Source organism: Pseudomonas sp. Irchel 3A7 (genome assembly GCF_900187565.1).
Lineage (GTDB): Bacteria > Pseudomonadota > Gammaproteobacteria > Pseudomonadales > Pseudomonadaceae > Aquipseudomonas.
This window is the reverse complement of record NZ_FYED01000008.1, coordinates 171,571-286,913: the sequence shown is the minus strand read 5'-3', so window position 1 is coordinate 286,913 and position 115,343 is coordinate 171,571. Positions and strand designations below refer to the sequence as shown.

Below are 115,343 nucleotides of genomic sequence, written 5' to 3'. Positions count from 1 at the left end.
GAACTCTACTGCTCGAAGAACAAGCAGGGTATACCGCTGAGAGCTTTGAAGACGCTGTGAAGCCGTTGGTGACCGAAATCCAGTCCATCCTGAAGCGATGGGGCTTTCCAAACTACCTGCCAGTCGAGTTCGATTTTAAGGCAAGAGACATCACCATTGGCGGCAGCGCGCGCGGCAATTTCGGCAAGGGCTATCGAGCGGTCGCGTTCTCCGCGTTCGTGCTTGGGCTGATGAATTTGTTGAGGCTCTCCGGGCGCCATCCCGGTTTCGTCGTGCTTGACTCGCCGCTGACCACCTACAAGGAAGGGGATGACCTGCCTGGAGAGGAGGGCGATGAGATTACCGGTGACCTGATTTATGGGTTCTACCGAGACATAGCAGAGAGCTTCAGGGACTCTCAGATCATAATTTTTGAGAACAAAGAGCCGGATCCATCGGTGATCCCACTACTCAATTACCAGCACTTCACGAAGAATCGGAACAATGGTCGGTATGGTTTCTTCTCTTTGAGGGACTAGCGAACGTACGCCACAAGTGATTGATCACCCGCGATGTGACGTGGTGATCGATCCGAGTATAGCGGCGGGCCGGTACTGCATTTGGCTTTGTGTCGGCGCCACCCTCCGTCTATGCGCACCCGCGCAGGCTGGCACCAAAGCGCGTTCAGAGCTTGTTGATTAACTCCTCTGTCAGCCGACGGATTTCCCCAGCTGCATGCGAGTGTGGGGCTACGTCCGCAAGAGAATGGAAATAGCAATAGCCATCCAAGAACGCCCGGCTTTCATTGTAATGTTCGATCGCGACTTTGTATGAAGCCGTCATTTCGGTGGAGAGTATCGGAAAGTCCAGTGCTCGGATCATCTGGTAAATGCGCTCCCGACGCAGGATCTGCGCACGTTTGCTTTGCATAAGCTCCTCAAGGATTTCATCGTTCAGGTCGGGCAGGTCTCCGACGAACTCCTCCAGCTCACTGCTGACGCCGCCAACGTCACAGTTGGTAACTAATCCGAAATAGGAAGGCGCGGCCTTGCGGCACTTGATTGCTCTTAAGTCCGCAAGAAACGCTTGGGCACTTTGAATGGAATAGTAGCAATCGCTGTCGAGAATAATCGCGACTAAATCCGCATGTCTGCGTATCAGCTCGATGTTCACGTTGATGTCGAGAAAGACGTAATCATATCGGGTGACTAGATCACTGAGGTTCTCGGTTGCGAGTTTTTTGCGTTCTACCGTTTCGATAAGGTGGCCATAGATGATTTCTCCTATCTGTTGCTCCTCCCTTGGCAGGTTAGTGACATTGTCTCGGATCTCCTTTTTCATTTTCTTGAGCTCTGCCGGGGAAGCTTTAAGGTCTCGCTCATCATAGAAGTCAATTTTGCTCGCGAGGGTTTCTGGGGCCGGCCCTCGACCATCACTGGACATCCCGCGAAAAACGCCATCGTCTGTGACAACGGCCACCCTGAAACTCTGCTCGACCAGGCGTGCCGCTACGCTGATTGTTATGGGTGATTTGCCAACACCGCCTTTGTAGGTGGCAATCGACAACACCTGTCCGAGTGGGTTTCCATTCGCTCGTGCCTTGAACGCCTGAGGCATCTCGATTCCGGAGCGTTGAAAAAAGCTCCATAGCGCTTTGTCGGATGGCTGGCGTTCATACACTGCGCCCTTCAAGGTTTCCCAGGAACGCCAGGTACGTTCATCCACAAATGCTCGTTTCGCCGCTAGCGCGATACTGATCTTTGCTGATTCACGAACCTTTCTCAGTAATATGCGAAGCTCGTCTTTCATCAGTCTTCTCCCGACCTATCTTGGTTGCAGAAAGACTAGCCAAAGTAGTCAGATCAAAAAACTAGGAGCATTGCTCGTAGCCCTACGACGACCAATCCGGGCATCTCAAATCGACCAGCGCCGTCGCTCCATCCGTGCACATTCCTTTCGGCATCACCAACAACCTGACAACTGAGGTTGAGGTTGCGCCTGAGGTTGGTCAGGTAAGTGAGGCGATGTAAGACGGCGACCTGAAATTCATTGGTTTGCGTGGATCCTCTGGCGGGCTGACACCCATCTTTTTGTTCTTGTGATCTGGGTTTGCAGAGGCACAGAGACTTCTGAATGTTCTGGCTGGGGCTGTTTGAGTACAAATCAAAAAAGAGCTGTTGCATCGGCTCAAAGACTATCTGCATAACGCACCAATCGGTGTGATCACCAACACGCTCGCGGTCAAAAAAATGCACCTGCTGATAGCAATGCATCCGGATACCATCAGAAAAATTGGTGTCGGGATCGATCACTTCAGGGTCGACAGAAATGCCTTGGGGCGGGCAGGGGGGCAGACTTATCCGTCTGGATGGCAACGAAGATAGGTTTTCCTATGAGCGCTGCGTCACCGGCGCCGCCCAATCACGACATGGCAAAGTATGCGAGGCACTGAGATTCGCAGTGCGCCCGCAACTGATCGCATTTCGTGGTGCTATCGGCCTTCCGCTAAGGTGCGCGTCGAGCGATACGATCATCACAGTACGAAAAGATCTCCACATTGATCACAGGGATACGTTCTGGATTCTGTAGGAGCGATTTTCTCGGAATCGCCAGGTCGATCTAGCCGACCTTGGGACGTCTGGAAATGGAGAAATACTGGCGTTGGTCGATCAAGTGGTTTCTTCCGAACTTGATGAGTACCACCGTCTCCATGCGGAACTTCAGCCTTTATCGAAAACTGCCAATGTTGTGAAGGGAGGGCGCCTGTCAGGGAGTACAAGGCGCTAGAAAAAATCCCTCCACGCGATGGTGAAAATCACTGACGATCTCCGCGCTACGTCAGCAGTGATTGTATCTTCTGGAGCGGTACACCTTTGAAACCAATGACTGGGACACCCTAAGTGTATCTGCCACTTCTGTCTGGGTGAGCCCTCGCTTTAGTAACATCAATATATTCTGATCTCGCTGGAAAGTGCTGATCTCAGACGGATCATACTGCCTCAACTCCTGGAGGCCAGGGCCGAGGAGCGTACGAATAGTCGTAAGGCCATTAGATCCCCGAGCAACGCATCGAATCAAACTTTTGGATTTATTAACGCGTAACTCGAATTGAAGCACACCCGGATCGCTGTGCATCGACCCCACAATCGCGGCAACTCCTGGGGCAGAAGTCATTGGAACAGGTGATCGAGATCTTCTAATTATGGGAACGACTCCCTAGAGATAAAGCGTGCTAATACAATTATTACGATAGTTGAAGCGTTATAGGTTGCTGAGCAGCCCGTCCGGTCGGGCTTTTTTTGCGAGATAGGGGCGGGCCCCTTTCATCCTTACAATCCTTAGGCCCGGGTAGCCGAGTCACTGTGTCACCTCCCGAAAGATCACCGAGGCGTAGTCAGCTCCTGCACCGACGCTGCTTACCTGATTTCTTGAAAACGCTACATATTGGGCTATAATTTTTTTATAGGCACTATATACGGTGGTCGACATGAATCAGATCTACGTTGAAGAGCAGGCTTCTCAATTACTTCGTAGGATCTGGCGGGATCGGCACCATCTCTGGACTGACCACGAAATCACTCCATTTGAGGCACGTGACCCGCGAATGGCTGCTTTGATTTGCGGTTTTGACTACCAAACGCTTCCGAATCTAGGCGATCCAATTTTCAATCAGCGCGGGGTGGGGCCTAGGATCGCTGGATTGATCGACCGGCAGGCGAACAGGATCGCAATATCCCAAGAATTCTCGCCAATGGTGCAGATTTTCACTGGAGCTCACGAAATTGGGCACCTCGTGCTGCATACCGGGCAGATTATGCATCGTGATCGGGCTTTGGATGGCCGGCCACTGAAGGAACCTCGCAGTATTGAAGAGCAAGAAGCCGATTTTTTTGCAGCCTGCTTTCTGATGCCTGACAGATTGATGAGAGATGTATTCAAACAATTTTTTTGCTGCGGTGATAGCCTGCACTTCGACGATACAGTCGCCTTTCACCTCGATCCAACAGATACGAACAACTTGCTGTATGCATCAGAGGATTCGTTAGAGCGTGAGCTAGCCTTGGCCAAGTGCCAGCGATTCAACGGAAAATACTTCGTGTCACTCGCCGATCAGTTTGGTGTCTCTATCATGGCTATGGCGATTCGGATCAAGGAACTCAAACTAGTTCGCTGGCCGTGAACTGTTAATTATACGTCCTGTTAAATGCGCATACACACCACAGGGAGACATTCGGCGTGAGTGAAAAAGACTCGTGAAATAATAATCAGTAAAAAATTAGATTTCAGGTGTCGGCTACCTCTAGTAATTGCTTAGATCTTAGAAAAAATATTAACCTTCACGAAATCTCGCTCCAATAGGCTTTTGTAAATAGTATTGCACCACACGATAATTCTAGCTGCGCGCAGTGTTAAAGTAGACTGATTTTCTTGCACGTGTGCGAAAGGTGCCCACTTCGGGTTAGGAAGTACTTTATCGGATTCAGAAAGAAATCGGGGCTGCCCTCTCTTCGAACACCACGCTAAAGGAGGACGAAGACAAAATTTGTAAAATTCTTGCGCATCTTCCGAGGTGAGCGAGAAAATTGATTTTCCTGCAAAAAAAATTGCCCATAAAAGTAGCTTTTCCAGTGCAAGAATCTTTAAGCGTGCACTGCTGATGCTTGCGTATATATGCAACAGTTCGGCTGCCTCAAGGCCGAGCCGAACGAGTTGTGGCGGAAAGTTACACTCAACATACGAATACGACTCTTTAGCTGATAAAAATAACACCCGATGGTTGTTCATATCAAATAGCGGCAGCACAGGCAGATGACTGTTCCGATCTACCGTAGGTGCTTGAGATGCTTCAGCCAAGTTGAGAGCCACGGCAGGGTTTACAGAACACTTCCGTTCCCAGGAACGTCTATATTGCCGAGAGGCTTCCGCCCGTCTGTTGCCATGCAGAATTTCGTTCTTTAGATCTTTAGCTTTAAAGCCCACAGCTCGTCTTAGCACGTTACTAGGTGAGGTAGGCAGATCACTCATAGGAGGCAATCTCCACATGCATTTTTTTAAAATCGAATCTGATAAAGCAGGCTGGATTTCAGTTTTTGATGGAATCGGGGGTAAGTTAAGAAATTCCCTATAGCGCTTTAAGTATGAAACCAATGGCGCAGGGATCTCTACCCTGTAATTTTTGTAGTTTCCCCGCATCACAAACATCGCGCTATCGCCATTTGTCAATTCAAAACATGCCATGCAGAAGTAGCTTCGTTCCACGCATAACTCTTCAAAGGTAATTCCTAGGTAATAGCACGTAGAAAATACAAACAGGCTGCGCTCAGCTACTATTGTAGAACGTGGGAGTTTATCGAGATACTCAATATATGTCTCCGCCCTGAGTAAATCTTGCTCATTTAATAGATCAGGCATTTCGCCGTAAAATTCTGAGGGGGAAATTCTCAGCTGGTGACCGAGGGCAGGGGAGATAGCCTTAAAAAACCTGTTTAGCTTGTAATGAGCGTCCCTATTCTTAATTGGCCTAGCAAATGGTCTCCATTGTGGATTGAAATGCTGATCCTCTTTGTCATCTACAAACCGAGCACGCGGCGTGCCTACCCAATTTTCAGCGGGCATTGAACAAAAATCCATAAATTTTCGCAAATCTTGGTTAGTCAATTCATCTAGAGGCTTCATCTCGACGCACATTACCCAAAGTATAAATCTTTCTAGGTAGCGAGCAATGCCTAACCAAGCTGGATTCGTTTTAGACAACATATCGATGTAATTGGTGAACAACTCGAAACTCTCGCAAACTGCCAAGCTGTGCGGAAACGTTGCAAGGTACTCCCGAATTAGAATTTCTTGAGTATTGAATCTTTGCTGACCTAGAGCGCATGAAACCGCTTCAGTCAGTAAAGGGCGAGGTGTCGGCGTGCATTTTTTCATGAGCTCATTCTTTTCCCAATCCGATGCCTTATTTATGCCAGAAACGAATACGAAGCAAGTCGATGAATCAGGCTTGATGAGAAACGAGTGTAAATACCTCAGGAAATTTTCGCATTTCCGTTTTGGTTCCGACCGTGTGTTTGTAAACCTCGAACGACGTAGTACGAGAACAGCTGTAACTTCAGAGGGTTGCGCTATTTTCAAATAACACTCAGTTCATTTTTCCGGTTTCATTCCGGCAATGGTGGCTGGATTAAGAGCTTATCCGCTAATGCTTGAAAATCAGCGCGTTACGTCTTTTAGGCTCCGGTTAAATTTCAACGACAATCCCATAGGCTTTTCAGGATTTAATATAAGAGTAGAGTTCAAGGCCTTGACTTAGCACGGATTCCGGTGAATACGACAGATATCCGGTTTGGTTTCAATGTTCACAGGTGTATTCCTGGGTTGCAAGCCGAAGCGGGAAAGAAGTTCCTCTCTGACACATCATTTAACATAATATACATTACACGTACTTAAACATATTCAACGTGAGGCTCTGTCAGGGCAGATTTTAAACCTGCATCACCTCAGTCGCGCTCGTTTGCTGCTGTGATGAAATCCAGACCCCGGCAACGCCAAGCTCTATGAACGATGCGCTCAATCTCAGCCTTATCTTGTTCGCTCATTTCCTTCAATGCCAAGGCTGGATCGTGATCCTGTAGCGCTCTTCATGGAAGTCTGCGCGTCGTGCAGATTGCGCGGCTGGATTCTGCGTGGAGTGTTTTCTATTGCTGATGCTCCACGCAGAATGATTTTCCTTTGGACGCTCATATTCCCCGGTACGGACCGGATGTGCAGCAACGCCAGGATCCATGATGACAACACCAGAATTACGGGAGACGCTTGTCACTCAAAAGCTGAACCCTGAGGATTGAAGAATCGATGCGGGAGCTACACGACCTTGATAATCGTTGATAACGTCAGTGGGATTGCGTTTTGAGCTGAACAGACGATCCAGTCGTTCGTGTTGGGATTCGCACGCTTTTTAATACCCTGATCGCTGATTTATCGGTTTTTTATAATTATTACTTATAACCACACTAAACATCCATTTAGTAGATTTAAATTTAAACGGGTCTCGGGATCCGTTGTTTCGACTATGCAGCCCCCTGCTCCACCACTCACCCCTCCTTGAATCTGTAATGTTTCATTAGAGATTTACCGAGCCAGCGCCAGATCAATGGCTTTCATTATGACGGCGTGGGTTTTCAGCCCGCCGGGTCGATTGATCATTTGATCATTTGGCAGACGCATCTTTGATTTTTTAGTCAATCAAATATCTGATTACCCCCCTTGGAATCCCTATTTCATGGGGTGTTTGGTGGCGCGCTTTATGCTTTTAGCGATGTAGACCTCACAAGAGCGCACCCTTTCATGAAAACTTTCATTGGTTTCTATCCTGGACGTTATCCAAATCCACTTTGGAATGATCTTGATTGGTCTTCGTTAATCAGTGTTTCACCCGGCAGTCACTTGATTACCTGCCGCAATGGTTACGTTCACCATGGGATTTATCTTGGAGAACAGCAAGTGATCCACTACGCCGGCATGTGTGGAGGCTTTGAAACGGGTCCAATTGAAATTATCCATTTGAGCCGTTTCGCCAACGGAAGACAGGTGCGTGTCAGAAGGCACAGTCAAGCCTGTTTCAAACCTGAGGTGGTTTTAGAACGAGCGCTTTCCCGTGTAGGAGAGTCCCGCTATCGACTGCTTACCAATAATTGCGAACACTTTTGTTATTGGTGTCTCTTTGGAAAGCCTGAAAGCCCGCAGGTGCGAGAGGCGTTGGCTCATCCGATAAAAGCGATTAAGTTGATGGCTCTGCATTGGCCAATGTTGGCATCCCTGTATTTTCCTGTGATTCGCAAACGTATCGCGTTCAATTAGACGCGTGAGCGAGATTGACTATTCTGCCGCCCACTTTTTTGCAACTTCCGCCAACTGAATACGTGCCCTCTCCAAGGCTTCTTCCCGCTCCTCCTTGGCTGCAAATTGGGTAGGTTGTGCATTCACGAACGCCAGGTCTTGGACGCCTATGAATCCAAATGCGGCCTTGAGGGACGGCGTCAGTGCATCCAGATGCGAAAGTGGCATGCCCGCGCGCATGTCTGTGCCACGGGTGGTGATGAACAGCGCTTTGTGCCTCACCAGCTGGCCGATGTATTGCCCTGAGCCATCGACTGCGTAAGTCAGTTCCGCGCGAATGATGTTGTCTATAAAGGCTTTGAAAACCGACGGGTAAGAGAAGTTATGCATCGGCATGGCAAACAGAAGCGCATCAGCCTCCAGGACGCGTTTGCACAACGCCGTGGATGGCGCCAGCGCCTGTTCCATCGCGGCAGTACGTTGCTCCGTGGGTGTGTACGCGGCGATCGTGAATGATTCGTCGATATGGGCAGGAGGATGCTCCATCAGGTCCAGGTAATCGATGTCGAGTTTTACATTCTGCGCGCGTAAACACTCCACGAAGTGGCGGGCCAGCGCTCGCGAATTCGAGCGCCCGCTTTTTGGACTGGCATCAACGTGCAGCAACTTCATGGACGCACTCCCCGTTATTCGTAGCGCCGTTTGTGGCTTCGGGTTCGAAGCCATTTCATCACGATTACCTGATGTTCAACAGACGCTCGCACGTTCATGGCTCAAACCTCCTCGGTAACCGGGTGTGGTAAAGCGTTGTGTGCAGCGTTGCTTGGCAACTCTTTGGCCGGGCGCGTGAACCTCACTGACAATTGGCGCAGCAGCACATAGAACACAGGGGTCAAGAACAGGCCGAAGAGCGTTACCCCGATCATCCCGGTAAACACCGCGATACCCATGGCTTGCCGCATTTCCGCACCGGCACCACTGGAGGTGATCAGTGGCACTACGCCGGCGATAAAGGCGATGGAAGTCATCAAAATCGGCCGCAGGCGAAGGCGTGCCGCTTCAATGGCAGCCTGGCGAATCGAGCGGCCCTGGTGCTCCAGTTCGTGAGCGAACTCGACGATCAGAATCGCGTTTTTGCAGGCTAACCCCACAAGCACCACAAAGCTGATCTGGGTGAACAGGTTGTTGTCTCCTCCGGTCAGCCAAACCCCTGCAATTGCCGAAAGGATGCCCATTGGAACAATCAGCAGTACAGCGACGGGCAAGGTCAGGCTTTCGTACTGCGCGGCGAGCACGAAGAACACCAGCAGCATCGACAGCGGCAAGATGATGAACAGCGTGTTGCCCGCGATCTTGTTCTGATAGGTCAGTTCGGTCCATTCGTAGCCTATGCCACGGGGCAATGTCTCTGCGGCGATGCGCTCGATGGCTTCCAGTGCCTGGCCGCTGCTGTAGCCCGGGGCCGGACCGCCGCTGACGTCTGCCGACGGGAAGCCGTTGTAGCGCATGGCCTGGTCCGGACCGTAGGTCTGGGTCATTTTCAACACTGACGCCAGCGGGACCATGTCGCCTTTATCGTTACGGGCCTTGAGCAATCCGATATCTTCCGCGTGCCCCCGGAACTCCGCGTCAGCCTGTACCTTGACCTGGAAGGTACGACCGAACTTGTTGAAGTCATTGACGTAAATCGAGCCCAGGTAGATTTGCAGTGTTTCGAATACCGACGGGATTGAAACACCCAATTGCTGTGCACGCGTACGGTCGACATCGGCGTACAGTTGCGGCACGTTCATCTGGAAGCTGGAGAACATGCCGGCAAGTTCAGGTGCCTGTCTGGCCTTGGCCATGAACGCCTGCAGCGCATTATTCAATGCCGGCGTGCCGAGCGCCGCCCGATCCTGCAACTGCAACTTGAAGCCGCCTACGTTACCCATGCCAGACACAGGTGGTGGCGGGAATACTGCGGTGTAGGCGCCCTTGATCTCGCCGAATTTGGCATTGAGCTGTGCAGCAATTTCATTGCCCGTCATACCGGGTCCTTTACGCTCGGCAAAATCCTTGAGCACGAAGAACGCAACACCGGAATTAGGGCTGCTGACGAAACCGTTGATGGACCAGCCGGCATAACCGGTAACCGCCTCCACGCCCGGCACAGCCAGTGCAGTGCGGGTCATATCGCGCAATACGGTTTCAGTACGATCCAGGGAGGCGGCGTCGGGCAGTTGAACAAAGCCCACCAGGTATTGCTTGTCTTGTGGCGGGACAAACCCTGCCGGCACCTTGTTGAAAATCAACACAGCCGCGACGACCAACACGCCGTAAACCAGCAACGCCAGTGACTTGCGCTTGAGTACCCTGGAGACGCTTGTCCCGTAGTTATCGGAGGCGCGGCCGAACAGCCGGTTGAAGTGTTTGAAGAAGCCACCGAAGACTTTATCGAATGCTTTTTGAAATGCGTCCTTTGGCGCGTCGTGCCCCTTGAGCAGCATGGCTGCCAAGGCCGGCGACAAGGTCAAGGAGTTGAACGCGGAGATCACGGTGGAAATGGCAATGGTCAAGGCGAACTGCTTGAAGAACTGCCCGCTGAGCCCACTGACGAACGCCAACGGCACGAAAACCGCACACAGGGTCAGCGCGATCGCAACGATCGGCCCCGATACTTCGCGCATCGCCTGGTAGGTCGCTTCACGGGCCGACAGACCGAGCGCGATATTACGTTCGACGTTTTCGACCACTACGATTGCATCGTCGACCACGACCCCGATGGCCAACACCAGTCCGAACAGGCTCAACGCGTTGATCGAAAAGCCCATCATCAACATGATGGCGAATGTCCCCACCACCGATACCGGTACGGCCAGCAGCGGAATGATCGAAGCCCGCCATGTCTGCAGGAAAATGATGACGACCAGGACGACCAGCACGATGGCTTCAAGCAGCGTATGAATGACCGCATCGATCGAAGAGCGGACGAATTGCGTCGGGTCGTAGATCACCTGATAGTCCACGCCTTCGGGCATGTCCTTTTTCAACTCGGCCATGGTCTTGCGCACATTGTCGGAAATCTGCAATGCGTTGGAACCCGGCAGCTGGTAGATGAGGATGGCGTTAGCCTGCTTGTTGTCCACCAACGTGCGCAACGCGTATTCGCCGGCTGCCAGTTCTACCCGGGCAACATCACGCAAACGAGTGACGCGGCCGTCCGCCGAGGTACGGACAATCACGTCGCGGAATTCGTCTTCTGTTGTTAAACGGCCACGAGCGTTCACCGAAATCTGATAGTCGACGCCAGGCGCAGAAGGTGATGCACCGATCACGCCGGCTGCTGCGTTGACATTCTGCTCACGTAGCGCCTGCACCACGTCACCGGCGGCCAGGTTTCGAGCCGCCAACTTGCGCGGGTCGAGCCAGATACGCATCGCGTAATCGCCCGAGCCCGCCACTTGAACCTGGCCGACACCTGGAAGACGCGCGAGCTGGTCCTTGATGTTGATCAGGGAATAGTTGCGAAGGTACTGCATGTCATAGCGTTCGTTGGGTGAACGCAAGTGCACGACCATCGTGAGGTCAGGCGAGCTTTTAAGCGTGGTGACGCCAAGGCGCTGCACTGCTTCGGGCAAGCGCGGCAATGCCTGGTTTACCCGGTTCTGTACCATTTGCTGCGCAAGGTCGGGATTGGTGCCGAGCTTGAAGGTCACCGTCAGGGTCAGCTGACCATCCGGCGTGGCCTGGGAATTCATGTACAGCATCCCTTCCACACCGTTGATCTGCTCCTCCATGGGCGTTGCAACCGTCTCGGCGATAGTCTGAGGGTGCGCACCAGGGTATTGAGCTTTCACCACGACCGACGGTGGCGCGACATCCGGGTACTCGGATATGGGCAGGTTGAAAATGGCAATCAGACCGGCAATGAAGATGATCGCTGAAAGCACGCCGGCGAATATCGGTCGATCAATGAAAAAGCGCGAGATGTTCATGAAAGCTGCTCCTTACTGACCGACGATCAAGACCGTCCCGAAGTGTTCTGGACGCCGATGGCGACTGAATCGACAACCGGCTGCGGATCGACCAGGTCGTCTGGACGGATTTTCTGCAGGCCTTCGACAACGATGCGCTCGCCTTTGGAAAGGCCCGAACGCACAACACGCCAGCCATCGATCACCGGGCCAAGAGACACTTCTCGGTAGGCCACCCTGTTTTCCGGGGTGACGACAAACACGTACTTTTTGGATTGGTCTGTGCCTACCGCTTGATCGCGTATCAACGTCGTGGCCCGCGGCGCGGAATCACCGGTACGCACCCGGGCATACATTCCGGGGGTGAGTTCGCCATTGGTGTTGTCGAACACCGCACGCACCCTTAGCGTTCCGGACTGACGATCCAGCTGGTTATCCAGGGACTTGATACGCCCGCTGTAGGGGTAATCCGCCTCGTTCGCCAACCCCATGAATACGGGCAAATTGTTGACCCCGGTGCTGCCCTTTGCGCCATTGCGAACAAAGCGGATGTAGCTCGCTTCATCGAGCTCGAAGTTCACATAGACCGGAGACACGGAAACAATGCTGGTGAGGACGGGAGCCTCCGGACCGGTGCCCACCAGGTTGCCGACCGTGAGTTCGGCGCGGGACACCCGGCCCGTTACCGGCGCCGTGATCGTCGAATACTGCAGGTTCAGTCGGGCGCTCAGTACATCTGCCTGCGCCGCGCTCAGGGCGGCTTGCGCCTCCAGCACGTCATTTGCACGTTGATCCAGCTCGCGCTGGGAAATGGCCCGCTGGACGATCAATTTGCTTGAGCGCCCCAGCTCGGTTTTCGCCAGAGACAGGCGCGCCCTGGCGCTTTCGCGTGTCGCTTGCGCTTTGGCCAGAGCAGCCTCATAAGGGCGAGGATCAATGGTGAACAGAGGAGCCCCTTTGTTGACCACCTGCCCTTCCTGGAAATGCACGGCATCAATGGTGCCGTTGACTCGTGGACGAATCTGGACATGTTCAATCGCTTCGATTCGGCCAGAGTAGTCACTCCACTCGACAATCGGTTTTTCTATCACCTGCGCAACGCTCACCGGTGTCGCTATGCTCGCAGGTTGTGCCGCTGGAGCGGCGACAGGCTCCTGTATCTGATAAGTGCCCACTCCCAGCACGATCAATACGCTGACAGCGAGTGCAGTTTTACTTTTTTTTGCCATCGGCGTTGAGGTGTTCATGTGAGATCTCGCGTGGAAGTTGAAGGCAACGACTGAGCAGTGATAGCGTCATCCGTCAGCACTTGGGTTCACGCACGATAGATTCTTGGATGGCTGCTCAAAACATCCAATTCCCCCTAAAATCTCTACACCGGTGCTTTCAAGGTGCGAAAACGCCATGCCCTCCCCCGAGTCCACCCTCCTCCAAAGCTGGCACCAGAACGCCGAAGCCTGGATCGAAGCGATCCGCAGCGGCGCCATCGACAGCCGCCTGAAGGTCACCGACCAGGCAATCCTGCTGGCGGTGCTGGGCCGTCAGCCCGGGCGTGTGCTGGATCTGGGTTGCGGCGAAGGCTGGTTGCTGCGCGCACTGACTGAACGAAGCATCGAGGCGTTCGGGGTGGATGGCAGCGCGACGCTGGTCGAGGCGGCGCGCAGGGCCGGCTCTGCACCGGTGCATTTGGCGAACTACGACGAGTTGGTGGAGGCGAAGGTCGACGTCGGTAGCGACTACGACCTGATCTGCGCCAACTTCGCCCTGCTGCACCAGGACATCATCCCCCTGCTCGCGGCCATGAACGCCCTGCTCGCCCCGGGCGGAGCGCTGGTCATCCAGACGCTGCATCCTTGGGCGGTGGCGGCCGGCGACTATCAGGATGGGTGGCGGGAAGAGACGTTTTGCGGATTCAAGGGCCAGTGGCAGCCCATGCCGTGGTATTTCCGTACCCTGTCCAGCTGGCTGAATGCGCTGGACATGGCCGGTTTTCAACTGGTCGGTATGCAAGAACCGCAGCACCCGCAAAGCCCTGTGCCGCAGTCCTTGCTGTTGGTGGCCGAGCAGCGTCGCTAAACGCTACATCTCAACCTGTGTGCCGAGCTCTATCACCCTGTTGAGTGGCAAATTGAAGTACTTCAGATTGCTGTTGGCGTTCTTGAGTAAAAAGGCGAACAGCCCCTCTCGCCAACGAGCCATACCGATGCGTTTGGTCGGGATGACGGTCTCGCGGCTGAGGAAATACGTTGTGCGCATCGGGCTGAAATCCAGCTCGGCCAAATGACACAGACTCAAGGCCAGCGGGACATCCGGCTCCTCGATAAAGCCAAAGTGCAGACTGACCCGGAAGAAGCCTTCACCGTAGGATTCAACTTCGAACCGCTGGTGGGCAGCCACACGCGGGCTGTCTTCGGATACCACGGTCAACAGCACCACTTGCTCGTGCAGCACCTGGTTATGCAGCAGGTTGTGCAGCAGTGCGTGAGGAACGGCATCGGCCCTGGCCGTAAGAAATACCGCCGTGCCTTGTACGCGATGGGGAGGCTGCGTGCGGATGCTGGCGATGAACAGTGGTAAAGGAAGCGTGGTTTCATCCAGCCGCTCAACAATCATCTTCCTGCCCCGCTTCCAGGTCGTCATCAAAATGAACAGGCCAATGCCGGCAATCACCGGGAACGCACCGCCTTGAAAAATCTTCGGCGCATTGGCCGCAAAATACAGGCTGTCGACCAGCAAAAATCCGAGCAGCATCGGTATGGCCAACCAGCGCGGCGTTTTCCAAAGGAGCAGGACAACGGCCGAAGACAGGACGGTGGTGATCAACATGGTCCCCGTCACGGCGACCCCATAAGCGGCGGCCAAGGCACTGGATGACTCGAAACCGATCACCAGCAGGACCACTCCGACCATCAATGCCCAGTTAACCGTGCCGATGTAGATTTGTCCCTGTTCATGGCTTGAGGTGTGCTGGATAAACATGCGCGGGACGTAACCCAGCTGAATGGCCTGGCGGGTCAGGGAAAAAGCACCGGAGATCACGGCTTGCGAAGCGATGATGGTGGCCAGCGTGGAGAGCGCGACCATCGGCAACAGCGCCCACTCAGGTGCCAGCAAATAGAACGGATTGCGCACAGTCTCGGGGTTTCCCAGCATCAAGGCGCCCTGTCCAAAGTAGTTGAGCACCAGGCCGGGCAACACCAGGATGAACCACGCACGAGCGATAGGCTTGCGGCCAAAATGGCCCATGTCGGCATAAAGCGCTTCAGCACCGGTCAATGACAATACGACGGCACCCAGGATGGCCACGCCAATGCCCGGATGAACCACGAAGAACTGCACCGCCCATGCAGGATTCAGCGCCTCCAGTACCTGCGGATGTTGCAAAATCCCGTAGATCCCGAGTACACCCAACACGACAAACCACAGCACCATCACCGGGCCGAACAAGATACCAATACGGGCCGTGCCATGTTTCTGAATCAGAAACAGTGCCACCAGCACGATCACTGACAGCGGTACGACCCAATGCTCGATCCCGTCAAAGGCAAGTTGCAAACCTTCGACAGCGGACAACACCGAGATGGCTGGCGTGATCATGCTGTCGCCGTAGAAAAGCGCCGCGCCGAAAAGACCGAGCAGAACCAGCACCTTGCTCATGAACGGATAAGGGCTGGCCGCCCGGCGGGCCAATGCCGTCAACGCCATGATTCCGCCTTCGCCCTGATTATCGGCGCGAAGGACAAACAGGACGTACTTGATCGAAACGACCCAGATCAGCGACCAGAAGATCAACGACAGAATACCCAGCACGCCGTCATGGTTGGCCTGAACGCCGTAATGCCCTCCGAAGACTTCTTTGAGGGTGTACAAGGGACTGGTGCCAATATCGCCGTAGACCACTCCGACAGCAGCAACAAGCAAACCTGCGGCAGACGTTTTGACTTGCGAGTGGTCATGGACAGCGGTCGTGCTTTCGCTCACAGGTAGCTTCTCTGAATTGAAGGGCAATGGTGCATGCGATCCTTGAGCGAGAAGGGTCTCGACGCCGTTTGACACATTCCGTTGAACCTTACTTAAACTTTTCTGCGTGTTCAGAAAGCCAGGAGGTAAAGGGCGATACGCATGGACGTTGGAAAACGCGGCCAGTATCGTTTCGGACGAAAGTGACTACCGTAAAAAAAGCGTAAAAATTTTACGCGAGGAGGATCACCCCGGACGCCTTCATGGACTTCTCTGCACGGGTGATCAGAAACCTGTAGGAACAGCTTGCTCGCGATGGACGTCAACGATAACGCGTCATGTCTGAATGATTGCGGTGTCAGGACGTTTTTCGCGAGCAAGCTCGCTCCTACAGGTTTTCCACGTGACCCGCCGCAACTAGTTCGGGTCCAGCAATCCACCGCCCCAGTTGCGCGACATCCGGCTGCCCGTGAACTTCGCCACACCCATGCCCTGGGAGATCAAACGATCGCGGTAGCGCGTCACCAGTCGCCCGGTCTGTTCGGCATACAGCACCACTTCGGAGGATGGATCGCCCGGGCGGCGCAGGATTCGTGCGAAGCGCTGGCCTTCTTCGACGACATCGCCCAGCGCCATTTCAAAGATCAACACGCCAGGCTGCGGTGCAAGGATGGTTTCCATATGCCCCATTTCCACGGCCTCCACAGGCCACTCGTTGGGCGATACCGCGTCGTCGATCACCCCATACCCGCACAACCACGCATAAAGACCCTCGGCGTCCTGCCTGGCGAAGTGGTCGTTGACGTCGCCCTGCCCGCGTAACTCCAGGGTCGCGGCCATGCGTTGCCCGGTGCTGCCGTCACGCAGCCAGGGCGCAATGATGGTTTCTTCGAAGGAGCCATCACCGCCGTCATCCCAGATGATCGCCACCTCCATTTTCAGCGCCGCCGCCAGTTCACGACCTCGGGGCCAGAAACTGCGGTGCACGTAAAGGTAGGGCAACGCTTCGTCATCGGTGTGCAAGTCGAGCATCACATCCGCCGGCGCCGCCAGTTGCACCAGTTTCTGTTGCCAGTGCTGGACGACGGTTGATGGTCGTTCCATTGCCGCCGACTGGTCGAATCCACGATTGAAGTTATGCCCGGTCGCATCATGGTATCGGCCGAGAATCCGTCCCTGGCGAAACTGTCCGATGCCCAGCGGATTGGCCTGGGGCACCACGGTCACATTGCCCTTGAGCCTGCCCTCGGACTCGGCGCCATGAAGGCGTTGAATCAACAGGTGCAGCACCAGCATCCCGGCGATTTCATCGGCATGCACCCCGGCCTGCAAGTGCACGTTCGGCCCGTGACCATCGCCCTCGAAACGCCACGCACCGACCTGCACCGCGCCACCGTTATTGTTGAGAACGTTGAACGAAACATCCCGCACCATGCGCTGCCCTCCCCTCATGACTGTGGCCTAACGGCGATGCTCGACGGCCTCTGGATCGAGCGGTGCCTGAGCCTCGAGACTTTCCCCCTGGCCATCGGCCGCTGCCGGATACAGGGACTGCGACACGGAGCATTCGGCACCGACGACGTCCTGTGACGGGTGGCGGCCGAAGATCATCGCCAGGGTGCCACTGACCGCAATCAGACCGGCGCCGATCATCAGCGACACATCCATCAACGTGCCCCAGATCAGGCTCGACAGCAGGAACGCCCAGATCAGTCCGGTGTACTCGAACGGCGCCAGCACGGTCGCGGTGGCGCGCTGGAAACTGGCGAACAGCAGAAACTGCCCGATCCCACCCATCAGCCCCGCGCCGAGCATGCCCAACCAGGCGGGCGTCGGTGTCGGGGTATGGGTCCAGGGTAACGCCACGGCCATGCAGATGACGAACACCACATTGGTGATCAGCATCTGTTCCAGCACCGACGTCTGGTCATCGACCTGGCGCAACTGAATATACGTGAACGCCCAGCACATCGCCGCCAGCAGCGTCAGGACGATCGGCAACGGCTCGGTCATGTTGTTGGGGCGACAAGCTATCACCACCCCGATGAAACCGATGATCAGGGCAAACCACTGCCAACCCGTGACGCGCTCCTTGAGAATGGCCGTTGCCAATACCGTGACCATGATCGGCGCCGAGAAATACAGGGTGGTCATCTCCGCCAGGGTCAGGTCCCGCGCTGCCGTGTAATACAGCAGCCAGGCCGCAATCGACAGCAAGCCGCGCACCACCAGCAAACGCCGACTGGACGAGCGCCAGGCGCGCTGCACCAGTTGCAGGCGCCCCACCAGCAGACAGGCAACCGCCACCACGAGGGCGCGCCAGAACAGGATGGTGACCACCGAATAATCGGCCACCAGCCACTTGATGCCGGCGTCCTGCAAGGACAGGAAGGCATAGCCCAGCGTACACAGGCCAATGCCTTGCAACGAACGGTCGACCACGGGCGTGTTCATCATGCGGACCTGCGTACCGGCGTTCCGCGCCGCTCGGCAAAGGCAAACAGGCCCTCAATCAAGAACGTCAGGCAAACGTAGACACCGGCCACCAGCAGCAACGGTTCATAGACTTGCAGCGTTTGGGCGCGGACAACGTTGGCCGCGCCCAGCAAGTCGATCACCGCGATGGTCGAGGCCAGTGCCGTGGATTTAAGCAACATCACCGTTTCCCCGGCCAGGGTCGGCAACAGCAAACGCAGCGCCCTGGGTAAACGCACCCGCCACAGGGCCTGGCGCGGGGTCATGCCAAAGGCCGAGGCCGCTTCCATTTCGCCTTTGGGCACCGCCAGCAGGCCGCCGCGAATCACTTCGCCGACATAGGCGCCCATCGATACCACCAGGGCGAAGACGATGTACCAATAACCATCACGCAGATAGGGCCAGAGAAAACTGCTGCGGATCAGCGGAAACTGCGCGAACAGGCTGCCGATCCCGTAGTAGAAGATGTAGATCTGGATCAGCAACGGCGTACCGCGCGTCACGCTGGTGTAGAACAGGCTGAGCTTGGCGATCGCCCTGTTTTTCGAGATTCGCGCCAGTGCCACCAATACGGCCAGCGCGTAGCCGAACACGCTGGAGACCAACAGAATGGTAATGGTCGTTTGCAGCCCTCGGAGCAACAGTGCCCCGTATTCAATGGTCCACGCAGGAATCATTTCAATCTCTCAGCCGGTTTAGTCAACAAGAGGCATCCAGCGACGAATGCGTCGCTCCAACCGTCCCGACAGGTAGTTGGACACCAGCGTCACCGCGTAATACAGGGCGGCGGCCGTGAGGTAGAACAACAGGTAGTGACGCGTCGACCCCGCGCCTTGCTTGGCGGTGTACAGCAGCTCGTTGGTGCCGACCACGCTGATCAGCGCGCTGTCCTTGATCAGGTTGATCCACAGGTTGGCCATCCCTGCCATCGCGTAGGGCGCCATGATCGGCAGCGTGACGCGGCGGAACAGACCAAAGCCATGCAGACCGAAGGCCTTCGCCGCTTCGATCTGGCCAAAAGGAATCGCCTGGATCGCCGCGCGGAAAATTTCCGAGGCGTAGGCGCCCTGCACCAGCCCCAGTACCACGATGGCCGCCAGCGGACCGCTGACATTCACCGCGCCATGACCGAGCGAGGTCATCAGCGAGTTGAGCAACATGGAACCGACGTAATACAGCAGCAGGATCAGCAGCAACTCCGGCACCGCGCGGAACAGGGTGGTGTAGCCGCGGGCCAGCACCGCAATCGGTTTTGGCGCACCCAGCTTCAGGCAGGCCACCACCAGGCCGATGGCCAACCCGAGCACAAAGGCCCCCGCCGATATCTGCAGGGTCATCCAGAGCCCCTTGAGCAGCGCCCCGCCCCACCCTTGCTCGCTGAAACCGATCAAATCGAACATTGCTGGCATTTCAGTCTCCAGTCAGAGCACCACCGATCCCCTGTAGGAGCGAGCCTGCTCGCGAATGCGGTGTGTCATTCAGCGATGATGTTGACTGACACACCGCATTCGCGAGCAGGCTCGCTCCCACAAGGGGGACTCGGCGCCCAGGTGGTCAGAACGTCGGCTTCACGCTGGTACCGAAGTAGCTCTGGGACAGGTCGTCGTAGTCCTTGCTCGCCAGCAGTTCCTGGATGGCCTTGTCGAGCTTGGCCTTGAGTTCGGTGTCGTCCTTGCGCAGGCCGGCGCCCACGCCCTTGCCGAAGATCGGGTCGTAGGGCACGGCGCCGAGGTAGTCCAGATTGCTTTTGCTGGCATCCGGGGTCTTGACGAAGGCCGCCATGGCCGTGCCGTCGGCCATCATCAGGTCGATGCGACCGGCAATCAGGTCGGCGTTCACCGAGTCCTGGGTGTCGTAATACTTAACGTCGGCAATTTTTTCGTAGTAGGTCTTCAGGTAGCTGGCGCTCACCGTCGAGTTCTGCACGCCGATGGTCTTGCCCTTGAGATCGTCCGGGTATTTTTTCACGACCGCGTCCTTGGGCCCGACAATCGCCACCACCGAGTCGTAGTAAGCCTTGCTGAACGCAATCTGTTTTTCCCGCTCTTCGGTCACCGACATCGAGGAGAAAATCACGTCGATCTTCTTGGCCAGCAGCGACGGAATGATCCCGTCCCACGCCACTTCCTTGATCTCGCATTCGGCTTTCATTTCGCTGCACAGCTTGTGGATCAGGTCGACCTCAAAGCCCTTCCACTCACCGTTGGCCTGCTTCTCGGTGTACGGCGGATAGGGTTCGGCGGCCACCGCGAACCTGATCGGTTGCGCCTGGGCCGCGCTCATGCCGGCCAGCATTACGCAGGCCGCGCCAGTCAACCAGTTTGCCAAACGTCGATTTCCCATGGTTTTCCCCGTCTTTTGTTGTTTTTAGCGAGTCTGATGAGCGTTGACGAATTGCCGGCAACGCTCGCTGCGTGGGTGTACGAACACTTCGTCCGGCGAACCGGTTTCCTCGATCAGCCCCTGATGCAAAAAGGCGACTTTGGAAGAGACATCGCGTGCGAAAGCCATCTCATGGGTCACCAGGATCATGGTCCGGCCTTCTTCGGCGAGAGAGCGGATCACCCGCAGCACTTCCCCGACCAGTTCCGGGTCGAGTGCCGAGGTGGGTTCATCGAACAGCATGACCTTGGGCCGCATGGCCAGGGCCCGGGCGATGGCCACCCGTTGTTGCTGTCCCCCGGAGAGAAACGCCGGGTACTCGTTGCGCTTGGCCGCCAGCCCCACGCGCTCGAGCAAGGCTTCGGCCCGTTCAGTGGCCTCCGCCTTGCTTTCGCGAAGGACCTGGGTCGGCGCTTCGATGAGGTTTTCCAGCACCGTGCGATGGGGCCAGAGGTTGAAGTTCTGGAACACCATGCCCAGGCTGGAACGGATGCGCACCAGTTGCTTTGCATCGGAAACCAGCGGTGCACCGGGGCGCGAGTGGTTCAGGTGAATGCTTTCGCCGTCCACCAGAATGCGCCCCTGGTCCGGCACTTCGAGCATGTTGATGCAGCGCAACAAGGTGCTTTTGCCCGAACCGCTGGCACCGATCAGCGAGATCACCTCGCCTTCGCGGGCCGTCAGGGACACGCCCTTGAGCACTTCAATATTGCCGAAGCGTTTGTGCAGGCGCTCGACTTCGATCATGGTCCGGGCGGCAACCGGTTCGGCCCCTGTCGAGTACGTCACGCGACTGATCACGGGCCGTGGTGCTTCGCCCTTGAGCACCAGGACGAAGTCGCGGATTCGCTGGCAGGCCTCGGCCAGCCGTTCTTCACCGAGGGTGAACGACAGCCGCACGAAACCCTGCGCCGGCTCGCCGAACGCCGCGGCATCCAGCACTGACACCCGCGCCTCGCGCAACAGCCGCCAGGCGAACTCCAGCGAACTCAGGCCGGTTGCGCGTACGTCCACCAGCACGAACATGCCGGCGTCAGGCTTGAGCACGCTGATGCCCGGACACTCCGACAGTCCCGCCACCAGCAGATCGCGCCGCCGCCGGTAGATGTCGCGCATGCCGTGGGTGACTTCGTCGTGGGCCTGCACGGCCTTGAGTGCGGCTTCCATGGCGAACCCCGGCAAGCCGTAGAGCATGCTCAGCACCAGGGTTTCGGCATGGGCGATCAGGGACGGATGGGCGACGATCCAGCCGATTCGCCAACCGGTCATGGCGTGGGATTTCGACAGGCTGGCGATCACCACGCAACGCTCGGCCATGCCCGGCAAGGCCGCCATGCTCAGGTGGTCGCGCTCGAACGCCAGGCTTTCATAAACTTCGTCGACCACCACCCACAGGTCATGGGCGATGGCCAGATCAGCGATGGCTTGCAGTTCTTCGCGGTTGAGCATGACCCCGGTCGGGTTGTTCGGGTTGGACAGAAAAATCGCCCGGGTCCGCGGCGTGATGGCTTTGGCCAGCACCGCCGCATCGAGGCGGAAATCATCGTCCGCCGAGCACGGCACCCGCACCAGTGTCGCGCCGGAGGCCTTGAGCGTCGCCTCGTAAGTCACGTACATCGGATCCAGGGCAATCACTTCGTCGCCGGCGCTGAGCAGGCACATCGACGTGACGAACAGCGCGTTCTGTGCACCCGCCACCGCGATCACGTTGTCCGCTTGCAGCTCGCGGTCGAACAGCTTGCCGTAACGCGTGGCGAGGGCTTCGCGCAAGGTCGGGCGACCGGCGATTTCCGTGTAGTGAGTGTCGCCTTCGCGCAAGGCCTGGATGGCGGCATCGGTGATGAAGTCGGGCGTGGGGAAGTCCGGATCGCCGACACTGAGAATGATCACATCTTCCCCACCGCGCCGTGCTTCAAAGGCGGCATTGTGGATGTCCCAGGCGGCAACGCCTTGCCCCGAGATCCGCTCAACAAAGGGTGAAAACCGCATGCCAGTGCCTCGTTCAAAATGAAGAAACGCAAGCCCGCAACCAGCCGGGAGAGAAGGTGGAACGAACATAGTCCAAGCTGAACAGTCGTTCAACAGAAAACTGGTCGGGGTTCGTGTTCAGCGTAAACAGGTCGTTTTTACGACAGTCTGTGGGAGCGAGCCTGCTCGCGAAGAGGCCATCACATCCAACATTGATGCTGACTGACCCACCGCTTTCGCGAGCAGGCTCGTTCCCACAAGGGATTGCGTACCACCCACCCTCCTGGCGTCTATGCTGCTGTGATATTCCTCGGTCGGAACCGCGCAATGCCTCCATCCACCCGCCCATTGCTGCTGTTTGCCGTGCTCGCCCTTGGCGGTTGCGTGCGCTTGGGGCCGGACTTCCAGTCGCCCGGCGAGCCCTGGGTCGATCACTGGAATACGCCGAACCTCGACCACGCCAGCCAGCGGGCGTTGCAACCGGACATTCGCCAGTGGTGGGAGATTTTTGCCGATCCGACCCTGAACCGGTTGATCGCCGAAGCCGACGCGAACAATTCCAGCCTGAAGATTGTCGGTCTGCGGGTGATGGAGGCCCGCGCGCAATTGGGCATCGCCGAAAGCGGCCGCTACCCGCAACTGCAGCAGATCAGTGCCGACAGTGTGTACATCCATCGGGATCAATCGGGCGGGCGTAACCCGATAGACAGCCGATTCTGGCAGCACAGCGCCGGTTTCGATGTGGGCTGGGAACTGGATTTCTGGGGGCGTTTCAGCCGCGCCATCGAGGCGTCCGATGCCAGCTATTTCGCCGCTGAGGCCAACTATGACGACGCCCTGGTTCTGCTTCGCGCACAGGTTGCCGACAGTTATTTTTCGCTTCGAACGACCCAGGCCCGTTTGCGGGTGGCCGAGGAAAACGCCCGCCAGCAGAAGCGCAATTACGAAATCACCGAAAAACTGTTCAAGAGCGGACAGACCGCCGAACTCGACCTGCAACAAGCCAAGACCCAATACCTCGGTACCCTGAGCAGCATCCCCGTCCTGCAAGATCAACTGGTGCGCTTGCGCAATGCCCTGGCGGTACTGATCGGTCAGCCGCCGGGAGCACTGCCGCTGGTGGTCGAGAACAACGGATTGATCCCGCTGGTGGACCGCGCCGTGCTGCAGGATGTGCCGGCCCAGCTGCTGCTGCGCCGTCCCGACGTGCGCGCTGCCGAACTGAATGTGGCCGCGCAGTCGGCGCTGGTAGGCGTCGCCGAAACCGATTTTTACCCGTCGCTGAGCCTGCTCGGCAGCATTGTCTGGTCCACCGATACCTTGAGCGGCAGCTCCCGCAGCCTGGACCTGATTGGCGGCCCGAGCCTGCGCTGGAACGTGTTCGACTACGGCCGTATCGGCAACAACGTGCGGGTGCAGGATGCGCGCCTGCAACAGCTGATCGAGGCCTATCGCGACAAGGTGCGCCAGGCTGCACGCGAGGCGGACGATGCCGCCAACGGCCTGACCCAGGCCTTGCAGCGCGAACGCATCCTGCGTGAGGCCGAAGGTGCGGCGAAACGCTCGCTGGAGCTGGCCAACGCGCTTTATCGCGAGGGCTATTCGGACTTTCAGCGGGTACTGGATGCCCAGCGCGCCCTGCTCGATACCCAGGACAGCTACCTGGTCAGTCGGGGTGATGCGGTGACTAACGTGATTGCTCTGTACAAGGCCCTGGGCGGTGGCTGGTACAGCGCCCTGGCCAAAGTCGATCCGGCCACGCGCCGGCAAATGGAACAACGCACCGATTGGGGCGACCTGCTGTCCGAGCCTCAGCCCGCCGCTTCCTTTCCCAACCCGGTAAGCCACCATGACTGACGCCGCGCCTCCCTCCTCCGATGCTCCGCAGCCAGCGGCCGCCGATCCGACCAAAAAAGGCATCAAATGGGTTCTGCTGCCGATCGTATTGAGCCTGACCTGGTATCTGCTGGCTGACCGCTTCACGCCCTACACGCAACAGGCACGGGTCGGCGCGTTCGTGATTCCGGTGGCGGCGGAAGTCGCGGGTCGGGTGATCCGCGTGCATGTGCGCAACAACCAGGACGTCAAGGCCGGGGACGTCATATTCGAGATCGACCCGCAGCCGTATCAGATCGCGGTCGACCGGGCGCGGGCAGACCTTGAATCCACCCGCCGGCAGATCGGCGCCAGTACCGCCGGCATCGCTTCGGCGCAGGCCAACCTGCGGGCGGCACAGGCCAACGAACTCAAGGCACGCCAGGACAATCAGCGCCTTGAAGGCCTGTACCGCGAAGACCCCGGCACCATTTCCGTACGCTTGCTGGAAGTCTCCCGCGCCAACCACGAAGCCGCCGTCAGCAAGGTCGCCGCGGCCCGCGCCGAAGTGCAGCGTGCCCGCGAGCAGGAAGGCGGCAGCGAGGAAGACAACGCCCTGCTGCGCAGCGCCGCCACCGCCCTGTCGAAAGCCGAACTGGATCTTGCCAACACTCAGGTTCGTGCACGCTCGGCCGGGCTGATCACCGACTTGCGCACCGACGTCGGCCAGTTCGCCGCGGCGGGCAACCCGGTGATGACCCTGATCGCGATCCACGATGTGTGGATCAGTGCCGACATGACCGAAAACAACCTGGCCTTGGTCCAGCCCGACTCACCGGTGTCGATCGTGTTGGATGCACTGCCCGGCGAAGTGTTCGAGGGCCGCGTGCGCAGTGTCGGTTATGGGGTCAGTGTGGGCCAGCCGCCCGCCCCGGGCAGTCTGCCGACGGTGCAGAACAGCCGTGACTGGCTGCGTCCGGCCCAGCGGTTTCCGGTGATCATCGAGTTTTCCCCCGAGTCACTGACCATGCTCAAGGACAACCGCGCCATCCGTGCCGGTGGCCAGGCCGAGGTCATGGCCTTTCCCAGCGAAGGCCACCTGTTGAACCCGCTGGGCCGGGTGTTTCTGTGGCTGATGAGCTGGCTGTCGTATGTCTATTAAGCAGCGCTCGCCAAGGGTTCAGCGTGCTCTGCGCCTGGCCACGGGGACCGCCCTGTGTCTGGCGGCCAGTTATGGCCTGGCATTGCCGATTCCCTTTCTGGCGCCGGTGCTGGGTGCGCTGCTGCTGGTCGCATCCAACCGCCCACTGCCCTTCAAGGCCGCCGTGATACTGGCGCTGGTCGCAATGTTGACCACCGGTATCGGCCTGCTGCTGATCCCGGTCCTGCGTTACTTCGCTGTCAGTGGTGTGCTGTTGATCGGGCTCTGTCTGTTTGCAGTCTTTCGTTTTGGCCTGCGCGGTGGCAACAACCTGATCGTCACCTTCCTGATCATTGGCCTGACCATGATTTCCTCCGCTGGCGTCCTGGAATTCGACCTGGCGCTGATGGTCATCAAGGCATTGGTCGCGGGACTCTTGCTGGCGGTCATGGTGGGGATCTTGAGTCACTGGCTGTTCCCCGAGCCTGACGATGCCCCTGCACCACCCGCTGTCCCGACATTGGCACCGGACGAAGTTGGCCGGGTGGCGTTGCGTGCCACCCTGATCGTTATACCCGCGTTCCTGATGGCGCTGATCGATCCGGCCAGCTACCTGCCCATCGTCCTCAAGGCGGTCAATCTGGGGCAACAGAGTTCGACGACCTCGGCGCGCAACGCCGGACGCGAACTGGTCGGTTCTACCCTGCTTGGCGGCTTGCTGGCCATCCTGTTCTGGTGTGCGCTCAGCCTGTTCGTGCACCTGTGGATGTTCTTTTGGTGGATGTTGCTGTTCACGCTGCTGCTGGCGCGCAAGCTCTATGGATTGAGTCCAGGCCGGTTCAGCCCCGGGTTCTGGCTCAACAGCCTGATCACGATGATTATCCTGTTGGGGCAATCGGTGCAGGACAGCGCGGCGGGCAAGGACGTCTACACCGCGTTTGCGGTGCGCATGGGGTTGTTCATCGCGGTGACGCTGTATGCCTGTTTGATGGTGCATCTGCTCGAACAACGGCAAAAAACCATTATCAGGGCCTGATGCCGCGATCCTTGTGGGAGCGAGCCTGCTCGCGAAGAGGTCATCAGCTTCAGCATCAATGTTGACTGACCCAACGCTTTCGCGAGCAGGCTCGCTCCCACAGGATTAGCCGTGGCAGGCACAGACTCAGGGATTGACCTGATAACCCTTGCCCTGCAAACAACTGGTATAGGCCGTCGAAGTGGTCGCGGCCGCGGTTTTTTCCTGGGCGCGGCGTTCCTGGCGCTGGCGTGAACCGCCGACCACGGCACCGGCGGCGGCAGTCTCTTTGGCGCGATTCTGCCGATAATCCTGCTTGGTATCGTCATCGACGCGATCATAGAACTCGTCATGCTGACGGCCACGCACTTGCGCCCCCGCCGCCCCGGCCGCCGCACCCACGGCGGCCCCCTTGAGCCGACCGCCGGACGCCGTGGTTGACGTCGACGAAGCCTGACTGGCGGCGATGCTGTGACACTCGTTGATGTCCACTTGCGTCTGTTGCGAACTTTGGCCTTTGAGCGGCACCACGGTTTCGGCCCATCCCTGGGCACTGAAAACCGCCAATGCGATGCATAGGCTGAGGGGTGACAGTTTCATGGTGACCTCCGGATGGGCGTGGTTCACCCTCAAGAAATTGTAGATCACCCCGCTTCATCCACCTCCATGACCAGGCTATTTCCGACCCAACGCACAGGTACCGCCTCCAACTGCGCCCCTTTGCACGGGCCGTCGATGCAGTGTCCGTCCTGGAAACGAAACATCGCACTGTGATGCGCGCACATCAGGACCTTGCCGCGATAGGTGCAGAACGCCTGCGGGCGATAGTCCAGCGGCACGGAAAAATGCGGGCATCGGTTGATGTAGACCCACACGTGCTCGCCTTGCCTCACGGCGATCAGTCCCGCCGGATGCAGTTGCCGGTGTTCGGGCAGGCCCAGGGCGCCACCGTCAGCGATGTCTTCGCGCTGGCACAACGTGATAGTGGTCATGATCAGCCACGCATTTCAGGATTGCCCAGGCTCCAATGCCAGGGACGAATCTGGATATTGGCAAACAGTCCGGCCTGTACATAGGGGTCGTCCTGGATGAACGCTTCCACCTCCGGCAGGCTGCCCGCCTCGACCACCAGCAATGTGCCATTCATCGCGGCCCCGGCTTCATCCAGGGTCGGACCGCCCAGGCGCACCACGACACGATGCTTGCCGGCGCGCAAATGGGCTTGATGACTGGGCCGCAAGCGCTGACGCAACGCCTGGGAATCCGGATGATCGGTGGCATATACCGCAAAAAACTGGCCCATGCTTCACTCTGTTTCCATGACGAATTCGTAACACGCCCGTTTGAACGGCAACTGGATATCCAGTTGTTCGGACACGTCATCATGGATGACCCGGTCCTCATAAATCACCTGTAGCGACTGTTTGACGCCGAACACGGCATCGGACTCCAGATACGGATCATCGTGATTGAACAAGTGGGTCACCAATTTGCGATACCCCGGTACATCGATCATGAAGTGCAGATGCGCAGGCCGCCACGGATGGCGATTGGCCGCATCGAGCATGCGACCGACCGGGCCATCGGTTGGAATCGGGTAGCACACAGGGACAATCGTGCGAATGGCGAAGTAGCCGTCGGCATTGGTGCGATAGCGACCGCGCAGGTTACCGAACGGCTGTGCGGTGTCCTGGCCCGAATACATGCCATTTTCGGCGGTCTGCCAGACATCCAGCACCGCGCCGGCCAGGGGATTGCCCCGGGTATCGACCACGCGACCGCGCACCAGCGCCGCTTCACCGGGGGTGAACGCCATCTTCTCGCCGAATTCACGCTCAGGCATGCCTTCGATATAGAACGGCCCGAACACCGTAGTGTCGGTGGCATTGGCACTGTGCCGGTGGTTGATCGCGTCGACCAGCATCGAAACACCGAGGGTATCGGACAGCAGAATGAATTCCTGACGCACCCGGCCATCGCATTTCTGGCCGGTTTCGGTGAGAAAGCGGATGCCTTCAAACCATTCCTGCTCGGTCAGTTCGACCTCACTGACAAACCCGTGCAGGTGGCGCACCAGGCTTTGCATGATCTGTCTGTAACGCGCGTTTGGCGCATTTTTGAAGCTGTTCAGCGCTTTTTCGGAGATCAGTGATTCGATGATTTTGTCTTGATCGGTCATTGTTATTATTCCGACGGGATGAGATCAGGCCGGCGCCAGGCCTTTGAAGGCGCGGGTCAGCAACGCTTCAATCGGGCCTTGTTCAAACGGCCGGGGATTGTAGTAAGGGCTGGCGCAGGCGATTTGCGCGGCTTCGGCCGGTCCGTTTTCAGGCAGGCCGATGTCCGCCAGCGCCAATGGAATACCCAGCTTCCGGTTCAGCGCGTACAGCAAGCCACCCACCTCGCTCGCCTCGCTGCCACCCAGGGCACGCGCGGCACGCTGCAACGGTCCTGCCGCCGCTTCACGGTTGTAATGGGCGGCATGGGGCAAGACGATGGCGTGCGCTTGTGCGTGGGGCAGATTGAAGGTTCCGCCCAGGGTGTGGCACAGCTTGTGGTGCAACGCCATGCCGACTGACCCCAGGCAGATGCCTGCCAGCCAGGCGCCGTACAACGCCTGGCTGCGCGCCTGCGGATCATTCGGATCATTGACCACGCCCGGCAACGCCTGCGCCAGCGAGCGTATCGATTCTTCGGCCATGAAGCCGATGATCGGGTTGGCGTCCTGGGCGTACAGCGCTTCAACGGCGTGGGCCATGGCGTTCATGCCCGAGCAGGCCGAAATCTGCGCCGGCAATGTCAGCGTCAATTGCGGGTCATAGATCACGGTTTTCGGCAAAACCCTAGGGTCACGTCCGGTTTTCTTCAGGCGGTTTTCGGTCAACCCGTAGATCGGCGTCATCTCCGAGCCGGCGTAAGTCGTCGGCACGGCTACGATCGGCAGTCCGGAATCCATGGCAATCGCCTTGCCCAGGCCGATGGTCGATCCACCGCCGATGGCCACGCAGCAATCAGCATCCAGACGTGCCGCTTCGACTCGCGCCGCTTGCGCCACTTCCAGCGGAACGTGCATCACCGCCTTCGAATAAACACCCGCCGCGCGATCGCCGAGCAATGCCGCGACCTGTTCACCGAGCCCGTGCTGCTCGGGCGTGGTGAGGATCAGCGCACGCCGGGCACCCAGCCGTTCGATCTCTTCAGCCAACGCCGAGAGCTTGCCCCAGCCGAACACCACGCGGGTCGGCAGGCTTTGGTAGATGAAAGCATTCATGGCAGACCTCAGCGCTTGAAGTGTGGAGCGATTTTGGCGTCGACGTTGACCCAGACCGAGCGGGCTTCGGTGTAGTCGTGGATCGCCTCGAAGCCCATTTCACGGCCATAGCCCGATTGCCCTACACCGCCGAACGGGCTGCCCGGGCTGACGCGTTTGTAGCAGTTGATCCAGCACATGCCGGCGTGAATCGCGTCGGCCATTTTGTGCGCCCGGCCCAGGTTCTGCGTCCACAGGCCACTGCCCAATCCGTACTCGGTGCCGTTGGCGATGGCCAAGGCTTCTTCGTCGGTGCTGAAACGCACCACGGTGACGAAGGGGCCGAAGACTTCTTCCTGGCAGACTCGATCACCGGGCTTGGCCTCGACAACGGTGGGTTCGATATAAAAACCGTTGGCCAACGCCTTGTCGTCCGGTGCCTTGCCGCCCGCCAGGATCTTGCCGCCTTGTTCAATGGCGATATCGACGTAAGACATCACGCGATCACGATGCAGCGCCGAGGTCAGCGGACCCATTTCGGTTTCGGGGTCCATCGGGTTGCCGAGGCGAATGGATTTGGCCAGGGCGATGAAACGCTCAAGGAATGCGTCGGCGATGTCTTTGTGCAGAATCAAACGCGAACCGGCGATGCAGGCCTGCCCCTGATTGTGGAAGATCGCCCAGGCCGCGCCGTTGACCGCCGCTTCCAGGTTGGCGTCTGCAAACACAATATTGGCGCCTTTTCCGCCCAGCTCCAGCTGAATGCGCTTGAGATTGCTTTTCGACGCTTCAACAATCCGCCGCCCCGTCGCCGTGGACCCGGTAAAGGCAATCTTGCCCACATCCAGGTGTTCGGCCAGTGCCTGGCCCGCGGTATGGCCGTAACCCGGCACCACGTTGACCACGCCTTTGGGGAAACCGACTTGCGTCATCAGTTCGACGATACGCAAAGTCGTCAGCGGGGTGATTTCCGACGGCTTGATGACAATGGTGTTGCCTGCTGCGAGCGCCGGGCCCATTTTCCAACTGGTGAACATCAACGGAAAGTTCCAGGGCACGATCTGCCCCACCACACCAATCGGCTTGCGCTGCACGTAATTGAGGAAGCCGGCTTCGACCGGAATCACCGAACCTTCGATCTTGTCGGCCATCCCGCCGAAATAGCGGAAACAGGCGGCGGTGCGCGGTACGTCGAGGCCACGGGAATCACGAATCGGATGCCCGGTGTTGAGGGATTCGAGCTGCGCCAGCTCTTCACCGCATTCTTCGATCCTGTCCGCCAGTTTGAGCAACAGCCGCCCGCGTTCGGCGGCGCCCAGGGCCGACCAGGCCGGGAACGCACGTTTGGCGGCGGCCACCGCGAGATCGATGTCAGCGGCTTCGGCGGCGGCAATGCGGGTGATCAGCGAGCCGTCATGGGGCGAGACGACGTCGATGGTGCCACCGGCGACCGCATCCACGAATCGGCCATCGATATAGAGCTGATTTTGCATAATATTTTCCTCGCACCGCGCCTGGGGCGCAGTGTCTGATGACTTGATTCTTGATCGCCTGGCCCGACAAACGCCGGGCCGGACACCGTTCTCAGAACTCGATCGGATACGGCTTCAGTTCGCCGCTTTCGTAGCGCTGTGGCAGGTTCGGCGTGGCGTTTTCCCAGACCATCAGCATCGAGCGCTTGGTGGAATAGCCCTGGTGGCGAATGTCGGCGGGCATGGCGCAAATGTCGCCGGCACGCATGGTGATGCGGGCACGCGGGTTACCGTCTTCCTTGTCGCCGACATCCCAGATGATCTCGTCCGACAGCTGCAAGAACCACTCGACCCGGTCATTGCCATGGAACACCGGCAGGATGAATTCTTCGGTGGTCGGGCAGAACAGGCTGGCTTTGCACACGGAGGTCACAGACGGGTTCCAGGTCACGTCGGAGCGCGACAGGTACTTGAATAGGCTGAAGGCATGCAGCTCGCCTTCGAAACCTTCAGCAGCGTGCACTTCGGGTTCCTCCTGGGAAACATCGATGAACTGGCGATTGACCGGCAGGTCGTTGCGCAGCGGCGAGTCGTCTTTCAGGCCCGGCATGCGTTTGGTGGCGATGCGGAAGCGTTCGATGGCCTCGATGTTGTTGCCATTCTTGCGCCCGAAGGCGCTGCCGGTTTCTTCCGGTGCGGCGAAGGGGTCGAAGGTGGCATTGGTCCAGTCGCGCAGGATCGCCTTGAAGGTCGCCATGATCAGCGGCGTTTCGAAGTTCTCGGTGTAGTTGACCCCGGCGGCCTTGAGCGTGCCGTTGAAGGTGCCGGCATACAGGTCGACTTTGCCGTAGTAATTGCGCGTGCCGATAACATGATCGAAGTTGACCCAACCGTAGAAAAAGCCCCAGGCCACATCCCGCATCAGGGCGCGAAGGAAGGCATCCACCGGAATCAGATGCGAACGGGTCTGCCCTTTGGCGGGCCAGGTGATACGGGCAAAATATTCGTCGCGCGACAGTTCGAAGGCGCCCAACTGGAAGGTGCAATAGCCGGTCACGGGATGGGGCGGGCTGATCTTGACGTCATCGTCGGCAAACAGTGCGGTGTCGGCAGCGGTTTCTAGCATGGCCATGTCGGGTTCCTCTTGTTTTTGTTGGTGGGGGTGGCTGGGCTGATCACTTGAAGCAGATGTCTGCCCACTTCTCGACCGACAACGGTCCTTTGATGGTTTGCTGCAGGATCACGCCCGGGCGGCTGGCTTCGAAGCGATAGGCGGTGCCCACTGGCAACAGGCACTGATGGCCGCGCTTGAGCAACACGTAACCCATGGGTTTGCCGGCGGGAACCTCACCGGCCAGCCGCGTGCCCTCGCCGTCTTTCAACGGCGCATCAAGCTTGAGGAAATCCACCCGTATTTCACCGTCCATGACAATGGCGAATTCGTCGTGTGCTGCCGTGTACCAGGGCGATTGGCCTTCGGCGCGCAGGGTTTCGACGACGTAGCCCAGATTCAGGCCGACCACGACTTTTTCGTAAGGAAGCGATTTGTCCGCCACTTCGAAGATATTCGAAAAGGCGTAATGACTGGCCTGGCCACTGATGATTTCAAGCGACCCTTTGCTGTAATTGGCCAGCGAGCCGAAGACTGTTTCGATTGCCGCGCTACTCATGGTTTTCACCGTTTTGTTGTTGTAGTAACAGTGAGCCAACAGTACGTCGCACCCCTTGCTGGAACAATCAGGCAGTCGGCGACAACAGTGTTCGCGAAACGCAAACACTGAAGGCACTGCAATCCTTGTGGGAGCGAGCCTGCTCCGGGCGGCGTTCCGACGAAGACGGTGTGTCAGCCAACATCCCTGCCGGATGTAGAACCGCATTCGCGAGCAGGCTCGCTCCCACAGGTTTGGTGTATGACTCAGCGCACCCAGCCGCGCTCCAGCAAAGGCTTGTCCCAGCAGGGTTCGTCGCCGAAGTTTTCCACCAGGAAGTCGATCAACGTCCGTACTTTCAGGGCCCGGCGCTGGGTCGCGGGGTACACCGCGGAGAAATTGAAGGAGGACAATGCGTACTCCGGCAGCACCGGAATCAGGCGTCCGCTTTGCAGATCGTCGCTGGCCACCAGGGTCGGCAAACAGACAATACACACCCCGGTCGATGCGTAATCACGCAGCAGATGCACGGAGTTCGAACGCACCTGACCTGGCAGGCTCAGTTCCACTTGCTCATCCTCCCCGCTGAAGATCCAGCGGTTGCGCGACGGGTAACCCTCATACAGGGCAATCTTGTGTTGCAGCAATTGCTGGGGGTGCGTGGGCATGCCGAATTCTTCGGCATAGTCGGGGGACATGCAGAACAACCGGCGAACGCTGAACAGCTTGCGTTCGATTAGGGTTTCCGCCATGGGCGGGAACATCTGGAACGCCACATCGAAGCCTTCTTCGATCGGGTCGACCACCCGGTCGTTGACGATGACGTCCACCTCGATGTCCGGATACAGCCGCGTGAACTCGGCCAGCATCCTGCCGAAGTGACCGATGGCAAACCCCGGCAGCATCTGCACCCGCAGTTTTCCGGTGGGTTTGGCGCGCAACTCGCGCATGTGTTCGGTCAACGAGTTGAAACTCGCAACCATGTCGGCGCACTCCCGGTAGTACGTCTCCCCTACTTCCGAGAGCCGCACGTGGCGTGTACTGCGATGGAACAACGGCGCATTGATGAACTGTTCCAGTTGCTGGATGCGGTGGGTGATCACCGAGCGGGTCACGCCCAGCTGCTGGGCGGCCCTGGCAAAGTTGCCGGTCTCGGCCACGCGCACAAAGGCTTCGACACTGAGTAAACGATCCATGGGGCAGATTCTCTGGAGGTGTAGGAGCGAGCTTGCTCGCGATGAACGCCCAGTCAACGCGGGCATTCAGATAGCCCGCGTTATCGTTAACGACCATCGCGAGCGAGCTCGCTCCTACAGGTAGCCGGACGGTACAGCGAGGTTAGCCTGTCGGCACCTCGCACTCCAGATACCTGACGGCAAGTCATGGCCGGTGTTGCACCGACAACCGCCGCTGCATGGGAAAAACCTGCCAACCCAGCCGCTCACTGATCAGCCCCCACACCCCTTGCGGCGCCTTGAGCATCATCACCACCGCGACCACACCCAGGATGATCATGTACACGGCGCCGTATTGGGCCAGGCATCCGCGCAACGCAAAATAGATCAACGTGCCGATCAAAGGCCCCTCCAGGGTGCCGATGCCGCCGATGATGACGATGAAAATCACCACCGCCGTCCAGTCCTGCAGGTTGAACGCCGCATCCGGGGATATCCTCAGCTTTTGCAGGAAGATCAACGCCCCGACCACTCCGGTGCAACCGGCCGCCAACACGTACACCATCAGCTTGGTCCGGAAGGTATTGACCCCCAGGCTGCCGGAGGCCGGCTCGGAATCGCGGATCGACGCCAGGGCCAGGCCCTGGCGCGAACGCAGCAGGAAGAACACCACCGCCACCGCGCCGATGGCGATGGCCAGTGCGGTGAAGTAGATCAGCATCTCGCGCCCGTCACGGTCATTGCCGATCTGCCGTACGATCGCCGCCGGCAGACTTTGTCCCGAACCGCCGCCCAGACTGCTCATCTGTGCCAGCCCCAGGCGGAAGACTTCGGCCACCACCCAGGTGCCGATCGCAAAGTAAGCGCCGCGCAGCCGGAACACGATCAACGCGGTGGGAATCGCCAACAGTGCGACCGCCACGCCCGAGAGCAGCACCGCGAACAAGGGCGGCACCCCCAGTTGCGTCGACAGCATGAACAACAGATAGCCACCCAGGCCGACAAACGCCTGCTGCCCGACCGAAACCATGCCGGCATAACCCGCCAACAGGTTCCACATTTGTGCCAGGGCCAGGTAATAGGCGAATTCCACCACCAGCCGCAGGCTGGCACGATCGGCCCAGAACGGTGCACTGATCAGCACCAGCACGCACAGCCCGAGCAATGACAGCCCGACCCGGCTGCTGGTGGTTGTGCGTTGTACGCGATAAGTCAGCGCAGGGTTATTCAAGGCATTCATCAGTCGACACTCCGGGGAAACAGGCCACGCGGGCGCACGACCAGGATCAGCAGAAACACAAGGTGACCGGCGAGGATTTGCCAGCCGGGATCGATTTTTGCGCCCAGCGCCTGGGCGATGCCGAGAATCACTCCGCCCGCCAGGGTGCCCCACAGGCTGCCCAGGCCGCCGATAATCACGGCTTCAAAGCCGTACAACAGACGCGCCGGCCCCACGGTGGGATCGAAACTGGTGCGAATGGCCAGGAACACCCCGGCGATCGACACCACCGCCATCGCCAGCGCCATGGCCAGGCCGAAAATATGTGCGTTGTTGACACCCATCAGCCGTGCAGTCTGCTGGTCATCGGAAGTGGCGCGGAACGCACGGCCCAACTCGGTTTTATAGAACAGCAATTGCAGGCCGCCGATGATCAGCAATGCACTGCCGAACACCATCAGCGGCATGATCCCCACGCTGAGGCTGCCCAAGCCGACACTGGCGACTTCCAGATCGCCCTGGGACAGCTTCTGGCTGTCGGCGCTGAAAAACTCCAGCAACACGTTTTGCACGATGATCGACAGTCCGAAGGTCACCAGCAGCGGCGGCAGAATGTCCTGGCCGAGTGTCCGGTTGAGCAGGCCGCGCTGCAGCAGGTAGCCGAAACAGAACATCACCGGCACGACGATCACCAGGCTGGCCAGCGGACTGAAACCCAGGTGGTTGACCACCATCAGCGCCAGGTACGACGCCAGTACGATGAAATCGCCATGGGCGATATTGACCAGGCGCATGATCCCGAACATCAGCGACAGCCCTACCGCGAACATGGCGTAGAGACCACCGAGCAACATGCCCTGCAAAAGCGTATTGAGCCATTCCATCACTAAACCCCAAAGTACGCGGCTTTGATTTGCGCCTTGTCGACGTCCCCGGGCCGGCCGGTCAGGGACACGCGCCCTTCCTGCAAGCAATAGAAACGGTCGCAGACACTCAGCGCCTGATTAATGTCCTGTTCGACGAGAATCACCGTGGTGCCGTCGGCCTTGATCGAGGGCAGCGCGGCGTAGATGTCCTTGATCGTGGTCGGTGCCAGCCCCAGGCTGATCTCGTCGCACAGCAGCAAGTACGGGTTGGCCATCAGGCCCCGGCCAATCGCAACCATCTGCTGCTGGCCGCCGGATAGCGCGGTGCCGGGGCGTTTACGCAGCTTTTCCAGAACCGGAAACAATTGATAGATACGGGCCAGCGTCCAGGGTCCCGGGCGTTTGCTGTAGGCGCCGATCTGCAGGTTTTCCTCGACGCTCAGCGATGGAAAAAGCTTTCGACCTTCCGGCACCAGGGCGATGCCGCGCGCTATCACCTGGTTGGCCGCCAGGTCGCCGATGGGCTGGCCCCTGAAGGTGATCGCATTCGGCTGGTTTTTGATCTGCCCCGCCAGCGAGCGCAGGAACGTCGATTTGCCGGCACCGTTGGAGCCGATGATCGCCACGGTTTCGCCCTCATCCAGCGTGAGGCTGAGGTCGAACAGCGCTTGAAAGTCGCCATAGCCGGCGCAGAGTCTGTCGATGGACAGCAGGTTTGTCTGGGTCGTCATGTCTCAGCTCCCGATGCCCATGTAAATGTCCTGGACCCGTGGGTCGGCCATGACGCTGCGCGGCTCGCCTTCAGCCAGTTTGGCGCCGAAGTTGATGACCGTCAGGCGGCTGACCACCGCCAGCAAGGCGTGCACGATGTGTTCGATCCAGATGATGGCGACGCCGGCCTTGTGGATGCCCTGGATGGTTTCCACCAGTGCCAGGCATTCCGGTTCGGTCAGGCCACCGGCGATTTCATCGAGCAACAGCAAGCGTGGCCGGGTCGACAAGGCACGGGCCATTTCCAGTCGCTTGCGGTCGAGCAGCGTCAGCGAGCCGGCCAACACGTTAGCCTTGCGCATCAGCCCCGTCAGTTCCAGGGTCTGCGCGCACCATTGGCTGGCCTCCTTGTCGCGCAACCGCGCGCCGAAGGTGGCGCCCACCAGCAGATTCTCGAACACGGTCATTTTCACGAACGGATGCGGGATCTGGTGGGAACGGCCGATGCCTTGCTGGCAACGCCTGAACACCGGCTCGCGGGTGACGTTGCGACCTTCGAAATGGATGCTGCCGCTGTCCGCCGCCACGCCACCGGCGATCAGGTTGAACAGCGTGCTTTTACCCGCGCCGTTGGGGCCGATGATGCCCAGGGCCTCGCCGGGCTGGAGGCTCAGGCTCATGGCATCGGTGACTTTCACCGAGCCATAGCTTTTATGCACATCGTTCAGTTGTAGAAGTGGCTGTTGCATGGAGCACCTGCTTGCTTGAACGCGATCAATACGTAATGGCCTGCATCTCGCCGCCCAGCGGGATCGCCGGCGCGGTGGCATTGCTGGTCACGATCAGGTCGTATTTGTTGTCATTGCCCAGGCGCCATTGGCCACTGACCAGCGGGGTCTTGGCGACGTTCTTCACCGGTCCGCCGTTCCAGCTGATCGGCCCGACGACGGTGTTGAGATGGGTCTTGAGCAAGGCGTCACGCACGGCCTGCGCGTTGCCGATTTCTTCGGTGCGCTGGAGGATGTCCACCGCCAGTTCGAACAGGGCGTGCACGAAGCCCAAGGGTTGCGTCCACTGTTTGCCGGTGGCCTGGGTGAAGCCCTGGGCGAGTTGCCCGGCGCTGGCGCCGGTCAACGACGAGCTGAACGGGTGCGTCGGGCTCCACCAGATTTCGGTCGACAGGTTGTTGCCGGCCTTGCCCAGCGCTTCGACCGCCGTGGGAAACAGCAACGCCTTGCCCACCGACACCGCTTTGGGCTTGAAACCCTGCTGGCGGGCCTGGGTCCAGAACGTCGTGAGGTCCGGCGGAATGACCACGCCGGTGACGATCTCGACCTCGGCCTTTTTGAACGCGGCGATCTGCGCGGAGAAATCATCGGTCAGGCTCTGGAAGCGACCGGGGTCGACCAGTTGGAATCCCTTTTGCGCCAGCACCGGTGGAAACCCGAGCTTCGAATCGCCCCAGGCATTGCCGTCGCCATCGTTGGGGAACAGACCACCGATCACCTTGTCGGTCTGCATCGCACCCCACATCGAGGTGTAGGTGCCGATCACATCTTCCAGACCCCAGAAAAAGTGGTAGGTCCACTCAAAACCCTGATCGGGTTTGCCGCCACGGGTGAAAAACCATGGCTGCCAGGGCGCCACCGTGGAAATGCAGGGGATTTCGTTGATTTCGCATTGGTCGGACACCGGGTTGGTGGTTTCCGGTGTCGACGACACCAGCATCAGATCGACCTGATCCGACAGGATCAGCTCGCTCGCCACCTCCGCCGCACGGTTGGGGTTGGATTGGCTGTCCTTGACGATGACTTCCAGGCGGTACGCCTTGCCAGCCACAGTGATCGAGTTCTTCAGGGTTTGCTTGAGCGAGTCGATGATGTAGTTGTCGGCGGCCGCAAACGGCGCCAGCGGCCCGGTCTGCGGGCTGACGTAGCCGAGCTTGATCACCCGCTCGCTGCCCACGGCGAAGTTGAACGGCAGGCTGGCCAGGGCAATCCCGCCGGCGGCGACACCGGTGCCACGCAGGAAATCACGACGTGAGACGTCGCGGCCAAACAGGTTTTTATCGTTGTTGTCTGTCATGTAAATACTCCAGTGCGGCCAGGGGCCGGCAACGTCCGGACGAACAAGGGCGCAACCTGTGGTTGAACCATCAGGCCGGGTCAGCGAAGTGTCGGGTTAGAAGAAGAAACTGACGTCGAAGGACGCAACCACTTGCGAGTCCTTTTGCCCGTCGGCGTAGGCATCGCGACCGGGGCCGGAATGGATGTCGTAACGCAGTTCCGGGCGCAGGCGCACGTTGGGCGTCGGGGTCCAGGCCAGGTTGGTGGTGACGCCGTAGAAACTGCCCCAGGTCGGGTCGGGAATCCCGGTGTTCGGGTCGATGTTGGCCATCATCACGTGAACCGGCGCATCGGTGTAGAACCACTCGGCGCGGCTGTTCCACATCAGGTTTTCGCTCAGTTTGTGATACCAGTTGACGTCGGCGCCGTACCAGGTGGCATCGCTTTTGTTGGCGAAGCCGGCGAACGCGCCCTGCTCCTGCGTGCCGTAGTTCAGCTCCAGTGCCACGCGGTTGTTCGGGTCGAGCACCTGGGACAGGGTCAGGTAAGAGGCCAGGCGCTTGTAGTCGTCATCCTTGGTGCCGGCCGGTATCGGCGAGCCGCAACTGCATTCGGCGAAGCTGTCGCCGGCGCCGTTGCCATAGATGTTTTCCCAGTCGATCCAGGTGCTGAAATCCGCCGAGCGCCAGCGTACGTTGGCGATGACATCCGGGTCATGGTTGGGGTCTTGCAGGTTGTTCCAGCCCTGCACCACGCCCAGTTCGAAGCCGAGCATGCTTTCGCCGGGTGCCGATGGCAGTTTGAATGAGTACAGCGCGCCGGCATGCTTGGCCGGGCCGTGCATGAAGGAATAGGTGTGCGAGTAGAAGTCCGTCGGCGCCGGCGACGGCAAGGCGAAGCCGATTTCATTTTCCAGCGGCGTGTGGAAAATCCCGATCATCAGGTTCGAGCCACCGAGCACCGGGAAATAGAAATCGACGAAGGCCTGGGCAATGGTGAACGCTGGGTCTTCAGCCTTGTTGTCACGGTTGACGCCCAGGTCCTCGTCCCAACCGTAGGTTTTGAAGTAACGCGCATCCTTGCCGTAGAGCGCAGTGACGTTGAACCCCCAGTCCGCTTCTTGCGGCATGGGCCCGGGAAACGGTCCGACACGACCGACCACATTGCTGTTGGGTTTCTTTTCCACGGCCAGGGCGAACTGGTTGAGATTTACACCTTCGTCGGTGTTGAAGAAGCTTTGTTTGCTGACGTCATCCGTGCCGTTGTTGTTGTAGATCACACCTGCCTGGCCCCAGCCGTAGATCTTGATGCCGTGTTCACGCTCAAGGCTGTCGCCGAACACACTGCGCACCAGCGAACCCATCGGGTCTTCCGCTGCGCGAGCCATTGAGGGAAACAATATGTCGGCACCCAGAATGGGGGCGAACAGGGTTGCTGCGCAAACCCATGCACGAATACTCATACCTGCCTTCCTTATTTTTATTAGGCGCCAAACCCCAAAAGGGGCGTAAGGCCGAAAGCAAGGTATGACGTCTTGATGAGCCCTGGCTGGAGCTCCACCGGATCGTTGGCCAATCCCGGTGTTCGGCGTAATGGAGGCTACAAGCCCGCCACTACCCCAACAATTCCAATCTCGGCGACTTCAGTGTTTGCGTATTCAGAACAATCCGGGATCCTGTGGGAGCGAGCCTGCTCGCGAAAGCGGTGGGTCAGTCAACATAGATGTTGAAGCTGGTGGCCTCTTCGCGAGCAGGCTCGCTCCCACAGGGGGGCAGGGTTGATCAGGCATCCGCGGTGGCGGGTTGGCGCAGTGGGTAGAGCAGGTCATCGAACTGCGACAGCTTGGGGAATGCCAGTGGTTGTTCGTCGCTCAGGTGTTGCAGGCGCCGGGTGTAATCCACAAGGAATTGCTGCCGCGCTTCGTCGCTGATGTACGGCACATGCCAGGCCACGAACGGTTCCAGCACGTCGAAACCGACATACGCCAGGGTGCCGCGCAGGATCGGTCGCAGCATGTCCTGCAACGGGCCATGGATCGCGTCCTCACCAAACATATGCTCGCGGCCACCCAGGGTCACGGTCACCAGCGCCTTCTTGCCGCTCAAGCCCCCCTGATCGTAGAAACGCTTGCCGCCGTAGCAGATGCCCGACACCAGCACCCGGTCGATCCAGCCCTTGAGCATGGCCGGGGTGGAGAACCAGAAGACCGGGAAGTTGAGGATCAGCAGGTCAGCCCACAGCAGCTTGTCCAGTTCGCCCTGGATATCCGCCGCCAGCGACTGGCTTTTCACCCCCAGGCGTTGCTCCAGCGCATACACCAGGTACTCGGGATTTTCCCGCTTAGAGAAGTCACCGGCGCTGGCCACCGGGTTCCAGTTCATCTGGTACAGGTCGCTGACCTGCACTTCATGCCCCTGGGCTTCGAGGGTGGCGACAGCCTGGTCACGCAAGGCCGCGGTGAAGGATTTCGGCTCGGGATGAGCGTGGACGATCAATACTTTCATGGTGGTTCCTTAGACTTTTTCCAGCGTAGGGTTTGAATTCGGTGCCGCGCGGCTGGCCAGCAGGCGGTCGAGCCAGTCCGGGTCCATCTGCGGTTCCGAGGAGAACAGCAGCCCGGTGTAATCCTGGTGCGGCGGGGTGAATATCTGGCTGCGCGAGCCGTGGTCCACCACCCTGCCCCGCTGCATCACCAGCACCTCATCGGCAATCGCCCGCACGGTGGCGACGTCGTGGGTAATGAACAGATAGGCCACACCAAGCTGTTGCTGGATGCGGTTGAGCAACTTGAGTACGCCTTCGGCCACCAGTTGATCGAGGGCCGAGGTGACTTCGTCGCAAATGATCAGTTGCGGGTCGGCCGCCAGTGCCCGGGCGATGCAGATCCGTTGTTTCTGTCCGCCGGACAGCTCACGGGGCTGACGCTCCATGAAGGTCGCCGGATCCAATTCGATCATTTCCAGCAGTTCGGCCACCCGCGCACGCAGGGCCTTGCCCTTGAGGCCCAGATAAAAGGTCAGCGGCCGGCCGATGATGTCGACGATGCGCTGGCGCGGATTCAACGCCGTATCGGGGATCTGGTAGATCATCTGGATGCGCCGCAATTGCTCTTTGCTGCGCTGACGGAAGTCGGCGGGCAGCGGCTGGCCGTCATACAGCACTTCGCCATAGGTCGGAGGCAGCAGGCCGGTGATCAGCCGCGCCGTGGAACTCTTGCCGCTGCCGGACTCGCCAATCACCGCCAGGGTCTGGCCCTTGTACAGCTTCAACGACACGTCGTGCAGCACCGGCTGGTGACCGTAACTGGCGCAGCTGTTGCGCAATTCCAACAGCGGTTTTTCCTCCAGGGGGCAGGCCTTGGGTTCAGTGCGGAAACTGCGCACTGCCCACAACGACTTGGTGTATTCCTCTTTTGGATCGCCGAGCATCTGGCGGGTTTCGGCCTCTTCGACCAGTTTGCCGTGGCGCAGCACCATGATGCGGTCGGCCATCTGTGCCACCACCGCCAGGTCGTGGCTGATATAGATTGCCGCACTGCCGTAGGTCTTCACCGCGTCGCGAATCGCCGCCAGCACTTCAATCTGGGTGGTGACGTCCAGCGCGGTGGTCGGTTCGTCGAAGATGATCAGGTCCGGGTGACAGGCCATGGCCATCGCCGTCATGACCCGCTGCAACTGGCCGCCGGAAACCTGATGCGGATAACGTTGGCCGATCTGCTCGGGGTTGGGCAGGCGCAATACCCGGTACAGCTCCACCGCTTCGCGCATGGCCTGGTCGCGACTCATGCCACCGTTCTTTACCGCGGTTTCCACGTGCTGGTCGATCAGCCGATGGGCCGGGTTGAATGCAGCCGCTGCGCTTTGTGCGACGTAGGCAATGCGCAGGCCACGCAACTGGCGCAGGGCTTCGGGCTTGGCCTTGAGCAGGTCGATGCCGTCGAAGTGCACCGAGCCGCCGGTGATCCGGCAGCCGTCGCGGGTATAGCCCATGGCCGACAGGCCGAGGGTCGACTTGCCCGCCCCCGACTCGCCGATCAGCCCCAGCACCTCGCCCCGCTGCAGGGTCAGGTCGATGCCCTTGATCAGCGGGTGCCAGGCATCTTCGTAATGACCTTCGATGTGCAGGTCGCGGATTTCCAGCAAAGGTTTGGAGGTCGTCATGTTCAGCATTCCTTGAGGCCGCTGGATTTGTGCAGCATCCAGTCGACGACGAAATTGACGCTTACGGTGATCAGCGCTACGGCCAACGCAGGCAGCAACGGGCTGATGTCGCCAAAGGTGATCAGCACGGCGTTGTCGCGCACCATGCTGCCCCAGTCGGCGGTCGGCGGTTGGATGCCCAGGCCGAGGAACGACAGCGCACTGATGAACAGGAACACGAAGCAGAAACGCAGGCCGAATTCGGCAATCAACGGTGCCGCCGCATTCGGCAGCACTTCACGGGTCACCAGCCACCACAGGCCTTCACCGCGCAGACGTGCCGCCTCGACAAAGTCCTGCACCACCACGTTCATGGCCACCGCCCTTGAAAGGCGAAACACCCGGGTCGCGTCCAGCAGCGCGATCACCAGCACCAGCGACGTCGCTGTAGTGCCAACCACGCTGAGAATCAGCAAGGCGAAGATCAGTTGCGGTATCGCCATCAGGACATCGACGACCCGCGACAGCCCCTGATCGACCCAACCGCCCTTGATCGCCGCGATCAAACCGCTCAGGCCGCCAAGCAGGAATGCCAACACCGTGGTCAGGAAGGCAATGCCCAGGGTGTTGCGCGCGCCGTAGACCAGGCGGCTGAACATGTCGCGCCCCAGGTTATCGGTGCCCAGCAAAAATTGTCCGCCCCAGGGCGCGAAGCCCTCGCCCACCACCTGGGTTTCGCCGAACGGTGCCAATACCGGCGCGAACACGGCCACCAGGATGTACAGCACGATCACCAGCAGCCCGAATTTGGCGCTCAGCGGCGCCCGCAATAGTTGTCTTGACAGACTCATGGCTTACCCCTTCGGATGCATCAGGCGTGGATTGCTGGCAATCGACAGCACATCGGCGCTGGTATTGAGCAGGATGTAGGTCGCGGCGAAGATCAGGCTGCAGGCCTGCACCACCGGAATGTCGCGCTTGGCCACCGAGTCCACCAGCAACTGGCCCAGGCCCGGATAGACAAACACCACTTCGACCACCACCACACCCACCACCAGATAGGCCAGGTTCAGCGCCACCACGTTGACGATCGGCGCCAGCGCATTGGGCAAGGCGTGGCGCAAGATGATCCGCGACTGGCTGATGCCCTTGAGCCGGGCCATTTCGATGTACGGGCTGGCCAGCAGGTTGATCAGCGAGGCGCGGGTCATGCGCATCATTTGCGCGATCACCACCAGGCTCAGGGTCGCGACCGGCAGGACCGAGCGCTCCAGTACCTCACCCAGCGAGGCGTTCGGCGACAGGTTGGAAATGCTCGGGAACCAGTTGAGCTTCACCGCGAACACCAGGATCAGGATGTAGGCCACGAAAAACTCGGGGAACGACACCGCGCTCAACGCCGAGGTATTGAGCAAACGGTCGAACCAGCTGTTGCGATACAACGCCGCGAGCATCCCCAGCAGCAGGGCCAGCGGCACCGACACCAGCGCCGCCAGCAGCGCCAGGCTGAAGGTGTTGCCCAGGCGCGCACCGACCAGATCGGCAATGGGCCGCTGGTTGGCCAGCGACACGCCGAGATCTCCTTGCAACAGATTCCAGATCCAGTGCCCGAAACGGGTCAGCGGCGGCATGTCCAGCCCCAGTTGCGCCCGATACGCCGCCACGGTTTCCGGGGTGGCGGACTGGCCGAGCATGGCCTGGGCGATATCGCCCGGAAGCATGCCGACCGCGAGAAAAATGATCACTGACACCGCAAACAGCGATAACAGCCCCAATGCCAAACGCTGAAGTAGCAACTTTAAAATACTATTCACCGCGCAGTTCCTTGAAATGGAGACGCCAACTTCCACTGTGGGAGCTGGCTTGCCAGCGATAGCGTCATAACATTCAGTATCGATGTTGACTGACCCACTGCTATCGCGGGCAAGCCCGCTCCCACAGGGTTCTTCGCTTTATTGAAGGCCGCTTACGCCTGCCACCACCGCTCGATCACCCGCAGTCCATCCAGCTCGCCATAGGGCGCAGTCTGCCCACCATGCACAACGCGGTTGGAACGCGCGGCCACGGAGCTGGCGAACAGCGGCACGATCGCCCCGCCGTCATCGCGGCACAGCGCCTGCATTTCGTTGTACATCTCGCGGCGCAGCGGCTCGTTCATCTCGCCGCGGGCGGCGTTGAGCAGCTGGTTGAAACGCGGGTTGTCCCAATGGGTTTCGTTCCACGCCGCGCCTTTGGCATAACCGATGCTGAACATGCGGTCGGCGGTCAGGCTGCTGTACCAGAACGAGGTGGTGAACGGTTGTTTCATCCAGACATTGGAGAAGAAACCGTCGGCGGGTTCGCGCACCACGTCGATGTCGATCCCGGCCGCACGCGCTTGTTCTTTGAACAGCACCGAGGCGTCGACGGCGCCGGTGTAGGCCGCATCGGAGGCTTGCAGGCGCACCTTGAGCGAATCCAGGCCGGCCTTTTTCAGGTGGAAGCGCGACTTGTCCGGATCGTAGGTACGCTGCTCCAGCGCGGTGTTGATGAAGCGGCTGCCGGGCTGGATCGGGTGATCGTTGCCCACCAGGCCATAACCGTACAGTACCGACGCCAGCAGGGTTTCGCGGTTGATCGCGTGCTTCATCGCCAGGCGCACGTCGTTGTTCTGGAACACCTGGCTGTCGGTGAGCATCGGGAAGGTGTAGTGCTGCGCGCCCTTGGTTTCTTCGATGATCAGGTTCGGGTTGCGCTTGAGCAACGCCACGGTTTTCAGGTCGACCTTGTTGATCACGTCCACCTGCCCGGTGACCAGCGCGTTGACCCGCGCCGCGCCATCAGAGATGGCAATCAGCTCGGCGCTGGCAAAGTGCGCGCGTCCGGCTTTCCAGTAATCCGGGCTGCGTTCCAGGGTCATGCGCACGCCCGGTTCGAAGTCCTTGAGGCGATAGCCGCCGGTGCCGACACCGGCCTGCCAGTCCGGCGTTCCGTCCTTGCTCGGCATGATCACCAGATGGTAATCGGCGACCACGTAAGAGAAATCGGCGTTGCCCGAGTGCAGCTCGAACACCACGCTGTCGCTGCCATTGGCACTGACCTTGGCCACATCGCCCAACACGGTCTTGGCCGCCGACGTGGATTTCTCGCCGAGGTGATGCTGGATCGACGCCACCACATCGTCAGCGGTCAGGGTCTTGCCGTTGTGGAAGGTCACGCCCTGGCGCAGTTTGAAGGTCCAGACGCGCGCATCCGGCGTCGAGGTCCAGCTTTGCGCCAGTTCGGGGATCGCAGTGCCATCAACAGCAATTTCGGTGAGGGTGTTATAGACCGCCGAGAAGCCGACGAAGGTGAAGGTGTCGCTCCAGGAACCAGGGTCTTTGGAGTCGGTGGTGCTGCCGCCGGCCAGACCCAGGCGCAGTACACCACCGGGTTTTGGCGTGGCTTCCTGAGCCATTGCGCCAAACGGCAGGCCCATGGAGAACGCCCCGGCCATCGCCGCAGCCGCTGCGCTGTACTTGAGAAAGTCCCGGCGCGCAGAGCTGAATTCATGGTTCGCTTGAGTAATCTTGTTTTTGTTATCGCTCATTGCATTGCCCCTGATAAACGCTAATGAAATACCTGTTCAAAACCACGCAAGGCACCGGGCATAGGCCCGGTGCGTAAAACGTTCAAATTGCCATCGGTCACACCTGGATCGCCTTCACTTCGACGAACTCACTGAGCCCCTCTTCCCCCCATTCACGTCCATTACCCGATTGTTTGTAGCCACCGAACGGCGCCTGGTAGTTGAACGCCGCGCCATTGAGAAAACACTGGCCCGCGCGCAATTGCCGACCCAGTTGCAGCGCGCGCTCGGCGCTGCCGGCCCAGACACCGCTGGACAGGCCGAACGGCGAGTCGTTGGCGATCTGGATGGCTTGCGCCTCATCGGCATAGGGAATCAGGCACAGCACCGGGCCGAAGATTTCTTCCTGGGCGATGCGCATTTGGTTGTCGACATCGGCGAACAGCGTCGGGCTGACGTAGTAGCCGCGCTCAAACTCTGCCGCTAAATCGCCACCGCACAGCAGGCGTGCGCCCTCCTGTTGGCCGACCTTGATGTAATCGAGCACCGTGCGGCGTTGCCCGGCAGAACACATCGGCCCCAGGAAACTCTGTGGATCGAGCGGATCGCCCATCTTCAGGCTCAGGGTTTCGGCCAACGCAATCTCCACCGCTTCTGCATAGCGGCTGGCCGGCAGCAGCATGCGGGTCAACGCGGTGCAGGTCTGGCCGGAGTTGATCATCACGTCCTGTACGCCGTAGCGCACCGCAGCGTCCAGATCGGCGTCTTCGGCGATCAACAGCGCCGATTTGCCACCCAGTTCCAGGCACACGCGCTTCACCGAAGGTGCCGCTGCCTGCGAGACCCGCACGCCGGCGCCGGTGGAACCGGTGAACGACACCATGTCCACGTCCGGGTGTCTGGCCAGGGCTTCACCGACTTTCGAACCCGGACCGCTGATCAGGTTGAACACCCCGGCTGGCAGGCCGATGTCTTCGATCATCTGAGCGAGCAAAAATGCGTGCAGCGGGGTTTCCTGGCTCGGCTTGACCACCACGGTGCAACCGGCAGCGAGGGCCGGCGCGAGTTTGCCGATCAACTGGTGCAGCGGGTAATTCCACGGGTTGATGAAGGCACAGACGCCCACCGCTTCACGGATCACCAATGAATTGCCGACTTCACGCACCTCATCCATCAAACTGGCGAGTTCGACGTACTGCTCAAGGCCGATGATCGGCCCGTCGACTTGCACCGAACGACACCATTGCACCGGCATGCCCAGTTCGGTGGTGATCACCGCCGCCATCTCATCGGCGCGGGCTTTCAGTTGTTCGGCCAGTGCGCGGATGTACCCGGCGCGGACGCTGGACGGCGTGCGCGACCATGAGGCAAAGGCCTGGCGCGCCGCCGCCACGGCGTTGTCGACATCGCGCTCATCACCCAGCGGCACACTGCCGGCGACTTCTTCGGTGGCCGGGTTGATCACCTCGGCGATGCCTTGCCCCGACGGGGTTTGCCAGCGCCCGTCAATGAACAGTGACTTGTGGTTAAGCATTTACTTGCGTCTCCATCAATTCTTGAGCACAGCGCGCGATGCGCTGACAGGCATCGCGCAAGGGCGCGGCCCCCACCACCAGCCCGAGGCGAATATGACCGGCCGCGCTGGGACCAAAAGCTTCGCCGGCCAACACCGACACGCCATGGCGATCCAACAGGCGATCAGCGAACGCCTGGGCGCTGAGCCCGGTTTCACGGATGTCGACCATCACGAACATGCCGCCATCGGGTTTCAAGGCGCGCACGCCGGGGCAATCGGCCAGGCTTTCGCAGACCAGATCACGACGCTGGCGATAAGCTTCGCGCATGGCATCCAGTTCCGGCAGTTGGCTTTCCAGTGCGACCACGGCGGCGTCCTGAATGAAATCCGGCGAGCCGTAGAGCATGCACAGCGCGAGGTTTTCCAGGTGCGCGGCCAACGATGGCGGCGCCACCACCCAGCCCACGCGCCAGCCGGTCATGGCGTGGGATTTCGACAGGCTGTTGAGGGTCGCGGTGCGTTCGGCCATGCCAGGCAAACTCGCCGGGCTGACGTGTTCGCCGTCGAACAGCAGCTCGCTGTAGACCTCGTCGGAAATCAGCCACAGGTCGTGGGCGATGCACAGTTCGGCCAGGGCTTGCCAGGTGCTGCGCGGCAGGCTCGCCCCCGACGGGTTGTGCGGGCTGTTGAGCGCCAGGGCGCGGGTACGCGGGGTGATGCACGCGGCAACGTCTTCGGGCAGCACGCGAAAACCGTTTTCCGAACGCACCGGCACCGGCACAACGACCGCGCCGCAGGCACCGAACACCGCTTCGTAGGTGACGTACATCGGTTCGGCGACGATCACTTCATCGCCGGGATTGAGCACGCACTGGGCCACACTGAACAGCGCGCATTGCGCACCGGCCAGCACCGTCACCTGATCCGCCGTGACCCGTTGGCCACTGCGTTGCCGGTGGCGTTTGGCGATGGCTTCACGCAAGACGCGCTTGCCACGCACCTCGGCGTAGTGGGTGTTGCCGGACAACAGGCTGTCGATGGCGCCCTGCACGATGGGTTGCGGCGTGTCGAAATCCGGGTCACCCACCGACAACAGCAGAATGTCCTTGCCCTGCTCCAGCATGGCCAGTGCGCGGTAATGAATATCCCAGGCGGCAGCGCCGTCTCCGGCGATACGTTGAGTCAGATCGGAAAAGCGCATGGCCTTCCTCCTATAAACACGATTCTGTAGGAGCGAGCTTGCTCGCGAAAAACATCAGGGCAACCCAGTCATTCAGACAGTGCGCGTTTTCGTTGGCGTCCATCGCGAACAAGCTCGCTCCTACAGTGAACTCAGCGAACGCAGGCATGCTTGAGCTCGATCAGGGTGACGCCATTGCGATTGAAGCCGTGGCGCAAGTCGGTTTGCAGTTCCGCGAGGTTCTGCGGCTGAGTCACGGTGCAACCGAAGGCGCGACCCAGGGCGGCGAAGTCGGGATTGCGCGGCAGTACGCCGATGGGCTCGATGTCCAGGCCGAGCATGTCGTCACGGATTTGCCCCAGCGCGTCGTTATTCCACAGCAACACCACCAGCGGGCTGTCCAATTCCTCCACCGCCGTCGCCAGTTCCTGCGCGGTGTAGAGGAAACCGCCGTCACCCACCAGTACCAGGCCCGGACGTTGCGGCGCGCCGAACTTGGCGCCGATACCGGCGGGCAAGCCGTAACCCAAGGTGCCGTAGCCGGTCGGGTGCAACCAGCTGCGGGTTGCCTGGCTGGCAAAGGCGTAGTTGCCGGTGTAGGCCAGTTGGGTCATGTCGGTGCTGATGAAGGCGTCGGCCGGCAGTTCGGCGGCAATGCGTTGCAGAATCGCCTGGTGGATCGATTGCAACGGACCATGGCCCGCCTGAATCGCCTCACGCAGTGCCGCGACCTTGGCAATGGCTGCGTCGGCATCACGGACGTCCGGTGACAGGCGTTCCAGCAAAGCCGCCAGCGTCTGTTGCGCATCGCCATGCAACGCCACGGCACACGGGTAAAAGTCGTTGAACTTGCGCGGATCGATGTCCACCCGCAGCAGTTCGGCATTGAGCGGCAGGCGTTCGCGCCAGAAGTCGGTGTCGGCCATTTCCGTGCCGACCGCCAGCACCACATCGGCCTCGGCGATCAGGTTCCAGCCCGGTTCCACACACAGCGACGAACCGGCATTCAGTGGTGCGTCCGGTGGCAGCAAGCCTTTGCCGGCAACACTGGTGAACAGCGGCGCGGCCAATCGAGTGCTCAGTTCCTTCAATTGCGGCGCGGCATTCAAGGCGCCGCCACCGGCGATGATCATCGGCCGCTTGGCGCCCTGCAGCTTGGCTGCGGCTTCGTCCAGCACGGTGTCGGCCGGCGTACCGCGACCCGGGCGGCGCACCACTTCGTTACTCCAGTCGCGGGCGACCGGTGCGGACAACACGTCCAACGGCACCGAAATGTGCACCGGGCGCGGACGTTCGCTGTCGAACACCGCGTAAGCACGGGCGATCAGCTCGGGCAGGTCCTCGGCGGTCAAGGCCACCGCCGAGAACGCGGTGATCGGCGCGGTCATCGCACGCTGGTCCTGGCACTCGTGGAGGATGCCCCAGCCCTTGCCGAGGCTGGCGGTATGGTTGACGCTGGAAATCACCAGCATCGGAATCGAATCGGCGTAGGCCTGACCGATGCCGGTGGCGGCGTTGGTCACGCCGGGGCCGGTGATGACAAAGCACACGCCGGGTTTGCCGCTGACCCGCGCATAGCCGTCGGCCATGAAACTGGCGCCCTGCTCATGCCGCGTTAATACATGGCGAATGCCGCTGCCGGGTAAGCCGCGATACAACTCCAGCGTGTGCACGCCGGGAATGCCGAACACGGTGTCGACGCCGTAGTTGGCCAGCAGACGTACCAGCGCCTGGCCACCGGTCAAGGTTTTGCTTTGCATGTTCAGGTCCTCACGCATGAGCGATGCGAATCAACGCATCGACCGCGGTCGTGCCATCGGCACCGACCAACAATGGGTTCACATCGAGTTCCAGCAACTGCGCGACGTTCTCGCAGGCGTAATCGGCCACGGCGCGGACCGCTGATACCAACGCCTCCAGATCCGCCGCCTGGCGACCGCGAAAGCCTTGCAGCAACGGAGCGCTGCGCAGGCTGAGCAAGGCCTGGCGAATCGCCCCATCGGTGGTCGGCAGCAACAGGCTGCGACTGTCCTTGAGCAACTCCACCAGAATCCCGCCGGCGCCAATCACCAGGGCCAGGCCGAAATCGTTTTCGCGCTTGATCCCGACAATCAACTCGGCCAGTGGTGGCTTGGCCATCGGCTCCAGCAGCAGCTGATCGAAAACCACGTCCGGCGCGTACGCCTTGATGCTGGCGCGCATCCTGTTCAGCGCGGCGCTCAGGGCCGCGGGATCCTTGAGGTTCAGCGCCACGGCACCGGCTTCGGTCTTGTGCGGCAGGTGTGCGCTGACGGCCTTGAGCACCAGCGGATAACCCAGTGTTTCGGCGTCCTTCAGCGCGTTGTCCGGCGTACTCAACACACCGTTGGGCGTCGGCAGGCCAAAGGCACGCAAGGCCTGCTTCGAATCCCATTCGTTGAGCAATTGACCTTCACCTTCCAGCGCTTGCGGGCACAGCGGCACCAGTGCCGATTCGCCGAGCGCCAGCAATGCCTGACGCTTGCGCTGGTAACCGGCGATGCGACCCCACGCGGCCAAGCCGTCTTCAACACCCTGCAACGCCGCCACGCCCTGGGCATGCAAACGCTCACGGGCGTGAGGCGGCAGCAACTCGGGGAAGGCCGAGGTGACGAAACCGGTCTTGCCATGACGTACCAGCGCCTTGCAGTACAGGTCCAGCAGCAGGTCGCATTCCTTGCGCTCGCCGGTGAACGCCGCCGGGTAGTCGAGCACCAGCATCGCCGCGTCCGCTTCAGTGCGCAGGGCGCTGTCGAGCATGCAGTTCAGGGCCTCGCCGTCGCCCCAGATCGCCGTGGTGAAATCCAGCGGGTTGACCAGGTTGGCGTAGCTCGGCAACACCTGCGCCAATTCGCCGACTTGCCCTTCATCGAGCTTCGGCAGACTCAGGTCATTGCGTTCGGCGTAGTCGGCAATCAGTCCGGCGTCACCACCGGAACAGGCCAGCGCGATCAAGCTGTCGCCCGCCGGCAGGTTGCCGCAGGCCGCGACTTTCAGCGTTTCGACAAAACTCACCGGACCACTGACACGAATCACCCCGAGCCGCGCAAACAACGCGTCGTACAGCGCATCGGAACCGGACAGCGAACTGGTGTGACTCAGGGCCAGTTCGGCGCCGATCTGCGACACGCCGGTTTTCAAGGCGATGATCGGAATGCCCTTCTCCAGCGCCTTGTGCGCGGCGCGGGCGAACCCCGGTACGTTTTTCAGGCCTTCCAGGTGCAGGCCGATAGCGGTAACCCGTGGCTCATCGAGCAATACATCCATCAATTCCGCCACGCCCAGTTGCGCCTGATTGCCCACCGATGCCATGTAGGCCACCGGCAGCGAACGGTCGCTCATGGACAGGTTGTAGGCGAAGTTGCCGCTCTGGGTCAGCACCGCCACGCCCTTCTCCACCGCTTTGCCGCCGTGGGCCACCGGCCACAATGCGGAGCTGTGCAGGTAGTCGAGCAGGCCGTAGCAGTTGGGGCCGAGCAACGCCATGTCGCCAGCGGCTTCAAGCAATTGTTGTTGCAGGGCCTGACCTTCGGCGCCAGTCTCGGCAAAACCCGAGGCATAGCAGATCGCGCCGCCGGTGCCGATGACGGCCAGTTCGGCGACGCAGGTCAGGGTCAGGTCGCGGTTGGTGGCGATGAACACCGCGTCAGGCCCGCACGGCAAGTCGGCAATGCTGCGCACGCAAGGCACGCCCTCAAGGCTGTCGTGCTGCGGGTTGACCAGCCACATCTGCCCCGGGTAGCCGCCGTCGGCACAACGCTTGAGGGCGCGGGCCATGCTGCGGCCGCCGACGAACGCCACATGGCGCGGCGCGAGCATGCGTTTGAGGTTGTCACGAATGGTTTGCGACATGGGAATTCTCCGGACCGATCAGCGCAACAGCGGCCGCAGCAGCTCGCGGGAAATGATGTGGCGCTGGATTTCCGAAGTGCCTTCCCAGATCCGCTCGATCCGCGCGTTACGCCAGATGCGCTCCACCGGACCCTCGTCCATCAGGCCCATGCCGCCGAAAATCTGCACCGCCTCATCGGCCGCGCGCCCCAGCACCTCGCTGGCGAACAGCTTGGCCATGCCGGCCTCGCCATCGGTCATGGTGCCCTGGTCCATCTTCCACGCGGTGTGCAGGGTCAGCAGTTCCGCTGCGCGGATTTGCGTGGCCATGTCCGCCAATTTGAACGACACACCTTGATAGGTGCCGATCGGCTGGCCGAATTGCTTGCGATCCGCCGCCCATTGCAGTGATACGTCCAGCGCCCGTTGCGCCTGACCGACGCAGTTGGCCGCGACCATCACCCGCCCGGCGGTCAGCCAGGCATTGGCAACGTCCCAACCCTTGCCGACTTCGCCCAGCACCTTGGTGGCCGGCACACGGCAATCGTCGAAGAACATTTCGAAGGTGTGATAGCCACGGTTGCTCACGCACTTGGGTCCACGGCGAATGGTCATGCCGGGGGTGTTGCGGTCGACCAGGAACGAGGTCACGGCGTTGCGCTTCTTGCCGTTTTGCTCGTAAGTGTCGGTGACGGCGAAAACGATGGCGAAATCGGCGTGGCCGGCGTGGCTGATGAAGTGCTTGCTGCCGTTGAGAATGAAGTCGTCGCCGTCACGCACGGCGCGGGTCTTGATTGCGTTGGCATCGGAACCGGCGCCCGGTTCGGTGAGAGCGAAGCAGTCGATTTTCTCGCCCTGGATGCACGGCAACAGGTAGTCGTTGATCTGTTCGCCCTTGCAGGCCATGAGGATCTTCGATGGCCGCGCCACGAAGACGTGCAGCGCCCAGGAGACCTTGGACAGTTCGCGCTCGATCAGCGCCTGGGACAGGTAATCCAGGCCACCGCCACCCACCTCTTCCGGCATGTTGAAGGCGTAGAAACCGGCGGCAATCGCCTTGCCGCGAATCTGCGCCGCCAGCGCCGGGGAGACTTCGTCGGCGCGGTCGACTTCGTCTTCATAGGGCAGCAGTTCCTTGGTAACGAAACTGCGGACCGCGTCCACCAACATTTCTTGTTCTTGGGTCAGTTGGAAATTCATGGTGCTACCTGTTGTTCGTGTGCTGATGGGTATGTGCCGTGGCTTATCGACCGATGAAACGTGGCGGGCGTTTTTCCATGGCCGCGCGCAGGGCTTCGTTGCCGTCTTCACTGCGCCCGCACAACAGGCCGGCGGCCAGTTCCGCCTGCAGTTGCTCGGGCAAGCTGCGGTCGGCGCCTTCGCGCATGAGCTTTTTGGTCTGGGCAAAGGCAAAGGTCGGCCCGGCGGCCAGGCGTGCGGCGAGTTCACTGGCGACGGTCAGCAACTGATCATCGGCGCAGACATCGCTGACCAGGCCGGCGTCGAGCGCGCGGTCAGCCCCCCACAACTCGTCAAGGAACAGCAGGCGCTTGGCCTGCTCGGTACCGATCAGCCGTGGCAGGTGCCAGCTGGCACCGGCGTCCGGCGAGTAAGCCATGCTGGTGTAGCCGGCCTTGAAGCGCGCCGATTGCCCGGCGATGCGCAGGTCGCAGCACAGGGTCAGGTCCATGCCCGCGCCGACGGCGGTGCCGTTGATGGCGGCGATAGTCGGCTTTTCCAGGCTATGCAGGCGGGTCATCAGGGCGTGGGCGGTTTCGGTCCAGCCATAGGTTTCCAGTGCGCCCCGGGCTTCGGCTTCGGCCCATTCGTCAAGATCGGCCCCGGCACAGAAACTGCGCCCACTGCCGGTCAGCACCACCACACGAACCGCCGGATCGGCGTTGTACGTGTCGAGCAAGGCATGCAGGTTTTTCAGGGTCGGGATGTCCAGCGCGTTGCGCTGGGCGGTGCGATTGAGGGTGATCCAGGCAACGCCTGCTTCGACCTGACTGAGCAGCGAATCGTGGGTAGTCATGCGAGTCCTCGAATTATTGTGTTTGGTCTGAGGTGTTGCGACTTGAGGCCATACTAAACGAGTGTTCAGTAAGGCGGCAATTGGTGGCGAAGTAGGCTGTAACAGACTAAAAAACTATCTATCAGATTGTTTTATAAGGTGTTTTTATCGATATTGATTTTTAGGCTGATGACTCTGTTACAACTTCGAACAACTGCCGACAGGGCACCGTAAAACAACTGTGGGAGCGAGCCTGCTCGCGAAAGCGGTGCCTCAGTCAACAGGGATGTTGAATGTGATGCCGCCTTCGCGAGCAGGCTCGCTCCCACAGGGGGGGATGTGTTGAATTTGGGGTTATGCGCTCGGCAGGCTCGGCGCCAACACTTCTTCACGCTTGCGATGTAACAGGAAGTACGCGCCATAGCACAGCGCAATGAATCCAAAGCCCCAATACAACGAAGGGCGCTGGGTCTCATCCAGTGCCAGGAACACGAACAACGAGCAGCACAACGCGATGCACATCAGCGGCAACACCGGGAACCACGGGGCGCGGTATTTCAGGTCGCTGAGTTTGCCGCCGTCGCGCAGGTAGGCCTTGCGGAATTTGTATTGCGCCAGGGCGATGACAATCCAGGTCACGGTGCCGGACATCCCGCTCACCGCCATCAGCACCATGAACAGCGTGTCGGCGGCGACGAAACTGGTCATCAGCGACACCAGGGCAAAGCACAAGGTGATGCTCAAGGCGCGCAACGGCACCCCACGTTTGCTCAGCGGCGAAAGGCTTTTGGGCGCCATGCCGGTTTTCGACATCGCCCACAGGATGCGGGTCGAGGCGTACAGGCCGGAGTTGCCCACCGACAGAATCGCCGTGAGGATCACGAAGTTCATCAGGTCGGCGGCGTACGGAATGCCAACCATGTCGAACACCTGCACGAATGGGCTTTCCATCAGCCCCGCCTGCTGCCACGGCACGATGGCCGACAGCACGACAATCGCCAGCACGTAGAAAATCAGCACGCGGAACACCACATTGCGCACTGCACGGGGAATGCTTTTTTCCGGCTGATCGGTTTCGCCGGCGGCCACGCCCATGATCTCGCAGCCCTGGAAGGCGTAGACCACGGTCATCATCACCGCAAACACCGCGGACATGCCGTTGGGGAACAGTGAGTCACCGATCAGATTGCTCATCATCGGCGCCGGTGCGCCGCTGGTCAGCGGAATCGCGCCAAAGATCACCAGCACACCGACGATGATGAAACCGAGAATCGCCGCGACCTTGATCCCCGAAAACCAGTATTCCGCCTCACCAAAGGCGCGGGTCGCCAGGGCATTGAGGCCGAACAACACCACCACGAACAGCGCCGACCAGTACCAGATCGGCACCTCCGGGAACCAGCGGGTCATCAGCATCCCGGCGGCGGTGAATTCCAGGCCAACCGTGGTCGCCCAGCTCATCCAGTACACCCAGCCAATCATGAAGCCGGTGGCCGGGCCGATGAATTTAGTCGCGTGGGTCTGGAACGAACCGGATACCGGCATCTGCACCGACAGTTCGCCCAGGCAGACCATCACCAGGTACATCAGGAAACCGGCAACGAGGTAGGCCAGTATCGCTCCCACCGGGCCGCCCTGGTTGATGATCACGCCGGAGCCCATGAACAGTCCGGTGCCGATCACGCCCCCCAGGGACAGCATGAAAATGTGCCGGCTTTTCAGGGCGCGGGTCAGATGGATGCCTTTGCGTTCGATGTTTTCGCTCATGTCCGGCACCTCAGCAGTCAGTGAGGGGCGCGGCGCATGACAGGCAGTCATGGCTCGGGGAAGGATCAGCTTTACGGCAATTCATTATTATTATCTCCAATAAGCTTCGAAGACCGCGCTGCGGCGGTTGCGTCGATTATTGGAAAGCCATGTAAGGCCCTGTTGTACGTAAAGATCAAAGATGTAAAAAGTAGTAACAACCTTGTACAACCGAATAGCTGTGGGAGCGAGCCCGCTCGCGAAAGCGGTGAGTCAGTCGACTTCAGTGTTGGCTGACACACCGCTTTCGCGAGCAGGCTCGCTCCCACAGGGGGACAACGGGCTGCGCCGGGATTACTGCGGCAAGGCTCATACCACAAGACCATCGAGTATTTGCAGCGACTTTTGCAGATGCGCTTTAACGGTCGGCACCAGCGCGCGGATTGCTGGCTCATCATTACCCAGCGCCGCTGTTTCCAGTCTTCGCAAAACCGAAGCCAGACCACGAAACCCCAGCGAATCGCTGCTGCCGGCCAGGCGGTGCGCCAGTTGCGCGACTTCCGTGCAATCGTCGGCTTCAATGGCTTCGTCCAGCGCGCCACGGTGCTGAAGGATCGAATTGCGCAGCACCAGCAGCAGGCCCTGGACCTTTTGCTCGCCGAGCAAGGTGCGATGGGTTTGCAGCAGCGGCCAATCCATCGTCTCGTCATCAGACGCGGATTCGGCAACCGTTGCCTGCCCCGCCAGCACCTGGCGCAAATTCTCCGGTTTCAACGGTTTGGACAGAATGCCATCCATGCCGGCATCGAGGTAACTGCGCACCAACGCCGGTTGCACGCTGGCGGTTAGGGCGAAAATACGGGTCTGGCGATTCGGTCCGTCAATGCTGCGGAGCCGGGCACACAGTTCGACGCCACTCATCCCCGGCAGGTGCACATCCAGCAGAATCAGATCGAACGTCCGCCGGGCGCACTGCACCAGTGCCTGCTCGGCATCGACGGCCAGCCACACCCGATGGCCGTCCCGCAGCAACAGACCTTCGGCCACCTCGCGATTGAGCGCCACATCTTCGACCACCAGAATGTCCAGCGCCGGACCCGCCCCCAGCACCGGCGCCAGGCCGATGACTTCGCTGGCCGGTTGCAAGGTCAGTTCGAACCAGAAACAACTGCCGCGCCCGACCTCACTGCTGACGCCGATGCAGCCGCCCATGTGCTCCACCAGATGTTTGCAGATAGCCAACCCCAACCCGGTGCCGCCAAAGCGCTGCGCCACTTCCTCGCTGGCCTGGGTGAAACGCTCGAAAATCTTCGCCTGCATCGCCGGGGCAATGCCGATGCCGTTGTCGGTGACGCTCACCCGCAGGCGCTGGCCGCTCTGCTCGCCAGGCTGCGCGAGCAACGCCACCTCGACACTGACCTCGCCGCCTTCGGTGAACTTGATCGCATTGGCCAGCAAGTTGCTCAGCACCTGTCGCAGGAACTGCTCGGCGCCGTGGTGATGATCGGCCACCCGCTGATCGACCCGGCAATGCAGGATCGTGTCGTTGTCCAACGCCTTCGGCTCCAGCAGGGTCAGCACTTGGTCGAGCAACTGGCGAATCGAGAAGTCCACCGGCTCGGGCAGGCTCGCGCCCTCCTCCAATTTGGCGAAAAACAACACCTCATTGAGGATCGCCAGCAACCCCTCGCCGGCCTTGTGCAAGGCATCCAGACGCTTGCTGTCCTGCGGCTCCAGTCGGGCGCCGCGCAGCAATTCGGCCATGCCGAGAATGCCATTGAGCGGCGTGCGCAGTTCGTGGCTCATGGTCGCCAGAAAACGCGATTTGGCCTGGTTGGCCGCTTCGGCTTCGTCCTTGGCGCGCATCAGGCTGGCGGTGCGCCGCTCGACCCTGCGCTGCAGTTCATCGCGATTGTCCTGCAAGGCCAGGCGATCGGTTTCGCGGCGCTCGATGTCACTGAGGATCGCCCGACGCATGTCATCCAGCGCATGAGCCACGCTGTCGATTTCGTCTGCTTGCGCGCGGCGACGCTTGTCCAGGCGCAGCGGCTCCTGCCATTCGCCCGCCGCAATACGCCGGGCAAACCCGGCCATGACTTGCAGGTGCCGGGTGACCAGGCGATAGAACAACCCGGACAGCGCCACCGCCAAACCACAAAGAAACGCGCCCATCCACAACAGGCTGGTCAGCCCGGTGGCGTACAGGCGCTGATACACGGCGCCCAGGTCGGTACTGACTTCAAGTTCACCGAGTTGGCGCAACGGGCCGGACGGCGGTTGATAGACCAGAGCAAACCGCTCGATGCGCAACGGCCCGATCGGGTCCGGGCTTGCATGCAGCAAATCGTAATCTGGACTGGTCAGGTGCACCCGCGCCACGTCGGAAAAGTCCACCAGACCGCGCAACTGCACGTTCAACTGCTCCTGGTTCAGATCCCACAAACTGCGCTCCAGGCTCGCCAGATAGCCGGCACGGATCAGCTCCATGCGCGAGTCGATCTCGCGCATTTCCCGGCGGTATTCGATGTACAGCTGCACGCTGCTGGCCAGCACGGTGAAGCACAGGCTGAACAGCAGTATGAACAGCAACAGGCGCCGCAGAAGTCCACCGGGACGAGCGCGTATCATGGTGCGCCCGCCGGCAGGTTGATCATGTCACGGTAGGTCACTTCGCTCTCATTGAGCAGGCGTTCGATATCGCCGGCCTCCACCATGCGTTGCAGCTGTGCGTTGATGTCCGGCATGCGATTGGCCAGCGGCGAACGGCGCGAAACCGCCACCCGCAAGTAATCCACGCTCAGGGCATTGGGCAACGCGATGATGTCTTGCCCGCCAGGGAGGTTCTCCACGTACAACTGGCCGGTGCGGCGTTCCTGAGTGATGAAGTCGATGCGCCCGCGAACCAGCTTGCCGAAGTTCTGGTGGCTGCCTGCGACCCATTCGATGTTGTTGTTTTGCGCGACCATGTGATCGAACTCTACGCCGTAGCTTTCACCGAACAGCAAGCCGCCACGGTAGTTGGCCAGATCCTGCAACCGTTCGAACTTCACCGGGTGCCGGCGATTGATGAACAACGCCACTTCTTCGCGCAGCACCGGCACCGTGGAAAACAGCATGCTCTGTTCCCTTTGCGCAGTGCTGTAGGCCAGCACCACATCGACCCGGCCTTCGGCGGCGTCGAGCAGGCAGCGTTTCCAATTGCCCAGCACCACGATCTCGACCTCGTAGCCCAGTTCGCCGAACAGCTTTTTCACCACACTCGGCGCCAGGCCGCGCACCTGTTTGCCATCGCTCCAGGAAATCGGCGGGTACACCGGATAATCGCAGTAACGTACCTTCTGCGCGGCCTGCGTGGTGTCCAGCACCAGCAGCACCACCAGCAACCAAAGCAGTCGCCCTGCAGCCATCACGCCGCCAGGCTGGCAGTGAACAGGTAGCCGGCGCCGTGGATGGTAATGATCAGCTGCGGTTCGGCGGGATCGTCGTGCAACTTGCGGCGCAAACGGCCCACCAGCACATCGATGGAGCGGTCGTTGGGCACCCATTCGCGATTACGGATCTGGTCCATCAACTGGTCGCGGCTCAGGGTGTGGCCGCTGTTGCGCAGGAACACGCTGAGCAACTGGTATTCGCCATGGGTCAGCAGGGTTTCACAGCCGGACGGATCGATCAGGCGACGGCGATCGGTGTCCAGGGCCCAATCGGCAAACTGTTTGACCGGTTTGGATACGGTTGCCACCGGTTGCGGAACCTGCGCATGCCGCACCCGGCGAATCAGGTTTTTCGCCCGGGACACCAGTTCCCGTGGATTGAGGGGTTTGATCACGTAGTCATCGGCGCCACATTCGAGGCCGACGATGCGGTCGATTTCATCGTTGCGCCCGGTGATCAGGATGATCCCGACTTCCGAACGCACCCGCAGCTCGCGGGTCAGGGTCAGGCCGTCCTTGCCCGGCAAACGGATATCGAGCATCACCAGGTCCACGCTCTGGCTGGCCAGAAAAGTTTCGGCCAGTTCCGCCGTGGCGGCGCAATGGACGTCGTAGCCTTCCTGGGAAAGATAGGCATGCAGCAGTTCGCGAATCAGCGGATCGTCATCGACGATCAGTACCCGAGGCGTCATTACAAGGAGTCCTGCACAGGCCCGAAGGCGTATTTCTTATTAGAGTGTTTTGTTGCATCTGCGCCAGAGAGTAGCCACTGCTGAACAGGCGATCAACAGCTGCTCGTCTGTACGCAAAACCTTTGGCGCCCGCCCGCTTGCAATCCGTCGACCCAGGCCTCGCAAATCTGGATGCCCTGCTCCGGGGTAAAGGTGCCGGGGTTCAGACCCAACTCCAGCCACAGGCCATCGAGCAAGGCGCTGAGACTGATTGCCGCGAGATCGGCGTCGAACTGTTCCCAGCCCTCTTCCTGCGCCAACTCGGTCAGCGCCTTGCCCAGGATGGCGCGGTACTCGCCGTAGGAATGATCGTGGGCCTGGTTGATCGCCTCGGCGGTTTTCACCGCGCCCCAGAAGGCCAGCCAGGCATCGATCAACTGCGGGTCGAGCAATTCGGCGGAGAACGAACCGCGGAAGAACGCCGACAACCGCTCACGGGCATTGGGTGCCGCCTGTTCCATGGCATCGCGCAGCAAGGTCATGACGCGCCCGGTGATCGCCATGTAGGCTTCGGCCACCAGTTCGTCCTTGCCGGAATAGTGATGGCTGATCAGGCCGACCGACACACCCGCCTCGGCGGAAATCTTGCGGATCGAAGCGCCCTGGAAACCGTGGCGCTTGAGACACACCAGCGTCGCCTCGATCAGATTGGCCTTGCGCAACTCCGGTTCCATGCGGGAAAAACGGGCTTCCTGATTCATGGCGACATGCTCCTGGATTCAATCGTGAGGGCTCGCCTGTTTCCGACGAGCTGAACGACTGTACAGCAAGAGTACGCACGCCTGAAAGACCGCATTCGCGAGCAGGCTCGCTCCCACAGGTGATGTACACAAATCCTGTGGGAGCGAGCCTGCTCGCGAAGGGGCCAGCCGCTCCACCACAGGGCCTGGATCAGTCCCGATACCCCGGCGCCACCCGATCCAGCAATCTCAACAACGCCGCCCAGGCCAGTTGCATGGCGTCCGGATCACTCAACTCCCCCTCATCCAGTGACCGCCCAGGATCGTTGAACTGTCGCTCCGTGTGTTCGCACACCTGCGCCGGTGGCAGCACCAGTTCTCCGGCAGCTTGCGCGGCCAGCTGAATTTCACAGGCCTTTTCCAGGTAATACATGCGCAAGAACGCCTGGCTGACGGTCTCGCCCACGGTCAGCAAGCCATGGTTACGCAGCATCAACACCGGCTTGTCGCCCATGTCCGCGACCAGCCGCTGTTGCTCGCTCATGTCCAGCGCCACGCCTTCATAGTCGTGGTAAGCCACCTTGCCGTAGAACTCCATGGAAATCTGATTCACCGGCAACAACCCGCACTTCAATGCGGCGACTGCGCAGCCTGATTTGGTGTGGGTGTGCAGCACGCATTGCGCGTCTTCACGGGCGCCGTGAATCGCGCTGTGAATCACGAAACCGGCAGGATTGACCGGATATGGCGACGGCTCGACCGCCCGGCCATCCAGATCGATCTTCACCAGATTGGAAGCTGTAATCTCATCGAACATCAACCCATACGGGTTGATCAGGAAGTGATGCTCAGGCCCCGGCAGGCGCACCGAGATATGGGTGAAGATCAGATCGGTCATGCGAAAATGCGCGATCAGGCGATAACAGGCGGCCAGTTCTTCGCGCAGACGCTGTTCGGTCGCGCTGCGCGCAGTCAGGTGGGTGGCAATCTCATTCATTGTTGTGGTTCTCCGGGCTGATCGGCTGGGCAGACAGTACGGCTGGACGTACACAAACGTCCAGCCACCCTGCGTTTATCTGCTGGCCCAGGCGTTGAAACGCTCTTCCAGTTCTTCGCCATGGTCGACCCAGAAACCGACGTCCATCGACAGTGCGCCCTTGAGGTTCTGCGGCGCGGTCGGTACCCATTGCGCCAACTGGTCATCCAGACGCGCGGCGGCCTCGGTGTTGGTCGGGCCGTAAGGGATCTGCTTCACGTAATTGACCTGGGCCTCCGGCTGGTTGGCGAACGCGATAAACCGCTGGGCTTGATCGACATGCTTGGAGCCCTTGATGATCGCCCAGTAATCCATGCCGTACAGGCTGCCGGGCCAGACCAGTCCCAAGTGACTGCCGTTTTGCGCCGCAGCGGCGATACGTCCGCTGTAGGTCGAGGTCATCACCACGTCGCCGGCGGTCAACCATTGCGGCGGTTGCGCGCCGGCTTCCCACCACTGGATGTACGGCTTGAGTTGATCCAGTTTGGCAAACGCCCGGTCGACGCCTTTCGGTGTATTGAGCACCTTGTACACGTCCTCGACTTTTACCCCGTCAGCCAGCAAGGCGAATTCCAGGTTGTACACCGCGCGTTTGCGCAGTCCTCGTTTGCCGGGCGTTTTCTGCACGTCCCAGAAGTCCGCCCATGAAGTTGGGGGTTGGGCCAGTTTGTCGGTGTCATAGGCAATCGCCACGCTCCACACCAGCGCTGCCGAGCCACACTCCTGGGCCGCTTCGGGGATCAACTGATCGCTACGGCCGAGGCGTTTCCAGTCCAGCCGCTCATACATGCCTTCTTCGCAGCCGCGCATCAGGTCCGGGCCTTCGATCTGCACCACGTCCCAATCGACGTTGCCGGTGTCGACCATGACTTTGATCTTGGCCATCTCGCCGTTGTATTCGCTCTGGATCACCTTGCTCTGATCCACTGCGCTGAAGGGTTGGAAGAACGCCACGTCCTGGGCTTTTTGTCCGGCGCCGCCGTAACCGACCACCACCATGTCCGATGCTGCCTGGGCGCTGCCCAGGCCCATGGCCAGGGACAACACCAAGGGATAAAAACCGTGCTTGAGCGTGTGCGATTTCATCAATGGTTCCTCGTGCAGGTGCCGTCGGGATTTGTGCCCGTTCGGCCCTTTTTTATTGTTGGTGAGGTGTGCCCCAGGAGCGGGCTCGAAATGAAACTACTGCAAGGAGCAGTAAAAAAACAAGTTGATTTTTTACTGCCGGTAAATTTCTATAGCGCAATAATAACAACGCCGAAACCTGCTGCCTCTGTAGGAGCGAGCTTGCTCGCGATGGACGTTAACGAAAACGCGTGGTGTCTGGATGAACGCGTCGCCCTCAAGTCCATCGCGAGCAAGCTCGCTCCTGCGGGGCAGCCCGCTGGAGTAACCGCATCATGTCGACCCCTGCTTTTGCGCACCTGTTCGAACCGTTGCAGATCCGTGGCAAGCGCCTGAAAAACCGCATCATGTCCAGCGGTCATGACACTTCGATGCCCACCGACAACCTGGTCAACGAGCAACTGATCGCCTATCACCGGGCGCGCGCCGAAGGCGGTGTCGGGCTGATCGTGCTGCAAGTGGCCGGTGTGCATGACAGCGCGCGGTACACCTCCCATGTGTTGATGGCCACCGACGACGCCTGCATCGACGGCTACCGGAAGATCGCCGAGACCTGCCACGCCCACGGCACCGTGGTGCTGTCGCAAGTGTTCCATCCGGGACGGGAAATCATGGAGTCTGCCGATGGCCTGCTGGCCGTGGCCTACTCCGCATCGACGGTGCCCAACGAGCGTTTCCGGGTCATGCCACGGGCGCTGGATCAGGCAATGATCAACGAGATCGTCGCCGGTTATGCCGCCGCAGCCCGACGCCTGCATCAGGCCGGGATCGATGGCGTCGAGGTGGTGGCCAGTCACGGGTATCTGCCGGCGCAATTCATCAATCCACGGGTCAACCGCCGCACCGATGGCTACAACGGTGAACTGGAACAGCGCCTGCGTTTCCTGCGCGAAGTCATCGCTGCGATTCGGGCCAGCACCGACGAGGCGTTCATCATCGGCCTGCGCATTTCCGCCGACGAGCGCGACCCTGAAGGCCTGACCGAAGACGAATCACTGGCCGCCGTGCAATCGCTGCAAGGGCAACTGGATTACGTGCACATCGTCGCCGGCACTTCGGCCTCGCTGGGTGGCGCGGTGCATATCGTGCCGCCGATGGCGATTGAAGCGGCGTATCTGGCGAAAGAAGCCGGGACCTTCAAGGCCGGTTTGGACATTCCGCTGTTCGTCACCGGGCGCATCAACCAGCCCCAGGAAGCCGAGTTGATTATCGCCCGTGGCCAGGCCGACGTCTGTGGCATGACCCGAGCCTTGATCTGCGACCCGCAAATGCCCAACAAAACCGACACCGGCCGCGCCGAAGACGTGCGCGCCTGCATCGCCTGCAACCAGGCGTGCATCGGGCACTTCCATAAAGGGTTGCCGATTTCCTGTATCCAGCACCCGGAAACGGGACGCGAACTGATTTTTGGCCAGCGCCAAACGGTGAAAGCACGCAAACGCATCATGATCGCCGGCGGTGGCCCGGCCGGCATGAAGGCCGCCGCCGTCGCCGCCCAGCGTGGCCATGAGGTGACGCTGTACGAGGCCAGCTCGCAACTCGGCGGTCAGGTGCAACTGGCGCAATTGCTGCCACGACGCAGCGAGTTCGGCGGCGCCAGCACCAACCTGCAACGGGAAATGGAACTGGCCGGGGTGCGCGTGGTGCGCAACACCCGGGTCGACCGCGCGTTGGTGGAACAGGAAAAACCGGACGTGGTGATCGTCGCCACAGGTGCCGAACCGTACTGGCCACCCTTCGAACGCGGCGGCGAACTGCAGGTGGTGGACGCCTGGCAAGTGCTGCGCGATGAGGTACAGATCGGGCGTTCGGTGGTGGTGGTCGACTGGCGCTGCGACTGGATCGGCCCCGGCATCGCCGAGCGCCTGACCCGCGCCGGTCATCAGGTGCAACTGGCGGTCAACGGCACCCATTGCGGGGAGAGCCTGCCGCTGTATGTTCGTGATCAACTGGCCGGCGAGCTGCACAAGCTGGGGATTGCCATCACCCCTTATGCGCGGCTGTACGGTTGCGACGACAATACCGTCTACCTGCAACACACCGCCAGCGGCGAGCCGATGTTGCTGGAAAACATCGACACGCTGGTGCTGTGCCAGGGGCATCAGCCGGTGGACACCCTCGGTGATGAACTGCAAGGGCTGGTGGAATTTCGGCGCATCGGTGATTGCCTGGCCCCGCGCACCGCCGAAGAAGCGATCTATGAAGGGCTGAAAGTCGCGTGGGAGCTTTAAGCCTGTTTATACTCCGGGGCTTTGACGGCTAACACATTCCCTGTGGGAGCGGGCTTGCCCGCGATGGCGATGGTTCAGCCAATACACATGTTGACTGTGCCGACGTCATCGCGGGCGAGCCCGCTCCCACAGGGATTGTGCAAAATGGCTCACGCCCTCCCCCGGTTCGGAATTCACAATGAGCACCAACAGCACCACACAGCCCGCAACCGGCAGCGCCGAACCGCATTTTCTCGGCACACGCATTCGTGGCTTGCGCAAACGCCGGGGCATGACCCTGGCCGAACTGGCACAGCAAAGCGAACTCACCGCCGGTTATATCAGCCAACTGGAACGCAACCTCGCCTATCCATCGATCCCGGCGCTGTTCAACATCGCCCGCAGCCTGGGCGTGACCATCCAGTGGTTCTTCGCCAGCGAAGCCAACACCAATCCCGAAGACGACGGCGTGGTGGTGCGCAAGAACAGTCGCCTGAGCGTGCATTACGAGGATGGCATCGTCGATCAGTTGCTGACCCCAACCCCCAACCGTCAGCTGGAAATGCTCCACTCACGCTTCCCGCCCGGCACCTATAGCCAGCAAAGCTACAGCCATGAAGGCGAAGAAGCCGGTTACCTGTTGTCGGGCAGTTTCGAGTTGTGGGTGGGCGAGCGTTATTTCCAGCTCAACGAAGGCGACAGCTTCAGCTTCTCCAGCCAGGAACCGCACCGTTACGGCAACCCCGGCGAGGTGGATGCGGTGGTGATCTGGGTGATTACCCCGCCCACCTTCTAGCGCCGCCCGCGCGTCATCGGCTGAGCGCTGCTTGCGCGTTTCAGGGTGTCACTCGGCAACTCCTTGAACAGTGCGCGATAGCTGCTGGAAAACCGTCCCAAATGCCAGAATGACCAGTGCATCGCCACTTCGGCAACGGTGGTTTGCGTCGGTGTGCGGCTGAGCAGTTCACGGCGTGCGCTGTTGAGGCGGCGCAGGCGCAGCCATTGGGTTGGCGCCATGCCGGTATAGGTCTTGAACGCATGTTGCAACTGGCGCAGTGAAACCCCGGCGACCTGGGACAACTCCAGTAAATTCAGGTGTTCTTCGGGCGTGTCCGCCGCCCATTCCCCTACCCTTTTCATGATCGCCCGCTCGCCGGCCCGGCGTTGCAGCGCGCCTTGATCGAGACAGACACAGGCGTTGTCGAGGATGAACAGGCAGTCGTCCAGCAACTGCTGGGTCAGGGCTTCACGGCTCGGTGGATCGATAGTCTGCGACAACCGCGTCAACGTGCCGCTGAGCCAGCGACTGAACAGCGCATTCTGCTGCGAATTGAGCGGCGCCATGAACAGCCCTTCGAGTCGGGCGATATCCAGTTTGTGACGCTGGACAAACTCCGGGCCGAACACCACGGCGATTTCCTGGTAGTTCTCCGGGGTGATCCAGATGTTGCGGCTTTCGCCATTCAACACGTACAGCGCGTTGTCGCTGCGATCGAAACAGAACGCCAGCGAGCCCTGGGGTGCGCTGAAATTCTGCTCGACGCGAGTGTTCATCGACTCTTCGTAAATCTCCACGCCCTGCAAGTCCAGATAGCGCACCAACCCGGCGAAATGCCCCGGCGACATTTGTTGGTAATGCTGGACCCAACCCGGTGTGGCGCGGATTTGCTCGGCGACATCGGCGGTGTTGAAGGCTTGGACTTGTAGTGAATTGCACACTGTCTTAAAGGCTGTCATGGGACGATCTCGCGCACTCTTTTGGTGCGCTTTGTGATGCTTAAAGTGGATAGATGGAACCGCAAGGCTCGCCCAAGATAGTCGTCAACGCGCCACAGGGGAAGTCTCCCGAAGATGAAAACGGCCTTCTCCCGCGTTAACAAAACCAATAACGAGGTCTTTATGAATGCCCCTTTCGATCAGCTGTTCACATGGCTGAAAGATCACAAGATTACCGAAGTCGAGTGCGTCGTCAGCGACCTGACCGGCATTGCACGCGGCAAAATCGCACCCACCAACAAGTTCCTGCATGAGCGAGGCATGCGCCTGCCGGAAAGTGTGCTGTTGCAAACGGTAACCGGGGACTTTGTCGACGACGATATCTACTACGACCTGCTCGACCCGGCCGATATCGACATGGTGTGCAAGCCCGACGCCGATGCGGTGTATGTGGTGCCATGGGCCATCGAACCGACCGCCATTGTCATCCACGACACCTTCGACAAGTTCGGCAACCCCATCGAACTGTCGCCGCGCAACGTGCTGAAAAAAGTCCTGCAGCTGTACACCGATAAAGGCTGGAAGCCCATTGTGGCGCCGGAAATGGAGTTCTACCTGACCCAACGTTGCGAAGACCCGGACTTGCCGCTCAAGGCGCCGCTGGGCCGTTCGGGTCGTGCGGAAAGTGGTCGGCAGTCGTTCTCCATCGACGCGGCCAACGAATTCGACCCGCTGTTCGAAGACGTCTACGACTGGTGCGAACTGCAAGGCCTGGACCTCGATACACTGATCCACGAAGACGGCCCGGCGCAGATGGAAATCAACTTCCGGCACGGCGACGCGCTGGACCTGGCCGACCAGATCACCGTGTTCAAGCGCACCCTGCGTGAAGCGGCGCTCAAGCACAACGTCACCGCGACCTTCATGGCCAAGCCGATCGGCGACGAGCCCGGCAGCGCCATGCACATTCACCAGAGCGTGGTGGACATCGCCACCGGCAAGCCGATTTTTGCTGACGACAACGGCAACATGAGCGAACTGTTCCTGCACCACATCGGCGGCTTGCAGAAATACATCCCCAAAGTACTGCCGATGTTCGCGCCCAACGTGAACTCGTTCCGCCGCTTCCTGCCGGACACCTCGGCACCGGTCAACGTTGAATGGGGCGAAGAAAACCGCACCGTCGGCCTGCGCGTGCCGACCTCCAGCCCGGAGGCGATGCGCGTGGAAAACCGCTTGCCAGGGGCCGACGCCAACCCGTACCTGGCCATCGCCGCCAGCCTGTGGTGCGGTTACATCGGCATGGTCGAAGGCATCGAGCCAAGCGCTGCCGTGCAGGGCCGCGCCTATGAACGCCGCAACCTGCGCCTGCCGATCACCATCGAAGACGCCCTCACGCAGATGGAAGAGTGCGACGCCATCGGTCGCTACCTGGGCAGCAAGTTCGTGCGAGGCTACGTCGCGGTCAAACGCGCCGAGCACGAGAACTTCAAACGCGTGATCAGTTCGTGGGAGCGCGAGTTTCTGTTGCTGAGCGTCTGAGATTTGCTCTGTCCGTGATGGCCTCTTCGCGAGCAGGCTCGCTCCCACATTGGACCTGCGTGCATCGTAAATCCCCTGTGGGAGCGAGCCTGCTCGCGAAGGCGGCCGACTGCGCAACAGAGAATCACCTGAAAAAACCAATAATTCCAAGAGGTGTCGATATGCGTCTATTGAAATCCATGGCCCCGCTCGCCCTGGCAGCCCTGTGCAGCGCCGTTGCCCAGGCGCAGCCACAGGTCAGTGTCTACAACTGGACCGATTACATCGGCGAAACCACCCTCGCCGACTTTCAGGCCAAGACCGGGATCAAGGTGATCTACGACGTCTTCGATTCCAACGAAACCCTGGAAGGCAAACTGCTCGCCGGGCGTACCGGGTACGACGTGGTGGTGCCGTCCAACCACTTCCTGGCCCGCCAGGTAAAAGCCGGCGCGTTCCTGAAACTGGACCGCGCACAGCTACCGAATTTCAAGAACCTCGATCCGAAACTGTTAGCGTTGCTGGAGAAAAACGATCCCGGCAACGAGCACTCGGTGCCGTACCTGTGGGGCACCAACGGCATCGGCTACAACGTCGACAAGGTCAAGCAAGTGCTGGGCATCGACCACATCGATTCCTGGGCAGTGCTGTTCGAGCCGGAAAACATCAAAAAGCTCAGCCAGTGCGGCGTGTCGATCATGGACTCGGCGGATGAAGTGTTCCCGGCGGTACTCAACTACCTGGGCATGGACCCACGCAGCGAAAACCCCGAGGACTTCAAAAAGGCCGAAGCCAAGCTGCGGAGCATCCGTCCGTACGTCACCTACTTCCACTCCTCCAAGTACGTCTCGGACCTGGCCAACGGCGACATCTGCGTCGCGTTCGGTTACTCGGGGGATGTGTTCCAGGCCGCCAATCGGGCCAAGGAAGCCAAGAACAACGTGAACATCGCCTACGCGATTCCCAAGGAAGGCAGCAACCTGTGGTTCGACCTGCTGGCCATTCCCGCCGACGCCGGCAACCCGAAAGAGGCCCACGCGTTCATCAATTATCTGCTCGACCCGCAAGTGATCGCCAAGGTCAGCGCCTCGGTGGGCTACGCCAACCCGAATCCTGCCGCCAAGCAGTACATGGACGCTGAGCTGGTCAACAACCCCGAGGTTTACCCGCCCCAGGAAGTCCTCGACAAGCTCTACATCTCGACGACGCCGCCGCAGTCGATCATGCGTCTGATGACCCGTTCCTGGAGCAAAGTGAAGTCCAACCAATGAACCAGTACACCCAGGAACATACCCACTCTTACTACGCTGCATCGGCCCATGGCCTGGCGCCCTTCCCGACCCTGACCGAAGACCTGGTGGCCGATGTCTGCGTGATCGGCGGAGGTTTTACCGGCGTCAACACCGCGATCGAACTGGCCCAGCGCGGGCTCTCGGTGATCCTGCTCGAGGCCCGGCGGATCGGCTGGGGGGCAAGCGGGCGTAACGGCGGGCAACTGATTCGCGGCATCGGCCATGACGTCAGCGGATTTGCCCGCTATGTCGGCGCCGAAGGCGTGCGCTATATGGAGCGCGCGGGGGGCGAGTCAGTGGAGTTGGTGGGCCGACGCATCCGTGAAAACAACATTGATTGCGACTTGCGCTGGGGCTTCTGCGAACTGGCCAACACCCCGGCGCAATACGCCGGGCTGAAGGCCGAACACGCGCAGCTGATCGAGTCGGGTTATGCCCATGAAACCCGTTTGGTCGAACCCGGGCAGATCAGCCAACAGGTCGTGAACTCGGACCTGTATGCGGGTGGATTAATCGACATGGGCTCGGGTCACTTGCACCCATTGAACCTGGTACTCGGCGAAGCGCAGCTCGCGCAATCCCTGGGTGTGCGGATTTTCGAGCAGAGCCCGGTGCTGGAACTGGTCCATGGCAGCACGGTGCAGGTGCGCTGCGCCGCAGGCACGGTACGCGCCGGCAGCCTGGTCCTGGGCTGTAATGCGCACCTGGAAGAACTCGAACCGAAACTCAGCGGCAAGGTGCTGCCGGCGGGCAGCTACATCATCGCCACCGAACCCTTGTCGCCGGAGCTCGCTGCGCAGTTGATCCCGCATAACCTGGCGCTGTGCGACCAGAAAGTCGGCCTGGATTACTACCGACTCTCGGCGGACCGGCGCCTGCTGTTCGGTGGTGCCTGCCATTATTCCGGACGCGATCCACGGGACATCGCCGCGTATATGCGCCCGCAGATGCTCAAGGTATTCCCGCAACTGGCCGCTGTGCGCATCGACTATCAATGGGGCGGCAAGATCGGCATCACCGCCAATCGTTTCCCGCAGGTCGGGCGCCTGGGCCAGCACCCCAACGTGTACTACGCCCAGGGCTATTCCGGCCATGGCCTGAACGTGACGCACTGGTGCGCAAAGTTGCTGGGCGAAGCCATCCATGCCGGACACAGCCAGGGTTTCGACGTGTTCAGCGCCGTGCCGCACATGACCTTCCCCGGCGGCCGCGCCCTGCGCTCGCCACTCCTGGCCCTCGGCATGCTCTGGTACCGCATGCGCGAAGTGCTTGGCTGAAAAATCAGATCGTTCCTCCTGTGGGAGCGAGCCTGCTCGCGAAGACGGTTTATACCGCGGCAAATCCATTGTCTGACACACCGCCTTCGCGAGCAGGCTCGCTCCCACAGGTTTTTGCGCCACATGTGCGGTCCTTCGTTGTGCCTTTCGATTTGCTCAATTGCGAGTCACTTCTATATTGAGGGGGTGCTCATCAATTCCTGCCTTCTGTCGAGCCCGGCCCATGGCGACGAGTGACCCACTGATCATCTGCGAGCACTGCGACTGCGTGTATGAAAAAGTCACGCTCGCCAAACATCAGAAGACCTTGTGCATACGCTGCGGCGGCGTGCTTCAGCGCTATAACGGTCTGACGGTGGAGCAGCGGCTGGCATTGACCTTCACCGCCCTGATGCTGTGGATCTTCGCCAATTTCTACCCGGTCATGAGCATCAGCCTCAAAGGCTTGAGGAACAGCGCGACGCTGTGGGATTCAGTGTTGGCCCTCAGTCTTGGGCCGATCACGTTCATCGCGATGGTGGCGGCGATCGCCATGATCATCGCGCCGATTTTCCAGTTGGCGCTGCTGATCTGGGTCCTGAGCTTCGCCCTCACCCACCGGCGTTCGCCGGGGTTCAAATTCTGCATGCGCTGGCTGGAAACCCTCAGGCCCTGGAGCATGCTCGAAGTCTGCCTGCTGGGGGCGATGGTCGCCGTGATCAAACTCGCCGGCTTACTGGATGTGTTGCCCGGCATCGGCCTGTTTGCCCTGGCCATCCTCAGCCTGATGATGATCCGCGTCGCCGGCCGCGACATCCGCGATCTGTGGGATATCCCATGACAACGCCTCCGGTCGCCAGCGATCTCAACCTGTGCCTGTGCCACACCTGTGGACTGGCCTGTGACATGACCCATGACCCCCACGAGTGCGAGCGCTGTGGCGCCCCCCTGCACCGGCGCAAGACAAACTCGTTGTCCCGAACCTGGGCCTACATGCTCGCCGCCCTGGTGTTTTACATCCCGGCCAATCTGTTACCGGTGATGAACACCAAAATGGTCGGCAGTGGAGCCGACAGCACGATCATGAGCGGCGTGCTGGAGTTCTGGCAGCACGGTGCCTGGGACATTGCCCTGATCATTTTCATCGCCAGCATCGCGGTACCGGGCGTCAAGTTCGTCGCCCTGACGCTGCTGCTGGTCACGGTGCAACGCAATAGCCGATGGGCATGCAAGGAACGGTCAAAGATGTACCGCTTCGTCGAAGTCATCGGCTACTGGTCGATGCTCGACGTGATCGTGGTCGCCCTGGTGGCCTCGCTGGTGAAGTTTCAAGCCCTGGCCGACATCGAGCCGCGTCCGGGCATTCTGTTCTTTGGCCTGGTGGTGGTGTTCACCATGCTGTCGGCGATGAGTTTCGACCCGCGGCTGATCTGGGACGCCAAGGGCGAAAATCCACATTTTGAGGAGGTCAAGGATGAAGCAACAAGCCACTGAAGGGCCGCAAGCCCCTGGCCAGGCGCCCATCAAGACCCGCCGTTTCAGCGTGTCGCTGGTGTGGATCGTGCCGATCGTCGCGGTGCTGGTGGGGATTTCCCTGGTGGTTCACAGCATCATGCAGGAAGGGCCGACCATCACCGTGACCTTCAAGACCGGCGACGGCCTGACGGCCAACAAGACCCAGGTCAAATACCGCAACGTCGTCATCGGCCAGGTCACGGACGTGGAACTGAGCAATGACCAGAAAAGTGTCAACGCCACCGTCAAACTGGCCAAACAGGCCGAAAGCTTCACCCGCGAAGACTCGCAGTTCTGGGTGGTGCGCCCGCGCATCGGCGCTGGTGGTGTATCGGGTATCGATACCCTGTTGTCCGGCGACTACATCGGCGCCGACATCGGCCAGGCCAATACCCGCAAGAAAAACTTCAGAGGCCTGGAAAATCCGCCGCCGATCACTTACGGCGAGCCGGGCAAGCGCTTCACGCTGCACACCCAGGATCTCGGCTCTCTGGATATCGGATCGCCAGTCTACTTTCGCAAGATTCAAGTCGGCCAGGTCGTGGCCTACGCGCTGGATCCTGACGGCAAAGGGGTCAACATCGAGCTGTTCATCCATTCGCCCAACGATGCCTATGTCACCGAGAACACCCGCTTCTGGAATGCCAGCGGTATCGACGTGAACGTCGGCGCCAACGGTTTTGCGGTCAAGACCGAGTCCCTGTCTTCGATCCTGGTAGGGGGCATTGCCTTTCGCGCACCGGAATACAGTCCCAACGATAAACCGGCCCCGGAAGAGTATGCCTACGAACTGTTCGAGGACCAGCAAACCGCCCTCGCCCCGCCCAACGGCAAGCCGCAATTCCTGGCCTTGCGTTTCGAACAGGCGCTGCGCGGGCTCAGGGTTGATGCGCCGGTGGAGTTCCTCGGCGTGGAAATCGGCAAAGTGGTGTCGGTCAACCTGGACTTCGACGCGAAAAAACGCAGTTTCCCGGTCAACGTCGGCATCGTGATTTACCCGCAGCGCCTGGGACAGGCCCACACCAAGATGCTCAAGGCGTTGAATCATGACCCCAACGATGAAGCCGCGAGCGTACGGCTGATGGGGACGTTCATCGAGAATGGCCTGCGCGGTCAGGCCCGAACCGGCAATCTGCTGACCGGCCAGCTGTACATCGCCCTGGACTTCTACCCCAAGGCGGAGAAAGTCGCCTTTGATCCGAGCGTTCGCCCGGTCAGCATTCCGACGGTGCCCGGCAGTCTCGAACAGCTGCAGGAAAAACTCGAAGCGATGGTCAACAAGATCAATCAGCTGCCCATCGAGCGGATTGCCGGCAACCTCGACAGCAACCTCGTGGAACTGCGCAAAGGGTTGGGCCAGTTCAACGCCAAGACCCTGCCGAGTGTGCAAACCACCCTGATAGATGTCAGCAAGACCCTGCAATCGGCCAATACGACGCTGCAATCGGCCAACTCGACCCTGGCCGACGATTCGCCGCAACGGGAAAAACTGGGGGAGACGCTGGACGAGCTTGGACGCACATCGCGCTCCTTGCGAGACCTCGCGGACTACCTGGGCCGGCACCCGGAATCGTTGATTCGCGGCCGGCCCAAGAATGCCGCGCCCATTGATCTGCAAGGGCCGCCAAGCAAATGACCACAGGAGCATCTTTCATGGGTTTTGCGCTGAAGATTACATTGATCGCTGTGCTGTCATTGCTCGCCGCTTGTCGCAGCGACCCGATTCAGTTCCACACCTTGACCCCGGCCCAGCTGAGCGGCAATTCAAGGTCCACCGCGGAGATCCAGATCGAGAGTCTGATGGTGCCGCCGCAGGTCGATCGCCCGCAGATTGTCGTGCGTCAGGGCAACACCGGCATGGCCATCCTCGAAACCGACTGGTGGGGCGCCAGCCTGGTGGATGAATTGCGCGCCGCCCTGCTTGATCAGATGGTCAATAGCAATCCCCAGCGCAGAATCTCGGTGCGAGTCGATGTACAGCGGTTCGATTCGATTCCCGGTCAATACGGGTTGATCGATGTGAAGTGGCGCCTGCGCAACGGCGAGGACACCCTGCTGCCTTGCCGCAGCACGTTGCAAACGCCTTCCGGACCGTCCATCGACGAGTTGGTGGCGGCGCAGCAGAACAACGTCAGACGCCTGGCGGCGCTGATCAGCCAGGCGGCGAGCAATACACAAAAAGGCTGCCCGTCCGCCAATGCCAGCCAGTAACACAATGCATCACTGTGGGAGCCATTCCCCCTGTGGGAGCGAGCCTGCTCGCGAAAAACTCAAGCACGCCGCGTTTATCCAGGATGCTCGCGTCATCGTTAACGACCTTCGCGAGCAGGCTCGCTCCCACAAGGTTTCATCGGTGGTTTACCTCCACAAACATGCAAATGATTCCTATTGATCTACAATAATCGACGTTGTCCCCGTCGAATCTGCTTGCTCGAAACCAAAAAACCAGGAGCTGCCTTAGCATGATTTCCCGAATCCCGTCTTTCCTGAAACAAGCCCTGCTGACCACCGCGCTGATGAGCGCCGGCCACGTGTATGCCGCCGAAGGCGTCGGCATTGTGGTGTACAACGCGCAGCACGAAGGCCTGACCAAGGCCTGGGTTGAAGGATTCACTCAGGACACCGGTATTCCGGTCACCTTGCGCAACGGCGATGACACCGAAATGGGCAACCAGATCGTGCAGGAAGGCGCCGCCTCGCCAGCCGATGTGTTCCTGACCGAAAACTCCCCGGCCATGGTCCTGGTGGACAACGCCGGCCTGTTTGCACCGGTCGACCAGGCCACCCTGGAGCAAGTCGATGCCGCCTACCGTCCGGCCCACGGCAAATGGGTGGGGATCGCCGCACGTTCCACGGTGTTCGTCTATAACCCGAGCAAACTGCCTGAAACCCAATTGCCAAAATCGATCATGGACCTTGCCGACCCGAGCTGGAAAGGTCGCTGGGGCGCGTCGCCGGGCGGTGCCGACTTCCAGGCCATCGTCGCGGCGATTCTCGAACAGAAAGGCGAAGCCGCGACCCTCGACTGGCTCAAGGCGATGAAAACCAACTTCACCGCTTATCGCGGCAACAGCTCGGTACTCAAGGCGGTCAATGCCGGGCAGATCGACAGCGGCGTGATCTACCACTATTACAGCTTCGTCGATCAGTCCAAGACCGGCGAAAACAGCAAGAACACCGCCCTGCACTATTTCAAGCACAAGGACCCGGGAGCGTTTGTCAGCATCTCCGGCGGCGGTGTCCTGGCGTCCAGCAAACACAAGGAACAAGCCCAGGCGTTCCTGAAGTGGATCACCGGCAAGGACGGCCAGGCCATCCTCAAGGACGGCAAATCGTTTGAATATGCCGTGGGCAAGAACGCTCAATCCAACCCTAAACTGGTGCCTTTGCAGCAGCTCGACGCGCCAACCGTCGATGCTTCGAAACTCGACAGCAAAAAAGCCGTGGAGCTGATGACTCAGGCCGGACTGCTTTAATTGATACCTGAAACCCTGCCGGCGGGTGTCGCCCAAACCGCACCCGCCAATCTGCGTCGACGGTCACGCGGCCTGTTCGCGAGCCGTGGTGGCGCGTGGGTGGTGGGTTTGTCGGTGCTGATTTCGTTGCTGGCGCTGCTGCCCATTGCGTTCGTCATCGGCGTGTACCTGCAAACCGGTTGGTCCGCCCTGGTGCCGCTGGTGTTCCGTCCGCGGGTCGGCGAATTGCTGGTCAATACCGTATTGCTGGTGGTCATCACGGTGCCATTGTGCATCGCACTTGGCGTGACGCTGGCGTGGCTGACCGAACGCACCCATCTACCGGGCCGCCGCTGGTGGTCGTTGCTGGCGACCGCGCCGCTGGCGGTACCGGCGTTCGTGCACAGCTATGCCTGGGTCAGTCTGGTCCCTCCGATTCATGGGTTGTTTGCCGGTGTACTGGTTTCGGTGATCGCCTATTTCCCGTTTCTTTACCTGCCGGTTGCCGCCACGTTGCGCCGTCTCGATCCGGCCATCGAAGACGTCGCCGAATCCCTGGGGCTCAGGCCTTGGGCGGTGTTTTTCCGCGTGGTGTTGCCGCAATTGCGCCTGGCCATCTGCGGCGGTGCCTTGCTGGTCGGCCTGCACCTGCTGGCCGAATACGGGCTGTACGCGATGATCCGTTTCGACACCTTCACCACGGCGATCTTCGATCAGTTCAAATCCACCTTCAACGGCGCCGCCGCCAACCTGCTGGCCGGTGTATTGGCGCTTTGCTGCCTGGCGATGCTGACCGTCGAATCCGCTGCCCGTGGCAATGCGCGCTACGCCCGCGTCGGCTCCGGCAGTGCCCGGGAACAACGGATTGTCTGTCTGAAGGCCCCGGCAACGGTACTCGCGCTGGCCTTGCAAATCGTCACCTGCGCCCTGGCGCTGGGCGTGCCCTTGATAACCTTGGGCAAATGGTTGATTGCCGGCGGCTTGCAAGTCTGGGACTTGAGCGAACTGCTGCCGGCACTGGAACAGACCCTGCTGTTCGGCGTGGCGGGCGCGCTCCTGACCACCTGCGCCGCCATCCCGATCGCCTGGTTGTCGATTCGTTCGCCCGGCCGGCTGCAACGGGTGCTGGAAAGCTGCAACTACATCACCAGTTCCTTGCCGGGAATCGTCGTCGCCCTGGCCCTGGTCACCGTGACCATCCATTTTGCCCGGCCGATCTACCAGACCACGATCACCGTGCTGCTGGCGTACCTGCTGATGTTCCTGCCCCGTGCGCTGGTGAGTCTGCGTGCCGGTATCGCCCAGGCGCCCGTGGAACTGGAAAACATGGCCCGCAGCCTGGGTCGTTCGCCAGCCCGGGCGTTGTGGCTGATCACCCTGCGCCTGGCCGCGCCGGGCGCAGCCGCAGGCGCCGCGCTGGTGTTCCTGGCGATCACCAATGAACTGACCGCCACCCTGCTGCTCGCACCCAACGGCACGCGGACACTGGCCACCGGATTCTGGGCCTTGACCAGCGAAATCGATTACGCGGCGGCGGCGCCCTATGCCCTGCTGATGATTATGCTGTCGCTTCCGTTGACCGGAATTCTTTATCACCAATCCAAAAAAACGGCTGGCCGATGAACGCTCTTGAATTGCATTCGCTCAGTAAATCCTACGGTGCACACAAAGCCCTGGAAAACGTCAGCCTGTCGGTGCCCGCCGGCAGTCGTACGGTAATTGTCGGGCCTTCGGGATCGGGCAAGACCACCTTGCTGCGGATGATCGCCGGCTTCGAGTTTCCCGATGCCGGGCGGCTGTCGCTCAATGGCCAGACCCTGGTCGACAGCACCCACGAGGTGCCTGCGCATCAGCGCTTGATCGGTTATGTGCCCCAGGACGGCGCGCTGTTCCCGCACATGACGGTGGCGGCCAACATCGGTTTCGGCCTCGCGACCAAAGGCAGCGAAAAGCAGGAACGTGTCGCGGAGTTGATGGACAGCGTGGCCCTTGATTCGAACATGGCCGAGCGCTGGCCCCATGAACTGTCCGGCGGCCAACAGCAACGGGTGGCCCTGGCGCGCGCCCTGGCCCAGCAACCGCGGCTGATGCTGCTGGACGAGCCGTTTTCGGCGCTCGACACCGGCCTGCGCGCCAGCATGCGCAAACTGGTGGCTCGCTTGTTGGCGGAAGCTGGGGTCACCACCATTCTGGTCACCCATGACCAGAGCGAGGCGCTGTCCTTCGCCGATCAACTGGCGGTGATGCGCCATGGCCGGCTGGTGCAATCCGGGCATCCGCTGGACCTTTACCGCTATCCCGACGATGTCCAGACCGCACTGTTTCTCGGTGACGCGGTGGTCATGCCGGCCCGCATCGAGGCAGGCTGGGCGCACTGCGATCTGGGGCGGATACCGGTCAACAACCACCGCAACAACAGCGCGGCGCAGATCATGTTGCGACCCGAGCAACTGCAACTGGCCAGCGTCATGCCGCATACCGCGGAAGTCGTGGGCTGCCGCGCCGTGGTGACCGAACGGGATTTCAGCGGCAACACCTGTACCCTGACCGTGGAATTGCAGTCTTCGGCCTCCGGCGAGCAGTCGGGACGATCACTGCTGGTGCGCAGCTCCGGCATGTACGCGCCCCCGGCCGGCAGCGCCGTTCATGTCTCCACCATCGGCCATGCCCACGTCCTGAGCGAGCCCTGAACCCATTCCCCTGTGGGAGCGGTGTCGTGGTCAGCGTATGTGCCGACTGATGATCCCCTGTGGGAGCGAGCCTGCTCGCGAAGAGGCCGGTACATCCGCCGGATTTCCTGTACCTGAAAGGCCGCCTTCGCGAGCAGGCTCGCTCCCACAGGTGTACACGATCAAAGATCGAAGCGATCCACCGCCCGGCGCCGTTCGTTGTCGTCGCGCACGTCGTAGTTGGCGGTGGTCTGGATGTTGCTGTGGTGGGCGAGTTTCTGTGCGATCGACAGATCGTGTTCTTCGATCACCCGGGTGATGAACGAACGACGGAAATCATGGGGCATGATTTTCACCCCCACCTGCGCCCCGCGCTGGCGGGCAATGTAGTAGATCGCGTGTTTGGTGATGCGCTCGCGGGTGATGTGGCTGCCGCGGCGAATGCGGTTGAACAGGAAGCTATCGTCCGCTTCACCTTCCTTGAGCTGTGAACGGCGCAACTCCAGCCAGGCATCGAGTTTGGCGAAGGCCCAGGCCGGGGCGTATTTGATCAGTTGCTTGTTGCCCTTGGCCGTGACCTGCAAGCTACGCTCGGTGAAGTCCACCTGGTTGAGGTCGAGGTTCACCGATTCCGACTTGCGCATCCCCGAGCCGTACAGAATTCCGATGATCGCCGCATCCCGCAGACCCTGGGGCCGTGGATCGGCGGCGCAGACTTCCATCAGTTCCTGGATCAACGTGCGTCGCAGATTGCGCCCCTGGGACAGCCGGGTGCCGGCAATGCGCTTGACCGAGCGCATTTTCAGCAAGTGCTCCTGACTGATCAGGCTCATGCGCCACGCTTCGTTCATCACCCCGCGCACTGCATTGACGTACAGCGACGAGGTATTGGGCGCGTAACCGTCGGTGCGCAAGGTGGCCACCAGCGCAATCACATCCTCGGGTTGCAGCTCATGCCAGGGAATTTCCTCGATATTCACGTCTTCGAAGCCCAGGCGGTCGGCGGCGTCCTGCAATACGTAGCGCATGGTCAGTTGGCTGGACGGCGCCAGTCGCGCCAGGTACAGGGTCAGCGGGTTGGGTCGGGGGGTGGTTGCAGCAACAGCGGGTAAGTCAGTCAAACGAAACAGCCTTGAATGAAAAAAGTACAGAAGTGGGCAAAACGGCAGGCCGTTACGCTGCCGCTCCAGACCGGGAAAGTCAATTGTCGAGCAGTCCAGGACGTCGACTTGCCGATAGATGAACTGAAACATGGCGCTGTTAATCCTGATCCTAAGTGGATCAGGACAGGAATGCCCCATGAAAATCAGCGTGTTTGGCAGCGGTTATGTGGGTCTGGTTCAAGCAGCGGTTCTGGCTGAAGTCGGCCATGACGTGGTGTGCATGGACATTGACCCGAAAAAAGTCGAACTGTTGCAACAGGGCCACGTGAGCATTTTCGAACCGGGACTGGCCAGCCTGGTGCGTGAGGGCCTGGACGCCAGACGCCTGCAGTTCACCACCGACGAAAAACTCGCCGTGCAGCATGGCCAAGTGCTGTTCATCGCGGTTGGCACGCCGTCCCGGGACGACGGCTCGGCGGATTTGCGTTACGTGCTGGCGGTGGGTGAAGCCGTGGCGCGGCACCGTGAACAACCGGTGATCCTCGTGGAGAAGTCCACGGTGCCGGTGGGCACCGGCGATACCTTGCGCGCGCACATCGACAAATGCCTGATCAAGGTCGGACGCTTGCTGCAGTGCGATATCGTCTCCAACCCCGAGTTTCTCAAGGAAGGCTCGGCCGTGGCCGATTGCCGGCGCCCGGACCGTATCGTCATCGGCTGCGAGCGCGATGAGGTACGCGAGGTGATGCGCGACCTGTACGCGCCGTTCAACCGCAACCATGACCGCATCTTGTTCATGGACCTGCGCAGCGCCGAGCTGACCAAGTACGCCGCCAACTGCATGCTGGCGACCAAGATCAGCTTCATCAACCAGATGGCCGAACTGGCCGAACACCTGGGAGCCGACATCGAATCGGTGCGCCTGGGCATCGGCGCCGATTCGCGCATCGGCTACCACTTCATCTACCCCGGCTGCGGCTACGGCGGTTCGTGCTTCCCCAAGGACATGCGCGCCCTGATCCACAGCGCCGAACAAGCCCATTGCTCCAGCGACCTGCTGCAAGCGGTGGAAGCCATCAACCAGCGGCAGAAGCACAAACTGTTCGAGCGCATCAAGGCCTTCTACCAGGGCGACTTGCGCGGCAAGACCTTTGCCTTATGGGGGCTGGCGTTCAAACCCAACACCGACGACATGCGCGATGCGCCGAGCCGGGTGCTGCTCGAAGCACTGTGGGCCGCGGGAGCGAATGTGCGGGCATTCGATCCCGAAGCCATGCAGGAGACCCAGCGACTGTACCCCGATGAAGCGAAGCTGATGCTCATGGGCACGCCGGAGTCGGTGTTGAATGGCGCCGACGCGCTGATCATCTGCACCGAATGGCAGCCATTCAAGGCCCCGGATTTCGAGCTGATCCGCCAACGACTCAATGCCCCGGTGATCTTCGACGGTCGCAATCTCTACGACACCGAACGCCTGGCTCGCGCCGGTTTCACGTACTTCCCGATGGGGCGTGGCGAGTCGCGCAAGTTGCCGATTGCGTTGCAGAGTTGGCCTGCTGTTTCGGTGGCTTGAAAAATATTGTTTTGCAACTAACGACAGTAAGTCGTGCACAAAAAACTGTGGGAGCGAGCCTGCTCGCGAAGAGGGGGGGGTCAGACAACCTGTTTGTCGACTGACACACCGCTTTCGCGAGCAGGCTCGCTCCCACAGTTTGATTGCATCAAGCCATTAGATTGTGGCTTTAAGGTCGACACCCAACGCCTGGGCAAACGCCTTCACCAACGGACTGCGCACGGTGTTGTGCCGCAGGATCAGATTGAACGGCGTGTCGATATGGATCAGCTCTGGACACAGCGCACGAAACTGCCCCTGCGCCACCCAATTAGCCGCGTAATGCTGTGGCAGAAAACCCACGAAACGCCCGGTCCTGATCAGCAGCGCCACGGCTTCCACCTGGGTTGCGGAAGCGGAAAAACTGTCGTAGTGGGCAAAGTTGAGCTTGTCGCGATGGATCGCGTAGCGGTGGTTGATGCACTCGTAATCCTTGAGCATGTTGCTGCTCATCTGATCCGCCGGCCTCTCGAACAACGGGTGGCCTACGGCGCAATAAACCTCGGAGCGTTCCTCGTACAACGGGTAGTAATCGAACTCTTCCCTCCGTTGATAAACCGGCACGATACCGGCCACCAATCGCCCCTCGACAACGCCGCGTTCAACCTCATCCAGTTGCGATGCCTGGAGTTGAAACCTTACTTTAGGTGACTGCTCGTTTATTACTCTAAGCGCAGCAACTAACGGTGATTGCGGATCGGAAATCGTATTATCAATAACCCCCACGCCAAGATCGCCGATAAGTTCATTCTGCGCTGAACTAAGCCGGTCACGAAAGTTGTCAACCGAGGCAAATAAGTCAATCGACGCCTGGTACACCAGACGCCCTTCTTCGGTCAGGTGAAACCCTTCCCGACCTCGGGTGCACAGACGCATGCCAATGCGGATTTCCAGGTCGGAGATCTGTTTGCTGATGGCTGCCAGGCCCACATTCAGTTCGTTTTGCGCCGCGCTGAAACCACCCGCTTCGACCACCGCCTTGAACACCTTGAGCAATTTGAAATCCAGCCCGCTCAGGGCCAGCGGTGCCCGTTGCAGCGTTTTCGGCGGCGGGTTTCCGGAATTGGAAAGTGGGGTTTCCATAATGCTTATTTACCTCTGGCGCCCGATTCAACAACCTGTGTCCAACAACAAAAACATAGCTGGCCTAATAATAATGAACACAGAAAACCAGACTTGGCAACCACACAGAAATTCCGAACTTCAGTGCCAAAACACTGATTTCGAAGCATTAAAAGCTGACACTTCGATCAGCTCTCGCCCTTTTGCAACTGCGCTAGTCCCCTGCCCCTGATTTTTATCTGACCTGACGACGCCCTGATGGGTATTTCAGGCCTGACATAACGATTTCGTTCGCATTACCGACGAGGAAAACAACCATGTCTCAAGCCACCGACCGTCTCTGGGGTGCTCGCTTCAAAAGCGGTCCGTCCGAAGCCCTGGCCGCGCTGTCCCGTTGTCCCGAGCGCTATTTCCGCCTCACCCCGTACGACCTCGCCGGCTCCAAGGCCCACGCCCGGGAATTGCAGCGCGCCGGGCTTCTGAACGAACAGGAAACCCGGACCATGCTCGGTGCGCTGGAGCAGATCGGCGCTGACTTCCGTGCCGGCAGCATCGCGCCGACCCTGGACGACGAAGACGTCCACACCTTCATCGAGCGTCTGTTGACCGAACGTCTCGGCGCCCTGGGCGGCAAGCTGCGCGCCGGTCGTTCGCGCAATGACCAGACCGCCAACGACCTGCGTCTGTTCCTGCGCGATCACGTACGCACCCTGACCGTCGAAGTGCTGGCCTTGCAGCAGGCGCTGGTCAATCAGGCCGAACAACACGTCGAAAGCATCTGCCCCGGCTTCACCCATTTGCAGCAGGCGCAGCCTATCGTGTTCGCCCATCACCTGCTGGCCCACGCGCAATCGATGCTGCGTGACGTGCAACGCCTGGTGGACTGGGACGCACGCACCTCGCTGTCGCCACTGGGCGCGGCAGCCATGGCCGGCTCGGCCATCGCCCGCCTGCCACAACAGTCGGCCAGGGAAATGGGCTACAGCGGCGTGTGCGAAAACTCCATCGACGCCGTGGCCAGCCGTGATCACGTCGCCGAATTCCTGTTTATCGCCAGCATGCTCGGGATCAACATCTCACGCCTGGCTGAAGAGTTCTGCCTGTGGTCGTCGCGGCAGTTTCGCTGGGTCGCGCTGGACGATGCCTACGCCACCGGCAGCTCGATCATGCCGCAGAAGAAAAACCCGGACATTGCCGAACTGGCGCGAGGCAAGGCTGGCCGTTTGATCGGCAACCTGACCGGCCTGCTCTCCACGCTCAAATCCCTGCCGCTGTCCTACAACCGCGACTTGAGCGAAGACAAGCACGGCGTGCTCGACAGCGTCGACACGCTGCTGTTGGTGCTGCCGGCCATGGCCGGGATGGTGGCGACCATGACAGTCAACGTCGAAGAGTTGCGTCGCCAGGCCCCGCTGGGTTTCACCCTCGCCACTGAAGTGGCCGACTGGCTGGCGGTGCGCGGCGTGCCGTTCAAGGAAGCCCACGAAATCACCGGTGCGCTGGTCAAGGCCTGCGAGAAACACGACATCGAGTTGTGGGAAGCCTCGCCGGCGTTGCTGGCCGAAATCGATCCGCGCCTGACGCCTGAAGTGCGTGACAGCCTGACCCTGGAAGCTGCCATCGCCGCCCGCAGCGGCTGGGGCGGCACCGCGCCGCAGCAGGTACGCGAGCAGATCGGCCGGCTGAAAACCGCCCTCGCTGCCCAGCAAGCCTGGACCGAGGACTATCAGGGCTTCCGCCTCTGACACGCACACATACCACCTGTGGGAGCGAGCCTGCTCGCGAAGAGGTCATCACATTCAACATCAATGCTGACTGACCCACCGCCTTCGCGAGCAGGCTCGCTCCCACAGGGACTGCGGTGGATTTGAAAGAACAGTGTACGGAGAAACAACCATGAGCCAGACACAGGCAGAACGACTCCAGGCGGAGCGCAAACTGGCGGAAAACCAGTTTGACATAACCCAGTACCAACACGTGCCACGGCGCTACTACGGGCGGATCTTCTTCGCCACGGTGATCGTCATTGCCATTCTGGGCCTGGTGCGCGCCTTCGCCGAAGGCAAGATCGAATGGTCGTACATCGGCCAGTTCCTCACCTCCCAGGCGATCATGTGGGGTTTGCTCAACACCATCGTCATGGCAGTGCTGGCGATGGCCCTGGGCATCGTGTTCGGGGTGATCACGGCGATCATGCGCATGTCGGCCAACCCGATCCTGCGCTACGTGGCGCTGACCTACACCTGGCTGTTCCGCGGTACGCCGCTGATCCTGCAGTTGCTGTTGTGGTTCAACCTGGCGTTGATCTTCCCCACCATCGGCATCCCCGGGCTCTTCGAATTCGACACCGTGAGCCTGATGACGCCGTTCGTGGCGGCCCTGCTCGGCTTGAGCATCAACCAGGGCGCCTACACCGCCGAAGTGGTGCGTGCCGGCCTGCTTTCGGTGGACACCGGGCAATACGAAGCCGCCAAGTCGATCGGCATGCCGCGCCTGCAAGCGCTACGCCGGATCATCCTGCCCCAGGCCATGCGGATCATCATTCCGCCGGTGGGCAACGAGTTCATCGGCATGGTGAAAATGACCTCGCTGGCGAGCGTCATCCAGTACTCGGAACTGCTCTACAACGCCCAGAACATCTACTACGCCAACGCCCGCGTGATGGAACTGCTGATCGTCGCCGGTATCTGGTACCTGGCCACCGTCACCGTGCTGTCCTTCGGTCAAAGCCGCCTGGAGCGTCGTTTCGCTCGCGGCGCCGGCAAGCGTTCCTGAGGAGACCGACATGAGAAGCATCGTCAAGGCCGTGAGCCTTAACAAATACTACGACCATTTCCACGCGCTCAAGGACATCAACATCGAAGTCGAGCAAGGCGAAGTGCTGTGCATCATCGGCCCGTCCGGCTCGGGCAAGAGCACCTTGCTGCGCTGCGTGAATCAGCTGGAAAAAATCGACAAGGGTGGTCTGTGGGTCGATGGCGAGTTGGTGGGTTACCGCATCGTCGGCAACAAACTGCACGAACTCAACGAGACGCAGATCGCCCGCCAGCGCCTGTCCACCGGCATGGTGTTCCAGCGCTTCAACCTGTTCCCGCACATGACTGTGCTGCAAAACATCATCGAAGGGCCGTGCCAGGTGCTCAAGCGTTCGCCCAAGGAGGCGCACGAAGAAGCCGTGGAACTGCTCGCCCGCGTCGGCCTGGCCGACAAGCGCAACAGCTACCCGATCGAACTCTCGGGTGGCCAGCAGCAACGGGTGGCGATTGCCCGCGCCCTGGCCATGCGGCCCAAGCTGATGCTGTTCGATGAACCCACTTCGGCACTCGACCCGGAACTGGTCGGTGAGGTGCTGTCGGTGATGCGCGACCTGGCGCAGACCGGCATGACCATGATCGTCGTCACCCATGAACTGGGCTTCGCTCGCGAAGTCTCCAACCGCATGGTGTTCATGGACGGCGGGCAGATCGTGGAGGCAGGAAGCCCCGAAGAAATACTAATAAGTCCGCAAAACCCACGCACCCAAAGCTTCATTTCTGCCGTTCGAACCTAAACGCCGACTGGCGTAACAACACACATAAGAGAACGACCATGAAGAACTTCGTTATCCCAGCAGTACTCGCAGGCCTGATGGCTTCCAGCGTTACCTTCGCCGCCGACTTGCCGGCCAGCATCAAGGATAAGGGCGAGATCGTCGTTGCGATCATGCCGAACTACCCGCCGATGGATTTCAAGGACCCGGCCACCAACACCCTCACCGGTGTCGACGTTGACCTGGGCAACGCCCTGGCCGAACGCCTGGGCGTGAAAATCAAGTGGCAGGAAACCGGTTTCGAACAAATGATCAACGCCCTGACCACAGACCGAGTGGACATGGTGCTGTCGGGCATGACCGACACCAAGGAGCGTCAGGCCAGCGTGACCTTCGTCGACTACTTCACCAGCGGCCCGCAGTTCTACACCCTGCAGAAGAACAAGGACACCAACGAAATCACCGACCTGTGCGGCAAGAAAGTCGGCACCAGCCGCCGTACCACCTTCCCGGCGGAAATCGCCGAGTGGAGCAAGGCCAACTGTGAAGCCGCCGGCAAACCGGCGATCAATGTGATCGGCACCGAAGGCTCGGCCGATGCCCGGGCGCAACTGCGCCAGAGCCGCATCGACGCGGCCATGCAAGGCAGCGAAACCCTGCCGTACCTGAAAACCCAGGAAAAGGACATGTACAAGACCGTCGGCCTGCCGATCTCCTCGCAGTTCACCGGCCTGGGCGTGAGCAAGAAAAAGCCTGAATTGAGCGAAGCGGTGAAAGTCGCGTTGCAGAGCATGATCGACGATGGCAGCTACCAGGCAATCCTGAAGAAATGGGATCTGGAACTGGGGGCGATCAAGACCGTGACCATCAACGCCGGGAAATAGGCCCAGTGGGTTGACGCAAACCTGTGGGAGCTGGCTTGCCAGCGATGGCGGACTGTCAGGCCACATTGATGGTGGCTATGCCGGCCTCATCGCGGGCAAGCCCGCTCCCACAGGGTCCGGTGTTTATTTATAGAGAGTTGGAGTACCACCGATGTCCTCCTCACCCCAACCCACCTGGCCCGACCGGCACAAAGGCTGCCTGGCCCTGGCCTTCGATCTCGACGGCCCGACCGGCGATGCCATGCTCAATGGCTCGATCTGGCGCAAACCCGAGTACTTCGGTTTCGGCGGCTACGGCCCGTACCGGGCATTGCCGCGGATTCTCGACCTGCTCGACGAGTTCCGTCTGCCGACGACGTTCTTCGTCCCGGCCTGGGTCGTGGAGAACTGGCCGAAACAGTGCCAGGCGATTGTCGAGCGCGGGCATGAGGTGGCGTATCACGGCTACAAACACGAATCCTTTTACGCCCTGACGCTGGAACAGCAGAAGGACGTGATGAAACGGTCCCGCGAGGTGTTCTGGAAGCACCTGAACATCCGCGCCGAAGGCTTTCGCACACCGTCCGGCGACTGGCACGCGCAAACCCCGGCGATGCTGGTCGAGGCCGGCGTGACCTACTCCAGCAGCATGCGCGGCGATGACCGTCCGTACCTGGTGAATGTACCGGGCCACGCCACGCCGCTGGTGGAAATCCCCGGGCGCTGGGAAATGGACGACTACGCCTCCCTCGCCTACACCCGGGCGCCGGACTTCCCTTCCGGGCTGGACCGTACCGCCAGCTACGCGCTGACCCTCGACAACTGGTGCCGCGAATACGACGGCGCCATGGATGAAGGGCTGTGCCTGACGACCCTGTTCCACCCCAAGATCACCGGCAAACCAGGGCGCATCCTGTTGCTGGAAAAAATCTTCGAACACATGCGTCAACGCGACGACGTCTGGTTCGCCACCTGCCGCGACGTCGCCCAGTGGTGGCTCAAGGAGCATCACCATGGCTGAGTCCACTGTCTGGCCCAAGGGTTATCGCTGCGCAGTAGTACTGACCGTCGATTACAACGACATCCACGGCATCCTCACCCAGGCCCCGGAAGTCGCCGGGCGCGACAAAACCCTGTCGGTGTGGCGTTACGGCACGCAGCGCGGGGTCGAGCGCTTGTTGGGTCTGTTCAATGAACTTGGCGTCGCCAGCAGCTGGTTTGTCCCCGGCGTCGTCGCCGAGGAAAACCCCGAACACCTTCGCGCAATCCAGGCCGGCGGCCATGAGATCGCCTGCGCCGGGTATCGCCATCAGAACTACGACCACCTCGACCTGGCCGAACAGAGCGCCGACATCGCCAAGGGCTGCGAAACCTTGGCGGCACTGACCGGCCAGCGTCCCACGGGGTTCCGTATCCCCGCCGGCAACGGTGCGCCGGGCTTTATCGAAGCGTTGAGAGATCAGGGTATTCGCTGGTCATCGTCATGGCGCGGCGATGACCTGCCGTTCGCGCACCCGACTTCGCCTGAGGTGATCGAGTTGCCGCTGCACTATGAACTGGAAGACGAACCCTACTTCGCCTTCAACCTCAGTCCTGCCGTGCCACCGGCGCAATCGCGGATCGCGTCCTACAGCCACACCCTGGGCAATCTGCAAATGGACTTCGCCGGGTTTCATCGCTTCGGCCTGTGCTACGTGCTGCGCCTGCACCCGGAAATCATTGCAACGCCGGGGCGGATCGGGGTGTTGCGGGAGTTGCTTGAGGGGATTGTGCAGCACGATGACGTGTGGGTCGCCACGGGTGCCGAAGTCGCCCGATGGTGGGCTGAATCGGCGGCACCGGTGACCCAGGATCATCCGGCGTCGGTGTACGAACGTCATTACCGGGACTACATCGTATGACTGAACGGATGCAGCGACTGGCGCAATTTTGCGTCGAAACGACGTTTGACGATTTGCCACCGGCGCTAGTGGAGCAAGCCAGGCGCCACATCCTCGACACCTTCGGCGCGTCCCTGGCCGGGGCTGACAGCGACATCGCAAAGCAAGCGCGTCAGGTGTTCGGCGGTGAGCCTGGCAATACGTTGGTCTGGGGCACGGACTTGCGGGTCGGCGCGACTCAGGCCGCCATGCTCAACGGCATCGCCGCCCATGCCCTGGAACTGGACGACACTGGAGGCTGCGACCATTCCGGCGCCGTGGTCTTGCCCGCCGTGATGGCGGCGGTGTCGATGTCCGGGCAAGCGGTGACCGGCCGCGAGTTCATCACGGCGGTGGTGATCGGTTACGACATCGGGCGCCGGGTGCTCGAAGCCTGCGGTGGCTACTCGGCGCATAACGGCGCCGGTTGGCACTCCACGGCAACCTGTGGCGTGTTCGGCGCGGCCGCCGCCAGTGCGCGCATTCTCGGCCTGGATGCGCGGCAAACCCTGTCGGCACTGGGCATCGCCGGCAGCTTCAGTGGCGGTTTGTGGACGTTTATTCACGACGGCTCGCAAAGCAAAAAACTGCACAGCGGCCGCGCCGCCGAAGGTGGCTTGCTGGCAGCGCGATTTGCCCAACAGGGGACCAGCGGTCCGTCGCAGTTGTTCGAGGATGTCTGGGGCGGTTTCCTCAAGACCCTGGCCGGTGACACTGCACAACCCCAGGCGCTGGACGCAGACCTGGGCGTCGTGTGGAAACTCGCCCGCTGCTCGATCAAACCCTACGCCTCCTGCCGCGGCACCCATTCGGCCATCGATGCCTTGGGTTTGCTGTTGGAGCAGCTGCAGGTGCAGGTCGATCAGGTCGAAGACGTGCAGGTGAGATTGTGCGGATTCCTGCGGGACATGTGCGGCGGTCACGACGTCGACACCCTGGCGGCGGCGCAGATGAGCCTGCCCTATGCGCTGGCTGCGCGGCTGGTGCATGGTCATTGCCGGTTGCAGGCCTACGACGATGAACTGCGCCACGATCCACGGGTGACACAGTGGATGTCGCGCATTCACCTTGAAGTGGACCCGCAACTGTCAGAGGATGGCGAGCCCGTGGTGACGCTGCGGACCGTGGACGGTCGGCAGGCGAGCCTGTGTGTTGAAGTGCCGTTGGGTGCGCCGGGCAATCCTCTGAGTGAGGGGGCGCTGGAGGATAAATTTTTCAGTTTGGCCGAGCGGGTGATGTCGCGGGGGCAGGCTGAAGCATTGCTCGGGCAATTGTGGCGGCTGGAAGAGCTGGAATCGGTGGGAGTGCTTGAGCGGTGGCTGACCTGATGTATGCGCTGTCTGGTCTGGCCTCATCGCGGGCAAGCCCGCTCCCACAGGGTATTGCGGACATCCGCCTCCATTGTGGGAGCGGGCTCGCCCGCGATGGCAGCGACACGGTTTTCAGTCAAACACTTGAACATCTGAAATAAGGACATTTGCACTCACCGTGGCCACTTACTCGCTCGTTATTCGCCGGTTGATGATCGTTTCGCTGACCATCGTCGTCAGTCGTGCCATCACCAGCCCGTTGCTCACGCTGTTCTTGAGCAACAAACTCGGCCTCAACCAACAGGACGTTGGCTTGCTGCTCGGTATCGCGGTGTTCATCGCCACCCTGCTCGCCCTGTATGGCGGCTACATCATCGACCGTCTTGAAAAGCGCCGGTTGCTGATTCTGGCGATGCTTTCCAGTGCCATCGGCTTCGTGCTGCTGACCTTCGCCGAAAACCTCTACCTGACCACTGTCACCCTGGTGATCACCGAGACGGCCTCGGCGCTGTTTCTCATCGGTTCCAAAGCGATCCTCAGCGAAAACCTGCCCATGGGCCAGCGCGCCAAGGCGTTTTCCCTGCGCTACACCTTGACCAACATCGGCTACGCCACCGGTCCCATGCTGGGCGTAGTGATCGCCGGCTACTATCCGATCGCGCCGTTCCTGATTGCCGGCGCCATCGCCTTTCTCAGTATCTTCCTGATGATCGGCATCCCGAAGGATTCGGCGCAGACCCCGGTCATTGGCCAACCGCAGAGCTTCCTCAAGACCCTGGTGACCCTGAAGAACGACCGCACCCTGATCATGTTCACCTGCGGTTGCCTGCTCAGCACCGTGGTCCACGGGCGTTTCACCCTGTACCTGTCGCAGTACCTGCTGGTGACCCACGATTCCAAAACCGCCCTGGACATCATGGCCGCCCTGCTCGCCTGCAACGCCGTCAGTGTGATCCTGTTGCAGTACCAGATCGGCCGCTTCCTCAATCGCGAAAAGCTGCGCTTCTGGATCGCCGGTGGCACCGGCCTGTTCATTCTCGGCTTGATCGGCTTCAGCCTGGCCGACGGCATGGTCAGTTGGTGCGTGGCGATGTTCATCTTCACCCTCGGGGAAATGATCATTTACCCGGCCGAATTCCTCTTCGTCGACACCCTGGCCCCGGAAGAATTGCGCGGCAGTTACTACGGCGCACAGAACCTGGCGGCCCTCGGCGGTGCATTGAGCCCGGTGATTTGCGGCTTCCTGCTGATGCACACGCCGGCACCGACCATGTTCTACGCCTTGAGTGCACTCACCGCCATGGGCGGATTCCTGTGTTTCATGAGTGGCCGGCGCGTGGCGTTACATCAGAATTAATGAACTGAAGCTTCATTAATATGAATTTGTCAGCATCAGCAAGGATCGGCACACTGTCGTCGTTCCTCCCCCAATTGTTGGAACAACTTCAAGGGCTTTCTGGGTATCCCAGACAAGCCTTTTTTTTTCCTCGGTTTTTTGTCAACGGAATGGTTTCCTCATGCTCGCTCGCTGGTTGCCCGCCGCCATCAACACCCGCCCCACCGAATGGAGCCGCGCCGCCATCGGCATGGCCCTCGGAACGATGCTCAGCGTGTGGCTGTGCGGTCAGGTGTTCGGCATCGAGGTGGCGCAGCATTTGATCGGCCCGCTGGGTGCTTCGGCGGTGTTGTTGTTCGCGGTGTCTTCCGGCGCACTGGCGCAGCCATGGTCGATTGTCGGCGGCTACTTGAGCGCCGGCGTGGTTTCGCTGCTGGTGGCCCATGTGCTGGGGCGCACGCTGGGCAGCGCTTGCCTGGCGGCCGGCATGGCCCTGATCCTGATGTGCTGGCTGCGTTGCCTGCACCCACCGGCCGGCGCGCTGGCGTTGACCCTGGTACTGGCGGACCCGGCGACCATTGCCATGGACTGGAAAGCCCTCGGCCCGGTGATGCTCGGCGCTACGATCATGTTGCTCAGCGCCCTGGCCTACAACAACCTGACGCGCATCCGATACCCCAAGCGCCCCGCTGAACCAGTGGCTGTGGTACCTGCCGACCATCCGCCCACCGACAGCCAGGCCATCACCGCCCAGGATTTGAAACTGGCGCTGGCCGACATGGAAGCTTTCTTCGACGTCACGCCTGAAGACCTGGAACAACTGATTCACGCCAGTGAGTTACATGCGAAACGTCGCAGTATTGGTGAAGTCCTGAGCCGTAGAACCTGACACTGAGCACCCCCTGTGGGAGCGAGCCTGCTCGCGAAAGCGCCATATCTGACGACATCAATGTTGAATGACATACCGTCTTCGCGAGCAGGCTCGCTCCCACAGGGGGCGCACGCGATCGTCATTGCAAATATGCAGAAAGCCCCTGCACATTTCCCCGTTGTACATCACAAATTTGCACTGTTACGATCCTGCATCGCTCGCGCGCGAGCTTCTCTATAAAGAACAATAAAAGCAGGGAGTTACTGATGACTGCTCAGGTTTCATCGAGGGCGACCACGCCCATGGATGCCACACACAATGAAGTGCTGGCCGAGGTTCGCAATCACATCGGTCACCTGACCCTCAACCGCCCCGCCGGTCTCAACGCCATCACCCTCGACATGGTTCGCCAATTACAGCGGCAACTGGATGCCTGGGCGGGCGACGCCAACGTACAGGCCGTTGTCCTGCGCGGCGCCGGGGAAAAAGCCTTCTGTGCCGGCGGCGACATTCGCTCGCTCTACGACAGCTTCAAAAGCGGCGACACGTTGCACGAAGACTTCTTCGTCGAGGAATACGCCCTCGACCTCGCGATCCACCACTACCGCAAACCGGTACTCGCCTTGATGGACGGTTTCGTCCTGGGCGGCGGCATGGGCCTGGTGCAGGGCGCCGACTTGCGGATAGTCACCGAGAAGAGCCGTCTGGCGATGCCGGAAGTGGGTATCGGCTATTTCCCGGATGTCGGCGGCAGTTATTTCCTGCCGCGCATCCCTGGTGAACTGGGGATTTACCTGGGTGTCAGCGGCGTGCAGATCCGCGCGGCCGATGCCCTGTATTGCGGCCTGGCCGACTGGTACCTGGACAGCAGCAAGCTGGCTACGCTGGATGAAAAACTCGACCAACTGCAATGGCACGAGTCACCGCTGAAGGACCTGCAAGGCTTGCTGGCCAAACTCGCGGTGCAGCAACTGCCCGACGCACCACTCAAAGCACTGCGCCCGGCCATCGACCACTTCTTCGCCCTGCCCGATGTGCCGAGTATTGTTGAACAATTGCGGGAAGTGACGGTTGCCGACAGCCACGAGTGGGCCACCACCACCGCCGACCTGCTGCAAACCCGTTCGCCGCTGGCCATGGGCGTGACGCTGGAGATGCTGCGACGTGGTCGGCACCTGAGCCTTGAACAATGCTTCGCCCTTGAGCTGCACCTGGACCGCCAGTGGTTCGAGCGCGGCGACCTGATCGAAGGCGTGCGCGCCTTGCTGATCGACAAAGACAAGAACCCGCGCTGGAATCCCCCCACCCTGCAGGCGCTGGACGCCGCACACGTGGCGAGTTTCTTCAACGGGTTTGACCAAAGCGGGAGCTGAGCCATGCACGATATCGAATTGAGCGAAGAACAAGTCATGATCCGCGACATGGCCCGGGACTTTGCCCGCGGCGAAATCGCCCCCCACGCCCAGGCCTGGGAAAAGGCCGGCTGGATCGACGACGGTCTGGTGGCGAAGATGGGCGAACTCGGCCTGCTGGGCATGGTGGTGCCCGAGGAATGGGGCGGCACTTACGTCGACTACGTTGCCTATGCCCTGGCGGTGGAAGAAATCTCGGCCGGCGACGGCGCCACCGGCGCGATGATGAGCATTCACAACTCAGTGGGTTGCGGGCCGGTGCTCAACTACGGCACCGAAGAACAGAAACAGACCTGGCTGGCGGACCTGGCCAGCGGCCAGGCCATCGGTTGTTTCTGCCTGACCGAACCCCAGGCCGGTTCCGAAGCGCACAACCTGCGCACCCGCGCCGAACTGCGCGACGGCCAATGGGTGATCAATGGCGCCAAGCAATTTGTCAGCAACGGCAAACGGGCAAAACTGGCGATCGTGTTTGCGGTGACCGATCCAGACCTGGGCAAGCGCGGCATCTCGGCGTTCCTGGTACCGACCAGTACCCCGGGTTTCACCGTGGACCGCAGCGAACACAAAATGGGCATCCGCGCTTCCGATACCTGCGCGGTGACGCTGAACAACTGCACCGTTGCCGAGGCCAACCTGCTGGGTGAGCGCGGCAAAGGCCTGGCCATCGCGTTGTCCAACCTCGAAGGCGGCCGCATCGGCATCGCCGCCCAGGCACTGGGCATTGCCCGCGCGGCCTTCGAAGCGGCACTGGCCTACGCCCGGGATCGCGTGCAATTCGACAAGCCGATCATCGAGCACCAGAGCATCGCCAACCTGCTGGCGGACATGCACATGCAACTCAATGCCGCACGGCTGATGATCCTGCATGCCGCGCGTTTGCGCAGCGCCGGCAAACCGTGCCTGTCGGAGGCCTCGCAGGCCAAGCTGTTTGCGTCGGAGATGGCCGAGAAAGTCTGTTCGTCAGCGATACAGATTCATGGCGGGTATGGCTATCTGGAGGATTACCCGGTGGAGCGTTACTACCGGGATGCGCGGATCACGCAGATTTATGAAGGGTCGAGCGAGATTCAGCGGATGGTGATTGCCCGGGAATTGAAAAACTACCTGGTGTAAACCCCAAAAGCTTCGCGAGCAGGCTCGCTCCCACAGGGGATCTCATGTACACCAGAGATCAACTGTGGGAGCGAGCCTGCTCGCGAAGGCGCCCGCACAAACGCTACATCACTTACCGACGAACTCAGCCTCGCGCTTGGCAATAAACGCCGCCATCCCTTCCTTCTGATCCTGCGTCGCAAACGCGGCATGGAACACCCGGCGCTCGAAGCGCACGCCTTCGGACAGGCTCACTTCAAAGGCGCGGTTGACGCTTTCCTTGACCATCATCGCGATCGGCAACGATTTTTTGGCAATCAACGTCGCGACTTTCAACGCTTCGTCCAGCAGCTCATCGCTCGGCACGATGCGTGCGGCGATGCCGCAACGCTCCGCTTCCACCGCATCGATCAGACGACCGCTGAGGCACATTTCCATGGCCTTGGCCTTGCCCACGGCGCGTGTCAGGCGCTGAGTGCCACCCATGCCCGGCAGCACGCCGAGGTTGATTTCCGGCTGACCGAACTTCGCGTTGTCACCAGCCAGGATGAAATCGCACATCAGCGCCAGTTCACAGCCGCCGCCCAGGGCGAAACCGTTGACCGCGGCGATGATCGGCTTGCGGCGGTTGGCCACGCGATCGCTGTCGCTGAACAGGTCGTCGAGGTAAATCTGCGGGTAGGTCAGCTCGGCCATTTCCTTGATGTCGGCACCGGCGGCAAAGGCTTTTTTCGAGCCGGTCAGCACGATGCAACCGATGTTCGAGTCAGCTTCCAGGCCGTCGAGGGCATGGTTCAGTTCGCTGACGATCTGCGCATTCAAGGCGTTCAGCGCCTGTGGGCGGTTCAGCGTGATCAGGCCGACGCGGCCGTGGGTTTCCAGCAAAATCGTTTCGTAGTTCACGTAGTGTTTTCCTTCTCAAAGATTGCGCGAAATGACCATCCGCTGAATATCGCTGGTGCCTTCGTAGATCTGGCAGACCCGCACATCGCGGTAGATCCGCTCCAGCGGGAAGTCGTTCAGGTAACCGTAGCCACCGAGGGTTTGCAACGCCGAGGAACAGACCTTTTCGGCCATTTCCGAGGCGAACAGCTTGGCCATCGACGCTTCGACCAGAGCCGGTTTGCCGCTGTCCCTCAACGCTGCTGCGTAGTGCACCATCTGCCGGGCCACCGCAATTTGGGTGGCCATATCCGCCAGGCGGAACGCCACGGCCTGATGCTCGATGATCGGCTTGCCGAAGCTCTCGCGTTCACGGGCGTAGTCGCGGGCTGCTTCGAAGGCGGCGCGGGCCATGCCCACCGATTGCGAAGCGATGCCGACACGCCCGCCTTCGAGGTTGGCCAGGGCGATCTTGTAGCCCTCGCCTTCTTCGCCCAGGCGGTTGGCCACCGGGACTTTCACGTCTTCAAACAGAATCTGGCAAGTGTCGGACGCATGCTGGCCGAGTTTGTCTTCGACCCGGGCGACTTTGTAACCCGGCGAATCGGTCGGCACGATCAGTGCCGTGATCCCGCGTTTGCCGGCACTCGGGTCAGTGACGGCGAACACAATCACCACCCCGGCGTTCTGCCCGGAGGTGATGAACTGTTTGCAGCCGTTGAGTACGTAGTGATCGCCTTCCAGCCGCGCACGGGTTTTCAGGCCGCTGGCGTCGGAGCCGGCCTGGGGCTCGGTCAAGGCGAATGCGCCGAGCATCGCGCCGCTGGCCAGTGGCTTGAGGAAGCGCTCTTTCTGGTCGTCGTTGCCGTAATTGAGGATCGGCACGCAACCCACCGAGTTGTGCACGCTCATGATGGTCGAGCAGGCACCATCGCCGGCGGCGATTTCTTCCAGGGCCATGGCGTAGGCCAGGTAACCGGTGTCGCAACCGCCCCACTGCTCCGGCACCAACATGCCGAAGAAGCCCAGCTCGGCCATCTCGCCGATGGCTTCCTTGGGGAAACGGTGCTCGCGGTCCCATTCGGCGGCGAAGGGTTTCAGCCGCTCCTGGGCAAACTGCCGGGCCGCGTCGCTGATCTGAAGTTGTTCGTCATTGGGGATCATAAATTTGAGCCTTAATACAATTTAACCTGTGGGAGCGAGCCTGCTCGCGAAAGCGGTGTGTCATTCGACATCAATGTTGACTGACATGGCCTCTTCGCGAGCAGGCTCGCTCCCACATGGGCCTGCCTCAGTTTCAGTACAGGCACTCGACCGCCATCGCCGTGGCCTCGCCGCCACCAATACAAATCGCCGCCACGCCACGCTTCAAGCCTTTCTGGCGCAGGGCCGAGAGCAAGGTCACCAGAATCCGCGCGCCGGACGCACCGATCGGGTGGCCCAGGGCACAAGCGCCGCCGTGCACGTTGAGCTTCTCGTGAGGGATCTCCAGGTGGCTCATCGCGGCCATGCCGACCACGGCGAAGGCTTCGTTGACTTCCACCAGGTCCACCTGATCCAGCGACCAGCCGGTTTTCTTCATCAGCTTCTTGATCGCGCCAATCGGCGCCACCGGGAACAGGCCCGGGGTATCGGCGAACGCCGCGTGGCCATGAATCACCGCCAGTGGCTTGAGACCCCGCTTGTCAGCTTCGGAGCGGCGCATCAGCACCATTGCCGCCGCGCCGTCGGAAATCGAACTGGAGTTCGCCGCCGTCACGGTGCCGCCTTCGCGGAACGCGGGTTTCAATGAGGCGATCTTGTCCAGCTTGGCTTTCGGTGGCTGCTCGTCGTTGCTGATCACCACTTGTTCCTTGCCGACGGTGACGGTCAACGGCACGATCTCGTCCTTGAAGCTGCCATCCTTGATCGCCTGCTGCGCGCGGGTGGTCGAGGCAATGGCGAACGTATCCTGGGCTTCGCGGCTGAAGTCGTTGGTTTCAGCGCAGTCTTCGGCAAAGGTGCCCATCAGGCGGCCTTTGTCGTAGGCGTCTTCCAGGCCATCCAGGAACATCGAATCGAGCACCCGGCCGTGGCCCATGCGATAGCCGCTGCGAGCGCGGTCCAGCAGGTAGGGCGCGTTGGACATGCTTTCCATGCCGCCGGCAATCACCACATCGGCGCTGCCAGCCAATAGCATGTCATGGGCCAGGATGGCGGTTTCCATACCAGAGCCGCACATCTTGTTCACGGTGGTGCAGCGGGTCGATTTGTCCAGCCCCGCACCCAGCGCGGCCTGACGCGCGGGAGCCTGGCCCAGACCGGCGGGCAACACGCAACCGAACAGCACTTCATCGACCGCATCCGGCGCAACACCGGCGCGCTCGACAGCAGCCTTGATCGCGGCGGCACCGAGTTGCGGTGCGGTCAGGCTTTTGAGTTCGCCCTGGAACCCGCCCATCGGGGTGCGGACGGCGCTGACGATAACGATTGGATCATTTGCGATAGTCATGACATATCCTCCTTATTTTGCCGCCATGCGCAAGGCACCGTCGAGACGGATCACCTCGCCATTGAGCATGCTGTTTTCAATGATATGCCTGACCAGCTGCGCATACTCGGCCGGTTTGCCCAGGCGCGGCGGGAACGGCACGCCGGCCGCCAGGGAGTCGCGGACTTCCGGGGTCATGCCGGCCATCATCGGCGTTTCGAAAATGCCCGGGGCGATGGTCATCACACGGATGCCGAAACGCGCCAGCTCACGGGCGGCGGGCAAGGTCAGGCTGACGATGGCGCCTTTGGAGGCCGCGTAGGCCGCCTGGCCGATCTGGCCGTCGTACGCCGCCGCCGACGCGGTGTTGATGATCACGCCGCGCTCGCCATCGGTGTCCGCTTCGGTCTCGGCAATCGCCGCCGAGGCCAGACGCAGCATGTTGAAGCTGCCGATCAGGTTGACGTTGATCACCTGGCTGAAACTGGCCAAGGCGTGCGGACCGTTCTTGCCGAGGATCTTCTCGCCGCGCACGATGCCCGCGCAGTTGACCAGGCCATTGAGACCGCCAAAGGCCTTGACCGTCGCCTGCACCGCCGCTTCAGCCGCCGCTTCGTCGCTGATGTCCGCCACCACGCTGTGCGCGCCCAAACGCTGGGCCTGCGCCGCGACCGCTTCGGCGTTCATGTCCACCAGCATCACTTTGGCACCGGCGCCGACCAGCATTTCAGCGGTGGCCGCACCCAGGCCGGAAGCACCGCCGGTGACGAGAAAAACCTTGTTTTCGATCTGCATCATTGTTTCCTTGGATTCAAGCTGAAACGTTCTTCGCCGCGGCCTCTTGAGCCTTGGCGATTTCCTGGTTGCGCAAGATAAAGCGCTGCAATTTGCCGCTTGGGGTTTTCGGCAACTCGCTGACAAATTCGATTTCACGGGGGTACGAGTGCGCCGCCAGGCGCTTGCGCACATGCTGGCGCAGTTCCTCGGCCAGTTCCGGCGCAGCGCGGTATTGCGCGCTGAGCACGACGAAGGCTTTGACCAGTTCGGTGCGCTCCGGATCGGGCTTGCCGACCACTGCCGCTTCCACCACTGCCGGGTGTTCGATCAAGGCACTTTCCACATCGAACGGGCCGACGCGGTAGCCGGAAGTGGTGATCACGTCATCGCTGCGACCGACGAAGCTGATGCTGCCGTCCGGGTTCCATTCGACGGTATCGCCGCTCAGGTAATAGTTGCCGACGAAGGCCTTGGTCGGTGCGCCCTGGTAACCGGCGAACCAGCACATTGGCGACTGGGTACGGTCGATGGCCAGGATGCCCGGCTGGCCGACCCCCAGTTCCTTGTATTCATCGTCCAGCACCACGATGCGGTGACCGGGCGAGGCAAAACCGGCGGCGCCCAGATGAATCGGATGTTCCAGGCCATGGTGGTTGCACAGGACCATGCCCAGTTCTGTCTGGCCGTAGTGGTCATGAATCACCACGCCCAGGTTGTCGGCGAACCAGCGGATCACTTCCGGGTTCAGCGGCTCGCCGGCGCTGCTGACGATGCGCAGCTTGCCATTGATCGACTTGGCGAATTCGTCGCCGCCGGCAATCAACAGGCGGTAAGCGGTGGGCGAACCGGTGAGGTTGGTAATGCCGTATTTGTTGATCACCCGGCAGGTGCTTTCGAGGGTGAACGGGCCATCGTAGAAGGTGATCGGGTGCCCCATGGCCATCGGCCCGGTCACGCCGAAATAAATGCCATAGGCCCAGCCCGGATCGGCGACGTTCCAGAATGCGTCTTCCGGGCGCAGGTCCACAGCGTCGCGGGTATAGCTCTCGAACGCGACGATGGCCTTGAGCGGCACCGACAGCGCTTTCGACGGGCCGGTGGTGCCCGAGGTGAACATCAGCAGGAACGGGTCTTCACCGGTGAGCATTACCGGTTCACAGACGTTGGAATAGTTGGCCAGTTCGGCCCAGAAGCTGTAATCGCCCTGCACAATGCCCTGCCCCTTGGGGCCGGCAACGGTGACGATGGTCGGGCAATCGGCGACTTCGGCGAGTTTCGAGCGGTTGACCGCGTCGGTGACCACCACTTTGGCGCCGGAGCTGCCGAGGCGATGCTCGATGGCTTTCGGGCCGAAGGCGGTGAACAGTGGCTGGTAGACCGCGCCGATGCGCCAGGTGGCGAACACGGTGATGAGCAATTCGATGTTACGTGGCAGCAGGCCCGCGACTTTGTCGCCCTTCTGCACGCCCTGGCTCAAGAGGAAATTGGCGAAACGCGCGGCCTTGTCCTGCAGGTCGCTGAAGGTGTACGTCGCGCTGGCGCCATCGCGGCCTTCCCAGAACAGCGCGATGCGCCCCGGCAAGGCATGCCGGTCACAACACTCGATGCAGGCATTGAGGGCGGTCAGATCGCCTGCGAGTGCGGCGTCGACGGTGTGCTGATAATTGAACTGTGAAACAGCAGACAAGTAATCGCGCATTGCCAGAATCCCTCTGTGTTTTTTATTAGGTTGGGGGAACCGTAACCAACAGGGAAATACTCGCTCTGCGCGGGGGGTGGGGCAATGGTCAAAGTTATCAAGTTGCTTGACTGGTTTGGCCAAGGTTCAAGGGATGCGGTGGCTGGACGGACGCCTTCGCGGGCAAGCCCGCTCCCACAGGTTATGTGTCAATTTTGAAAACACACAAATCCTGTGGGAGCTGGCTTGCCAGCGATGAGGGCGGCCCGGTCAACACATGTCGGATCAGGAGGCTTCGTTGAGGATCAAACTGCGGTAATGCCCCGGATTGGAGCCCGACCACTTGCGAAACGCCTTGTAGAACGAACTCGCATCGGCAAACCCCAGCCGGGTGGCGATTTCGCTGAAGCTGATGCTCGGCTCCGCCAGCCAGACGATGGCCAGTTCCTTGCGCACACTGTCCTTGAGCCCCTGGTAGCTCTGGCCTTCCTCCGCCAGTCGCCGACGCAGGGTCGAGGCCGACATGCACAGGCGTTGCGCCAGCGCTTCGGTTTCCGGCCATTGTTCGGCGGGCAGTTGTCGCAGATCGTGCTTGATCCGGCTGGCCAGGCTTTCCGGATCGCGATACTTCACCAGGATGTTGGCCGGCGCATGGGCCAGGAAACGCTTGAGTTCTTCAGCGCTGCGCTTGATCGGCAGATCCAGGCAATCGGCGGCGAAAATCATCCGTGTACGTGGCCGGTCGAAACGCAGGTTCTCGGAAAACATCACTTGATAGTCGTCGCAGAAATCCGGCTGCGGGCAACGCAACTCGATGGCCAGAATCGGGATCCGACGTCCCGCCAGCCAGCAGGCCACGCCGTGCACGATCATCCAGTAGGTGAAGTAGGTGAAGGCTCGGCGCGGTTCGTGGTCGTCTTCGAGCAACACGATTTCCGCCAGGCTTTGCTGACGCACCAGTTCGGCGGGCATGCGTTCGAGCATCAGCGACAGAAAACCCAGGCCACTGGTGAGCCCCGCCGCCAGGCTCGGCTGGACCATGGCGCAACGACAGAGAAACTCAAGGCTGCCGGACTTGAGCTTGCGCGGGTCCATGCCGAAAAACTCGTCGTCGCCCCGTCGCGCCAGCAAGCGCCACAGTCGCGCATAGGCGGTGGCCGGCACCCTGGCAGTGCCGTTTTGCAGGAGGACAGGATCGATGCCGACCTTGTTCAACGCCTCTTCGGTGGCGACGCCCGGGGCGCAACTCTGCAACAGCGCTTCACGCACCAGTTGAATGGAAATGGTGTCTTTTTCCGACATTGAGCGAGGTGTGCCCTGTTCTTGTTTGGGTGGGGGGCATATTAGCTGAAACCGCCAGCTCACCGCAGATCCCTGTGGACAAGCAAATCCCTGTGGGAGCGAGCCTGCTCGCGAAGAGGATTTCGGATTCGATAAAGGGGGGACTGACACTGCGCCTTCGCGAGCAGGGGATACAGTTGACCTTGAAGTTCGTTCAGCTTAGGTTCAGCTAAATGTCAATCACTGCCATTTGGGAATGAGTGTCATTATGTTACAACTTAGCACCCTATCTATTGCTGACACGGTGCTGAATGTTCGTCCCCTTTCTGATCATGTTGCGCGAAGGCATCGAGGCCGCATTGATCGTCGGCATCATCGCCAGTTACCTGAAACAGACCGGTCGCGGCCAGTGGATGCCCGCCGTGTGGATCGGTGTATTTCTCGCCGCCGCCCTGGCCCTGTTGGTCGGTGGCGGCCTGGAACTGGTCAGCGCCGAGTTTCCGCAGAAACAACAGGAGCTGTTTGAAGGCGTGGTTGGGCTGGTGGCCGTCGGCATCTTGAGTTCGATGGTGTTCTGGATGCGCAAGGTCGCGCGTTCGATCAAGCATTCGCTGCACGCGTCTCTTGATCAGGCACTGACCGGTTCCAGGCATCAGGTGACCGCACTGATCGCCATGGTGTTTTTCGCCGTGGCCCGGGAAGGCCTGGAAACCGTATTTTTCCTGCTCGCGGTGTTCCAGCAAAGCGAAGGTCCGGCGGCCCCGATCGGCGCCCTGCTCGGCCTCATCCTGGCAATCATGGTCGGCGTCCTGATCTACAGCGGCAGCATGCGCCTGAACCTCGGCGCGTTCATGCGCTGGACCGGTCTGTTCATTCTCGTGGTGGCCGCCGGGATCCTTGCCAATTCCGTACAAGCGCTGCATGAAGCCGGCGTGTGGAATCACCTGCAAACCGTGCTCTTCGACCTCAGCGCGACGCTGCCGATGGACGGCCCGCTGGGCTCGGTGCTGGCCGGGATGTTCGGTTACCAGGATGCCCCGACCGTCAGCACCCTCGGCGCTTATCTGATTTACCTGGCGGTGGCGCTGGTGATGTTCTTTCTCCCCGCCCCTGTGCCAGACACCAACCCTTGTGGGAGCGAGCCCGCTCGCGAAGGTCGTCAACGATAACGCGTAAACGCCAGATAACCAGCGGTGGTTTTTTCGCGAGCAGGCTCGCTCCCACAGGGTCAGTCACTTTTCAGTTTCCAATCAGTAAGGGCAACCATGCCAACTCCAGCCCCAACCCAGGCTCCCCCTCCCCGCGCCCTGCGCTGGGCGGTGGCCGGTTCGGTGATCGTGATGATCGCCGCCGGCGGCCTGTTCTACTACGCCTCGAAAATGGCCGCGGCCAAGCGCCAGGCCAACCATGATGAAGTGTTGGTGACCATTCACCCGCACCGTTGCGAGCCTGGTGCCCTGACCGTTCCCGCCGGTCGCGCCAGTTTCCGTATCGTCAACCGCTCGGATCGGGCTGTTGAATGGGAAATCCTCGACGGCGTGCTGGTGGTCGAAGAACGGGAAAACATCGCGCCGGGCCTGAGCCAGGTGATCAATGCCGACCTGTTGCCCGGCGATTACGCGATCACCTGCGGTCTGCTGAGCAACCCGCGCGGGACCTTGCACGTTACGCCGACAGCCGCTTCCGACGCGGCGGCCAAGGCCAAACCGTCGATGGTGGCGTTTGTCGGGCCGTTGTCGGAATTTCGCGTGTACCTCAGCAACCAGGGCACGACGCTGATCAAGGCCGTTACCGCACTGAATCAAGCCATCGAAGCTGGCGATTTGAGTCAGGCTCAAACCTTGTACATTCCGGCCCGCGCTGCTTACCAGCGCCTGGCCCCGGCTGCCCAACGCCTGGCGGAGCTCGACAACGGGATCAACGCCCGTGCCGATTACTTCGAAAAACGCGAGCAGGACCCGGCGTTCACCGGTTTCCATCGCCTCGAATACGCGCTGTTCCAGCAACGCAACCTCGACGGTCTGGCACCGGTCGCCCAGCGCCTTCTGACCGATGTCACCACCCTCAAGCAACAGCTGCTGGCCCAGTCGTTGCCGCCGGAACAACTGGTGAGCACCGTGGTGCGCAACCTCAACAGCCTCGCCGACGTCCGTGCCGGCAGCGGTGAAGAAGAACGCTACAGCCACAGCGACCTGAACGGCTTTGTCGGCAACTTCGACGCTGCGCGCAAAGTCGTCGAGCTGCTGCGCCCGTTGCTGACTAAATCCGCCGCCGACCTGTTGCCGAACATCGACAGCGCCCTTGTCGCATTCGAGTCCGAACTCAATGGCTTCAAGGTCAACGACGGTTACGCCAGCTACGACAGCGTCAGTGCCGGTCAGCGCACGCAGATTGCCGACAAGGCCAAAGCATTGGCCGCTGCACTTGACGCGATTGATCCCGCCCTTGGCCTTAGCGGCCTGTAAGCAGAAGACGACTTTCAGATGAACGATTCAGAGCAGTTCAACCTCCAGCGCCGCCGGGTATTGATGGGCATGGGCGTCGCCGGTGTCGCCCTTGCGGGTTCAGCCCTGAGCTGCCCGGCCATGGCCGCTGGTGCCGCGCAAGTGACCCAAGCCCCCAGCAGTGACCGCACCGAAGACCGCCATGATTTCCACGGCAAACACCAGAGCGGCATCGTCACCCCGCGACCGGCATCGGGCATGCTGGTGGCATTCGATGTGCTGGCCAGCGACCGTGAAGATCTGGAGCGCCTGTTCCTCACCCTCAACGAACGCATCGCGTTTTTGATGACGGGCGGCCCGGTCGCTCAGGTCGACCCGAAGCTGCCGCCGGTGGATTCCGGGATTCTTGGGCCAGTGGTCACGCCGGACAACCTGACCATCACCGTGTCAGTGGGCGAATCCTTGTTCGACGAGCGTTTCGGTCTCGCCGATGCCAAGCCCAAGCGCCTTGTCCGCATGGTCGGTTTCCCCAACGATGCACTGGAAGCCGATTGCTGCCACGGCGACCTGAGCCTGCAGTTCTGCGCCAACACCGCCGACACCAACATCCACGCCCTGCGCGACATCGTAAAAAACCTCCCCGACCTGCTGCTGGTGCGCTGGAAACAGGAAGGCAGCGTGCCGCCCCAGGCCCCGGCCAAACCCGGCGTGCCCGCACAGAGCGCACGCAATTTCCTCGGTTTTCGCGACGGTTCGGCCAACCCCGATTCCAACGACGGCAAAGCCATGGACCGCATCGTCTGGGTCCAGCCCGGCAGCGACGAACCGACCTGGGCGGCCAACGGCAGCTATCAAGCGGTGCGGATCATCCGCAACTTCGTCGAGCGTTGGGACCGCACGCCCTTGCAGGAACAGGAAAGCATTCTCGGCCGGGTCAAAAGCAGCGGCGCGCCCATCGGCGGCAGCCATGAAACCGAAGTGCCAGATTACGCCAAAGACCCCGAAGGCAAGCTGACCAAACTCGATGCCCACATCCGCCTGGCCAACCCGCGCACCGCCGCGACCCAAGCCAATCTGATCCTGCGCCGACCGTTCAACTACTCCAACGGCGTGAACAAGAACGGTCAGCTGGACATGGGCCTGCTGTTCATCTGCTACCAGGCCGATCTGGAGAAAGGCTTTATCACCGTGCAAACCAGGCTCAACGGCGAACCGCTGGAGGAATACCTCAAGCCGGTCGGCGGTGGGTATTTCTTCACTTTGCCCGGTGTGAACGGCGATCAGGATTACATCGGCCGCTCGCTGCTCAACGCTACTCAACCAAAAACAACAACCTGACCCCTACGGAGCCCTCTGATGAAAAAATCGCCACTGGCGTTAATGCTGACCCTAGGTTTGCTCAACACCCCGTTTTCAGCGTTCGCCGCGACGGCGCCGCTGGAGTTGGTGCAGCCGATTTCCGACTACAAGATCTACGTCACCGAACAACTGGATGAGCTGGCCAGCCACACCCGACAGTTCACCGACGCGGTGAAAAAAGGCGACCTGGCCACCGCGAAAAAACTCTATGCGCCGACCCGGGTTTACTACGAGTCGATCGAGCCGATTGCCGAGCTGTTCAGTGACCTCGATGCGTCCATCGACTCCCGGGTCGATGACCACGAAAAAGGCGTAAAGGCCGAAGACTTCACCGGATTCCACCGCATCGAATACTCGCTGTTCTCGGAAAACAGCACCCGGGGCCTGGGTGAACTGGCGGATGGCCTGAACAACGACGTCAAGGACCTGCAAACCCGCGTCGCCGGCCTGACCTTCCCGCCGGAAAAAGTCGTCGGCGGCGCCGCTGCGCTGCTGGAAGAAGTAGCGGCCACCAAGATCTCCGGCGAGGAAGATCGCTACAGCCACACCGACCTGTACGACTTCCAGGGCAACATCGACGGGGCGAAGAAAATCGTCGACCTGTTCCGTCCGCAGATCGAGAAACAGGACGCGGCATTCGTCGCCAAAGTCGACAGGAACTTCGCCACGGTGAATACCATTCTGGCCAAGTACAAGACCCAGGGTGGCGGATTCGAGACCTATGACAAGGTGAAGGAGAACGACCGCAAGGCGCTGGTCGGGCCGGTGAATACACTGGCTGAGGATTTGTCGACGTTGCGCGGCAAGCTGGGTTTGAACTGAGTCTTGTTACGCCTGAGCGGGCCTCTTCGCGAGCAGGCTCGCTCCCACAGGGTTATGTGCCGAACACGAATCCACTGTGGGAGCGAGCCTGCTCGCGAATGCTTTTTTACAGAATGCGGTAGAGCAACCGCTCGATCCGCACGCGACTCACACGTTTGAGAAACCTGGCCACCCCCGCCGGGTACTCGGGCAATGTTTCCAGGTCCTGATAACGCTCGATGCGCGTCGTGTGCTGGAAGATCTCTTTCAACTCCTTGCGGCGGGACTCAAGCAACTCGCCTTTCGGATCATCGATCAGCAAGGCGTTTTCCAGATCGAGGCGGAACGCCCGAGGGTTGAGGTTGTTGCCGGTCAGCAAGGTGTAGCGCTTGTCCACCCACATGCCCTTGAGGTGGTACGTGTTATCGCCTTCCTTCCACAGGTGCAGGTTCAACTGGCCGCTGTCGATGTTGCGCTGATGGCGCTTGGCGAACCGGCGCAGGCTGATTTCGTAGAGGTACGGCAGCGCCGCGATCACCTTGAACGGCTCGCTCGGCGGAATGTAGAAGTCGTTGGCGGTCTTGTCGCCGACCACGATGTCGATCTTCACGCCACGGGCCAGTGCCCGGTTGATTTCCCGGGTCACGGCCAGCGGCAGGTTGAAGTACGGCGTGCAGATGGTCAGTTGATGCTGGGTGCTGGCGATCAGTTCGCAAATCACCCGGCTCAGCGGGTTGTTCTTGCCCACGCCCAATAACGGGCTCACCGACAGACCGCCCTTATCTGTCGTGCCCTCGGTGGTGTCGTACGCGGCGTGCTTGAGCCGGCTGCGCAAGTCACCGATGTCATTGCGCAGGCTGCGGGTGGTCGGCAGGTTCGGCAGATCGAGACGATGCACGGCTTTGGAAGCCACCAGGCCATGCTGAACCAGATGCTGCATCGAGTCGGCCAGGGCGCGGTTGTGCAGCAGGTGGTAACGGTCGTAGCGGTATTTGTCGAATTTGTGCAGATAGACGTTGTTCAGGCTCGCGCCGCTGTAGATCACGCAGTCATCGATGACGAAGCCCTTCAGGTGCAATACGCCGAACAGTTCGCGGGTCTGCACCGGTACGCCGTAGATCGGAACTTCGCTGGCGTGGGTGCGGGTCATGTCCTGATACCAGGCCGAATTGCCCGGTTGCTTGCCGGCACCGATCAAACCGCGCTGGGCGCGCAGCCAGTCGACGACCACCACCACGTCCAGTTGCGGGCGCTTGAGTTTGGCGGCGTGCAAGGCATCGAGAATGTCCTGGCCGGCTTCATCCTGTTGCAGGTACAGCGCAACGATATAGATGCGCTGTGTGGCGCCGGCGATTTTTTCCAGCAGGCAACGACGGAACTCGGCAGCGCCAGAGAGGATGGTGACGGCATCGGCGGTCAGCGGAAAACTGCGCAGTTTTGGCAGCAGGGAGCGTTTGAAAAGCAACGGCATAGGGCTCGCAATCGGGTCGAATCCAGAGAGTTCGAGAGCTTACACCATGGATCGGCTTGGGTCTTGTTACTGTCTGTAAGGACCCCATCGCCAGCAGGCTGGCCCCCACAGTTTGAACGCGTCCATCTGTGGGAGCCAGCCTGCTGGCGATGGCAATCTATCTGACAACACAAAAACCATTTGACCAAGGAGAACGATCGTTCTACTGTTAGCCACATGAACGATATTACTAGCAACGACACACGCGACATCATTCTGGATGTCACCGAAAAGTTGATCTACAAAAGTGGCATTGCCGCCACGGGCATGGATCTTCTGGTGAAAACCGCCGGCGTCTCCAGAAAAAGCATCTACCGCTACTTCGCCAACAAGGAGGAGCTCACCGTCGCGGCCCTGCAACGTCGGGACCAACGCTGGATGCACTGGTACAGAAGCGAGGTCGACCAGGCTGAAACGCCGGCCGACCGCCTGCTCAACCTGTTTACCGTGCTCAAGTCCTGGTTCGTCTCCGAAGGCTTTCGCGGCTGCGCGTTCATCAACACCAGCGGCGAAACCGGCGATCCGCAAGACCCGGTTCGCCTGGTCGCCAGGGACCACAAACAGAAACTGCTCGACTACGTGTGCGAGCTGTGTACCGAACATGGCGCCGAAGATCCGCAGCTGCTGGCCAAACAGCTGCTGATCCTGATTGACGGTGCCATAACCGTGGCGCTTGTAATGGGTGATCACAGTGCCGCCGATAATGCGCAATGCATGGCGCGAAAGTTATTGGACCTGTAACAACTTAATCAAGCCCGACAACTTGCTCTAACGTTAATTTTCTACGGAGACTTGAAATGTCTAATGCCGAAGTTCGTCCGCCATTGCCGCCCTTCACCCGTGAATCGGCCATCGGAAAAGTCCGCCTGGCCGAAGACGGCTGGAACTCCCGCGACCCGGAACGCGTGTCGCTGGCCTACACCCTGGACACCCAATGGCGTAACCGCGCCGAGTTCGCCTACAACCGCGAAGAAGCCAAGGGTTTCCTGACCCGTAAATGGGCCAGGGAGCTCGAGTATCGCCTGATCAAGGAACTCTGGGCGTTCACCGACAACCGCATCGCCGTGCGTTATGCCTATGAGTGGCACGACGATTCGGGCAACTGGTTCCGTTCCTATGGCAACGAAAACTGGGAGTTCAACGAGCAAGGCTTGATGGCCCACCGCTTTGCCTGCATCAACGACATGCCGATCAAGGAAAGCGAGCGCAAGTTCCACTGGCCACTGGGGCGTCGTCCTGACGACCATCCGGGGCTGTCGGATCTCGGCCTCTAAACACTGAACCAAATGTGGGAGCGAGCCTGCTCGCGAAGGGGCCGTCAGGTTCAACATTCATGTTGACTGATGCATCGCTTTCGCGAGCAGGCTCGCTCCCACAGTGTTTCTTCGGTAATCAGGCGACCGCGGCCTGGTTCAAATGCGCCTCAGACTCCAGCTTACGCACCAACGGCAACACCCGACTGCCGAAATACTCGACCTCCTCCTGAAAGTGCAGGAACCCCGCCAGCACCAGGTCCACACCCACCGCCTTGAGTGCCACGATGCGTTCGGCGATTTGCTCGGGCGTGCCGATCAGGTTGGTCTTGAAGCCATCGTTGTATTGCACCAGATCCTCGAAGGTCGATTTCGCCCAGTTGCCCTCACCTTCGGGCGACGCCCTGCCCGCCTGTTTCGCTGCATCGCCAAAGGCATTGACCGCTTCCGGATCGGCCTGATCGATGATCTGCGCCAGTACCGCTCGCGCCTCCTCTTCGGTATCCCGGGCAATCACAAACGCGTTCACGCCGATTTTCACCGAATGATTGTTCGCCGCCGCCTTGGCGCGGATGTCATCGACCTGGACCTTGATGCCTTCCGGCGTGTTGCCGTTGGTGAAGTACCAATCCGACACCCGCGCCGCCATGTCCCGTGCCGCGCGGGAGCTGCCGCCCTGGAAAATTTCCGGCCGGCCCAGGGGCTTGGGTTTGAGGCTGTAATGGTCGAATCGGTAGAAGTCGCCGCGAAAGGTGAAGTTGTCCTGGGTCCAGATGCCTTTGAGCGAGCGAATGAACTCTTCGGAACGGCGATAGCGTTCGTCGTGTTCCAGCCAGTGTTCGCCGATGGCCTGAAATTCGCCCTTGAACCAGCCGCTGACGATGTTCACCGCCACCCGGCCATCAGTGAGTTGATCGATGGTCGCCAGTTGCTTGGCCGCCAACGCCGGTTGCCATGGCCCCGGCAGGATGGCGGCGATCACTTTCAGCCGGGTCGTCGCGGCCAGCAACGCGTGACTGAACGCCACCGACTCATGCTGGTATTCAGCACCGTAACCGGCGGTGAAACGAATCTGCGTCAGGGCATATTCAAACCCCGCCTCTTCGGCCAGTTGTGCCAGTTTACGGTTGTAGTCGATGCCCCAGTGGGTGCGTTGCTCGATCTTGCTGACCACCAGCCCACCGCTGACGTTAGGTACCCAGTAGGCAAATTTGACGGCTTGCTGACTCATTGGCGTGTCCTCGGGACGTTGGGGAGTCCTTTGGCATGAGCAGCAAGCGTGCCAGTGCTTCGCACTGTTGTCTTGAACCAAGCGCAAACCCCTGTGGGAGTGAGCCTGCTCGCGAAAGCGGTGTGTCAGGCGACGCATCTGCTGGATGTTCAACCGCCTTCGCGAGCAGGCTCGCTCCCACAGGGTTGCGGGTGTGGTAGAAGGCAAATTGCTGTTGCGCTGTTGGTATGACAACAGTTCAGGCTGAATCTGAATCCTTCTCCCCAGCAAATCCAGGCGCCTTCTCCCCGGCATGGACCGTGCAATCCCATGTGGCATCCACTGTCCAATCCAGGAGCCGCCCCATGACAGACCACCCAATCATCAACCCGCTGTCCGTCGGCACTGACTATGAGTCATTGGCCGCCAGGTTCCGGCCGATTTTCCAGCGTATTGCCGAGGGCGCCGTCGACCGTGAACAGTCGCGCACACTGCCCTATGAACCGATCCGCTGGCTCAAGGAAGCCGGATTCGGCGCCGTGCGGGTACCGCGTGAATATGGCGGTGGCGGCGCTTCGCTGCCGCAGTTGTTTGAACTGTTGATCGAACTGGCCGAGGCCGACTCGAACATTCCACAGGCACTGCGCGGCCACTTTGCCTTTGCCGAGGATCGCCTCAACGCCCCGTCCGGGCCGGTGCGGGATCTGTGGTTCAAACGCTTTGTCGCCGGTGACATCGTCGGTTGCGCCTGGACCGAAATCGGCAACGTGGCCATCGGCGACGTTGTCACTCAAGTCTCACCCGAGGGCGATCGGTGGCGGCTCAACGGCGAGAAGTTCTACAGCACCGGCAGCCTGTTTTCCGACTGGATCGATGTCTATGCCCAGCGCAGCGACACCGGTGGCGACGTGATTGCCGCGGTCCGCACGCGCCAGCCCGGCATCGTGCAGAGCGATGACTGGGACGGCTTCGGCCAGCGCACCACCGGCAGCGGCACGTCGCGGTTTGTCGATGCCGAAGTGGAAGCCGAAAATGTCATCGACTTTGCCACCCGCTTCAAATACCAGACCGCGTTCTATCAGTTGGTCTTGCTGGCGACCCTGGCGGGCATCGGCCGTGCGGCGTTGCGAGATGTTGCCCGGCACGTGCGTGAGCGCCAACGCATCTACAGCCATGGCAATGCCCGACGCGTCAGCGAAGACGCGCAAATCCAGCAAGTGGTCGGGGAAATTGCCGCATCGGTGTATGCCGCCGAGGCCGTTGCCTTGAGGGCTGCACACCCGGCGCAGCAAGCGTATCTGGCGCGCTTTTCGGGCGATGAGGCGCTGGAGCGTGCGGCCAATGTGGCGGCGGAAATCGAATCGGCGAAGGCACAGGTGGTGGTCACCGAGCTGATCCAGCGCGCCACCACCCAGTTGTTCAACGCGCTCGGGGCATCGGACATACGCCAGGGCAAGGCGCTCGACCGGCATTGGCGCAATGCGCGAACCGTGTCGTCGCACAATCCGGTGATCTACAAGGCGCGGATTGTCGGGGATTGGGAGATCAGCGGGACCGAGCCGCCGTTTGTGTGGCAGATCGGCAATGGGCCACAGGCCAAGTGATGTAGCGTCTGGAAGTCAGTCTTCGCGAGCAGGCTCGCTCCCACAAGGGGAACGCATTTCAACTGTGGGAGCGAGCCTGCTCGCGAAGAGGCCACACAGGTCGCCGCAAAGGCGGGATATGGGTAAGATATCGGCCCTTCCCCGCAGCCCCTTTGCTGCACCCCTGCCGATTAAGCCGATTCCATGCCTTTCGAACTCAGCGTTGACCTCACCACCCTGGCCATTCTGGCCCTTGTCGCTTTCATTGCCGGATTCATCGACGCCATTGCCGGCGGCGGCGGTCTGTTGACCACCCCGGCCTTGCTCACCGCCGGCCTGCCACCGCACCTGGTGCTGGGCACCAACAAGCTCAGTTCGACCTTCGGCTCGGCCACCGCCAGTTTCACCTTTTACCGTCGCAAGCTGTTTCATCCCCGGCAGTGGATGCACGCCATCGTCGGCACCCTGGTCGGCGCCCTGACCGGTGCCGTGGTGGCGCATTACCTGCCGGCGGAATGGCTGAACAAAATGCTCCCGGTGATCGTCTTCGCCTGCGGCCTTTACCTGTTGTTTGGCGGTACGCCGAAAGCGCCGCTGGACAGCAACGCACCGATCAAGAAAAAGTGGCAATCGACCCAGGGCTTCAGCCTCGGTTTCTACGATGGCGTGGCCGGACCCGGCACCGGTGCGTTCTGGACCGTCAGCAGCCTGCTGATGTACCCGATCGATCTGGTCAAGGCCAGCGGCGTGGCGCGCAGCATGAACTTCGTCAGCAACATTGCGGCGCTGTCGGTGTTCGTGTTTTCCGGGCAGGTGGACTGGATCATCGGCCTGTGCATGGGCCTGTCGGTGATGGTCGGCGCCTTCTTCGGCGCTCGCACCGCCATCAGCGGCGGCGCGAAATTCATTCGTCCGGTGTTCATCACCGTGGTGCTGGGGCTGACCGTGCGGCTAGCCTGGCAACACTGGTTCAGCGTGGCCTAAACGCCGCGCCACGTAGACGTCGATCAGGTAACGGGCTATCGAGCGTGAAGCCGGCAACGGCGGCAACGCGTGAACGTTGAACCACTGGGCGTCTTCGATTTCGTCTTCCTGACAGACGATCTCGCCGCCGGCGTATTCGGCATGGAAGCCGAGCATCATCGAGTGCGGGAACGGCCAGCACTGGCTGCCCATGTACTGGATGTTCTTCACGTCGATCCGCACTTCTTCGCGAACTTCGCGAATCAGGCAGTCCTCGGCCGATTCGCCTGGCTCGGCAAACCCCGCCAACGTGCTGTAGACCCCGGTGACGAACCGCGGCGAGCGTGCCAGCAGCACTTCATCGCCTCGGGTCACCAGCACGATCATGCTCGGCGAAATCCGCGGGTAGCTGCGCAAATCGCAGGGCTGACAGTACATCGCGCGTTCGCGCGGCACCTGGGTCATGGCCTGACCACAGTTACCGCAAAAACGGTGCTCACGGGCCCAGGTACCGATCTGCGCGGCGTAACCGAGCACCTTGTAGACCGTGTGATCGCCTTCGAGCATGAACGCCCGCAGGCCTTTCCAGTTGCAGCCCGACACTTCGCTGTGACTGCGCAACTCCAGCAGGTACACCGGCTCGCCATCAAGATGACCGATACCGTGTTCGGCGAGTATCGACAGGTCCTGGCGCTTGAGCCATTCACGGGGGAACAACGCGCCGTTGTCATCGAACAGGAAGCCTTCGGGGCTACGCGCCACGGCCCAGCCGCCAGGTTGATCGGTGTCCAGAACTGCAGTGGTCCAGCGTGAAGTCATTTTTCAATCAATCCAGAAATTCGGGTTTCTGTTTGCTCATATGGGCGGCCATGGCCACACGCAAGTCGGTGGATTGCAGCATGGCGGCGTTCCATGTAGCGACGTATTCGAGGCCGTCATCGATGCGATGGTCGCGCATGTAGCTGATCATCTCCTTGGTGCCGGTGACGGCAATCGGCGACTTGCCTGCAATCTCGCGGGCAATGTCCATGACGCCGTCGAGCAGGCTGGTGGTGTCGCTGTAGACGCGATTGACCAGGCCCATGCCACGCGCTTCGTCGGCGCCGAAGGTGCGACCAGTGTAAGCCAGTTCACGCAGCATGCCGTCACCAATGATTCGCGGCAAGCGTTGCAGCGTGCCGACGTCGGCGGCCATGCCGATGTCGATTTCCTTGATCGAGAACTGCGCGTCTTCGGCGGCGTAACGCATGTCGCAGGCGGCGATCAGGTCGATGGCGCCGCCCAGGCAGTAACCCTGAATCGCCGCGAGCACCGGTTTGCGGCAGTTGTCGACAGCATTGAACGACGCTTGCAAGGTGAGGATCTTGCGTCGCAGCAGACGCGCATTACGCCCGACGTCCTTGCCCAGTTCATTGGCCACGCCAGCCAGCATCATCAGGTCGATGCCCGAGGAAAAG

The 115,343-nt window shown here is 60.6% G+C and carries 97 protein-coding genes and 1 pseudogene (2 of these 98 only partly in view); 40 read left to right on the top strand and 58 right to left on the bottom strand.

The window, feature by feature from the left end:
- Nucleotides 1-518: the end of an AAA family ATPase gene (locus CKW21_RS15815; protein WP_095194872.1), read on the top strand. 1,300 nt of this gene lie to the left of the window's left edge; only the last 518 of its 1,818 coding nucleotides appear in the window; the start codon falls outside the window, past its left edge; the stop codon is at nucleotides 516-518.
- Nucleotides 519-663: 145 nt separating this feature from the next.
- Here the strand turns inward: CKW21_RS15815 and CKW21_RS15810 are convergent, their stop codons facing one another.
- A complete protein-coding gene (locus tag CKW21_RS15810) occupies nucleotides 664-1,788 on the bottom strand; it encodes a ParA family protein (protein ID WP_095194871.1) in 1,125 nt (374 codons plus the stop codon).
- An 83-nt stretch (nucleotides 1,789-1,871) separates the two neighbouring features.
- Here CKW21_RS15810 and CKW21_RS31810 point away from each other — a divergent pair.
- Both CKW21_RS31810 and CKW21_RS15795 read left to right on the top strand, forming a co-directional pair.
- A pseudogene (locus CKW21_RS31810) lies at nucleotides 1,872-2,009 on the top strand (5'-nucleotidase); the annotation flags it as partial.
- A 1,457-nt stretch (nucleotides 2,010-3,466) separates the two neighbouring features.
- A complete protein-coding gene (locus tag CKW21_RS15795) occupies nucleotides 3,467-4,159 on the top strand; it encodes an ImmA/IrrE family metallo-endopeptidase (RefSeq protein ID WP_095194870.1) in 693 nt (230 codons plus the stop codon).
- A gap of 131 nt (nucleotides 4,160-4,290) precedes the next feature.
- On the opposite strand, the gene CKW21_RS30910 is transcribed toward CKW21_RS15795, so the two are convergent.
- Nucleotides 4,291-5,907, bottom strand: coding sequence for a hypothetical protein (locus tag CKW21_RS30910; protein WP_141232976.1), 1,617 nt, complete (start codon nucleotides 5,905-5,907; stop codon nucleotides 4,291-4,293).
- 1,416 nt (nucleotides 5,908-7,323) lie between these two features.
- Between CKW21_RS30910 and CKW21_RS15790 the strand changes: the two genes are divergently transcribed.
- Nucleotides 7,324-7,836, top strand: a complete 513-nt coding sequence (locus CKW21_RS15790) for a lecithin retinol acyltransferase family protein (RefSeq protein WP_095194869.1) — start codon at nucleotides 7,324-7,326, stop codon at nucleotides 7,834-7,836.
- Between the two features lie 18 nt (nucleotides 7,837-7,854).
- Here the strand turns inward: CKW21_RS15790 and CKW21_RS15785 are convergent, their stop codons facing one another.
- The 3 genes from CKW21_RS15785 to CKW21_RS15775 form a co-directional block, all read right to left on the bottom strand.
- Nucleotides 7,855-8,487 (bottom strand): FMN-dependent NADH-azoreductase, encoded by a 633-nt coding sequence (locus CKW21_RS15785; RefSeq protein ID WP_095194868.1) that lies wholly within the window; start codon nucleotides 8,485-8,487, stop codon nucleotides 7,855-7,857.
- Nucleotides 8,488-8,588: 101 nt separating this feature from the next.
- Nucleotides 8,589-11,792: an efflux RND transporter permease subunit gene (locus CKW21_RS15780; protein WP_095194867.1), complete on the bottom strand. Its 3,204-nt coding sequence runs from the start codon at nucleotides 11,790-11,792 to the stop codon at nucleotides 8,589-8,591.
- A gap of 26 nt (nucleotides 11,793-11,818) precedes the next feature.
- The gene (locus CKW21_RS15775; protein WP_095194866.1) at nucleotides 11,819-13,018 is read right to left on the bottom strand and encodes an efflux RND transporter periplasmic adaptor subunit; all 1,200 of its coding nucleotides are present in this window, start codon (nucleotides 13,016-13,018) and stop codon (nucleotides 11,819-11,821) included.
- 157 nt (nucleotides 13,019-13,175) lie between these two features.
- On the opposite strand from CKW21_RS15775, the gene CKW21_RS15770 reads away from it, so the two are divergent.
- Nucleotides 13,176-13,847: a bifunctional 2-polyprenyl-6-hydroxyphenol methylase/3-demethylubiquinol 3-O-methyltransferase UbiG gene (locus CKW21_RS15770; protein WP_095194865.1), complete on the top strand. Its 672-nt coding sequence runs from the start codon at nucleotides 13,176-13,178 to the stop codon at nucleotides 13,845-13,847.
- Between the two features lie 3 nt (nucleotides 13,848-13,850).
- On the opposite strand, the gene CKW21_RS15765 is transcribed toward CKW21_RS15770, so the two are convergent.
- From CKW21_RS15765 to CKW21_RS32075, 7 genes are all read right to left on the bottom strand, one after another.
- Entirely contained in the window at nucleotides 13,851-15,752 is a 1,902-nt protein-coding gene (locus CKW21_RS15765) for a potassium transporter Kup (protein ID WP_095194864.1), read from the bottom strand.
- Between the two features lie 396 nt (nucleotides 15,753-16,148).
- Nucleotides 16,149-17,165 (bottom strand): succinylglutamate desuccinylase/aspartoacylase family protein, encoded by a 1,017-nt coding sequence (locus tag CKW21_RS15760; protein ID WP_095194863.1) that lies wholly within the window; start codon nucleotides 17,163-17,165, stop codon nucleotides 16,149-16,151.
- 27 nt (nucleotides 17,166-17,192) lie between these two features.
- The gene (locus tag CKW21_RS15755; protein WP_095194862.1) at nucleotides 17,193-18,185 is read right to left on the bottom strand and encodes a DMT family transporter; all 993 of its coding nucleotides are present in this window, start codon (nucleotides 18,183-18,185) and stop codon (nucleotides 17,193-17,195) included.
- A complete protein-coding gene (locus CKW21_RS15750) occupies nucleotides 18,185-18,883 on the bottom strand; it encodes an ABC transporter permease subunit (RefSeq protein WP_095194861.1) in 699 nt (232 codons plus the stop codon). The genes CKW21_RS15755 and CKW21_RS15750 overlap by 1 nt, the downstream gene beginning before the upstream one ends.
- Nucleotides 18,884-18,901: 18 nt before the next feature.
- Nucleotides 18,902-19,615, bottom strand: coding sequence for an ABC transporter permease (locus CKW21_RS15745; RefSeq protein WP_095194860.1), 714 nt, complete (start codon nucleotides 19,613-19,615; stop codon nucleotides 18,902-18,904).
- Nucleotides 19,616-19,760: 145 nt separating this feature from the next.
- Nucleotides 19,761-20,549, bottom strand: a complete 789-nt coding sequence (locus CKW21_RS15740) for a transporter substrate-binding domain-containing protein (RefSeq protein ID WP_095194859.1) — start codon at nucleotides 20,547-20,549, stop codon at nucleotides 19,761-19,763.
- A 24-nt stretch (nucleotides 20,550-20,573) separates the two neighbouring features.
- Nucleotides 20,574-22,577, bottom strand: a complete 2,004-nt coding sequence (locus CKW21_RS32075; protein ID WP_095194858.1) for an aminotransferase class I/II-fold pyridoxal phosphate-dependent enzyme — start codon at nucleotides 22,575-22,577, stop codon at nucleotides 20,574-20,576.
- 306 nt (nucleotides 22,578-22,883) lie between these two features.
- Between CKW21_RS32075 and CKW21_RS15730 the strand changes: the two genes are divergently transcribed.
- Genes CKW21_RS15730 through CKW21_RS15720 form a run of 3 tightly spaced genes read left to right on the top strand, consistent with a single transcriptional unit; the run spans nucleotide 22,884 to nucleotide 26,548 of the window.
- On the top strand, nucleotides 22,884-24,413 hold the full coding sequence (locus CKW21_RS15730) for a TolC family protein (RefSeq protein WP_095194857.1): 1,530 nt from the start codon (nucleotides 22,884-22,886) through the stop codon (nucleotides 24,411-24,413).
- Complete coding sequence (locus CKW21_RS15725) at nucleotides 24,406-25,533, top strand: HlyD family secretion protein (protein WP_095194856.1); 1,128 nt, start codon at nucleotides 24,406-24,408, stop codon at nucleotides 25,531-25,533. The genes CKW21_RS15730 and CKW21_RS15725 overlap by 8 nt, the downstream gene beginning before the upstream one ends.
- Entirely contained in the window at nucleotides 25,523-26,548 is a 1,026-nt protein-coding gene (locus CKW21_RS15720; RefSeq protein WP_095194855.1) for a DUF2955 domain-containing protein, read from the top strand. The genes CKW21_RS15725 and CKW21_RS15720 overlap by 11 nt, the downstream gene beginning before the upstream one ends.
- A 126-nt stretch (nucleotides 26,549-26,674) precedes the next feature.
- On the opposite strand, the gene CKW21_RS15715 is transcribed toward CKW21_RS15720, so the two are convergent.
- From CKW21_RS15715 to CKW21_RS15550, 33 genes are all read right to left on the bottom strand, one after another.
- On the bottom strand, nucleotides 26,675-27,127 hold the full coding sequence (locus tag CKW21_RS15715; RefSeq protein ID WP_095194906.1) for a YMGG-like glycine zipper-containing protein: 453 nt from the start codon (nucleotides 27,125-27,127) through the stop codon (nucleotides 26,675-26,677).
- Nucleotides 27,128-27,171: 44 nt separating this feature from the next.
- Nucleotides 27,172-27,519: a Rieske 2Fe-2S domain-containing protein gene (locus CKW21_RS15710; RefSeq protein WP_095194854.1), complete on the bottom strand. Its 348-nt coding sequence runs from the start codon at nucleotides 27,517-27,519 to the stop codon at nucleotides 27,172-27,174.
- A 2-nt stretch (nucleotides 27,520-27,521) separates the two neighbouring features.
- Nucleotides 27,522-27,830: a YciI family protein gene (locus tag CKW21_RS15705; RefSeq protein WP_095194853.1), complete on the bottom strand. Its 309-nt coding sequence runs from the start codon at nucleotides 27,828-27,830 to the stop codon at nucleotides 27,522-27,524.
- Between the two features lie 3 nt (nucleotides 27,831-27,833).
- On the bottom strand, nucleotides 27,834-28,706 hold the full coding sequence (locus tag CKW21_RS15700; RefSeq protein WP_095194852.1) for a dioxygenase: 873 nt from the start codon (nucleotides 28,704-28,706) through the stop codon (nucleotides 27,834-27,836).
- A 24-nt stretch (nucleotides 28,707-28,730) separates the two neighbouring features.
- The gene (locus CKW21_RS15695) at nucleotides 28,731-29,798 is read right to left on the bottom strand and encodes a maleylacetate reductase (RefSeq protein ID WP_095194851.1); all 1,068 of its coding nucleotides are present in this window, start codon (nucleotides 29,796-29,798) and stop codon (nucleotides 28,731-28,733) included.
- Between the two features lie 8 nt (nucleotides 29,799-29,806).
- On the bottom strand, nucleotides 29,807-31,270 hold the full coding sequence (locus CKW21_RS15690) for an aldehyde dehydrogenase family protein (protein WP_095194850.1): 1,464 nt from the start codon (nucleotides 31,268-31,270) through the stop codon (nucleotides 29,807-29,809).
- Between the two features lie 91 nt (nucleotides 31,271-31,361).
- On the bottom strand, nucleotides 31,362-32,381 hold the full coding sequence (locus tag CKW21_RS15685) for a hydroxyquinol 1,2-dioxygenase (RefSeq protein ID WP_095194849.1): 1,020 nt from the start codon (nucleotides 32,379-32,381) through the stop codon (nucleotides 31,362-31,364).
- A 43-nt stretch (nucleotides 32,382-32,424) separates the two neighbouring features.
- A complete protein-coding gene (locus tag CKW21_RS15680) occupies nucleotides 32,425-32,919 on the bottom strand; it encodes a hydroxyquinol 1,2-dioxygenase (RefSeq protein ID WP_095194905.1) in 495 nt (164 codons plus the stop codon).
- Nucleotides 32,920-33,164: 245 nt separating this feature from the next.
- Nucleotides 33,165-34,094 (bottom strand): LysR family transcriptional regulator, encoded by a 930-nt coding sequence (locus CKW21_RS15675; RefSeq protein WP_095194848.1) that lies wholly within the window; start codon nucleotides 34,092-34,094, stop codon nucleotides 33,165-33,167.
- Nucleotides 34,095-34,278: 184 nt separating this feature from the next.
- Entirely contained in the window at nucleotides 34,279-35,313 is a 1,035-nt protein-coding gene (locus CKW21_RS15670; RefSeq protein WP_095194847.1) for a branched-chain amino acid ABC transporter permease, read from the bottom strand.
- The gene (locus CKW21_RS15665; protein WP_095194846.1) at nucleotides 35,313-36,176 is read right to left on the bottom strand and encodes a branched-chain amino acid ABC transporter permease; all 864 of its coding nucleotides are present in this window, start codon (nucleotides 36,174-36,176) and stop codon (nucleotides 35,313-35,315) included. Before CKW21_RS15665 ends, CKW21_RS15670 begins: the two co-directional genes overlap by 1 nt.
- Nucleotides 36,177-36,178: 2 nt before the next feature.
- Complete coding sequence (locus tag CKW21_RS15660) at nucleotides 36,179-36,871, bottom strand: ABC transporter ATP-binding protein (protein ID WP_095194904.1); 693 nt, start codon at nucleotides 36,869-36,871, stop codon at nucleotides 36,179-36,181.
- A gap of 21 nt (nucleotides 36,872-36,892) precedes the next feature.
- On the bottom strand, nucleotides 36,893-37,618 hold the full coding sequence (locus CKW21_RS15655) for an ABC transporter ATP-binding protein (RefSeq protein WP_095194845.1): 726 nt from the start codon (nucleotides 37,616-37,618) through the stop codon (nucleotides 36,893-36,895).
- Nucleotides 37,619-37,643: 25 nt separating this feature from the next.
- Complete coding sequence (locus CKW21_RS15650) at nucleotides 37,644-38,954, bottom strand: ABC transporter substrate-binding protein (RefSeq protein ID WP_095194844.1); 1,311 nt, start codon at nucleotides 38,952-38,954, stop codon at nucleotides 37,644-37,646.
- 96 nt (nucleotides 38,955-39,050) lie between these two features.
- Nucleotides 39,051-40,397, bottom strand: coding sequence for an outer membrane beta-barrel protein (locus tag CKW21_RS15645; RefSeq protein ID WP_095194843.1), 1,347 nt, complete (start codon nucleotides 40,395-40,397; stop codon nucleotides 39,051-39,053).
- A 319-nt stretch (nucleotides 40,398-40,716) separates the two neighbouring features.
- On the bottom strand, nucleotides 40,717-41,439 hold the full coding sequence (locus CKW21_RS15635) for an NAD(P)H-dependent oxidoreductase (RefSeq protein WP_095194841.1): 723 nt from the start codon (nucleotides 41,437-41,439) through the stop codon (nucleotides 40,717-40,719).
- A gap of 9 nt (nucleotides 41,440-41,448) precedes the next feature.
- Nucleotides 41,449-43,095: an ABC transporter ATP-binding protein gene (locus tag CKW21_RS15630; RefSeq protein ID WP_095194840.1), complete on the bottom strand. Its 1,647-nt coding sequence runs from the start codon at nucleotides 43,093-43,095 to the stop codon at nucleotides 41,449-41,451.
- 2 nt (nucleotides 43,096-43,097) lie between these two features.
- A complete protein-coding gene (locus CKW21_RS15625) occupies nucleotides 43,098-43,925 on the bottom strand; it encodes an ABC transporter permease (protein WP_095194839.1) in 828 nt (275 codons plus the stop codon).
- A gap of 3 nt (nucleotides 43,926-43,928) precedes the next feature.
- Entirely contained in the window at nucleotides 43,929-44,888 is a 960-nt protein-coding gene (locus CKW21_RS15620; RefSeq protein WP_095194838.1) for an ABC transporter permease, read from the bottom strand.
- Between the two features lie 152 nt (nucleotides 44,889-45,040).
- Complete coding sequence (locus CKW21_RS15615) at nucleotides 45,041-46,642, bottom strand: ABC transporter substrate-binding protein (protein WP_095194837.1); 1,602 nt, start codon at nucleotides 46,640-46,642, stop codon at nucleotides 45,041-45,043.
- A 97-nt stretch (nucleotides 46,643-46,739) separates the two neighbouring features.
- The gene (locus CKW21_RS15610; protein ID WP_095194836.1) at nucleotides 46,740-48,155 is read right to left on the bottom strand and encodes an aldehyde dehydrogenase family protein; all 1,416 of its coding nucleotides are present in this window, start codon (nucleotides 48,153-48,155) and stop codon (nucleotides 46,740-46,742) included.
- Nucleotides 48,148-49,338, bottom strand: coding sequence for a pyridoxal phosphate-dependent aminotransferase (locus CKW21_RS15605; protein WP_095194835.1), 1,191 nt, complete (start codon nucleotides 49,336-49,338; stop codon nucleotides 48,148-48,150). Before CKW21_RS15605 ends, CKW21_RS15610 begins: the two co-directional genes overlap by 8 nt.
- A 131-nt stretch (nucleotides 49,339-49,469) precedes the next feature.
- Nucleotides 49,470-51,077, bottom strand: coding sequence for a 5-guanidino-2-oxopentanoate decarboxylase (locus tag CKW21_RS15600; protein WP_095194903.1), 1,608 nt, complete (start codon nucleotides 51,075-51,077; stop codon nucleotides 49,470-49,472).
- Between the two features lie 10 nt (nucleotides 51,078-51,087).
- Entirely contained in the window at nucleotides 51,088-53,187 is a 2,100-nt protein-coding gene (locus CKW21_RS15595; protein WP_095194834.1) for an acetate--CoA ligase family protein, read from the bottom strand.
- A gap of 18 nt (nucleotides 53,188-53,205) precedes the next feature.
- Nucleotides 53,206-54,366 carry an acyl-CoA dehydrogenase family protein gene (locus CKW21_RS15590; protein ID WP_095194833.1) on the bottom strand — a complete coding sequence of 387 codons (1,161 nt, stop codon included), beginning with the start codon at nucleotides 54,364-54,366 and terminating at the stop codon, nucleotides 53,206-53,208.
- A 43-nt stretch (nucleotides 54,367-54,409) separates the two neighbouring features.
- Complete coding sequence (locus CKW21_RS15585) at nucleotides 54,410-55,201, bottom strand: enoyl-CoA hydratase/isomerase family protein (protein ID WP_095194832.1); 792 nt, start codon at nucleotides 55,199-55,201, stop codon at nucleotides 54,410-54,412.
- Between the two features lie 333 nt (nucleotides 55,202-55,534).
- Nucleotides 55,535-56,947: an amino acid permease gene (locus CKW21_RS15580; RefSeq protein ID WP_095194831.1), complete on the bottom strand. Its 1,413-nt coding sequence runs from the start codon at nucleotides 56,945-56,947 to the stop codon at nucleotides 55,535-55,537.
- 348 nt (nucleotides 56,948-57,295) lie between these two features.
- A complete protein-coding gene (locus CKW21_RS15575) occupies nucleotides 57,296-59,554 on the bottom strand; it encodes an ATP-binding protein (RefSeq protein ID WP_095194830.1) in 2,259 nt (752 codons plus the stop codon).
- Nucleotides 59,551-60,333, bottom strand: coding sequence for an ABC transporter substrate-binding protein (locus CKW21_RS15570; RefSeq protein WP_095194829.1), 783 nt, complete (start codon nucleotides 60,331-60,333; stop codon nucleotides 59,551-59,553). Before CKW21_RS15570 ends, CKW21_RS15575 begins: the two co-directional genes overlap by 4 nt.
- A complete protein-coding gene (locus CKW21_RS15565; RefSeq protein ID WP_095194828.1) occupies nucleotides 60,333-61,049 on the bottom strand; it encodes a response regulator in 717 nt (238 codons plus the stop codon). The genes CKW21_RS15570 and CKW21_RS15565 overlap by 1 nt, the downstream gene beginning before the upstream one ends.
- Before the next feature lie 92 nt (nucleotides 61,050-61,141).
- Entirely contained in the window at nucleotides 61,142-61,789 is a 648-nt protein-coding gene (locus CKW21_RS15560) for a TetR family transcriptional regulator C-terminal domain-containing protein (protein ID WP_095194827.1), read from the bottom strand.
- A 190-nt stretch (nucleotides 61,790-61,979) separates the two neighbouring features.
- Nucleotides 61,980-62,765 (bottom strand): class II aldolase/adducin family protein, encoded by a 786-nt coding sequence (locus CKW21_RS15555; protein WP_095194826.1) that lies wholly within the window; start codon nucleotides 62,763-62,765, stop codon nucleotides 61,980-61,982.
- 75 nt (nucleotides 62,766-62,840) lie between these two features.
- A complete protein-coding gene (locus tag CKW21_RS15550) occupies nucleotides 62,841-63,890 on the bottom strand; it encodes an ABC transporter substrate-binding protein (protein WP_095194825.1) in 1,050 nt (349 codons plus the stop codon).
- 314 nt (nucleotides 63,891-64,204) lie between these two features.
- On the opposite strand from CKW21_RS15550, the gene CKW21_RS15545 reads away from it, so the two are divergent.
- Nucleotides 64,205-66,160 (top strand): FAD-dependent oxidoreductase, encoded by a 1,956-nt coding sequence (locus tag CKW21_RS15545; RefSeq protein ID WP_095194824.1) that lies wholly within the window; start codon nucleotides 64,205-64,207, stop codon nucleotides 66,158-66,160.
- 178 nt (nucleotides 66,161-66,338) lie between these two features.
- Entirely contained in the window at nucleotides 66,339-66,935 is a 597-nt protein-coding gene (locus CKW21_RS15540; RefSeq protein WP_095194823.1) for a cupin domain-containing protein, read from the top strand.
- Here the strand turns inward: CKW21_RS15540 and CKW21_RS15535 are convergent.
- The gene (locus CKW21_RS15535) at nucleotides 66,932-67,876 is read right to left on the bottom strand and encodes a helix-turn-helix domain-containing protein (RefSeq protein WP_095194822.1); all 945 of its coding nucleotides are present in this window, start codon (nucleotides 67,874-67,876) and stop codon (nucleotides 66,932-66,934) included. The genes CKW21_RS15540 and CKW21_RS15535 overlap by 4 nt on opposite strands.
- A gap of 162 nt (nucleotides 67,877-68,038) precedes the next feature.
- Between CKW21_RS15535 and CKW21_RS15530 the strand changes: the two genes are divergently transcribed.
- The 10 genes from CKW21_RS15530 (at nucleotide 68,039) to CKW21_RS15485 (ending at nucleotide 79,584) form a co-directional block, all read left to right on the top strand.
- Nucleotides 68,039-69,397: a glutamine synthetase family protein gene (locus CKW21_RS15530; protein ID WP_095194821.1), complete on the top strand. Its 1,359-nt coding sequence runs from the start codon at nucleotides 68,039-68,041 to the stop codon at nucleotides 69,395-69,397.
- Nucleotides 69,398-69,558: 161 nt separating this feature from the next.
- Entirely contained in the window at nucleotides 69,559-70,647 is a 1,089-nt protein-coding gene (locus tag CKW21_RS15525) for a polyamine ABC transporter substrate-binding protein (RefSeq protein WP_095194820.1), read from the top strand.
- The gene (locus CKW21_RS15520; protein WP_095194819.1) at nucleotides 70,644-71,945 is read left to right on the top strand and encodes an FAD-binding oxidoreductase; all 1,302 of its coding nucleotides are present in this window, start codon (nucleotides 70,644-70,646) and stop codon (nucleotides 71,943-71,945) included. The genes CKW21_RS15525 and CKW21_RS15520 overlap by 4 nt, the downstream gene beginning before the upstream one ends.
- 223 nt (nucleotides 71,946-72,168) lie before the next feature.
- On the top strand, nucleotides 72,169-72,765 hold the full coding sequence (locus tag CKW21_RS15515; RefSeq protein ID WP_095194818.1) for a paraquat-inducible protein A: 597 nt from the start codon (nucleotides 72,169-72,171) through the stop codon (nucleotides 72,763-72,765).
- Nucleotides 72,762-73,418 (top strand): paraquat-inducible protein A, encoded by a 657-nt coding sequence (locus tag CKW21_RS15510; RefSeq protein ID WP_095194817.1) that lies wholly within the window; start codon nucleotides 72,762-72,764, stop codon nucleotides 73,416-73,418. Before CKW21_RS15515 ends, CKW21_RS15510 begins: the two co-directional genes overlap by 4 nt.
- Nucleotides 73,399-75,075, top strand: coding sequence for an intermembrane transport protein PqiB (locus CKW21_RS15505; RefSeq protein ID WP_095194816.1), 1,677 nt, complete (start codon nucleotides 73,399-73,401; stop codon nucleotides 75,073-75,075). Before CKW21_RS15510 ends, CKW21_RS15505 begins: the two co-directional genes overlap by 20 nt.
- A gap of 17 nt (nucleotides 75,076-75,092) precedes the next feature.
- Nucleotides 75,093-75,650 (top strand): membrane integrity-associated transporter subunit PqiC, encoded by a 558-nt coding sequence (locus tag CKW21_RS15500; RefSeq protein ID WP_095194815.1) that lies wholly within the window; start codon nucleotides 75,093-75,095, stop codon nucleotides 75,648-75,650.
- Between the two features lie 251 nt (nucleotides 75,651-75,901).
- Complete coding sequence (locus tag CKW21_RS15495; RefSeq protein WP_095194814.1) at nucleotides 75,902-76,915, top strand: iron ABC transporter substrate-binding protein; 1,014 nt, start codon at nucleotides 75,902-75,904, stop codon at nucleotides 76,913-76,915.
- Between the two features lie 3 nt (nucleotides 76,916-76,918).
- Nucleotides 76,919-78,517, top strand: coding sequence for an iron ABC transporter permease (locus tag CKW21_RS15490; protein ID WP_095194902.1), 1,599 nt, complete (start codon nucleotides 76,919-76,921; stop codon nucleotides 78,515-78,517).
- Nucleotides 78,514-79,584, top strand: coding sequence for an ABC transporter ATP-binding protein (locus CKW21_RS15485; RefSeq protein WP_095194813.1), 1,071 nt, complete (start codon nucleotides 78,514-78,516; stop codon nucleotides 79,582-79,584). The genes CKW21_RS15490 and CKW21_RS15485 overlap by 4 nt, the downstream gene beginning before the upstream one ends.
- Before the next feature lie 161 nt (nucleotides 79,585-79,745).
- On the opposite strand, the gene xerC is transcribed toward CKW21_RS15485, so the two are convergent.
- Nucleotides 79,746-80,816 (bottom strand): tyrosine recombinase XerC, encoded by a 1,071-nt coding sequence (gene xerC / locus CKW21_RS15480; RefSeq protein WP_371917525.1) that lies wholly within the window; start codon nucleotides 80,814-80,816, stop codon nucleotides 79,746-79,748.
- Nucleotides 80,817-80,862: 46 nt separating this feature from the next.
- Here xerC and CKW21_RS15475 point away from each other — a divergent pair, with 46 nt between their 5' ends.
- The gene (locus CKW21_RS15475) at nucleotides 80,863-82,239 is read left to right on the top strand and encodes a UDP-glucose/GDP-mannose dehydrogenase family protein (protein WP_095194812.1); all 1,377 of its coding nucleotides are present in this window, start codon (nucleotides 80,863-80,865) and stop codon (nucleotides 82,237-82,239) included.
- 156 nt (nucleotides 82,240-82,395) lie between these two features.
- Here CKW21_RS15475 and CKW21_RS15470 read toward each other — a convergent pair whose 3' ends face one another.
- On the bottom strand, nucleotides 82,396-83,361 hold the full coding sequence (locus CKW21_RS15470) for a LysR family transcriptional regulator (RefSeq protein ID WP_095194811.1): 966 nt from the start codon (nucleotides 83,359-83,361) through the stop codon (nucleotides 82,396-82,398).
- Nucleotides 83,362-83,657: 296 nt separating this feature from the next.
- On the opposite strand from CKW21_RS15470, the gene argH reads away from it, so the two are divergent.
- The 11 genes from argH to CKW21_RS15415 all read left to right on the top strand — a co-directional run bounded on the left by argH (nucleotide 83,658) and on the right by CKW21_RS15415 (nucleotide 95,696).
- A complete protein-coding gene (argH, locus tag CKW21_RS15465; protein WP_095194810.1) occupies nucleotides 83,658-85,085 on the top strand; it encodes an argininosuccinate lyase in 1,428 nt (475 codons plus the stop codon).
- Between the two features lie 151 nt (nucleotides 85,086-85,236).
- Nucleotides 85,237-86,115 carry an amino acid ABC transporter permease gene (locus tag CKW21_RS15460; protein WP_095194809.1) on the top strand — a complete coding sequence of 293 codons (879 nt, stop codon included), beginning with the start codon at nucleotides 85,237-85,239 and terminating at the stop codon, nucleotides 86,113-86,115.
- A gap of 10 nt (nucleotides 86,116-86,125) precedes the next feature.
- On the top strand, nucleotides 86,126-86,890 hold the full coding sequence (locus tag CKW21_RS15455; protein ID WP_095194808.1) for an amino acid ABC transporter ATP-binding protein: 765 nt from the start codon (nucleotides 86,126-86,128) through the stop codon (nucleotides 86,888-86,890).
- 38 nt (nucleotides 86,891-86,928) lie between these two features.
- Complete coding sequence (locus CKW21_RS15450; protein ID WP_095194807.1) at nucleotides 86,929-87,753, top strand: ABC transporter substrate-binding protein; 825 nt, start codon at nucleotides 86,929-86,931, stop codon at nucleotides 87,751-87,753.
- Between the two features lie 151 nt (nucleotides 87,754-87,904).
- Nucleotides 87,905-88,753, top strand: a complete 849-nt coding sequence (locus CKW21_RS15445) for a polysaccharide deacetylase (RefSeq protein ID WP_095194806.1) — start codon at nucleotides 87,905-87,907, stop codon at nucleotides 88,751-88,753.
- Nucleotides 88,746-89,633 (top strand): polysaccharide deacetylase, encoded by an 888-nt coding sequence (locus CKW21_RS15440; RefSeq protein WP_095194805.1) that lies wholly within the window; start codon nucleotides 88,746-88,748, stop codon nucleotides 89,631-89,633. Before CKW21_RS15445 ends, CKW21_RS15440 begins: the two co-directional genes overlap by 8 nt.
- A complete protein-coding gene (locus CKW21_RS15435; RefSeq protein ID WP_095194804.1) occupies nucleotides 89,630-90,979 on the top strand; it encodes an MmgE/PrpD family protein in 1,350 nt (449 codons plus the stop codon). Before CKW21_RS15440 ends, CKW21_RS15435 begins: the two co-directional genes overlap by 4 nt.
- Before the next feature lie 160 nt (nucleotides 90,980-91,139).
- Nucleotides 91,140-92,318 carry an MFS transporter gene (locus CKW21_RS15430; protein WP_095194803.1) on the top strand — a complete coding sequence of 393 codons (1,179 nt, stop codon included), beginning with the start codon at nucleotides 91,140-91,142 and terminating at the stop codon, nucleotides 92,316-92,318.
- Nucleotides 92,319-92,478: 160 nt separating this feature from the next.
- Nucleotides 92,479-93,186: an HPP family protein gene (locus tag CKW21_RS15425; protein WP_095194802.1), complete on the top strand. Its 708-nt coding sequence runs from the start codon at nucleotides 92,479-92,481 to the stop codon at nucleotides 93,184-93,186.
- Nucleotides 93,187-93,434: 248 nt separating this feature from the next.
- Entirely contained in the window at nucleotides 93,435-94,541 is a 1,107-nt protein-coding gene (locus tag CKW21_RS15420) for an enoyl-CoA hydratase/isomerase family protein (protein WP_095194801.1), read from the top strand.
- 3 nt (nucleotides 94,542-94,544) lie between these two features.
- Nucleotides 94,545-95,696: an acyl-CoA dehydrogenase family protein gene (locus CKW21_RS15415; RefSeq protein WP_095194800.1), complete on the top strand. Its 1,152-nt coding sequence runs from the start codon at nucleotides 94,545-94,547 to the stop codon at nucleotides 95,694-95,696.
- Nucleotides 95,697-95,804: 108 nt separating this feature from the next.
- Here CKW21_RS15415 and CKW21_RS15410 read toward each other — a convergent pair whose 3' ends face one another.
- The 6 genes from CKW21_RS15410 to CKW21_RS15385 form a co-directional block, all read right to left on the bottom strand.
- Nucleotides 95,805-96,578 (bottom strand): enoyl-CoA hydratase, encoded by a 774-nt coding sequence (locus CKW21_RS15410; protein WP_095194799.1) that lies wholly within the window; start codon nucleotides 96,576-96,578, stop codon nucleotides 95,805-95,807.
- 15 nt (nucleotides 96,579-96,593) lie between these two features.
- Nucleotides 96,594-97,721: an acyl-CoA dehydrogenase gene (locus tag CKW21_RS15405; protein WP_095194798.1), complete on the bottom strand. Its 1,128-nt coding sequence runs from the start codon at nucleotides 97,719-97,721 to the stop codon at nucleotides 96,594-96,596.
- A gap of 133 nt (nucleotides 97,722-97,854) precedes the next feature.
- Nucleotides 97,855-99,048, bottom strand: a complete 1,194-nt coding sequence (locus CKW21_RS15400; RefSeq protein WP_095194797.1) for an acetyl-CoA C-acyltransferase — start codon at nucleotides 99,046-99,048, stop codon at nucleotides 97,855-97,857.
- 12 nt (nucleotides 99,049-99,060) lie between these two features.
- Nucleotides 99,061-99,822 carry an SDR family NAD(P)-dependent oxidoreductase gene (locus tag CKW21_RS15395; protein WP_095194796.1) on the bottom strand — a complete coding sequence of 254 codons (762 nt, stop codon included), beginning with the start codon at nucleotides 99,820-99,822 and terminating at the stop codon, nucleotides 99,061-99,063.
- A 16-nt stretch (nucleotides 99,823-99,838) separates the two neighbouring features.
- Nucleotides 99,839-101,503, bottom strand: a complete 1,665-nt coding sequence (locus tag CKW21_RS15390; RefSeq protein WP_095194795.1) for an AMP-binding protein — start codon at nucleotides 101,501-101,503, stop codon at nucleotides 99,839-99,841.
- Between the two features lie 264 nt (nucleotides 101,504-101,767).
- Entirely contained in the window at nucleotides 101,768-102,784 is a 1,017-nt protein-coding gene (locus CKW21_RS15385; protein WP_095194794.1) for an AraC family transcriptional regulator, read from the bottom strand.
- Between the two features lie 290 nt (nucleotides 102,785-103,074).
- On the opposite strand from CKW21_RS15385, the gene efeU reads away from it, so the two are divergent.
- The 4 genes from efeU (at nucleotide 103,075) to efeO (CKW21_RS15360) (ending at nucleotide 107,388) form a co-directional block, all read left to right on the top strand.
- Nucleotides 103,075-103,932 carry an iron uptake transporter permease EfeU gene (gene efeU / locus CKW21_RS15375; RefSeq protein ID WP_095194792.1) on the top strand — a complete coding sequence of 286 codons (858 nt, stop codon included), beginning with the start codon at nucleotides 103,075-103,077 and terminating at the stop codon, nucleotides 103,930-103,932.
- 96 nt (nucleotides 103,933-104,028) lie between these two features.
- Nucleotides 104,029-105,228 (top strand): iron uptake system protein EfeO, encoded by a 1,200-nt coding sequence (efeO, locus tag CKW21_RS15370; RefSeq protein ID WP_095194791.1) that lies wholly within the window; start codon nucleotides 104,029-104,031, stop codon nucleotides 105,226-105,228.
- Between the two features lie 18 nt (nucleotides 105,229-105,246).
- Nucleotides 105,247-106,545, top strand: coding sequence for an iron uptake transporter deferrochelatase/peroxidase subunit (efeB, locus tag CKW21_RS15365; protein ID WP_095194790.1), 1,299 nt, complete (start codon nucleotides 105,247-105,249; stop codon nucleotides 106,543-106,545).
- Nucleotides 106,546-106,563: 18 nt separating this feature from the next.
- Entirely contained in the window at nucleotides 106,564-107,388 is an 825-nt protein-coding gene (efeO, locus tag CKW21_RS15360) for an iron uptake system protein EfeO (protein ID WP_095194789.1), read from the top strand.
- A gap of 106 nt (nucleotides 107,389-107,494) precedes the next feature.
- Here efeO (CKW21_RS15360) and pssA read toward each other — a convergent pair whose 3' ends face one another.
- Nucleotides 107,495-108,838, bottom strand: coding sequence for a CDP-diacylglycerol--serine O-phosphatidyltransferase (gene pssA / locus CKW21_RS15355; RefSeq protein WP_095194788.1), 1,344 nt, complete (start codon nucleotides 108,836-108,838; stop codon nucleotides 107,495-107,497).
- Nucleotides 108,839-109,054: 216 nt separating this feature from the next.
- Here pssA and CKW21_RS15350 point away from each other — a divergent pair, with 216 nt between their 5' ends.
- Together CKW21_RS15350 and CKW21_RS15345 are read left to right on the top strand one after the other, a co-directional pair.
- Nucleotides 109,055-109,618, top strand: coding sequence for a TetR/AcrR family transcriptional regulator (locus tag CKW21_RS15350; RefSeq protein ID WP_095194787.1), 564 nt, complete (start codon nucleotides 109,055-109,057; stop codon nucleotides 109,616-109,618).
- Between the two features lie 56 nt (nucleotides 109,619-109,674).
- Entirely contained in the window at nucleotides 109,675-110,151 is a 477-nt protein-coding gene (locus CKW21_RS15345) for a nuclear transport factor 2 family protein (protein WP_095194786.1), read from the top strand.
- Nucleotides 110,152-110,269: 118 nt separating this feature from the next.
- Here CKW21_RS15345 and sfnG read toward each other — a convergent pair whose 3' ends face one another.
- Nucleotides 110,270-111,361 carry a dimethylsulfone monooxygenase SfnG gene (gene sfnG, locus CKW21_RS15340; protein ID WP_095194785.1) on the bottom strand — a complete coding sequence of 364 codons (1,092 nt, stop codon included), beginning with the start codon at nucleotides 111,359-111,361 and terminating at the stop codon, nucleotides 110,270-110,272.
- A 344-nt stretch (nucleotides 111,362-111,705) separates the two neighbouring features.
- On the opposite strand from sfnG, the gene CKW21_RS15335 reads away from it, so the two are divergent.
- Together CKW21_RS15335 and CKW21_RS15330 are read left to right on the top strand one after the other, a co-directional pair.
- Nucleotides 111,706-112,944: an acyl-CoA dehydrogenase family protein gene (locus CKW21_RS15335; protein WP_095194784.1), complete on the top strand. Its 1,239-nt coding sequence runs from the start codon at nucleotides 111,706-111,708 to the stop codon at nucleotides 112,942-112,944.
- A 183-nt stretch (nucleotides 112,945-113,127) separates the two neighbouring features.
- Entirely contained in the window at nucleotides 113,128-113,907 is a 780-nt protein-coding gene (locus CKW21_RS15330; protein ID WP_095194783.1) for a TSUP family transporter, read from the top strand.
- Here the strand turns inward: CKW21_RS15330 and nudC are convergent.
- Both nudC and CKW21_RS15320 read right to left on the bottom strand, forming a co-directional pair.
- Complete coding sequence (gene nudC / locus CKW21_RS15325; RefSeq protein ID WP_095194782.1) at nucleotides 113,875-114,705, bottom strand: NAD(+) diphosphatase; 831 nt, start codon at nucleotides 114,703-114,705, stop codon at nucleotides 113,875-113,877. The two genes, CKW21_RS15330 and nudC, sit on opposite strands and share 33 nt — an antisense overlap.
- Nucleotides 114,706-114,712: 7 nt before the next feature.
- Nucleotides 114,713-115,343: the 3' portion of a crotonase/enoyl-CoA hydratase family protein gene (locus CKW21_RS15320; RefSeq protein ID WP_095194781.1), read on the bottom strand. It continues 182 nt past the right edge of the window; the window shows 631 of its 813 coding nt (coding positions 183-813); its start codon lies beyond the right edge, outside the window; it ends in the stop codon at nucleotides 114,713-114,715.

Coding starts and splice junctions, on each gene's coding strand:
- CKW21_RS15770 (WP_095194865.1), top strand. CDS start 13,176: ATGCCCTCCCCCGAGTCCACCCTCCTCCAAAGCTGGCACCAGAACGCC.
- CKW21_RS15685 (WP_095194849.1), bottom strand. CDS start 32,381: ATGGCCATGCTAGAAACCGCTGCCGACACCGCACTGTTTGCCGACGAT.
- xerC (WP_371917525.1), bottom strand. CDS start 80,816: ATGTTTCAGTTCATCTATCGGCAAGTCGACGTCCTGGACTGCTCGACA.
- CKW21_RS15615 (WP_095194837.1), bottom strand. CDS start 46,642: ATGAGCGATAACAAAAACAAGATTACTCAAGCGAACCATGAATTCAGC.
- CKW21_RS15505 (WP_095194816.1), top strand. CDS start 73,399: ATGAAGCAACAAGCCACTGAAGGGCCGCAAGCCCCTGGCCAGGCGCCC.
- CKW21_RS15440 (WP_095194805.1), top strand. CDS start 88,746: ATGGCTGAGTCCACTGTCTGGCCCAAGGGTTATCGCTGCGCAGTAGTA.
- CKW21_RS15780 (WP_095194867.1), bottom strand. CDS start 11,792: ATGAACATCTCGCGCTTTTTCATTGATCGACCGATATTCGCCGGCGTG.
- CKW21_RS15350 (WP_095194787.1), top strand. CDS start 109,055: ATGAACGATATTACTAGCAACGACACACGCGACATCATTCTGGATGTC.
- CKW21_RS15390 (WP_095194795.1), bottom strand. CDS start 101,503: ATGCGCGATTACTTGTCTGCTGTTTCACAGTTCAATTATCAGCACACC.
- CKW21_RS15590 (WP_095194833.1), bottom strand. CDS start 54,366: ATGAATTTCCAACTGACCCAAGAACAAGAAATGTTGGTGGACGCGGTC.
- CKW21_RS15510 (WP_095194817.1), top strand. CDS start 72,762: ATGACAACGCCTCCGGTCGCCAGCGATCTCAACCTGTGCCTGTGCCAC.
- CKW21_RS15605 (WP_095194835.1), bottom strand. CDS start 49,338: ATGCGCTTTTCCGATCTGACTCAACGTATCGCCGGAGACGGCGCTGCC.
- CKW21_RS15470 (WP_095194811.1), bottom strand. CDS start 83,361: ATGGAAACCCCACTTTCCAATTCCGGAAACCCGCCGCCGAAAACGCTG.
- CKW21_RS15750 (WP_095194861.1), bottom strand. CDS start 18,883: ATGATTCCTGCGTGGACCATTGAATACGGGGCACTGTTGCTCCGAGGG.
- efeO (WP_095194791.1), top strand. CDS start 104,029: ATGCCAACTCCAGCCCCAACCCAGGCTCCCCCTCCCCGCGCCCTGCGC.
- CKW21_RS15745 (WP_095194860.1), bottom strand. CDS start 19,615: ATGCCAGCAATGTTCGATTTGATCGGTTTCAGCGAGCAAGGGTGGGGC.
- CKW21_RS15550 (WP_095194825.1), bottom strand. CDS start 63,890: ATGAAATCGCACACGCTCAAGCACGGTTTTTATCCCTTGGTGTTGTCC.
- efeU (WP_095194792.1), top strand. CDS start 103,075: ATGTTCGTCCCCTTTCTGATCATGTTGCGCGAAGGCATCGAGGCCGCA.
- CKW21_RS15730 (WP_095194857.1), top strand. CDS start 22,884: ATGCCTCCATCCACCCGCCCATTGCTGCTGTTTGCCGTGCTCGCCCTT.
- CKW21_RS15515 (WP_095194818.1), top strand. CDS start 72,169: ATGGCGACGAGTGACCCACTGATCATCTGCGAGCACTGCGACTGCGTG.
- CKW21_RS15650 (WP_095194844.1), bottom strand. CDS start 38,954: ATGACAGACAACAACGATAAAAACCTGTTTGGCCGCGACGTCTCACGT.
- CKW21_RS15560 (WP_095194827.1), bottom strand. CDS start 61,789: ATGAATCAGGAAGCCCGTTTTTCCCGCATGGAACCGGAGTTGCGCAAG.
- CKW21_RS15775 (WP_095194866.1), bottom strand. CDS start 13,018: ATGAACACCTCAACGCCGATGGCAAAAAAAAGTAAAACTGCACTCGCT.
- CKW21_RS15710 (WP_095194854.1), bottom strand. CDS start 27,519: ATGACCACTATCACGTTGTGCCAGCGCGAAGACATCGCTGACGGTGGC.
- CKW21_RS15655 (WP_095194845.1), bottom strand. CDS start 37,618: ATGCAACAGCCACTTCTACAACTGAACGATGTGCATAAAAGCTATGGC.
- CKW21_RS15725 (WP_095194856.1), top strand. CDS start 24,406: ATGACTGACGCCGCGCCTCCCTCCTCCGATGCTCCGCAGCCAGCGGCC.
- CKW21_RS15425 (WP_095194802.1), top strand. CDS start 92,479: ATGCTCGCTCGCTGGTTGCCCGCCGCCATCAACACCCGCCCCACCGAA.
- CKW21_RS15795 (WP_095194870.1), top strand. CDS start 3,467: ATGAATCAGATCTACGTTGAAGAGCAGGCTTCTCAATTACTTCGTAGG.
- CKW21_RS15525 (WP_095194820.1), top strand. CDS start 69,559: ATGCGTCTATTGAAATCCATGGCCCCGCTCGCCCTGGCAGCCCTGTGC.
- CKW21_RS15700 (WP_095194852.1), bottom strand. CDS start 28,706: ATGACCGATCAAGACAAAATCATCGAATCACTGATCTCCGAAAAAGCG.
- CKW21_RS15485 (WP_095194813.1), top strand. CDS start 78,514: ATGAACGCTCTTGAATTGCATTCGCTCAGTAAATCCTACGGTGCACAC.
- CKW21_RS15680 (WP_095194905.1), bottom strand. CDS start 32,919: ATGAGTAGCGCGGCAATCGAAACAGTCTTCGGCTCGCTGGCCAATTAC.
- efeB (WP_095194790.1), top strand. CDS start 105,247: ATGAACGATTCAGAGCAGTTCAACCTCCAGCGCCGCCGGGTATTGATG.
- CKW21_RS30910 (WP_141232976.1), bottom strand. CDS start 5,907: ATGAAAAAATGCACGCCGACACCTCGCCCTTTACTGACTGAAGCGGTT.
- CKW21_RS15415 (WP_095194800.1), top strand. CDS start 94,545: ATGCACGATATCGAATTGAGCGAAGAACAAGTCATGATCCGCGACATG.
- CKW21_RS15695 (WP_095194851.1), bottom strand. CDS start 29,798: ATGAATGCTTTCATCTACCAAAGCCTGCCGACCCGCGTGGTGTTCGGC.
- CKW21_RS15450 (WP_095194807.1), top strand. CDS start 86,929: ATGAAGAACTTCGTTATCCCAGCAGTACTCGCAGGCCTGATGGCTTCC.
- CKW21_RS15580 (WP_095194831.1), bottom strand. CDS start 56,947: ATGAGCGAAAACATCGAACGCAAAGGCATCCATCTGACCCGCGCCCTG.
- CKW21_RS15690 (WP_095194850.1), bottom strand. CDS start 31,270: ATGCAAAATCAGCTCTATATCGATGGCCGATTCGTGGATGCGGTCGCC.
- CKW21_RS15405 (WP_095194798.1), bottom strand. CDS start 97,721: ATGATCCCCAATGACGAACAACTTCAGATCAGCGACGCGGCCCGGCAG.
- CKW21_RS15610 (WP_095194836.1), bottom strand. CDS start 48,155: ATGCTTAACCACAAGTCACTGTTCATTGACGGGCGCTGGCAAACCCCG.
- CKW21_RS15645 (WP_095194843.1), bottom strand. CDS start 40,397: ATGAGTATTCGTGCATGGGTTTGCGCAGCAACCCTGTTCGCCCCCATT.
- nudC (WP_095194782.1), bottom strand. CDS start 114,705: ATGACTTCACGCTGGACCACTGCAGTTCTGGACACCGATCAACCTGGC.
- CKW21_RS15540 (WP_095194823.1), top strand. CDS start 66,339: ATGAGCACCAACAGCACCACACAGCCCGCAACCGGCAGCGCCGAACCG.
- CKW21_RS15455 (WP_095194808.1), top strand. CDS start 86,126: ATGAGAAGCATCGTCAAGGCCGTGAGCCTTAACAAATACTACGACCAT.
- CKW21_RS15395 (WP_095194796.1), bottom strand. CDS start 99,822: ATGCAGATCGAAAACAAGGTTTTTCTCGTCACCGGCGGTGCTTCCGGC.
- CKW21_RS15665 (WP_095194846.1), bottom strand. CDS start 36,176: ATGGAATGGCTCAATACGCTTTTGCAGGGCATGTTGCTCGGTGGTCTC.
- CKW21_RS15345 (WP_095194786.1), top strand. CDS start 109,675: ATGTCTAATGCCGAAGTTCGTCCGCCATTGCCGCCCTTCACCCGTGAA.
- CKW21_RS15760 (WP_095194863.1), bottom strand. CDS start 17,165: ATGGTGCGGGATGTTTCGTTCAACGTTCTCAACAATAACGGTGGCGCG.
- CKW21_RS15335 (WP_095194784.1), top strand. CDS start 111,706: ATGACAGACCACCCAATCATCAACCCGCTGTCCGTCGGCACTGACTAT.
- CKW21_RS15535 (WP_095194822.1), bottom strand. CDS start 67,876: ATGACAGCCTTTAAGACAGTGTGCAATTCACTACAAGTCCAAGCCTTC.
- CKW21_RS15460 (WP_095194809.1), top strand. CDS start 85,237: ATGAGCCAGACACAGGCAGAACGACTCCAGGCGGAGCGCAAACTGGCG.
- CKW21_RS15575 (WP_095194830.1), bottom strand. CDS start 59,554: ATGATACGCGCTCGTCCCGGTGGACTTCTGCGGCGCCTGTTGCTGTTC.
- CKW21_RS15630 (WP_095194840.1), bottom strand. CDS start 43,095: ATGACGACCTCCAAACCTTTGCTGGAAATCCGCGACCTGCACATCGAA.
- CKW21_RS15600 (WP_095194903.1), bottom strand. CDS start 51,077: ATGCAAAGCAAAACCTTGACCGGTGGCCAGGCGCTGGTACGTCTGCTG.
- CKW21_RS15475 (WP_095194812.1), top strand. CDS start 80,863: ATGAAAATCAGCGTGTTTGGCAGCGGTTATGTGGGTCTGGTTCAAGCA.
- CKW21_RS15330 (WP_095194783.1), top strand. CDS start 113,128: ATGCCTTTCGAACTCAGCGTTGACCTCACCACCCTGGCCATTCTGGCC.
- CKW21_RS15400 (WP_095194797.1), bottom strand. CDS start 99,048: ATGACTATCGCAAATGATCCAATCGTTATCGTCAGCGCCGTCCGCACC.
- CKW21_RS15495 (WP_095194814.1), top strand. CDS start 75,902: ATGATTTCCCGAATCCCGTCTTTCCTGAAACAAGCCCTGCTGACCACC.
- CKW21_RS15705 (WP_095194853.1), bottom strand. CDS start 27,830: ATGGGCCAGTTTTTTGCGGTATATGCCACCGATCATCCGGATTCCCAG.
- CKW21_RS15625 (WP_095194839.1), bottom strand. CDS start 43,925: ATGAGTCTGTCAAGACAACTATTGCGGGCGCCGCTGAGCGCCAAATTC.
- CKW21_RS15555 (WP_095194826.1), bottom strand. CDS start 62,765: ATGAATGAGATTGCCACCCACCTGACTGCGCGCAGCGCGACCGAACAG.
- CKW21_RS15385 (WP_095194794.1), bottom strand. CDS start 102,784: ATGTCGGAAAAAGACACCATTTCCATTCAACTGGTGCGTGAAGCGCTG.
- CKW21_RS15435 (WP_095194804.1), top strand. CDS start 89,630: ATGACTGAACGGATGCAGCGACTGGCGCAATTTTGCGTCGAAACGACG.
- CKW21_RS15790 (WP_095194869.1), top strand. CDS start 7,324: ATGAAAACTTTCATTGGTTTCTATCCTGGACGTTATCCAAATCCACTT.
- CKW21_RS15675 (WP_095194848.1), bottom strand. CDS start 34,094: ATGGATCGTTTACTCAGTGTCGAAGCCTTTGTGCGCGTGGCCGAGACC.
- sfnG (WP_095194785.1), bottom strand. CDS start 111,361: ATGAGTCAGCAAGCCGTCAAATTTGCCTACTGGGTACCTAACGTCAGC.
- CKW21_RS15500 (WP_095194815.1), top strand. CDS start 75,093: ATGGGTTTTGCGCTGAAGATTACATTGATCGCTGTGCTGTCATTGCTC.
- CKW21_RS15740 (WP_095194859.1), bottom strand. CDS start 20,549: ATGGGAAATCGACGTTTGGCAAACTGGTTGACTGGCGCGGCCTGCGTA.
- pssA (WP_095194788.1), bottom strand. CDS start 108,838: ATGCCGTTGCTTTTCAAACGCTCCCTGCTGCCAAAACTGCGCAGTTTT.
- CKW21_RS15785 (WP_095194868.1), bottom strand. CDS start 8,487: ATGAAGTTGCTGCACGTTGATGCCAGTCCAAAAAGCGGGCGCTCGAAT.
- efeO (WP_095194789.1), top strand. CDS start 106,564: ATGAAAAAATCGCCACTGGCGTTAATGCTGACCCTAGGTTTGCTCAAC.
- CKW21_RS15565 (WP_095194828.1), bottom strand. CDS start 61,049: ATGACGCCTCGGGTACTGATCGTCGATGACGATCCGCTGATTCGCGAA.
- CKW21_RS32075 (WP_095194858.1), bottom strand. CDS start 22,577: ATGCGGTTTTCACCCTTTGTTGAGCGGATCTCGGGGCAAGGCGTTGCC.
- CKW21_RS15445 (WP_095194806.1), top strand. CDS start 87,905: ATGTCCTCCTCACCCCAACCCACCTGGCCCGACCGGCACAAAGGCTGC.
- CKW21_RS15420 (WP_095194801.1), top strand. CDS start 93,435: ATGACTGCTCAGGTTTCATCGAGGGCGACCACGCCCATGGATGCCACA.
- CKW21_RS15670 (WP_095194847.1), bottom strand. CDS start 35,313: ATGAATGCCTTGAATAACCCTGCGCTGACTTATCGCGTACAACGCACA.
- CKW21_RS15595 (WP_095194834.1), bottom strand. CDS start 53,187: ATGTCGCAAACCATTCGTGACAACCTCAAACGCATGCTCGCGCCGCGC.
- CKW21_RS15810 (WP_095194871.1), bottom strand. CDS start 1,788: ATGAAAGACGAGCTTCGCATATTACTGAGAAAGGTTCGTGAATCAGCA.
- CKW21_RS15720 (WP_095194855.1), top strand. CDS start 25,523: ATGTCTATTAAGCAGCGCTCGCCAAGGGTTCAGCGTGCTCTGCGCCTG.
- CKW21_RS15545 (WP_095194824.1), top strand. CDS start 64,205: ATGTCGACCCCTGCTTTTGCGCACCTGTTCGAACCGTTGCAGATCCGT.
- CKW21_RS15520 (WP_095194819.1), top strand. CDS start 70,644: ATGAACCAGTACACCCAGGAACATACCCACTCTTACTACGCTGCATCG.
- CKW21_RS15715 (WP_095194906.1), bottom strand. CDS start 27,127: ATGAAACTGTCACCCCTCAGCCTATGCATCGCATTGGCGGTTTTCAGT.
- CKW21_RS15635 (WP_095194841.1), bottom strand. CDS start 41,439: ATGAAAGTATTGATCGTCCACGCTCATCCCGAGCCGAAATCCTTCACC.
- argH (WP_095194810.1), top strand. CDS start 83,658: ATGTCTCAAGCCACCGACCGTCTCTGGGGTGCTCGCTTCAAAAGCGGT.
- CKW21_RS15755 (WP_095194862.1), bottom strand. CDS start 18,185: ATGAACACGCCCGTGGTCGACCGTTCGTTGCAAGGCATTGGCCTGTGT.
- CKW21_RS15585 (WP_095194832.1), bottom strand. CDS start 55,201: ATGACTACCCACGATTCGCTGCTCAGTCAGGTCGAAGCAGGCGTTGCC.
- CKW21_RS15530 (WP_095194821.1), top strand. CDS start 68,039: ATGAATGCCCCTTTCGATCAGCTGTTCACATGGCTGAAAGATCACAAG.
- CKW21_RS15570 (WP_095194829.1), bottom strand. CDS start 60,333: ATGGCTGCAGGGCGACTGCTTTGGTTGCTGGTGGTGCTGCTGGTGCTG.